The sequence below is a fragment of the Guptibacillus hwajinpoensis genome (assembly GCF_020171785.1).
Classification (GTDB): domain Bacteria; phylum Bacillota; class Bacilli; order Bacillales; family Guptibacillaceae; genus Guptibacillus; species Guptibacillus sedimenti.
The window spans coordinates 1-115,343 of the sequence record NZ_JAIVAE010000010.1 but is presented as its reverse complement, the minus strand read 5'-3'; the positions used below and the strand labels follow the sequence as shown (position 1 = coordinate 115,343).

General features: G+C 39.5%; 119 protein-coding genes, 1 rRNA gene, 1 pseudogene and 2 riboswitches (1 of these 123 running past the window's edge). Of the genes and pseudogenes, 80 read left to right on the top strand and 41 right to left on the bottom strand.

Features of this window, described 5'->3' with window-relative positions; all coding sequences use genetic code 11:
• From LCL91_RS15530 to LCL91_RS15520, 3 genes are all read left to right on the top strand, one after another.
• Positions 1 to 401: the end of an HAD family hydrolase gene (locus LCL91_RS15530; protein ID WP_224883655.1), read on the top strand. It extends 412 nt beyond the left edge of the window; only the last 401 of its 813 coding nucleotides appear in the window; its start codon lies off the left edge, out of view; the stop codon is at positions 399 to 401.
• Positions 402 to 552: 151 nt separating this feature from the next.
• The gene (locus LCL91_RS15525; protein ID WP_224883652.1) at positions 553 to 2,166 is read left to right on the top strand and encodes a YceG family protein; all 1,614 of its coding nucleotides are present in this window, start codon (positions 553 to 555) and stop codon (positions 2,164 to 2,166) included.
• Between the two features lie 18 nt (positions 2,167 to 2,184).
• Positions 2,185 to 3,285 (top strand): toxic anion resistance protein, encoded by a 1,101-nt coding sequence (locus LCL91_RS15520; protein WP_098446209.1) that lies wholly within the window; start codon positions 2,185 to 2,187, stop codon positions 3,283 to 3,285.
• Positions 3,286 to 3,328: 43 nt separating this feature from the next.
• On the opposite strand, the gene LCL91_RS15515 is transcribed toward LCL91_RS15520, so the two are convergent.
• Positions 3,329 to 3,502 (bottom strand): CsbD family protein, encoded by a 174-nt coding sequence (locus tag LCL91_RS15515; protein ID WP_224883650.1) that lies wholly within the window; start codon positions 3,500 to 3,502, stop codon positions 3,329 to 3,331.
• A gap of 96 nt (positions 3,503 to 3,598) precedes the next feature.
• Positions 3,599 to 5,017, bottom strand: coding sequence for an alanine/glycine:cation symporter family protein (locus tag LCL91_RS15510; RefSeq protein ID WP_224883648.1), 1,419 nt, complete (start codon positions 5,015 to 5,017; stop codon positions 3,599 to 3,601).
• Between the two features lie 715 nt (positions 5,018 to 5,732).
• On the opposite strand from LCL91_RS15510, the gene LCL91_RS15505 reads away from it, so the two are divergent.
• The 7 genes from LCL91_RS15505 (at position 5,733) to LCL91_RS15475 (ending at position 11,857) form a co-directional block, all read left to right on the top strand.
• Positions 5,733 to 7,118 carry a tetratricopeptide repeat protein gene (locus tag LCL91_RS15505; protein ID WP_224883646.1) on the top strand — a complete coding sequence of 462 codons (1,386 nt, stop codon included), beginning with the start codon at positions 5,733 to 5,735 and terminating at the stop codon, positions 7,116 to 7,118.
• 146 nt (positions 7,119 to 7,264) lie between these two features.
• Positions 7,265 to 8,026, top strand: a complete 762-nt coding sequence (locus LCL91_RS15500) for a threonine/serine exporter family protein (protein WP_224883644.1) — start codon at positions 7,265 to 7,267, stop codon at positions 8,024 to 8,026.
• A 15-nt stretch (positions 8,027 to 8,041) separates the two neighbouring features.
• Positions 8,042 to 8,491, top strand: a complete 450-nt coding sequence (locus LCL91_RS15495; protein WP_224883642.1) for a threonine/serine exporter family protein — start codon at positions 8,042 to 8,044, stop codon at positions 8,489 to 8,491.
• 109 nt (positions 8,492 to 8,600) lie between these two features.
• The gene (locus LCL91_RS15490) at positions 8,601 to 9,017 is read left to right on the top strand and encodes a DoxX family protein (RefSeq protein WP_224883640.1); all 417 of its coding nucleotides are present in this window, start codon (positions 8,601 to 8,603) and stop codon (positions 9,015 to 9,017) included.
• A gap of 15 nt (positions 9,018 to 9,032) precedes the next feature.
• Positions 9,033 to 9,689 (top strand): DsbA family protein, encoded by a 657-nt coding sequence (locus tag LCL91_RS15485; RefSeq protein ID WP_224883638.1) that lies wholly within the window; start codon positions 9,033 to 9,035, stop codon positions 9,687 to 9,689.
• A 142-nt stretch (positions 9,690 to 9,831) separates the two neighbouring features.
• Positions 9,832 to 10,015, top strand: a riboswitch (cobalamin riboswitch).
• Positions 10,016 to 10,129: 114 nt separating this feature from the next.
• Positions 10,130 to 10,624 carry an acyl-CoA thioesterase gene (locus LCL91_RS15480; RefSeq protein ID WP_224883636.1) on the top strand — a complete coding sequence of 165 codons (495 nt, stop codon included), beginning with the start codon at positions 10,130 to 10,132 and terminating at the stop codon, positions 10,622 to 10,624.
• 153 nt (positions 10,625 to 10,777) lie between these two features.
• Complete coding sequence (locus LCL91_RS15475; RefSeq protein ID WP_224883634.1) at positions 10,778 to 11,857, top strand: AI-2E family transporter; 1,080 nt, start codon at positions 10,778 to 10,780, stop codon at positions 11,855 to 11,857.
• A 54-nt stretch (positions 11,858 to 11,911) separates the two neighbouring features.
• On the opposite strand, the gene LCL91_RS15470 is transcribed toward LCL91_RS15475, so the two are convergent.
• Complete coding sequence (locus LCL91_RS15470; RefSeq protein WP_224883633.1) at positions 11,912 to 12,907, bottom strand: LLM class flavin-dependent oxidoreductase; 996 nt, start codon at positions 12,905 to 12,907, stop codon at positions 11,912 to 11,914.
• 241 nt (positions 12,908 to 13,148) lie between these two features.
• Between LCL91_RS15470 and LCL91_RS15465 the strand changes: the two genes are divergently transcribed.
• Together LCL91_RS15465 and LCL91_RS15460 are read left to right on the top strand one after the other, a co-directional pair.
• Positions 13,149 to 14,477, top strand: coding sequence for a CoA-disulfide reductase (locus LCL91_RS15465; RefSeq protein WP_224883632.1), 1,329 nt, complete (start codon positions 13,149 to 13,151; stop codon positions 14,475 to 14,477).
• Between the two features lie 123 nt (positions 14,478 to 14,600).
• Positions 14,601 to 15,254: a histidine phosphatase family protein gene (locus LCL91_RS15460; RefSeq protein ID WP_224883631.1), complete on the top strand. Its 654-nt coding sequence runs from the start codon at positions 14,601 to 14,603 to the stop codon at positions 15,252 to 15,254.
• 31 nt (positions 15,255 to 15,285) lie between these two features.
• Here LCL91_RS15460 and LCL91_RS15455 read toward each other — a convergent pair whose 3' ends face one another.
• The 4 genes from LCL91_RS15455 to LCL91_RS15440 form a co-directional block, all read right to left on the bottom strand.
• A complete protein-coding gene (locus tag LCL91_RS15455) occupies positions 15,286 to 16,599 on the bottom strand; it encodes an alanine/glycine:cation symporter family protein (protein ID WP_224883799.1) in 1,314 nt (437 codons plus the stop codon).
• A gap of 98 nt (positions 16,600 to 16,697) precedes the next feature.
• Entirely contained in the window at positions 16,698 to 17,888 is a 1,191-nt protein-coding gene (locus LCL91_RS15450) for an MFS transporter (protein ID WP_224883630.1), read from the bottom strand.
• On the bottom strand, positions 17,878 to 18,312 hold the full coding sequence (locus LCL91_RS15445) for a MarR family winged helix-turn-helix transcriptional regulator (RefSeq protein ID WP_224883628.1): 435 nt from the start codon (positions 18,310 to 18,312) through the stop codon (positions 17,878 to 17,880). Before LCL91_RS15445 ends, LCL91_RS15450 begins: the two co-directional genes overlap by 11 nt.
• A gap of 131 nt (positions 18,313 to 18,443) precedes the next feature.
• On the bottom strand, positions 18,444 to 20,021 hold the full coding sequence (locus tag LCL91_RS15440; RefSeq protein WP_425589690.1) for an FAD-dependent oxidoreductase: 1,578 nt from the start codon (positions 20,019 to 20,021) through the stop codon (positions 18,444 to 18,446).
• Positions 20,022 to 20,197: 176 nt separating this feature from the next.
• On the opposite strand from LCL91_RS15440, the gene LCL91_RS15435 reads away from it, so the two are divergent.
• Genes LCL91_RS15435 through LCL91_RS15410 form a run of 6 tightly spaced genes read left to right on the top strand, consistent with a single transcriptional unit; the run spans position 20,198 to position 30,840 of the window.
• Entirely contained in the window at positions 20,198 to 21,796 is a 1,599-nt protein-coding gene (locus LCL91_RS15435) for a diguanylate cyclase (protein ID WP_224883626.1), read from the top strand.
• A gap of 25 nt (positions 21,797 to 21,821) precedes the next feature.
• Complete coding sequence (locus LCL91_RS15430) at positions 21,822 to 22,865, top strand: HEAT repeat domain-containing protein (RefSeq protein WP_224883625.1); 1,044 nt, start codon at positions 21,822 to 21,824, stop codon at positions 22,863 to 22,865.
• Positions 22,866 to 22,878: 13 nt separating this feature from the next.
• Positions 22,879 to 24,267: a glycosyltransferase family 2 protein gene (locus LCL91_RS15425; RefSeq protein WP_224883797.1), complete on the top strand. Its 1,389-nt coding sequence runs from the start codon at positions 22,879 to 22,881 to the stop codon at positions 24,265 to 24,267.
• Positions 24,268 to 27,543 carry a hypothetical protein gene (locus tag LCL91_RS15420; protein ID WP_369522963.1) on the top strand — a complete coding sequence of 1,092 codons (3,276 nt, stop codon included), beginning with the start codon at positions 24,268 to 24,270 and terminating at the stop codon, positions 27,541 to 27,543.
• A gap of 50 nt (positions 27,544 to 27,593) precedes the next feature.
• Positions 27,594 to 27,959, top strand: coding sequence for a response regulator transcription factor (locus LCL91_RS15415; RefSeq protein ID WP_224883624.1), 366 nt, complete (start codon positions 27,594 to 27,596; stop codon positions 27,957 to 27,959).
• Positions 27,952 to 30,840: an ATP-binding protein gene (locus tag LCL91_RS15410; RefSeq protein ID WP_224883623.1), complete on the top strand. Its 2,889-nt coding sequence runs from the start codon at positions 27,952 to 27,954 to the stop codon at positions 30,838 to 30,840. The genes LCL91_RS15415 and LCL91_RS15410 overlap by 8 nt, the downstream gene beginning before the upstream one ends.
• A gap of 17 nt (positions 30,841 to 30,857) precedes the next feature.
• Here LCL91_RS15410 and LCL91_RS15405 read toward each other — a convergent pair whose 3' ends face one another.
• Positions 30,858 to 32,414, bottom strand: coding sequence for an ABC-F family ATP-binding cassette domain-containing protein (locus LCL91_RS15405; RefSeq protein ID WP_224883622.1), 1,557 nt, complete (start codon positions 32,412 to 32,414; stop codon positions 30,858 to 30,860).
• Positions 32,415 to 32,685: 271 nt separating this feature from the next.
• Here LCL91_RS15405 and LCL91_RS15400 point away from each other — a divergent pair, with 271 nt between their 5' ends.
• Positions 32,686 to 33,852 carry an endonuclease gene (locus LCL91_RS15400; RefSeq protein WP_425589689.1) on the top strand — a complete coding sequence of 389 codons (1,167 nt, stop codon included), beginning with the start codon at positions 32,686 to 32,688 and terminating at the stop codon, positions 33,850 to 33,852.
• Positions 33,853 to 33,889: 37 nt separating this feature from the next.
• Here the strand turns inward: LCL91_RS15400 and LCL91_RS15395 are convergent, their stop codons facing one another.
• Positions 33,890 to 34,780 (bottom strand): manganese catalase family protein, encoded by an 891-nt coding sequence (locus LCL91_RS15395; RefSeq protein ID WP_098446235.1) that lies wholly within the window; start codon positions 34,778 to 34,780, stop codon positions 33,890 to 33,892.
• 13 nt (positions 34,781 to 34,793) lie between these two features.
• The gene (locus tag LCL91_RS15390) at positions 34,794 to 35,006 is read right to left on the bottom strand and encodes a YuzF family protein (protein ID WP_202407304.1); all 213 of its coding nucleotides are present in this window, start codon (positions 35,004 to 35,006) and stop codon (positions 34,794 to 34,796) included.
• A gap of 134 nt (positions 35,007 to 35,140) precedes the next feature.
• Between LCL91_RS15390 and LCL91_RS15385 the strand changes: the two genes are divergently transcribed.
• The gene (locus tag LCL91_RS15385; protein WP_224883621.1) at positions 35,141 to 35,587 is read left to right on the top strand and encodes a staygreen family protein; all 447 of its coding nucleotides are present in this window, start codon (positions 35,141 to 35,143) and stop codon (positions 35,585 to 35,587) included.
• Positions 35,588 to 35,642: 55 nt separating this feature from the next.
• Here the strand turns inward: LCL91_RS15385 and LCL91_RS15380 are convergent, their stop codons facing one another.
• On the bottom strand, positions 35,643 to 36,359 hold the full coding sequence (locus LCL91_RS15380) for a 3-ketoacyl-ACP reductase (protein ID WP_224883620.1): 717 nt from the start codon (positions 36,357 to 36,359) through the stop codon (positions 35,643 to 35,645).
• A 193-nt stretch (positions 36,360 to 36,552) separates the two neighbouring features.
• Between LCL91_RS15380 and LCL91_RS15375 the strand changes: the two genes are divergently transcribed.
• The 5 genes and pseudogenes from LCL91_RS15375 to LCL91_RS15355 all read left to right on the top strand — a co-directional run.
• Positions 36,553 to 37,938: a sigma-54 interaction domain-containing protein gene (locus LCL91_RS15375; RefSeq protein ID WP_224883791.1), complete on the top strand. Its 1,386-nt coding sequence runs from the start codon at positions 36,553 to 36,555 to the stop codon at positions 37,936 to 37,938.
• A 118-nt stretch (positions 37,939 to 38,056) separates the two neighbouring features.
• Entirely contained in the window at positions 38,057 to 39,454 is a 1,398-nt protein-coding gene (locus LCL91_RS15370) for a YjiH family protein (protein WP_224883619.1), read from the top strand.
• Positions 39,455 to 39,486: 32 nt separating this feature from the next.
• Positions 39,487 to 40,812, top strand: coding sequence for an aspartate aminotransferase family protein (locus LCL91_RS15365; protein WP_224883618.1), 1,326 nt, complete (start codon positions 39,487 to 39,489; stop codon positions 40,810 to 40,812).
• Between the two features lie 230 nt (positions 40,813 to 41,042).
• Positions 41,043 to 41,654 carry a DedA family protein gene (locus tag LCL91_RS15360; RefSeq protein ID WP_224883617.1) on the top strand — a complete coding sequence of 204 codons (612 nt, stop codon included), beginning with the start codon at positions 41,043 to 41,045 and terminating at the stop codon, positions 41,652 to 41,654.
• Between the two features lie 142 nt (positions 41,655 to 41,796).
• A pseudogene (locus tag LCL91_RS15355) lies at positions 41,797 to 42,234 on the top strand (AhpC/TSA family protein); the annotation flags it as partial.
• Between the two features lie 73 nt (positions 42,235 to 42,307).
• Here LCL91_RS15355 and LCL91_RS15350 read toward each other — a convergent pair.
• Positions 42,308 to 43,651, bottom strand: coding sequence for a copper amine oxidase (locus LCL91_RS15350; protein WP_224883789.1), 1,344 nt, complete (start codon positions 43,649 to 43,651; stop codon positions 42,308 to 42,310).
• 216 nt (positions 43,652 to 43,867) lie between these two features.
• Between LCL91_RS15350 and LCL91_RS15345 the strand changes: the two genes are divergently transcribed.
• Together LCL91_RS15345 and LCL91_RS15340 are read left to right on the top strand one after the other, a co-directional pair.
• Positions 43,868 to 45,973 carry a HelD family protein gene (locus LCL91_RS15345; protein ID WP_224883615.1) on the top strand — a complete coding sequence of 702 codons (2,106 nt, stop codon included), beginning with the start codon at positions 43,868 to 43,870 and terminating at the stop codon, positions 45,971 to 45,973.
• A 120-nt stretch (positions 45,974 to 46,093) separates the two neighbouring features.
• A riboswitch (cyclic di-GMP riboswitch) is annotated at positions 46,094 to 46,180 on the top strand.
• 44 nt (positions 46,181 to 46,224) lie between these two features.
• Positions 46,225 to 47,127 (top strand): amidase, encoded by a 903-nt coding sequence (locus LCL91_RS15340; RefSeq protein WP_224883614.1) that lies wholly within the window; start codon positions 46,225 to 46,227, stop codon positions 47,125 to 47,127.
• Between the two features lie 46 nt (positions 47,128 to 47,173).
• Here the strand turns inward: LCL91_RS15340 and LCL91_RS15335 are convergent, their stop codons facing one another.
• Positions 47,174 to 47,365, bottom strand: a complete 192-nt coding sequence (locus LCL91_RS15335; protein WP_224883613.1) for a YwbE family protein — start codon at positions 47,363 to 47,365, stop codon at positions 47,174 to 47,176.
• On the bottom strand, positions 47,343 to 47,516 hold the full coding sequence (ytzI, locus tag LCL91_RS15330; RefSeq protein ID WP_224883612.1) for a YtzI protein: 174 nt from the start codon (positions 47,514 to 47,516) through the stop codon (positions 47,343 to 47,345). The genes LCL91_RS15335 and ytzI overlap by 23 nt, the downstream gene beginning before the upstream one ends.
• A 196-nt stretch (positions 47,517 to 47,712) precedes the next feature.
• On the opposite strand from ytzI, the gene LCL91_RS15325 reads away from it, so the two are divergent.
• The 6 genes from LCL91_RS15325 to LCL91_RS15300 all read left to right on the top strand — a co-directional run bounded on the left by LCL91_RS15325 (position 47,713) and on the right by LCL91_RS15300 (position 52,295).
• Complete coding sequence (locus LCL91_RS15325) at positions 47,713 to 48,045, top strand: flagellar basal body rod protein (RefSeq protein WP_224883611.1); 333 nt, start codon at positions 47,713 to 47,715, stop codon at positions 48,043 to 48,045.
• Positions 48,046 to 48,066: 21 nt separating this feature from the next.
• Positions 48,067 to 48,705: a PspA/IM30 family protein gene (locus tag LCL91_RS15320; protein WP_224883610.1), complete on the top strand. Its 639-nt coding sequence runs from the start codon at positions 48,067 to 48,069 to the stop codon at positions 48,703 to 48,705.
• 107 nt (positions 48,706 to 48,812) lie between these two features.
• The gene (gene liaF, locus LCL91_RS15315) at positions 48,813 to 49,538 is read left to right on the top strand and encodes a cell wall-active antibiotics response protein LiaF (protein WP_224883609.1); all 726 of its coding nucleotides are present in this window, start codon (positions 48,813 to 48,815) and stop codon (positions 49,536 to 49,538) included.
• Positions 49,535 to 50,566, top strand: coding sequence for a sensor histidine kinase (locus LCL91_RS15310; RefSeq protein ID WP_224883608.1), 1,032 nt, complete (start codon positions 49,535 to 49,537; stop codon positions 50,564 to 50,566). The genes liaF and LCL91_RS15310 overlap by 4 nt, the downstream gene beginning before the upstream one ends.
• Positions 50,559 to 51,191 (top strand): response regulator, encoded by a 633-nt coding sequence (locus tag LCL91_RS15305; RefSeq protein WP_224883606.1) that lies wholly within the window; start codon positions 50,559 to 50,561, stop codon positions 51,189 to 51,191. Before LCL91_RS15310 ends, LCL91_RS15305 begins: the two co-directional genes overlap by 8 nt.
• A gap of 255 nt (positions 51,192 to 51,446) precedes the next feature.
• Complete coding sequence (locus LCL91_RS15300; RefSeq protein WP_224883604.1) at positions 51,447 to 52,295, top strand: YitT family protein; 849 nt, start codon at positions 51,447 to 51,449, stop codon at positions 52,293 to 52,295.
• Between the two features lie 39 nt (positions 52,296 to 52,334).
• Here LCL91_RS15300 and LCL91_RS15295 read toward each other — a convergent pair whose 3' ends face one another.
• Together LCL91_RS15295 and LCL91_RS15290 are read right to left on the bottom strand one after the other, a co-directional pair.
• Positions 52,335 to 53,063, bottom strand: coding sequence for a TspO/MBR family protein (locus LCL91_RS15295; protein ID WP_224883602.1), 729 nt, complete (start codon positions 53,061 to 53,063; stop codon positions 52,335 to 52,337).
• Positions 53,064 to 53,186: 123 nt separating this feature from the next.
• The gene (locus tag LCL91_RS15290; RefSeq protein WP_224883600.1) at positions 53,187 to 54,218 is read right to left on the bottom strand and encodes an NADP-dependent oxidoreductase; all 1,032 of its coding nucleotides are present in this window, start codon (positions 54,216 to 54,218) and stop codon (positions 53,187 to 53,189) included.
• 229 nt (positions 54,219 to 54,447) lie between these two features.
• Here LCL91_RS15290 and LCL91_RS15285 point away from each other — a divergent pair, with 229 nt between their 5' ends.
• Complete coding sequence (locus LCL91_RS15285; RefSeq protein WP_224883598.1) at positions 54,448 to 55,170, top strand: YqjF family protein; 723 nt, start codon at positions 54,448 to 54,450, stop codon at positions 55,168 to 55,170.
• 19 nt (positions 55,171 to 55,189) lie between these two features.
• On the opposite strand, the gene rarD is transcribed toward LCL91_RS15285, so the two are convergent.
• Positions 55,190 to 56,131, bottom strand: a complete 942-nt coding sequence (rarD, locus tag LCL91_RS15280; protein WP_224883596.1) for an EamA family transporter RarD — start codon at positions 56,129 to 56,131, stop codon at positions 55,190 to 55,192.
• A 122-nt stretch (positions 56,132 to 56,253) separates the two neighbouring features.
• Here rarD and LCL91_RS15275 point away from each other — a divergent pair, with 122 nt between their 5' ends.
• Positions 56,254 to 56,952, top strand: coding sequence for a VCBS repeat-containing protein (locus LCL91_RS15275; RefSeq protein ID WP_224883594.1), 699 nt, complete (start codon positions 56,254 to 56,256; stop codon positions 56,950 to 56,952).
• Between the two features lie 48 nt (positions 56,953 to 57,000).
• On the opposite strand, the gene LCL91_RS15270 is transcribed toward LCL91_RS15275, so the two are convergent.
• A complete protein-coding gene (locus LCL91_RS15270) occupies positions 57,001 to 57,126 on the bottom strand; it encodes a DUF2639 domain-containing protein (RefSeq protein WP_084006676.1) in 126 nt (41 codons plus the stop codon).
• Positions 57,127 to 57,536: 410 nt separating this feature from the next.
• Here LCL91_RS15270 and LCL91_RS15265 point away from each other — a divergent pair, with 410 nt between their 5' ends.
• From LCL91_RS15265 to LCL91_RS15255, 3 genes are all read left to right on the top strand, one after another.
• Positions 57,537 to 58,481 (top strand): ATP-binding cassette domain-containing protein, encoded by a 945-nt coding sequence (locus LCL91_RS15265; RefSeq protein WP_224883592.1) that lies wholly within the window; start codon positions 57,537 to 57,539, stop codon positions 58,479 to 58,481.
• 4 nt (positions 58,482 to 58,485) lie between these two features.
• Positions 58,486 to 59,277 carry an ABC transporter permease gene (locus tag LCL91_RS15260; protein WP_224883590.1) on the top strand — a complete coding sequence of 264 codons (792 nt, stop codon included), beginning with the start codon at positions 58,486 to 58,488 and terminating at the stop codon, positions 59,275 to 59,277.
• 394 nt (positions 59,278 to 59,671) lie between these two features.
• Complete coding sequence (locus tag LCL91_RS15255) at positions 59,672 to 60,985, top strand: lysine N(6)-hydroxylase/L-ornithine N(5)-oxygenase family protein (RefSeq protein WP_224883588.1); 1,314 nt, start codon at positions 59,672 to 59,674, stop codon at positions 60,983 to 60,985.
• 41 nt (positions 60,986 to 61,026) lie between these two features.
• Here LCL91_RS15255 and LCL91_RS15250 read toward each other — a convergent pair whose 3' ends face one another.
• The 4 genes from LCL91_RS15250 to LCL91_RS15235 form a co-directional block, all read right to left on the bottom strand.
• A complete protein-coding gene (locus tag LCL91_RS15250; protein ID WP_224883587.1) occupies positions 61,027 to 61,815 on the bottom strand; it encodes an STAS domain-containing protein in 789 nt (262 codons plus the stop codon).
• A gap of 65 nt (positions 61,816 to 61,880) precedes the next feature.
• A complete protein-coding gene (locus tag LCL91_RS15245; RefSeq protein WP_224883586.1) occupies positions 61,881 to 62,153 on the bottom strand; it encodes an acylphosphatase in 273 nt (90 codons plus the stop codon).
• Between the two features lie 25 nt (positions 62,154 to 62,178).
• Positions 62,179 to 62,943: a TIGR02206 family membrane protein gene (locus tag LCL91_RS15240; RefSeq protein ID WP_224883585.1), complete on the bottom strand. Its 765-nt coding sequence runs from the start codon at positions 62,941 to 62,943 to the stop codon at positions 62,179 to 62,181.
• A 100-nt stretch (positions 62,944 to 63,043) separates the two neighbouring features.
• Positions 63,044 to 63,850 carry a PAS domain-containing protein gene (locus tag LCL91_RS15235; protein WP_224883584.1) on the bottom strand — a complete coding sequence of 269 codons (807 nt, stop codon included), beginning with the start codon at positions 63,848 to 63,850 and terminating at the stop codon, positions 63,044 to 63,046.
• A 239-nt stretch (positions 63,851 to 64,089) separates the two neighbouring features.
• Here LCL91_RS15235 and LCL91_RS15230 point away from each other — a divergent pair, with 239 nt between their 5' ends.
• The 6 genes from LCL91_RS15230 to LCL91_RS15205 all read left to right on the top strand — a co-directional run bounded on the left by LCL91_RS15230 (position 64,090) and on the right by LCL91_RS15205 (position 68,461).
• The gene (locus LCL91_RS15230; protein WP_224883583.1) at positions 64,090 to 65,304 is read left to right on the top strand and encodes an EAL domain-containing protein; all 1,215 of its coding nucleotides are present in this window, start codon (positions 64,090 to 64,092) and stop codon (positions 65,302 to 65,304) included.
• A 110-nt stretch (positions 65,305 to 65,414) separates the two neighbouring features.
• Complete coding sequence (locus tag LCL91_RS15225; RefSeq protein WP_224883582.1) at positions 65,415 to 65,816, top strand: secondary thiamine-phosphate synthase enzyme YjbQ; 402 nt, start codon at positions 65,415 to 65,417, stop codon at positions 65,814 to 65,816.
• A gap of 2 nt (positions 65,817 to 65,818) precedes the next feature.
• A complete protein-coding gene (locus tag LCL91_RS15220; protein WP_224883581.1) occupies positions 65,819 to 66,289 on the top strand; it encodes a low molecular weight protein-tyrosine-phosphatase in 471 nt (156 codons plus the stop codon).
• Positions 66,286 to 67,146: a fructosamine kinase family protein gene (locus LCL91_RS15215; protein ID WP_224883579.1), complete on the top strand. Its 861-nt coding sequence runs from the start codon at positions 66,286 to 66,288 to the stop codon at positions 67,144 to 67,146. Before LCL91_RS15220 ends, LCL91_RS15215 begins: the two co-directional genes overlap by 4 nt.
• 69 nt (positions 67,147 to 67,215) lie before the next feature.
• The gene (locus LCL91_RS15210) at positions 67,216 to 67,617 is read left to right on the top strand and encodes a YtxH domain-containing protein (RefSeq protein WP_224883577.1); all 402 of its coding nucleotides are present in this window, start codon (positions 67,216 to 67,218) and stop codon (positions 67,615 to 67,617) included.
• A gap of 22 nt (positions 67,618 to 67,639) precedes the next feature.
• Positions 67,640 to 68,461 (top strand): YihY/virulence factor BrkB family protein, encoded by an 822-nt coding sequence (locus tag LCL91_RS15205; protein WP_098446280.1) that lies wholly within the window; start codon positions 67,640 to 67,642, stop codon positions 68,459 to 68,461.
• A gap of 26 nt (positions 68,462 to 68,487) precedes the next feature.
• Here LCL91_RS15205 and LCL91_RS15200 read toward each other — a convergent pair whose 3' ends face one another.
• Entirely contained in the window at positions 68,488 to 70,401 is a 1,914-nt protein-coding gene (locus tag LCL91_RS15200; protein ID WP_425589692.1) for a heavy metal translocating P-type ATPase, read from the bottom strand.
• 299 nt (positions 70,402 to 70,700) lie between these two features.
• On the opposite strand from LCL91_RS15200, the gene LCL91_RS15195 reads away from it, so the two are divergent.
• Positions 70,701 to 71,498: a VLRF1 family aeRF1-type release factor gene (locus LCL91_RS15195; protein WP_224883573.1), complete on the top strand. Its 798-nt coding sequence runs from the start codon at positions 70,701 to 70,703 to the stop codon at positions 71,496 to 71,498.
• Between the two features lie 36 nt (positions 71,499 to 71,534).
• Here LCL91_RS15195 and LCL91_RS15190 read toward each other — a convergent pair whose 3' ends face one another.
• Positions 71,535 to 72,704, bottom strand: coding sequence for a class I SAM-dependent methyltransferase (locus LCL91_RS15190; protein ID WP_224883571.1), 1,170 nt, complete (start codon positions 72,702 to 72,704; stop codon positions 71,535 to 71,537).
• A gap of 100 nt (positions 72,705 to 72,804) precedes the next feature.
• Here LCL91_RS15190 and LCL91_RS15185 point away from each other — a divergent pair, with 100 nt between their 5' ends.
• On the top strand, positions 72,805 to 73,266 hold the full coding sequence (locus LCL91_RS15185) for a VanZ family protein (RefSeq protein WP_224883568.1): 462 nt from the start codon (positions 72,805 to 72,807) through the stop codon (positions 73,264 to 73,266).
• 40 nt (positions 73,267 to 73,306) lie between these two features.
• Here LCL91_RS15185 and LCL91_RS15180 read toward each other — a convergent pair whose 3' ends face one another.
• Both LCL91_RS15180 and LCL91_RS15175 read right to left on the bottom strand, forming a co-directional pair.
• Positions 73,307 to 73,765, bottom strand: a complete 459-nt coding sequence (locus tag LCL91_RS15180) for a TlpA family protein disulfide reductase (RefSeq protein WP_098446285.1) — start codon at positions 73,763 to 73,765, stop codon at positions 73,307 to 73,309.
• Positions 73,766 to 73,907: 142 nt separating this feature from the next.
• Positions 73,908 to 75,077 (bottom strand): MFS transporter, encoded by a 1,170-nt coding sequence (locus tag LCL91_RS15175; RefSeq protein ID WP_224883566.1) that lies wholly within the window; start codon positions 75,075 to 75,077, stop codon positions 73,908 to 73,910.
• 142 nt (positions 75,078 to 75,219) lie between these two features.
• On the opposite strand from LCL91_RS15175, the gene LCL91_RS15170 reads away from it, so the two are divergent.
• Complete coding sequence (locus LCL91_RS15170) at positions 75,220 to 75,609, top strand: OsmC family protein (RefSeq protein ID WP_224883564.1); 390 nt, start codon at positions 75,220 to 75,222, stop codon at positions 75,607 to 75,609.
• Between the two features lie 46 nt (positions 75,610 to 75,655).
• Here the strand turns inward: LCL91_RS15170 and LCL91_RS15165 are convergent, their stop codons facing one another.
• Positions 75,656 to 76,078, bottom strand: a complete 423-nt coding sequence (locus tag LCL91_RS15165) for a pyridoxamine 5'-phosphate oxidase family protein (RefSeq protein ID WP_224883787.1) — start codon at positions 76,076 to 76,078, stop codon at positions 75,656 to 75,658.
• A gap of 185 nt (positions 76,079 to 76,263) precedes the next feature.
• Here LCL91_RS15165 and LCL91_RS15160 point away from each other — a divergent pair, with 185 nt between their 5' ends.
• From LCL91_RS15160 to rlmD, 6 genes are all read left to right on the top strand, one after another.
• Entirely contained in the window at positions 76,264 to 77,646 is a 1,383-nt protein-coding gene (locus LCL91_RS15160; protein WP_224883562.1) for an MATE family efflux transporter, read from the top strand.
• 92 nt (positions 77,647 to 77,738) lie between these two features.
• A complete protein-coding gene (locus LCL91_RS15155) occupies positions 77,739 to 78,326 on the top strand; it encodes a YczE/YyaS/YitT family protein (RefSeq protein ID WP_224883785.1) in 588 nt (195 codons plus the stop codon).
• Between the two features lie 158 nt (positions 78,327 to 78,484).
• Complete coding sequence (locus LCL91_RS15150) at positions 78,485 to 79,279, top strand: YfkD famly protein (protein WP_224883560.1); 795 nt, start codon at positions 78,485 to 78,487, stop codon at positions 79,277 to 79,279.
• A gap of 145 nt (positions 79,280 to 79,424) precedes the next feature.
• Positions 79,425 to 80,204 carry a delta-lactam-biosynthetic de-N-acetylase gene (pdaA, locus tag LCL91_RS15145; RefSeq protein ID WP_425589688.1) on the top strand — a complete coding sequence of 260 codons (780 nt, stop codon included), beginning with the start codon at positions 79,425 to 79,427 and terminating at the stop codon, positions 80,202 to 80,204.
• A 125-nt stretch (positions 80,205 to 80,329) separates the two neighbouring features.
• On the top strand, positions 80,330 to 81,199 hold the full coding sequence (locus LCL91_RS22260; protein ID WP_224883559.1) for a DNA-3-methyladenine glycosylase family protein: 870 nt from the start codon (positions 80,330 to 80,332) through the stop codon (positions 81,197 to 81,199).
• 15 nt (positions 81,200 to 81,214) lie between these two features.
• Positions 81,215 to 82,615, top strand: coding sequence for a 23S rRNA (uracil(1939)-C(5))-methyltransferase RlmD (gene rlmD, locus LCL91_RS15135; RefSeq protein ID WP_425589687.1), 1,401 nt, complete (start codon positions 81,215 to 81,217; stop codon positions 82,613 to 82,615).
• Between the two features lie 292 nt (positions 82,616 to 82,907).
• Here the strand turns inward: rlmD and LCL91_RS15130 are convergent, their stop codons facing one another.
• The 5 genes from LCL91_RS15130 to LCL91_RS15110 all read right to left on the bottom strand — a co-directional run bounded on the left by LCL91_RS15130 (position 82,908) and on the right by LCL91_RS15110 (position 86,433).
• Positions 82,908 to 83,078 carry a YfhD family protein gene (locus LCL91_RS15130; RefSeq protein WP_205689130.1) on the bottom strand — a complete coding sequence of 57 codons (171 nt, stop codon included), beginning with the start codon at positions 83,076 to 83,078 and terminating at the stop codon, positions 82,908 to 82,910.
• Positions 83,079 to 83,158: 80 nt separating this feature from the next.
• Positions 83,159 to 83,272: a YfhE family protein gene (locus tag LCL91_RS15125; protein WP_098446293.1), complete on the bottom strand. Its 114-nt coding sequence runs from the start codon at positions 83,270 to 83,272 to the stop codon at positions 83,159 to 83,161.
• 129 nt (positions 83,273 to 83,401) lie between these two features.
• Entirely contained in the window at positions 83,402 to 83,956 is a 555-nt protein-coding gene (locus LCL91_RS15120; RefSeq protein ID WP_224883557.1) for a GNAT family N-acetyltransferase, read from the bottom strand.
• A 280-nt stretch (positions 83,957 to 84,236) separates the two neighbouring features.
• Positions 84,237 to 85,352, bottom strand: coding sequence for an amidohydrolase (locus tag LCL91_RS15115; protein ID WP_224883556.1), 1,116 nt, complete (start codon positions 85,350 to 85,352; stop codon positions 84,237 to 84,239).
• Positions 85,353 to 85,530: 178 nt separating this feature from the next.
• Complete coding sequence (locus tag LCL91_RS15110; RefSeq protein WP_165999535.1) at positions 85,531 to 86,433, bottom strand: TIGR01777 family oxidoreductase; 903 nt, start codon at positions 86,431 to 86,433, stop codon at positions 85,531 to 85,533.
• Between the two features lie 133 nt (positions 86,434 to 86,566).
• Here LCL91_RS15110 and recX point away from each other — a divergent pair, with 133 nt between their 5' ends.
• Positions 86,567 to 87,373 carry a recombination regulator RecX gene (recX, locus tag LCL91_RS15105; protein WP_224883555.1) on the top strand — a complete coding sequence of 269 codons (807 nt, stop codon included), beginning with the start codon at positions 86,567 to 86,569 and terminating at the stop codon, positions 87,371 to 87,373.
• Here recX and LCL91_RS15100 read toward each other — a convergent pair.
• Entirely contained in the window at positions 87,360 to 88,031 is a 672-nt protein-coding gene (locus LCL91_RS15100) for an SDR family NAD(P)-dependent oxidoreductase (RefSeq protein WP_224883554.1), read from the bottom strand. The genes recX and LCL91_RS15100 overlap by 14 nt on opposite strands.
• A 95-nt stretch (positions 88,032 to 88,126) precedes the next feature.
• On the opposite strand from LCL91_RS15100, the gene LCL91_RS15095 reads away from it, so the two are divergent.
• Positions 88,127 to 88,447, top strand: a complete 321-nt coding sequence (locus tag LCL91_RS15095) for a YfhH family protein (protein WP_224883552.1) — start codon at positions 88,127 to 88,129, stop codon at positions 88,445 to 88,447.
• Positions 88,448 to 88,464: 17 nt separating this feature from the next.
• On the opposite strand, the gene LCL91_RS15090 is transcribed toward LCL91_RS15095, so the two are convergent.
• Both LCL91_RS15090 and sspK read right to left on the bottom strand, forming a co-directional pair.
• Positions 88,465 to 88,623, bottom strand: a complete 159-nt coding sequence (locus tag LCL91_RS15090) for a YpzG family protein (RefSeq protein WP_224883550.1) — start codon at positions 88,621 to 88,623, stop codon at positions 88,465 to 88,467.
• 25 nt (positions 88,624 to 88,648) lie between these two features.
• On the bottom strand, positions 88,649 to 88,804 hold the full coding sequence (sspK, locus tag LCL91_RS15085) for a small, acid-soluble spore protein K (RefSeq protein ID WP_224883548.1): 156 nt from the start codon (positions 88,802 to 88,804) through the stop codon (positions 88,649 to 88,651).
• A gap of 128 nt (positions 88,805 to 88,932) precedes the next feature.
• On the opposite strand from sspK, the gene LCL91_RS15080 reads away from it, so the two are divergent.
• Complete coding sequence (locus LCL91_RS15080) at positions 88,933 to 89,202, top strand: YfhJ family protein (RefSeq protein ID WP_098446304.1); 270 nt, start codon at positions 88,933 to 88,935, stop codon at positions 89,200 to 89,202.
• Positions 89,203 to 89,269: 67 nt separating this feature from the next.
• Here the strand turns inward: LCL91_RS15080 and LCL91_RS15075 are convergent, their stop codons facing one another.
• Positions 89,270 to 90,250 (bottom strand): metal-dependent hydrolase, encoded by a 981-nt coding sequence (locus LCL91_RS15075; protein ID WP_098446305.1) that lies wholly within the window; start codon positions 90,248 to 90,250, stop codon positions 89,270 to 89,272.
• Between the two features lie 226 nt (positions 90,251 to 90,476).
• On the opposite strand from LCL91_RS15075, the gene mutY reads away from it, so the two are divergent.
• A complete protein-coding gene (gene mutY / locus LCL91_RS15070) occupies positions 90,477 to 91,568 on the top strand; it encodes an A/G-specific adenine glycosylase (RefSeq protein WP_224883546.1) in 1,092 nt (363 codons plus the stop codon).
• 2 nt (positions 91,569 to 91,570) lie between these two features.
• Positions 91,571 to 92,332, top strand: a complete 762-nt coding sequence (locus LCL91_RS15065; RefSeq protein ID WP_224883544.1) for an SDR family NAD(P)-dependent oxidoreductase — start codon at positions 91,571 to 91,573, stop codon at positions 92,330 to 92,332.
• Between the two features lie 49 nt (positions 92,333 to 92,381).
• Here the strand turns inward: LCL91_RS15065 and LCL91_RS15060 are convergent, their stop codons facing one another.
• Complete coding sequence (locus LCL91_RS15060) at positions 92,382 to 92,573, bottom strand: hypothetical protein (protein WP_098446309.1); 192 nt, start codon at positions 92,571 to 92,573, stop codon at positions 92,382 to 92,384.
• A 155-nt stretch (positions 92,574 to 92,728) separates the two neighbouring features.
• Between LCL91_RS15060 and LCL91_RS15055 the strand changes: the two genes are divergently transcribed.
• The 10 genes from LCL91_RS15055 to nikC all read left to right on the top strand — a co-directional run bounded on the left by LCL91_RS15055 (position 92,729) and on the right by nikC (position 102,626).
• On the top strand, positions 92,729 to 93,052 hold the full coding sequence (locus LCL91_RS15055) for a gamma-type small acid-soluble spore protein (RefSeq protein WP_160920684.1): 324 nt from the start codon (positions 92,729 to 92,731) through the stop codon (positions 93,050 to 93,052).
• 116 nt (positions 93,053 to 93,168) lie between these two features.
• The gene (locus LCL91_RS15050) at positions 93,169 to 93,834 is read left to right on the top strand and encodes an SOS response-associated peptidase (protein ID WP_224883542.1); all 666 of its coding nucleotides are present in this window, start codon (positions 93,169 to 93,171) and stop codon (positions 93,832 to 93,834) included.
• A gap of 167 nt (positions 93,835 to 94,001) precedes the next feature.
• Positions 94,002 to 94,226: a hypothetical protein gene (locus LCL91_RS15045; protein ID WP_224883540.1), complete on the top strand. Its 225-nt coding sequence runs from the start codon at positions 94,002 to 94,004 to the stop codon at positions 94,224 to 94,226.
• A 207-nt stretch (positions 94,227 to 94,433) separates the two neighbouring features.
• Positions 94,434 to 94,961 (top strand): nucleoside tri-diphosphate phosphatase, encoded by a 528-nt coding sequence (gene ntdP / locus LCL91_RS15040; RefSeq protein ID WP_048313631.1) that lies wholly within the window; start codon positions 94,434 to 94,436, stop codon positions 94,959 to 94,961.
• Positions 94,962 to 95,060: 99 nt separating this feature from the next.
• Entirely contained in the window at positions 95,061 to 96,779 is a 1,719-nt protein-coding gene (locus LCL91_RS15035) for an ABC transporter ATP-binding protein (protein WP_142329621.1), read from the top strand.
• Positions 96,780 to 96,967: 188 nt separating this feature from the next.
• The gene (locus tag LCL91_RS15030; protein WP_224883538.1) at positions 96,968 to 97,972 is read left to right on the top strand and encodes an ABC transporter ATP-binding protein; all 1,005 of its coding nucleotides are present in this window, start codon (positions 96,968 to 96,970) and stop codon (positions 97,970 to 97,972) included.
• Positions 97,973 to 97,986: 14 nt separating this feature from the next.
• Entirely contained in the window at positions 97,987 to 98,967 is a 981-nt protein-coding gene (locus LCL91_RS15025) for an ABC transporter ATP-binding protein (protein ID WP_224883535.1), read from the top strand.
• A gap of 28 nt (positions 98,968 to 98,995) precedes the next feature.
• Positions 98,996 to 100,609: an ABC transporter substrate-binding protein gene (locus tag LCL91_RS15020; protein WP_224883533.1), complete on the top strand. Its 1,614-nt coding sequence runs from the start codon at positions 98,996 to 98,998 to the stop codon at positions 100,607 to 100,609.
• A gap of 98 nt (positions 100,610 to 100,707) precedes the next feature.
• Entirely contained in the window at positions 100,708 to 101,712 is a 1,005-nt protein-coding gene (locus tag LCL91_RS15015; protein ID WP_159781066.1) for an ABC transporter permease, read from the top strand.
• Between the two features lie 14 nt (positions 101,713 to 101,726).
• Positions 101,727 to 102,626: a nickel transporter permease gene (gene nikC, locus LCL91_RS15010; protein ID WP_224883531.1), complete on the top strand. Its 900-nt coding sequence runs from the start codon at positions 101,727 to 101,729 to the stop codon at positions 102,624 to 102,626.
• A gap of 27 nt (positions 102,627 to 102,653) precedes the next feature.
• On the opposite strand, the gene LCL91_RS15005 is transcribed toward nikC, so the two are convergent.
• Both LCL91_RS15005 and LCL91_RS15000 read right to left on the bottom strand, forming a co-directional pair.
• Positions 102,654 to 103,736: an FUSC family protein gene (locus LCL91_RS15005; protein ID WP_160920692.1), complete on the bottom strand. Its 1,083-nt coding sequence runs from the start codon at positions 103,734 to 103,736 to the stop codon at positions 102,654 to 102,656.
• 185 nt (positions 103,737 to 103,921) lie between these two features.
• Positions 103,922 to 105,211 carry a glutamate-1-semialdehyde 2,1-aminomutase gene (locus LCL91_RS15000; RefSeq protein ID WP_224883530.1) on the bottom strand — a complete coding sequence of 430 codons (1,290 nt, stop codon included), beginning with the start codon at positions 105,209 to 105,211 and terminating at the stop codon, positions 103,922 to 103,924.
• A 152-nt stretch (positions 105,212 to 105,363) separates the two neighbouring features.
• Here LCL91_RS15000 and LCL91_RS14995 point away from each other — a divergent pair, with 152 nt between their 5' ends.
• From LCL91_RS14995 to LCL91_RS14985, 3 genes are read left to right on the top strand one after another with little or no spacing between them, the layout of a single operon-like run.
• Positions 105,364 to 106,377 (top strand): ABC transporter ATP-binding protein, encoded by a 1,014-nt coding sequence (locus tag LCL91_RS14995; RefSeq protein WP_224883529.1) that lies wholly within the window; start codon positions 105,364 to 105,366, stop codon positions 106,375 to 106,377.
• A complete protein-coding gene (locus LCL91_RS14990) occupies positions 106,370 to 107,161 on the top strand; it encodes an ABC transporter permease (protein WP_224883528.1) in 792 nt (263 codons plus the stop codon). Before LCL91_RS14995 ends, LCL91_RS14990 begins: the two co-directional genes overlap by 8 nt.
• Positions 107,162 to 107,164: 3 nt before the next feature.
• Positions 107,165 to 107,950, top strand: a complete 786-nt coding sequence (locus LCL91_RS14985) for an ABC transporter permease (protein WP_224883527.1) — start codon at positions 107,165 to 107,167, stop codon at positions 107,948 to 107,950.
• A 40-nt stretch (positions 107,951 to 107,990) separates the two neighbouring features.
• Here LCL91_RS14985 and LCL91_RS14980 read toward each other — a convergent pair whose 3' ends face one another.
• On the bottom strand, positions 107,991 to 108,536 hold the full coding sequence (locus LCL91_RS14980) for an RNA polymerase sigma factor (RefSeq protein WP_224883526.1): 546 nt from the start codon (positions 108,534 to 108,536) through the stop codon (positions 107,991 to 107,993).
• 169 nt (positions 108,537 to 108,705) lie between these two features.
• Between LCL91_RS14980 and LCL91_RS14975 the strand changes: the two genes are divergently transcribed.
• The 7 genes from LCL91_RS14975 to perR all read left to right on the top strand — a co-directional run bounded on the left by LCL91_RS14975 (position 108,706) and on the right by perR (position 113,420).
• On the top strand, positions 108,706 to 109,512 hold the full coding sequence (locus LCL91_RS14975) for a DUF4397 domain-containing protein (RefSeq protein ID WP_224883525.1): 807 nt from the start codon (positions 108,706 to 108,708) through the stop codon (positions 109,510 to 109,512).
• A 23-nt stretch (positions 109,513 to 109,535) separates the two neighbouring features.
• Positions 109,536 to 110,174, top strand: a complete 639-nt coding sequence (locus LCL91_RS14970) for a class F sortase (protein ID WP_224883524.1) — start codon at positions 109,536 to 109,538, stop codon at positions 110,172 to 110,174.
• 52 nt (positions 110,175 to 110,226) lie between these two features.
• Positions 110,227 to 110,658 carry an ion channel gene (locus LCL91_RS14965; protein ID WP_224883522.1) on the top strand — a complete coding sequence of 144 codons (432 nt, stop codon included), beginning with the start codon at positions 110,227 to 110,229 and terminating at the stop codon, positions 110,656 to 110,658.
• Positions 110,659 to 110,711: 53 nt separating this feature from the next.
• Positions 110,712 to 111,182, top strand: coding sequence for a thioredoxin-dependent thiol peroxidase (gene bcp / locus LCL91_RS14960; protein ID WP_224883520.1), 471 nt, complete (start codon positions 110,712 to 110,714; stop codon positions 111,180 to 111,182).
• Between the two features lie 188 nt (positions 111,183 to 111,370).
• Positions 111,371 to 112,321, top strand: a complete 951-nt coding sequence (locus LCL91_RS14955) for a D-2-hydroxyacid dehydrogenase (protein ID WP_224883518.1) — start codon at positions 111,371 to 111,373, stop codon at positions 112,319 to 112,321.
• Between the two features lie 2 nt (positions 112,322 to 112,323).
• A complete protein-coding gene (locus LCL91_RS14950; protein WP_224883517.1) occupies positions 112,324 to 112,872 on the top strand; it encodes a cob(I)yrinic acid a,c-diamide adenosyltransferase in 549 nt (182 codons plus the stop codon).
• Between the two features lie 113 nt (positions 112,873 to 112,985).
• Positions 112,986 to 113,420: a peroxide-responsive transcriptional repressor PerR gene (gene perR, locus LCL91_RS14945; protein WP_098446337.1), complete on the top strand. Its 435-nt coding sequence runs from the start codon at positions 112,986 to 112,988 to the stop codon at positions 113,418 to 113,420.
• A gap of 39 nt (positions 113,421 to 113,459) precedes the next feature.
• On the opposite strand, the gene LCL91_RS14940 is transcribed toward perR, so the two are convergent.
• Positions 113,460 to 113,825, bottom strand: coding sequence for a YgzB family protein (locus LCL91_RS14940; protein ID WP_098446339.1), 366 nt, complete (start codon positions 113,823 to 113,825; stop codon positions 113,460 to 113,462).
• A 268-nt stretch (positions 113,826 to 114,093) separates the two neighbouring features.
• Between LCL91_RS14940 and LCL91_RS14935 the strand changes: the two genes are divergently transcribed.
• Both LCL91_RS14935 and LCL91_RS14930 read left to right on the top strand, forming a co-directional pair.
• Entirely contained in the window at positions 114,094 to 114,963 is an 870-nt protein-coding gene (locus LCL91_RS14935; RefSeq protein WP_224883516.1) for a nucleotidyltransferase-like protein, read from the top strand.
• Positions 114,964 to 115,230: 267 nt separating this feature from the next.
• Positions 115,231 to 115,343 (top strand): 16S ribosomal RNA (locus tag LCL91_RS14930); the annotation flags it as partial.

Below are 115,343 nucleotides of genomic sequence, written 5' to 3'. Positions count from 1 at the left end.
CCGATCATCTCTTTATATATCTCATTATTCGCCGTGAGCAAGTATCCCGAGAAGAACTTTCTTCATTGTTTGAATGGGCACGTGAACAAGGTTGGCAACCGAGTCTTCAAGGAAGAAAGCTGTACTTTGTCCCAAATCCAGTAAACAAATGGAAAGCGGTCGAGTATCTGAAAAATGAGCTGGGGCTTTCTTACGTTTATACAGCCGGAGACTCATTATTAGACTATGAGCTTATTAAGCATGGCGACTATGGAATTGTTCCGTTGCATGGTGAAGTTCTTGAAAGCTATCCAGATTTACATAAAACAGAAGCACATGGGATGGCTGCTTCGGACGAGATTCTGTTATCGATTATGGAAGACTTGTCATCAAGCAAGCGTTTTTCAGAACAAAACAGTTAAGCATGGAAGAAATAGTATGTTATTCTGAAAGATAGAAAATGTTATATTGATGGAAAGAGCGCGACTACGTTTTAAAAAGTGTAGGAATGTAAGGAGGATTGATCCTAATAGACCATCCTCCGGAAAGGAATGAGAAAGCGGGGAGAACACCATGAGTTACTATGATCAAATTCTGATCAAAAAAGCATCGCTTGATGATGAGAATTTAAAAGAACGGTTACTTCAGTCGTTTCCAGAGCGTGATTTTTATGAGAATGGAAAAGAACTACACATTACGCAAATAGTTGGTAGATTTCTCGGAAGCTACTATGATGAGAATGACTACTTCTTACAATTGCATGATCTGTACAAGTCAAATCAATTTCATGTGCTAAGCGAAGAATTGAACAAAGTGATAAGTCCTGAGAGACTTCAAGCGATCCAATCGATCCATTCGATTAACCAAAAAGAAAACGGACTCTCGGCAAATCGGTTCGTTGCTTTCTTAGAAGGTGCTAAGCTTATTCCGTCTCATCAAAATCCATCTTTAAATCGCCACCTACGAAAGTCATTAATTGCAATCCTTACTCTTTTCGAAAAACAGCACGAGGAGGGATTTAGTCATCCTGAATTCCGCAGGGTCCTTGTTGACTTAATGAAATGGACATGGAATCACCTTGAACCTTGGCTAGCAGAAACTCAGTTTGAAATCAAAATGCCCGGTGTTGTTTGGTACGGAGAAGCAACAACTAGTCAGCAATACTTCTTACTTTATTTGGTTGAACTTGGATGTGATGTGCTTTATTTCCATCCTGAAGGTATCGATTCGTTTCAGGAAATCGATCCGAATGGAGATTTTATGGAGAAGCGCAAACTACCTGCAACTACTAAACTAGAAGATTTTCCGATCGAAAAGCCGGAGAGGCGTTCTACTGTGGCCTATCGGGCAACGAAAGAAATGGACACGGTTCTTCATCATGAAGGCTCCCAGTTGTTTAAACCGTGGCAATTAAGAAGTTATGCTCCAAAGTCCGTTACATTAAAAACCACCTATGATGAATTGTTCTTAATTGCAAAGGAAAAAGCATTCATTCGGCCAAATTTCAAAGTGGATAACGGAAGCGTTCACATCCCGTCTTTATTTGCTAAGGTTATGGGAGTTTCTGAGAATAAGAAGGAATATTGGAACAGACTTCAAGATATCAGCGAAATGAAATCAACTGTTATGATACGTCAATTCCCCTTTACTCAGGAAACGAGAGCCAACCAAAAGTTTCACTATCAACATGCGTTAAATCAAGAAGGTGTATTGGATCCGGAAATCATGATGCAAGGTAATTGGTGGCAATATAAGCACTTGCCAAATGAAACGCAAAAGGCAATTGGACAGGCGATTTCGAGAATGTGCAACAATCCTAAGTTACTTCCTGAAGGTAATGAGTCAGAAGAAGAAATAAAACTTTATCTTTTTTCCCAAACAACTAATATTCCTGAAGAGTTTGTTCATTTAATTCAAACGTTTGATTATTCTCAGGAAGTACCAAAAGTTGTTTTATATAATACAGAAATGAATGGCACGCTTTCTCGATCCGATGCAGCCGTTTTACATCTGCTAAATGAATTTGGTATTGATATTATTCTTTACAATCCACCAGGACACCAATGTATCGAGCGCTTTATTGATGCAAATCAATTTGATATTCATTGGCTAGAAGAAATGGCATATCGTCAGGATTTTAAAGAACCCTCTGTTTTTCGAAAGCTGTTTAAATCAATTAAATTATAATCATAGGAGTGATCGTCCATGACGAATGAAACAGGTTTAACAACGCTTGATAAAAATGAAGAGATCACAGAAGCGAAGGCAGAAGATGTCCGTCTAAAGCTTCGCGAGGAGCAAGAAGTTCAGAAGCTCGCCGGTGAAATTGATGTAAGAGATCAAATGGCTTTACTTGAGTTCGGTAAAGAACCTGCTGTTGAGATTTCGAAGTTCTCTGATAAAATTTTATCGATGATGCGCACTACAAGCGTTACTGATTCTGGCGAAATGCTGAAGCAGCTCGGGAAAATTATGGATCGATTCGATAAAAAAGACTTTGAAGAGCCGAAAACAGGCTTTCTTTCAAAATTCTTCAAAAAAGGCAATGATATGGTTGAGAAGATTTTTGGCAAATATCAAACGCTTGGTGGAGAAATTGAGAAAGTACATGTTGAAATTTCGAAATATAAAGATGAAATGTCACGTTCAACTGGTACACTAGATGAAATGTACCAACATAATCTAAACTATTATGTGGAACTAGAGAAATACGTAGTTGCAGGTCAAATTAAACTTGAAGAGCTTCAAGACAAAGTTCCTGCTATTCAGCAGAAAGTTAGCGCTGGTGATCAGATGGCGCAAATGGAACTGGATACGTTAAATAATGCCATTCAAACGCTTGAGGAACGCATCTATGATCTTGAAATGGCAAGAATGGTGGCCATTCAAACAGCTCCACAAATTCGTCTTCTGCAACGAGGAAATACAAAGTTGATCGGCAAAATCAATTCAGCCTTCATTATTACCATTCCGGTTTTCAAAAATGGTGTCATTCAAGCTGTAACAGCGAAGCGCCAAAAGCTTGTTGCCGACTCTATGAATGAGCTGGACCGTCGTACAAATGAAATGTTGAAAAACAATGCGCAGAATATCTCAAATCAAAGTGTAGAGATTGCGAAGTTGTCAGGTAGACCGAGTGTGAAGATTGAAACGATTGAAGAATCCTGGAACACAATCGTCAAAGGGATGGAAGAAACGCGTGCGATTGAGGATGAAAATAAACGTTTACGTGATGAAGGTACGAAGCGTATTTTAGAACTTCAAGATAATATGAAGAAGATCGGGAATAATTCAGGTCGATCCTAAAAAAAAAGGAAAGGAGAGCGGTTTTGCTCTCCTTTCCTTTTTCTTAGTTCTTTAAATTTCCTTTACGATCCTGGTATTCGCCTTTCGACTTATCGCGCTTACCTTCTTCTTGAAGGTGATGGTCATTCTTTGCGTTCCCAACCTGATCTTTTACTTCACCTTTTGTTTTGGAAACAGCACCTTTTACTTTGTCACTTAACCCTTTATTGTTACTCATAAGATAAACCGCTCCTTTCGTGTTTCTATAGAAGAAAATACCCCATGAAAGGAGTTACCAAACAGGCTTTTCCTTCATGGGGTGAAAAATAGTCATTTAGTTGGATTTGTTTTTCACTGGCTTATTCGTCCATATATCTGATTTTAATCCTTTAATTGTATCCGCATAGAACTGAGGATCTTTCCCAGCTTTACGCTGATCTCGATAATCTTTAAGAGCAACAAAGGCAACTTTACCTATAATTGAGATAACAATTAAGTTAAGAAGCGCCATGAGTCCCATGGAGAGATCAGCCATGCCCCACACGATACCAAAACCAGCTTTAGCACCAAACATGACCATAGCAAGTACGGCGAGTCGGTAAATAAGAAGGGCGGTTTTACTAGATTTAATAAATTCGATATTCGTCTCACCATAATAATAGTTACCAATAATGGAACTAAAGGCGAATAGAAGAACGGCGATGGCAACGAAGATTCCTGCACCACTACCTAAATGCTGGTTCATTGCTTCTTGTGTCAGTTGGACACCGTCTAGCTTTGAGTCAACATAACCGTCTGACATTAAAATCATAAAGGCTGTAGCTGTTGCAATTAATAACGTATCAACAAACACACCAAGCGCCTGAATGAGACCCTGTTTTACCGGGTGAGACACGTCCGCAGTAGCTGCTGCGTTTGGAGCACTACCCATACCTGCTTCGTTAGAGAAGAGACCGCGTTTAATACCTAGTAGCATTGCAGCTCCAACTCCTCCTCCAGTTACTTCTTTAAATCCAAAAGCGTGTTGGAAAATAAGAGCAATCATTGCAGGGATTTCAGTAAAGTTAACGATTAGAACAAAAGCTGCAACAATGACGTAAATGCCAGCCATTATTGGCACAATGATCTGTGAAACGACTGCAATTCTACGAACGCCACCGAAAATAATGATGGCAGTTGCCACAGTCAAAATTGCACCTAATACCCATCGGTTTACATCAAAAGAATTTTCAAAGGCAAGTGCAATCGTATTTGATTGAACAGAGTTAAATACAAGTCCAAAACTGAACGTAATTAGAACAGCGAAAATGATCCCTAACCAACGAGCATTTAATGCGCGCTGCATATAGTAAGCAGGTCCGCCTCGGAAGTCATCTCCATCACGAACTTTATAGATTTGAGCAAGCGTACTCTCGACAAATCCACTAGCTGCTCCGAGTAGAGCAATGACCCACATCCAGAAAACAGCACCGGGACCACCAATACTAACAGCAGAAGCAACTCCGGCAAGATTACCAGTACCAACACGAGATGCCGTACTAATGAAGAAAGCTTGTAAACTCGAGACTGAGTTTTTTCTTCCTTTCATCGTGTCTTTTTCAGCTAACACATGGAACATTTCTCCAAACAGACGAAATTGAACAAAGCGCGAGCGAATCGTGAAATAAAGACCGACACCAATGAGAATAACAATTAGAATGTTTGACCAAATGAGTTCATTACCAGCATCAACAATCGTTTTTAGAATATCCATATGTAAGTCCCTTCTATAAAAAGATTTAGGAAAGAGGAATGGAAGATATTATCACACTTCCCTTATTTGTTCAGAATCTAACGCGGGCTAGGAATCTTTTTTAAAATAATGGAAAAAATAATGTATTTTCTGACAATAAAAACAATACGTTAGAATCTGTCGCACAAATATTCATTATACATGCTCTTTGATAAAGTAGTAACGCATAATGTTAGAAAATCTAACATTATAAAACTTGGTATGTAAACTCAAATGACTACAGCGAGGATGAAGTATAATGAAATGACACGGATTAAAAAATTCCTTAATAATGGATTGTAAGGAGGAGCTGTTAAATTTGCTACTCTTTCATAACCTTCTGGAATGGAAGGGAAGTCTCCTGCTACTGTGATGATTCATGGCAACAGACCTGTCGATCGAAATGAGAATACAAATAAGATAAATACATTCAAGTAAAGAACACGCTGTTCCAAATCGATTCTCAAGTATGATAAATATTTACAAAAATCAGGTAGAAAGTTCGATCGATTCCGAAATAAATCAATTGGTATTGATCTGGATACGCAAGCTAGAAGGGAGGCAAGCCTTTCTCTCTTAAATTCGTTTGTTCGATTTACTTTTTGCAGGGAGGGATTGTTCGCTTTATTCCTATGCAACAGAGTGGTAGAATGAAAGTGGAAGGTATTAAATACAGCTCTGCCCGGGAGGGATTTCAATGATCGAGCAACCTCAAAGTGTTACTGTCATCTCGAATCAACGACAAGTCCAATTACGTGTTGAACGCCTTGCGATTCATCACAGAATAAAAATTCTTGAAGCAGAGAAGGTAGACGGAAATAAATTTTATCTTTTCTTCTATAAAGATGATTTTATTACAGGAAAAACAGCCGAAATGAAGAGTGATTCTCTCGTTGAGAAAGCTTTCCAAAATGGCATCGTTCTTCAAGCTTCACATCCGCTTATTGATCATTTTTTGTCTAATCGAACGCTTCTCCTCAAATCCACTAAGCAAGTCTTTCAATCTGTCCAAAAGCATTACACTCCTCAAGAGACAGCCTTTATCTTTTCTTACTTTGACTCATTTCTCTCAAACGATACGATTATCAAGTTAATGCGTAAGCACTTCTACGAGTACCGACGGAACGGGCAATTGCGCTTAGCGTTTCAAATTCTAGCTACGATGCTACATTTTGATCCAACAAATAAGTGGGCACTTGAACTAGCGCGCAAGTTAGAATACCAAACAATAAGAAATATATATGAAGGAGATTCCAGTGAGCTTGTAGAGGCAGATCCCCTGTTTGCTGAAATCAAAGCTTACGACGATTTGAAGCTAAATCACACCTCTCTTGAAACGATCTTTCGTAAAGAAAAACGTATGTTTGAATTATCCGCATTGCGACTCCACCTTTATCTCCAGTCTCCTTGTGAGGAAGAATTGGACCCACAATCCCTTATCCATGTCACACTCTCTGAACCTGAGAGAGCTCGTCTGCTTTGGTTAATGTACGCTGAAGCGCCTCACCACTTACAACTCAGGAAAAATGCTTTTGAAGCGCTCATGTATTTGAATAAAACAAGCGAAGCGATTCATTTATTATCCGAAAAACAGCGATCGATCTTACAAAGTGAATATGAACTATTACTAAAAGCCTTTCAAGATGAAAGCATCTCCTTGGCAGCTATTGATTTCATTTCTCTACAAAATTTACTTGGACATAAAGAAAATCGGTCTTACCTAGATGGTTTGCTTCATGCGCTTATACCAAGAATGCTTCATGACTTTGGATTAAGCTACGTCTATAGTTGGGTGAAGCCTTTTATTGAGAAAAACAATGATCTCTCAATACTATCAACGGTGCAAACGATGGTAGATATTCAGGATGATCCAGATAAGCAATTTCAGCTAGGAAAACTTTATCATAAAATGAAGCAGTATGACGAAGCGATTACCTGCTTCGATTGGGAGATGGAGCTTCATCCAACAGACCCAACTCCAGTACAATGGTTAACGAAAGTTTACCGTGAGATGGGTAAGGTGGAAGAGTCCAATACGTATATGTCAATCTATTCACAGATGCAAAGGACTTCACAGCAATAGCGCGGGGCTAAGCCTTGCGCTATTTTCTCTTTTCCTCAACGTTTTAAATAATCGAAAGGGTGACTACGTTAATATTTGATAAATATTAGCAGGTTCATATAAACTAAGTGTCATTAAGATTATTTTTAGCTTGTCAGGAGCGAGGTATGGAAAATCAATCAAGTTATGCGTACGACATTATACAAGTGTGTCTATTGGCAGGAAAGGTCATGCTACAAAACGGTGGAGAGACATATCGAGTAGAAGATACAATGACACGAATAGCGGACGCTTACGGGGCATCTCATTCGAATAGTTACGTAACACCAACAGGTATTATTTTTTCAATTGAAGGTCCTGAACCTTCTAAAACGCAATTAATCCGCATATCAGATCGAACGACTGATCTCGATAAGGTGACAAAAGTAAATAGTATTTCCAGAAGGATTAGTAGCGGCGGTTTATCAATTCAAGAAGCATACAATGAGCTTTATCGTCTTGATAAGATGACCGAGCGCTATACCTTTCCGAAACAATTCATTGCTGCTGCGGTTGCCAGCGGTTGTTTTTTAATTATGTTCGAAGGACAGTGGAATGATTTTGTGCCTGCCGTTCTTGCTGGCGGAGGTGGCTTTTATAGTGTAACTCTATTTAATCGTCTCGTGCCCATCAAGTTTTTTGCTGAATTTCTTGCTTCGTTCGTAATTGGTTTACTTGCTGTTCTATTTGTTACGACAGGACTTGGTGAACAACTCGATAAAATTATTATTGGTTCGGTTATGCCACTTGTTCCGGGGTTGTTAATTACGAACGCCGTAAGAGATTTGATGGCTGGACATCTTATCTCCGGGTTATCAAAAGGCGCAGAAGCATTTTTAACAGCTTTTGCGATCGGAGCAGGTATTGCGCTTGTCGTATCATTTTTGTAGAAAGGAAGTAAGAAAATGACATTTGTTGCTCAGATTGTAACGAGCTTTGTGGCAAGCGCAGCTTTTGGCTTGTTGTTTAATGCTCCGAAATCCTCCCTAATAAAAGGTGGGTTTGTCGGTATGTGCGGTTGGATGATTTATTATGTTATGGAAGCTTCAGGAATCGATGTAGTCGTTGCAACAGTGACTGCTTCTTTCTTTATTGCTGTGATTAGTCAGTTTTTTGCAAAAATGTACCGGACGCCCGTTATTATTTTTAGCGTAGCGGGAATTATTCCGCTTGTTCCTGGTGGATTAGCGTATGATGCGATGCGAAATTTTGTCCAAAATGACTATAACAATGCCATTAACCTTGCAGCAAAAGCTTTTATGATTTCAGGTTCGATTGCAGTCGGATTAGTATTCTCAGAAGTGATTAACCAGATCATTCGTCATTCAACACTTACGAGACGTCAAAAACAGTAAAAAATAGGTCGTAATCCTTTTGCGTCATAGCCATTCCCTATGATAACGTTTAAGCGGATGACTCTGTCGAACGGTGTCAAATAATGTTAGTATCTGGGGAGGATCAACGATGAAAACCTATCCCCATCTCGGATTGTTAATAATTCGATTGGTCGTAGGTGTGCTTTTTTTGGTTCATGGATTTTTAAAGTTTTCTGGAGGTATTGAAAACACGATAGCCTTCTTTGAAACAATTGGGATTGCTGGTTTTCTAGCTTATGTTGTTGCTGTCATTGAGATCGTTGGAGGAATTCTAATGATTCTTGGCATAGGAACACGTTTCATTAGCGTGTTATTTTCTATGATTCTAATCGGCGCTCTTCTTACAGTAAAAAGGTCAACAGGTATGCTTGGCGGCTATGAGTTAGATATCGCTTTTCTAGCGATGTCGGTCTCGCTTTTTTTAAGTGGAGGCGGACCTTATAGCCTTTCCAACTGCTTGATTAAGTCGTTACCGTTTAACCAGGAGTCGGAATCGAAGGATTAAAGAGGAAGTGAGTAAGTGGCTAAACCTAAAAAGAAGTTAAAACGAAGTGCCAGATGGTTTTTCTTAGTTGTAGGTATTGTGCTTGTTCTTTTGGTTATTAGCATGCGATTTAAGCCATTTGCTGATACGAAAGGTTTTCAATTAGAAAATCAACCTTTTCTAGGAGAAGAAACGGCTCCGGTAGAATTGGTGGCTTTCGGAGACTATCGATGCCCTTCCTGTCAAACATTTAATGATTCTTTCTTTCCATTGATTCAAGAAAAACTGATTGCTACGGGGAAAGTTAAATTTTATTTTGTTCAGCACCCATTTGTAGATGAGGATTCAACTAGAGCAGCTGAGTTTGCTGAAGTGGTTTATCAAGAGCTTGGAAACGATGTTTTCTGGCAATTTCACCACGTTGTCTATGATCAGCTTCAGGTAGATAAAAACAAGGCAACTTTGTCGTTTTTAACAGAAACTCTTAGTGGTTTGGTGAGCGAGGAAGAAACAGATCAGGTTGTTGCTGCATATAAAAGTGGAGCAGGTGAAAAAGCAGTGAAAGCCGATCTTGCTTATGCAAACAAGCAAAATGTTTCGGCAACGTCTGCCTTACTCGTTGATGAAAAACGATTCGAGGGAAACAGCCTATCAGAATTAACGAATATGGTTGAGAACTCTACGAGTGAATGAGTATTAGGCGCCTTAATGGCGTCTTTTTTTTAAAACATTTTGTTAAACAAACGTTTGATTAACAAAAAAGAGATTAAACAAACGTTTGATTAAGGACGTGTCTTGACTTTGTAAAGAAAGAAGTAAAGAATGAAGAAGTACAATTGAATAATATGGAAAAGGTGTGCTGAATCCAGTACATAATAGGGAAATTGGTGTAAATCCAATGCGGTCCCGCCACTGTAAGAAGTATAAACGATGCGTTATTCCACTTATCAATGATAGGGAAGGAGTATTCGTTCAAAGAAGCTTCAAGTCAGGAGACCTGCCTTTTCTAAAGCACTGATTGACCTACGGATGATAGGGGGGTGTATCGAGAAGGCTAGATGATGCCTATTCGTTATGCATGCTCTTATGTGAAGAGGATGCATTTTTTTATTGTTTGGAAAAGGAGAGAGGATATGAAAAAGACAGTAAGCGAATCAAGAGTCTATAAGAGCAGTCGTATTTTTCCACCGGACTTGAACAGTCACGGAACGTTATTTGGAGGGAAATTACTTGCGGACATGGATATGTTAGCATCAATCGCAGCAACAAGGCATTCTCGTTTAGAATGCGTCACGGTATCGATGGATACAGTTGAGTTTTTGCACCCTATTACTGAAGAAGATTCGATTCATTATGAAGCATTTGTCATTTGGACAGGAAAAAGTTCTATGGAAGTTTTCGTGAAAGTAACCGCTGAACATTTATTGACAGGTGCAAATCGTATAGCAGCTACGTGCTTTATTTCGTTTGTTGCTTTGCTTGAAGGAAAGCCGATGCAAGTCCCTGGAATCGAACCAGAAACAGAAGGGGAGAGGCAACTTAATGTGCTGGCGCAAAAACGAGCTCAAAAACGATTGGAACGTAAAGGAACAAGTAAGAACTTAGCAGAAATTTTAACCATGTTATAACAAAAAGGGAGAGCGGAGTTATCCGTCTCTCCTTTCTTTCGTTCTCACCCTGATTACTTGGAATAAGAAACTTTTTTTGAAAACAAAGTTAGGAAAAGATAGTTGAGTGGTATAGGAGTTAGAGTGGAACGAAATAACCAAAGGAGACGACCAATGTGGATTAAACATGATTTTTTTAAGTATATTACAGGTATAATTCTATTATTAATTTGTTTCTTCTTTTTAACGGAGTTAGGTTTAGTAAAACCAGTAAAAACAATTATCGGTACACTTTTCTACCCCGTTCTTATTGCTGGCTTTTTGTATTATGCGATTAAGCCAATTGTTAAGTTAATGAAGAAAGTTCCCTATGTGTCGGATCTTGCCGCGATATTAGTCGTGTTTTTGGCAATTGCAGGTATCCTCTATACAGGTTTTACTTTTCTAGCAAATCCGATTCAAAGCCAGGTATCTGAGTTTTCAAAGGAATTACCTGAGAAGTTGAAGGAATCAGCAAAAGATGCAGAAAAGATGATGGAGAATAAGGATATGGGAATGTTTTCGGTAGAAAACCTCCAACAAAAAGCAACAGGCTTTTTAGGAAATTTAACACAAAATCTGGGTGATCATATCATGCAAGTTGTGAGTGCATTAACAAGTGCCACCACAGTTCTTGTCATTGTGCCTTTTGTTCTGTTTTATTTCCTTAAGGATGATCACAAATTAAGTCCTTTTCTGTTGAAGTTAATCCCTAATAAACATCAAGGGGAAGGAAGAAAGATTCTTCATAAGATAGATGAAACGCTATCTGCTTATATCATTGGGCAAATAATTGTAGCGATTGTAGACGGAATCTTAATGTATTTTGGCTATTTAATTATCGGCCTACCTTATGCATTAATATTAGGACTGTTTGTTATGGTCACAGCTGTGGTTCCATTCTTTGGACCTATCATTGGAGTTATCCCAGCACTTGTGGTGGCTTTAACTCAAGAACCTATTTTAGCGTTGTATGTGATTATTATTACAATAGTCGTTCAACAATTAGAAGGAAATTTGGTAGCGCCTGTAGTACTCGGCAAAAGGTTAAACATTCATCCCTTAACGATTATTCTACTACTCATTGTAGCAGCTGCTTTATATGGCTTCATAGGAATGCTGATTGCTATCCCACTTTATTCAGTTATTAAAGTCATTGTTAAGAATTTCTATGAATTCTATCGCATACGGCATCGATCTGAATTAACTGAATAACGATGAACTCCCCTAATTCGTTTAAGAATAGGGGAGTTTGTCTTTTAGGTATCTTTATAAATAAAGGTGTGCAAGGCGTTCGTATGAATTTTTCCGTTCTTTAGGGTCGTGTAAGTTTGTGAGTACCATAAATTCTTCTGTCTCATAAAGCTCGGCCAAGTCATCGATTTTCTTTTTAACTGTAGAGGGAGAACCAATAATCATTCGCTTTCGGTTTGTTTCTATCCTTCCCTTTTCGGAAGCAGTATATCGATATTTCCTTGCTTCTTCAGGAGAGGGAATACGGCTATCGAGGCCTTTTTCAACACGTAAAAGCCAGAGGTCCTGGCTTTGAGCAAGTTCCTCAGCATGTTCATCTGTTTCTCCACAAACAACAAAAAGCGCTATGATTGCTGAAGGGGATGAACTATAGTAGGTTGATTTGAACAACTCATAGTAGGTTTTTAACGTATTTTTTCCTCGATCGGGTTTAATGAAGTGGCCAAAAACATAGCCAATTCCTAACTCTGCTGCTTTTTTTGCACTATTTTCTCCCATGCCCAGAAGCCAGAGAGAAGGCGGGGTGTTCGTTTGTGGTGCTGCTTTGATACCAGCATATTCATGTCCGCTAGGCATGGAATCAGTTAAATAGTGAGAAAGCTCTTTTAACTGACGGGGAAACTCATTTAAGCTTTTATTTACGCCATCTGTTAAAGCGAGTCTCGTTTTTGCTGTACCTCCAGGAGAACGTCCTACGCCGAGGTCAATTCGACCAGGGTGCAGCGCTTCTAACTGACGAAAGTTTTCGGCTACTTTAAAAGGACTGTATTGTGGGAGTAAGACACCTCCAGAACCTACTTTAATGCGATTTGTTGAGGCTGCTATATGTGCCATCATAATCTCAGGAGCTGTGCTAGCTAGTCCTTTTGTACTGTGGTGTTCTGCAAACCAGTATCGTTTATATCCTAGATCTTCTGCTAAAATAGCAAGGTTTCGTGTATTTTCAAGGGTTGTATATGAGTCACTTCCTGAGGGAATGGGAGCTTGATCAAGAATACTTAAGTTTATCAATCGTCCTGCATCTCCTTCTATTCTCTATGTTAGTATAAGCAATCTCATTCTATCCTAACGCTTTAAGTAGGGATGGTATAGTGATAAGACTTCTTTTTTTAATGAAATGTGAAATAGTGAGCAAAGTGATTGCGACTTTGGAGAAGATGTCATATACTAAAAATATAGAAATTGTGAAAAACATCACATACTCATTGTTTTATATGTGAAATCATTCACAATTTAATGAGGAGGAATATTGATGAAAGTAGCAGTTGTTGGATGTACACATGCCGGAACAGCGGCAGTTACAAATATAGCAAGGCGTTATCCAGAAGCTAGTATTACTGTTTATGAGCGTAATGATAATGTATCCTTTTTATCATGTGGAATTGCTCTATACGTAGGTGGAGTTGTAAAGGATCCTCAAGGGTTATTCTACTCATCTCCAGAAGCATTAGAAGAGATGGGCGTAAAGATGAAAATGAAACACGAAGTATTGCAAATTGATTCTAAAAATAACTGTATTCGCATTAAAAATTTAGATACAGCCGAAGTGTTTGATGATGATTACGATAAACTAGTGATGGCGACTGGTTCATGGCCAATCGTACCGCCAATTGAAGGAATTCAACTTCATAATATCCTTTTATCAAAAAATTACACCCAAGCCAATACAATTATTGAAAAAGCGAAAGATGCTAAGCGCGTAACTGTAATTGGTGCAGGCTATATTGGAGTTGAATTAGTAGAGGCTTTTCGGAAATATGGAAAAGAAGTAACGCTTATCGATGGAGAAGACCGTATTTTAAGTAAGTATCTTGATCCTGAATTCACCAATATTATAGAAGAAGATTTTAGAGAGCGTGGGATAAAGCTTGCTCTTGATGAAACTGTAACGCGCTTCGAAGGTGAAGAGACCGTCTCTAAAGTGGTAACAACTAAAGGTGAATATGAAACAGATCTCGTTATCCTTTCAGTAGGTTTTCGTCCAAATACAGATCTTCTTAAAGGTCAGGTAGATATGATGGCAAACGGTGCCATTATTGTGGATGAATATATGAGAACGAGTCAACCTACGATTTTTGCTGCGGGCGATAGCTGTGCGATTCGTTATAATCCAACTGGCGAAAATGCATATATTCCTCTAGCTACAAATGCGGTTCGAATGGGAACACTTGTTGGACAGAACATTATGGAGCCTACTACTAGATATATGGGTACTCAAGGGACATCAGGCTTGCATCTTTTTGATTATAGCATGGCTTCTACTGGGCTAACTGAGAAGGCAACACTTCGTGTGGGCAAAAATGTGAAAACAATCACAATAAAAGAAAATAACCGGCCTGAATTTATGCCAGATTATGAAGTCATTACGTTAAAAGTTGTCTATGAAGAAGAGAGTAGAAAAATTTTAGGTGCGCAGGTGATCTCTAAAGCTGATGTAACGCAATCGATTAATACACTATCTGTGTGCATTCAAAACTCCATGACAATTGATGAACTAGGATACATTGATTTCTTTTTCCAGCCACACTTTAATAAGCCTTGGAATTTTCTTAATCAGGCCGGTCTCCAGGCGGCTTTATAATTGTATGTCCTCTGGCATCACACTATGCCAGAGGATTTCTTTTATATTCTGCGATGCTTGCATCCTAACCTTACGATAGCCATAATAAAGGATAGAAAATGTGTAGGAGAGAGTGAAAAAGTAGTGATTAACAAAAAGATTGAGATAAATGGAGACCAAAATTATACGCGTATATACCTCATTCGCCATGGCGAAAGTGAATGGAATGCAGCAGGAGACCTCTATTGTGGGAGAACGGATATTGGCCTTTCTAAAGAAGGCATCGCCCAAGCGAAGAATGCAGGCGACTTTCTTAGTTCGGTGGCATTTGACCGAGCATATGCTTCCCCATTGATTCGAGCACGTAATACAGCTGAACTTATTTTAGGAGAACGAAACTTACCGATTCAACTAGACGAACGGATCTATGAAGGGGATTTTGGCGAGTGGGAAGGACGGTCAAAAGCCGAGTTTATAAAAGAAGATCCAGATTCATGGGAGAATTGGATGGCGAATCCCTGGAAAACAAAAGCTGGCAGAACGGGTGAAACTGCTCGTGAAATGTATGAGAGAGCATCTTCTTTCTTTAAGGAAGTTAGTGACAAACACCCCGGTGAAACTGTACTTGTTGTCGCTCATAACAACACCATTCGCTTCTTCCTTGCAGGTATACTAGGGATGCCTTTTTCAAACTATCGTCGCATCTTTCAAGATAATACAGGTATCAATGTTCTCGATGTGGATGGTGATGATATTCTCATACGTAGTCTGAATCTTAATGCCCATTTAAATGATTGAATAAAAAAAAGCGGTGCAGCACCGCTTTTTTCTATTGAGAAAGTTCTTTGTATGATTTTTTGACAACGCTACTTAAAGCGATCAGAGCAATGACGTTCGGTAATACCATAAATGCGTTAAATGTATCGGCAAGTTGCCAAACGAACGGAACGTTTAAGACAGTCCCAAGGACGATGAAGATAAGCACAGCGGCACGATAATACGGCACACTTTTTTCACCAAATAAATAGTTTACGTTTGTTTCACCAAAGTAAGCCCATCCTAAAATCGTTGTAAAGCTAAAGAACAATAAACTAAACGCAATAAAATAAACACCAAAGCTTCCGAGCCCACTAGTAAAACTAGCCTGAGTTAATTCGATGCCTGTTAAATTAGAACTTGCCCCGTCCGTTACAAGAATAACAAGGGCTGTAACAGTACAAATAATTACGGTATCGATTAGAACACCGACCATGGCAACAAATCCTTGTTGGGCAGGATGCTTCACTTCTGCCACAGCGTGAGCGTGAGGTGTTGACCCCATACCTGCTTCGTTGGAGAATAGCCCTCTTGCAACGCCATATCGAATGGCTTCTTTAATAGAAGCACCAAGCACTCCGCCTCCAGCAGATTCAGGAGTGAAAGCTGACTCCACGATAAGTGATAACGCTGGAAGTACTTGATCAAAATGTAAGACAAGAATCATAAGGGCCCCAATGATGTAGAGTAACGCCATGATTGGAACAACATTTCCTGCAAATCGGGCGATGCGATTGATACCACCGAATAGAATTAAACTAATTAATATCGCAACGCCGAAACCGATCACAAGCGGTGGAATTTGAAAGGCGGTTTGAAATGCTTCTGCTATTGAGTTGGATTGCACCATATTCCCGACAAATCCAAGAGCGCAAATAATGGCTATGGCAAAGAAAGCCGCTAGTTTTTTACTACCTAGCCCGTCGCGGATATAGTAAGCAGGCCCACCTTTCACAACTCCGTTTTCTTTAACGCGAAACTTCTGAGCTAGCACAGCTTCCGCAAAGATCGTGGCCATTCCAAGAAAGGAAGAGATCCACATCCAAAAAATAGCTCCTGGTCCACCTGCTGCAATAGCAGTGGCCACCCCGGCTAAGTTTCCTGTTCCTACTTGAGCGGCAATGGCTGTTGAGAGTGCCTGGTAAGATGAAATGCCGTTTTGTTTCTTTTTCGAGAAAAGGGGGCCAAATGTTTGACGAAACCCTTCTTTTAAACCTGTAAACTGGATAAATCCAAGACGTATCGTGAAGAATAGTCCAGTTCCAAGAAGAAGGGAAATCATAATAGGTCCCCACAGAATCTCATTTATCGCTTCTATTGCTTGCACTGTTGTCAACTCGCTCTCATGAAAAAATAAGATTCTCCAATGATAGCTTACTTTTTCACTATACTTCAACCCATTAAATCACTATGGTAACCATTTCCTTAGTAATTTGTTTGTGATTGAAGACGTTTTTCTGTTTTCTTCTGTTTTTGGATCCATTGATAAAAGAATAAAATTCCAATAACAAAGATGCCGAGCATCATGTAAAGATTTGCATATCCTAAAGTGGTTACGATAATTCCAAGTATAAACGATCCGGTTGCAATTCCCGTATCGAAAAAAGTGAAAAACGTGGCAGTGGCGTGTGCACTTCTTGATTCAGGAGCTGCTTGTATGGCTAACGTCTGAAAGCTTGGGACAATTGAGCCATAACCTAACCCGATTAACGCACCAGCAAGAAGTAACATCCATGACTCGGTTGTTAAGCTAAGTGTAACGAGACCGAGCGCAAATAGAACGAATGCAGGCAAGATGACCGTATTCGGTCCTCTTACGTCAAACATTCTGCCAGTGAAAGGTCTTGAGACGAGCATCGCTACAGCAAATACGGCGAAAAAGAATCCTGCAGCTTCAAGAAGACCGATGGATTTCGCATAGAGCGAAATAAATGAAATAACGCTCGCATATGAGAATGCGACGAAGAGTCCAACGATTGCAATAGGAAATGATTTTTTCTCAAAAAGATCATTGAACGTTAATTTATGTGTCGGTGCGGGTTCACTATTTTCAATGACTTTCACCCCGAGTGTACAGAGAACGCCAATCGTCATAACCCCACTAAGGACAAGGAAGATTGTCATATATGAAACATATTGAAGAAGCGTAAGGGCGATAAATGGTCCTGTAACAACTGCTAGATTCATAGACATCGCAAAGTAACCAAGGCCTTCTCCACGTCGTTCACGTGGAATGGTGTCTGCTGCAATACCGCCAGCTGCGGTTGTCACAATACTAAACCAAACCCCATGAAAGAAGCGAAGAAAAAGCAACGCAACATAGTTATCGACTAATGGGTATAAAAAGGAGGCTGCTGCAAAAAAAGCTGCGCTTGTGACAAGCATTTTCTTTTTACCAAACCGATCAATTAATCTACCAGAAAAAGGTCGCACAATAATGGCAGATAACAAGAAGATTGTAATGATAAGACCAGCTTCAGATTCACTCCCACCAATTTCTTCTGTTACGTAAATTGGAAGTAGTGTTAGTAGCGCATAGAAAACGATGAAAATAAATAGATTACTAATGGAGATATTTAAAAAACTTTTGGTCCAAATCGGTTGTTTAGTAGACATGTTGCTCCTCTCCTTTCTTTGCTCCAATTTGTTTTAAAAGATAATAAAAATGAGCTTGCTCTTCAGATGATAATTGCGAGAGGAGCGACTCTTCCAATTTTTGGATGGATTCTTTAATAACAGGTAAGACGTCTTCTGCTTCCTGCGTGAGACGAACAATCCGTTCCCGTTTATCAGAACCTTCTTTTCGTGTAATCCAGTTGCTTTTTTCCATTCGCACGAGTGTGCGAGTGGTTGTCGGTGCTTCAACATTTAAATACTTCCAAATGTCTGTTTGTTTCATTGGTCCAAATTGATCAAGGCAGTACAAAATGGTCCATTGAGAACTATAGAGGTGGTAGTCTTTTAGCAATTCGTTCACTTCTTTTGTGATAAAGCGAACTTGTTGATGTAAGTTGTGAAAAATATCGCTAGTTGAAATCATATTTCCTCCGTGGAATGTTCTTTTTATTTACCTGGGTAAATAATCACATAAGGTACAGTCTAGCGACATTCTTACCTGTTGTAAAGCAAAGGTGCTTAAGAAAAAAATAAAAAAGCCAATAGTGGCTTTTTCTAATCAAGCTCGTTTTTTAAATTTATTAGTGGCTTATCGGCAGGACCTTCAAGCACATCCCCATCAATACTGAAACGAGAACCATGACAAGGGCAATCCCATGTACGGTCATCGTCATTCCACTTTACTTCACAATACAAATGAGTACATGTCGTATCAACTACATGAAGATCTCCTTCAGGACCTTTATAGGCACCGGCTTTCTTCCCATTCACTCGAACAATTGCCGCTTCATCATTACCAAGTTCTGAAATTTCTTTTGTGAACGATAATTTACCTTTAATAAATTCACTAGCCACATTTGCATTTTGCACAAGAAATGTTTTGATGCTTGGGTCTGCATGAAAGCGAGAGGGAGAGAACAGATCAACATATGGATTGTCTTTATCTAACAGATAGTCCCGGAATAGTAAGGCTGCTGCCGTGCCATTCGTCATTCCCCACTTATGAAACCCAGTTGCAATCAGGATGTTTGGCTCGCTTTTTGTGACCGGCCCTATGTACGGAAGTTTATCAAGAGTAAAGAGGTCTTGTGCTGACCATCTATTTACTATTTTAGACAAGCCAAATGTTTCTTCACCAAAAAATTTCAAGGCTTGATAGTGATCTGTCACTTGATGTCCTTGACCTGCCTTGTGACTTTCACCTCCGAACAAAACAATGGTTTCTCCATTCATTTGATAGCTTCTAAGAGAGCGCTTTGGCATATCGGCACTAAGATACATGCCACCTGGATATGCTTGCTTTGTTTTTGCTGCAATGACATAAGATCTTTCTGCATACATTCTAGAGAAATAAAGAGCATTGCCATCATAAAATGGAAAATGTGTACAAGCAATGACTGTTTGGCATGAGATTTTTGCTCCATTCTTTGTCACTACAATAGGATTTAATCCTTTTTCCACATCGACTGCGACGGTTTGTTCGAATATCTGACCCTGCTGCTCTTTAATCTTCTGTACAAGAGGAGAAAGGTAAGCTACAGGATTGAAATGAGCCTGGTTTTTCATTACAATCGCAGCTTTAATTGAGATATCAATTGGGAGGTGATTCTGAAATTCACTGTGAATCCCTAATTTATGGTAAGCGTTCATTTCATTCGTTAGTTTACGGGCGTAATTATCTGTCGTGGTATAAAGGTAGGAATCTTCCTCTGTGAAAGAGCACTGAATGGATAACTCATCTATTGTTTGTCGTATAAACTGAAACGCTTCGTTGTTTGCATCGTAATATTTTCTCGCTTTCTCCTTTCCGAAGTGGTTAAATAATTCGTCGTAAATAAGGTCATGCTGAGCAGTGATTTTCGCTGTCGTATGTCCCGTCGTCCCATTTAAGAGTTGATCTGCTTCAAGAAGAACTACCTTTTTGCCGGCTTTTGAGAGAAGGTAGGCGGTTGTTATACCAGTGATTCCACCACCAACGACCACGACGTCAGTGGAAATGGATTCAGTAAGTGTTGGATTATTTTCATGGCGACTATCGTTTCGCCAGATCGGCTCAGGACTTTCTGGCCATGTGCTGTTAACGTTCAATTCGATTCCCCCTATAAGTTCTTGTTTATCTCCTATTTTTTCCATCAAGAACCTTTTCATTCATTAAAAGGGTGAAAAAGGAACGGGTGCAATCGAATTATTTAAATAAAATATGGAAAATCGACACAATATTTCTTGTAGAGGAACTTTAACTGAATTATGATGAAGATATTTAATAGTTCGACAAAATTTACGTTTTATTTTAAGTAGGGGGCATTATCTTGGAGAAATACAAAAAGAAGTTTGTTTCAAATATGAAAGAAAAGTATGACGACATTAGTTCAAGAAATGCAAGTATGACGGAAAAAGAATTATATAATTTTTTACATACATTCAAAGGTACTGCCGGAACAGTTGGCTATCAGGTGTCGGCTGATAAGGCGGAAGCGTTATTGTCCAAGATGAATCTTGAAAGTGAACGAATAGTATCAAAGGAAGAAACCATTCATCTTCTTGACACGGTCATGGAGGAGATTCTAGAAGCGGCTATAGAAAATAAAGAAAAAGAAGAAGAGTCAACAATACAGAAGATGATCATGTTAATTAACCCAAACCCAATGGTGCTAATTGAGCGAAAAGCTCAGTTGGAACAAGAGGGCTATATTGTTTTTGCAGCGATGGATCTTAAGAAGGCACACACTGCGTTGTATGATATGAATCCCGATTGTATCATTGTAGACTACCAGTTAATTGAAACGGATCAATCAGATATTGCTAATGAAGTGAAAGAAAAAGCCGAGTTACAGTTTATCCCTTTTATTATGACTGACTCAGTAAGTTCTGCTACAAATCGCATTAATGGATATCGTTTTGGATCGGATGATTTTCTGGATCATGAAGTGTCGTTAGAGGAGTATCTTTTGCGAGTGAATGGAAAAATCGCCAAAAGAAAAACTATAGTCCACTCTGTATTAACCGATGAGCTTACGGGAGCTTATAATCGAAAATATCTTGATAGCCAGCTAAATTATATACGCTATGATCTTATGAGAAATAATGAGAAAGCTTCGCTTGCTATTTTTGATATTGATCATTTTAAATCAATTAATGATAGATTTGGCCACTTAATTGGGGATCAGGTCCTAAAGAAACTTTCTCAATATATCATCGATGAAAAAAGACGTACGGATATTTTCATTCGCTACGGTGGTGAAGAATTCGTATTGCTTTTACCCGATACCACAGCCGTGCAAGCTGACCAATTTCTACAAAGGTTGTTAAACGGGTTTCGAACAAAAAACTTTCGGTTTAAGGAAGAAACTTTCTCGGTAACCTTTTCTGGAGGGATTGTGGATATCGACGGCGCTTCTACTAATAAAAAACTATTGGACCAGGCGGATGAAGCACTCTATCGAGCTAAGGCAAATGGTCGAAATCAGATGGTTATCTATGAAAGCAACCTAACAGACATAAAGCCAGTTAAAACGATCCGCATTGCGGTAGTAGACGATGATGAAATTATCCGGACGCTACTTACATCTCAGCTCCAACAGTTTCAACCGGATGAAAACTATGAAATTGAAGTGAAAAGCTATCGTGAAGGCGAAAGTTTCTTCGAAGATAGCTGGCATAAGTTAGGATCTTCCTGCCTTGTCTTACTTGATGGAATTATGCCAAGAATGGATGGCATTGAGGTTTTGCGGAAATTACGTCAGGAAAGTAGTCAAGGCAAATATACCGTAATGATGCTAACAGGACGCAAAGCGGAGAAAGATATTGTTAAAGCTTTGGAGCTTGGTGCCGATGACTATATTACAAAGCCATTTCGTATAGGGGAATTAGAAGCAAGAATTAAAAGGTTGATTCAGAAGATGCTCTAATAGAAAGAATGAGGCGATTGAACGCATGAGTGCTATTTTCATTATTTTTCAGGTGTTTTTAATCCTATTTGTTGTATTAACCGTTCTTTTTCTTTTCTTAATCGGTCAGAAAGTTCGATCGAACCGTTTTGAGAGGAAGAAGAGTAAGTGGAAAAGATATTATCTTGAACAAATTGCCAGCGCTACTCAAGGGAAAGAGAAGTTACGACTACCAGAAAATGATCCTATGATTGAAGCTTTTGAAGAAGTCATTACTCGCTATTATTCACTAATAAAAGGGCAGGCTTCCACTAATCAAATGGAAGCATTAGTGGAACAGACGCTGTATGGTCATTATAAAAAAAGACTACATCATCATCGGTGGAGTATACGTATGAACACGCTACATCGCATTGAAAAATTACGTATGATTTCGCTAGTTGAAGAATGTGTGGATTTATTAGACATCAAACGAACGAGCGAATTAGAAGTGATTCAAGTATTGCGGATTCTTGCAAACTTACAAGATGATCGTCTTTATATGATTCTATTAGATGAAGAAAAGGAATATCCGAACTTTTATTACGTGGATCTATTTCGGCGCCTGGATGATGTTCACTTAGACTACTTTATTGATTCAATCAGTAACTTTCCAGATCGGGTTCAATTTGCTCTTATTGAAGTAATGGGGGAGCTGGGAGAGTATAAATATTTAAGAACAATTGAATCTTTTATTACGTCAAACGACACGGAATTTCGAATTCGTTCACTAAAGTCTCTTGTGAAAGTTGGCTATGTGACAGATGCAATGAAGGTTAAGGCATCACTCCATGCAGAAAGCTGGCAAGAAAGAATGATGTCAGCTAAGTTGTTTAAATTGGTGAGAGACCACCGTTTTCTCGAAGATTTGTTAAACCTTCTATCTGATGAAAGCTGGTGGGTTAGAACCACGGCAGCAGAATCGCTTCTAGCTCAAGAAAACGGTCGAGCGTTGTTGGAAGATGTTGCAGCAACTCATCTTGATCCATTTGCGCGTGATACTGCAAAAGAATGGTTAGTTAGAGGAGGTGTAGATCGTGTCTATCGCTAGTGTGTTTTCTACTATGCTACTTATATTTACTATTTTTGTAGCTGTGTATATGGTTGGAATTATTTTATTTTACCTTATCCTTTTTGTCATCTCTGCTATCCAACTAAGGAAAGAATACAAACTTGATCAGTACGAGCCATACGAAGAATTGTCTCAATCCTCTTTTACAAGACCTGTGTCGATTCTAGTACCTGCTTATAATGAGGAGGCAGGTATTGTACCAAGCGTACGTTCACTTCTTAGCATTAATTATCCTGAATATGAAGTGGTCGTTATTAACGATGGTTCAAAGGATCAAACATTAGAAGCCGTTATTAAGTCCTTTGAAATGGTGAAGGTTGAGAAAGTTATTCGAAAACAAATTAAGTCGAATGAAATTATTAGCGTCTATCAATCAACCATTTATGAAAACTTATATGCTATCGATAAAGTAAATGGAGGGAAGGCTGATGCCCTTAATGCGGGAATAAACATTGCTCATTATCCCTATTTTTGTTCACTAGATGGTGACTCGATTATTGAGCGAGACGCCTTTGCGAAAGTGATGAAGCCAATCATAGACTCGAAAGAAGAAATTGTGGCAGTTGGTGGAAGTGTGCGAATCGCAAATGGTTGTACAATTGAGCGAGGAGAAGTAATGAAGGTTGAACTATCAAAAACACCGCTTGTCGTTATGCAAGTAATCGAATATTTTCGAGCCTTTCTCATGGGGAGAATTGGACTCTCGAGACATAATCTTTTATTAATCATTTCGGGTGCATTTGGCGTCTTTCACAGAGAGAGTGTTGTTAAAGTAAACGGTTATCGTACTGACACGGTCGGTGAAGATATGGATCTTGTCGTTCGACTTCATAAACAAATTAAAGAAGAGAGGTCAGGTAAGAGAATTGTGTATGTTCCGGATCCCGTCTGTTGGACGGAAGCACCAGAATCTTCGAAGATCCTAAGAAGACAACGAAGTCGTTGGCACAGAGGCCTTTACGAAAGTCTCTGGCACAACAAGAAAATGCTATGTAATCCTAAGTATGGTCTTGTTGGTCTCGTTTCAATGCCATACTTTTTAATTGTAGAATTTCTAGGTCCGGTTATTGAATTATTAGGCTATATCATTATGATTATTTCCCCGTTTTTTGGAGGGATTTACACTTCTTTTGCAGTCCTTCTCTTCCTTCTAGCAGTTATTTATGGGTCGCTTTTATCTATGAGTGCTGTCCTGCTAGAAGAATGGAGCTTAAGAAGGTATACAAAAGTACAAGATTTAATTCGACTATATTTCTATTCTTTATCCGAAGCGTTTTGGTTTAGGCCGTTAACTGTATTTTGGAGAGTGGAAGGAATTATTCAACTTATTCGTCGAAACAACAGTTGGGGAGAAATGAGCAGAAAAGGGGTTTCAAAATAAGTGAGTTACATAAAGCGCAAGACGATCATTGGTTTCCTAGTTGGAGTAATAGCACTAGTACTTATTTTGTTGTCTCCTGTTCTGTTTTGGTTTATGAGTAATGAATCCACCAGTGATATTGTCATTATTGATAAAACCATTCCAGATAACACGTATCGTGAACATAAAGGGCTTACATGGATTTTGAATCATAAGAAGTGGATAAAGAATAATGGAACGCCATACAACGCTTCAGAAGATTATCTAGGATTCAGACCGGGGGATGGTGAGGAGTATAGCATTGACTCTTTTCCAGATTCGTTAGTAGGTAAAGACCTGATCTATTTAGCGGACTCCTATGGCGTATACGAAGAAGATTGGTATGGGAAAGCATCCAAAGGTGATCATTCTGAAAACATTTACGGTGGAATGACTCCAGAAGAAGTGAGCTTGATTTCAGAAGCTGTGCAGAAGGGGTCAACCTTTATTGCTGAATTTAATGCATTTGGTAGTCCGACGGAAGAGAAGGCACGGGAGGGTCTTTATTCAACTTTAAACCTTGAGTGGTCAGGGTGGATTGGGCGATATTTCGATGATCTTTCAATCGGTGGTGAAGTTCCGGTGTGGGCTATTGATAACTATGAAAAACAGTATGATGAGAAGTGGGACTTTTCGGATGATGGGCTTGTATTTGTGAACGAAGATAACTCGATCATAGTCATTGAGAAAGAAGACGTTGGAGATCAAACAGTTCAATTTTCATTCAATGAAAAAGGATTGGAATGGATGGAAGATTCTTTAGTGAAAGAGTCGATGTCATATCATTATTGGTTTGACATCGTGGAACCGATTGACGAGGAAGACGTACTAGCAAACTATACAGTAGATGTGAGTCAAGAAGCAGAAAAATCACTTGAAGACGCTGGCATTCCTACATCTTTTCCAGCAGTAATGAAGCACAATCACTCTTATTATTTTGCGGGTGATTACGCCGATTATGATGGTGAGTTGAATTTTCACCAATATAAGTGGTTACCAGCCATTAATCGCTTATTAACAACAGGTGATAACGAAACGCTTGAAGCTTTCTACTGGAAAGTTTATATGCCGATGATGGAAACGATCTTACAAACCCTTAAAGACACTGATACCAAAAGAGAAGAAAGTCATGTGAACATCCCAACTATACAAGGTGTGCAAGTTGCGGGCAAAGTCGGCGAGGATAAAATTCAAGTATTTCAAGATGGGGAGTGGGAAGACCTCATTATTAAAGGCGTCAATATGGGAATCGCAAAACCAGGTTACTTTCCAGGGGAAGCAGCAATCACAAAATCAGAATACAAACGGTGGTTCGATCAAATCTCTGACATGAATGCAAATGCTGTGCGGATTTATACCATTCATCCGCCCGCTTTTTATGAGGCACTCTTAGAACACAATAAAGAAGCAGATAAGCCGCTATATATATTTCAAGGTGTATGGGTAGAGGAAGAACCGTTACTTAAGACTCAAGATGCTTATGCGAAAGAAAATACTCAGCTTCTTGAAAAAGCAACGAAAGATACGGTTGATCTTATTCATGGGAATGCAAGGATTGAAAAGAAGGTGGGTCATGCAGGAGGCAGTTATACGGCAGATGTGTCACCATACGTACTTGGCTGGGTACTTGGAATTGAGTGGGATCCTGAAGTCGTTGTCGCTACAAATGAAAAGCATCGTGACATGAAGCAATATAATGGCAGCTTCCTCACGACAAAGGATGCGAGTCCTTTTGAAATATGGATCGCAAACATGATGGATGATACGGTTCGTTATGAGATGGAAAAATACAACTACCAAAGACCTGTAAGCTTCACAAATTGGGTGACGACTGATTTACTCGATCATCCTGCAGAACCCTCTGAAAAAGAAGATTTGGTTTCCGTTGATCCGAATGTCATTCAATTAAAGGAAGACTATTATGCAGGTCAATTCGCTTCTTATCATATTTATCCTTATTATCCAGACTTCTTAAATTACGAAGAAGAATACGTAAATTATGTTGATGAGAACGGTGAGAAAAACAATTATGCAGGCTACCTTAATGCACTTAGAAAAGTGCATAAGATGCCAGTTGTAGTTGCTGAGTTTGGCGTGCCGGCTTCGAGAGGGATGACGCATCGGAATGTTTACGGCATGAATCAGGGCGGCAACTCTGAGGAGAAGCAAGGAAAGATTGATGCCCAATTGTTTGAAAACATCGTTTCAGAAAATTATGCAGGTGGAATGGTGTTTTCCTGGCAGGATGAATGGTTTAAACGAACATGGAACACAATGGATTTCGATAATGCAGATCGTCGACCATTCTGGTCAAATGATCAAACAAATGAACAGCAGTTTGGATTACTAAGTTTTGATCCTGGTGAAAAGCTGAAAATAAAAGTGGACGGAGATGTAACGGATTGGGAAGGGGAAGAGCCTTTATTTGAATCAACTGTTAAAACTCAAAATCTCCAACGTTTCTTTATGACTAGCGATGAGAAATCTATTTACTTCCGACTAGACTATCAAAACATGTCACCAGAACAAATGGAACAGGATAAGACGATGCTACTGTTTGATACGATTAGTGGACAGGGAAGCAAGAATATCTTTCAAGATCCAGAATTAAAAACTTCGTCTGGAATTGATTTTATACTTAACCTGACTGGAAAAGAAACTTCACGACTTACCGTGCACAGCTATTATGATGCATTCTACTACCAGTATGCTGAAGACCTTGGTCTGATTGAGGAAAAAAACTATGCCAGTAAAAAGGATAACGATGTGTTTCATCCAATACGCTTAGCCTTGAACAAGCAACTAACGATTCCGAGCACAAGAGAAACGTTTCCATTTGATGATTATGAAACAGGCATCCTAACCTATGGTAATGGAAATCCAGAAAGTGAGGATTACAATTCCCTTTCAGATTTTATTGTGAAAGGAAATTCGATCGAAATACGATTACCGTGGGCTCTTTTCAATGTGAAGGATCCAAGTGAAAAAGAAATCATGGGGGACATGTGGAAAGACGGTCTGAGTGCTTCAAAGAAAATAGACCGTTTTAAGGTTGGCTTAGTGATGTACGAAGGAGATGAGGAGGATGCAAGTCTCTCGCTCGCTTCTATAAATGAAACAAGACCGGTTACTAAAAACGGACAGTTGGAAGAATTTTATGAATTTACTTGGGATAAATGGAAAGAACCACATTATCATGAAAGATTAAAACAATCTTACTATATTATGCAGGAAGAGTTTAGCCGATATAAGGAATAGAGGGGAAACCCCTCTATTCTTATTTCAATTAATTGCAAAGGGTGATTTTCGTGGCTCCAAAGTTGTTAGTCGCAGAAGATGAAGAAATTCTACGAATGTTAATCGTTGATACGCTTGAAGACGATGATTATGAAATCGATGAAGCTGAAGATGGCGCAGAAGCATATGACTATATTCAAAGCAAAGCGTATGACCTCGTTTTACTTGATTATATGATGCCAGAAATGACCGGTCTTGAAGTGATTAAAAAGGTTCGAGAGCAAGGGAATCACGATGTTAAAATAATGATGCTTACTGCAAAAGCGCAAAAAAAAGATGAAGAGATTGCAAGAGAGGCAGGAGCGGATTACTTTATATCTAAACCGTTTAGTCCAGTGGAACTCGCAAACGTAGTAGGGGACATTTTAGGTGAATAGACAATGGAGAAGTAGTTTATCACGACAATTTGTATGGTTTATGAGTGGGTTTTTGTTTTTGATTTTAATTGCGGCAGCTGGGTTGGGGCTTTATAGTCAGTCAATTGAAGCAAAGTATGAGGAGAAAGTAGTCGACCTTCGACAAAAACAACAGTATGCAGTTGAACTGGAAGATAGTTTGAATGATATGTTTTTTGAGGCTCGAGGGTATTTAGGCTTTCGTGTAGATGACCCTTTTTTAAGTAATTACATTGTTCAGAAAAACATGATCGTAGATAAGATCAAACAACTGAAACCAGAGTTAGAAAGTAGAGAAGAAAAAGCATATATTACACACCTTCAAGGGGAATTGGTTAATTATTATAACCTTTTTGAAGCAGCGCAAATACAGGTAGCTTCAGATAATACAGAAGGGTTGCAAAAGCTTTCTAAAGATCGTGGCGGGAGTAACTTAGTCTATGATTTAAGAGATCAAACGCGAGACCTTGTTTCTGAAGTTGAGAACGAAATCTATACAACTGAGCAAGATTTGGTTGATCGCTTATCGAATTTACAGATGCTTTTCGTCTCATTTGTTATTTTTCTTCTATTAATTGCAACGATACTTGCTGGTATTATGGCTAGGCGCATAGGTAAACCACTTCAGGAGTTGGCGTTAGCTTCTAGCCAAGTATCTTCAGGAGAAAATGTGGAAATGCCGCATGTGAGAAGATCAGATGAACTAGGGGAGCTTGCACGATCGTTTAATTTAATGGTTAAAAATATACAACAAAATGAGAGGGCACTCATTACTTCGAACGATGCACTAGTCGAGCAGAGTGAAGAACTTAAAGGGAGTAAATTCACGCTTGAACAAAATGTAAAAGCGATGAATGTACAAAAAAAAGTGTTAGAGCATCGCAATGAATTAAATCGATCGCTTGCGTCTACCTTAACGAAAAGCGAACTATTGCAAAGTATCATTACGAATATGATTCATATCCTTAACTCTGATAAGGGTATTATCGTTATGCTAAATCAAGGGAAAGACTATGCATCGCTTGGCGTTAGTCAAGAGAAAGTACACGAATGGATTGATCATTTATTAGACGGACCTGGCGTTAAAGCAATCGAGCAAAAGAAATTTCATATTGTTCAAAGACAGGCTTCAATTGGGGAAGCAGGTTATCATGGAGTAGAAGAAATTTCAAATGATATTTACATTCCAGTTCTTTCAGATAACGAACCAGTCGCTTTACTTTGTATTACGAGAATAGGAGGGGAATTTACGACTGATGAAGTAACGGAACTATCCGATTTGTCGCGTCAAATTTCGCTCGCTCTCGATAAGCTTCGATTATATGAAACGACTGAGAATGAACGACAAATCAATAGAGAGATCTTGAATACGATTCGTGAAGGGATTCAGCTCGTCGACAGAGAAGGAACAACTCGTGCTGTGAATGATCAAATGTGTACCATGTTGGATGCGTGCTTTCCTGATGGTGCAAATGAAAAGCCGTTTACTGAATGGAGTTCTAAGTTCTTTAAGCAAGTCGATATAAATGATCGAGATGAAGTGAGTTCATACGTTCATGATGTTATTGCTGGGGTTAAACCGAAACAGAGTGAACTTATCTATCAAACGAATACAGAACCTTCCCTCTTTATCCAAATGTACTACGAGCACCTATATACTGACGGTAAATTTATTGGATCTATTTTTGTCCATCGTGATATTACTCGTGAACATGAAGTAGATGAAATGAAAAACGAATTTGTGAGTACCGTTAGCCATGAATTACGCACCCCCCTTTCTAGTGTTCTTGGTTTTACAGAGCTTATGCTTTCAAAAGAGTTAAAACCTGAGAAGCAGAAGAAATATTTAAATACAATCTATAAAGAAGCAAAGCGTTTAACATCTCTAATCAATGATTTTCTTGATATTCAGCGGATGGAAGCTGGGAAGCAAAACTATGATAAAACGCGAATTAATCTTAAAGAGATGATAGAAGAAGTACTCGATAATTACCGCGATCATTCCAAGCTCCATTCTTTTACTATTGAAGATTTGGCGGAGAAACATGAGATTATTGGTGATGGGGATAAAATTAAACAGGTGTTCAATAACTTTGTCAGCAATGCAGTCAAATATTCTCCTGAAGGTGGCACGGTATTAACAAGATTTAGAGTAGAGAATGATCAGCTTTATTTAGATATTCGAGATGAAGGGCTTGGAATTCCGCAGGATGCTCTATCCAAACTATTTACAAAGTTCTTTCGTGTTGATAATTCAGACCGACGCCAAATTGGTGGAACGGGACTAGGACTTGCCATATCAAAGGAGATCATGACTGCTCATAATGGCGACGTTCTGGTAACATCAGAATTGGGAAAAGGGAGTACGTTTACTCTTGTTTTCCCACTAGGAATTGAAAAGCAGTCGGTAGACTCTAAATCTGGAGAACTTCAAGATTCTGGCGTTTTGATTGTAGAGGATGATGAGAGTCTCGCTCTTTTATTGATGGAGGAAATTACCGGAAACGGGTTTGCTGTCCATCATTGTAGAAGTGGTGAAGAAGCGATTGAGCTCCTTGAGCAAATGACACCTGAGGGAATCGTCCTTGATATAATGTTAGATGGTCGTATGAGTGGCTGGGACGTGTTGAAAACAGTAAAAGAAACAGAGCGGACAAAAAATATACCGATCTTTGTTTCAACCGTGAGTGAAGAGAAGCAGCGTGGATTTGAACTAGGGGCAAAAGACTACCTTATTAAACCTTATCCTCCCAAAAACTTGACGAAATCGTTGATTAAATCTCTTGTGAACAAGAATAACAATGGAAAAATATTAGTACCTGATTATTCGATTGAAGATAAAGAAGAAGGCTTATCCGATTAAACGGATAAGCCTTTTTTCTATACTAACTTTGTTGTCCAATCTTCACAGTTCCAGACATCTGTTGCGATGTCCTGGTAAAATTCAGGTTCGTGAGAGATCAAAATGATGCTTCCTTTGTATTCATTTAATGAGCGTTTTAGTTCAGCTTTAGCCTCAACATCAAGGTGGTTTGTTGGCTCATCAAATACGAGTAAGTTTGATTCTGTATTCATTAATTTACAAAGTCTAAGCTTTGCTTTTTCACCACCACTAAGAACATCGACCTTGCTCTCAATATGTTTTGTCGTTAGGCCGCATTTCGATAAAGCAGCCCGAATTTGCGCCTGGCTGTAGTGTGGGAACTCTCGCCACATTTCTTCAATACAAGTGTTTGATGTTCTTGTTTTGATTTCTTGCTCGAAATAACCAGTATAAAGATAATCGCCAAGCTCAACGGATCCTTCAATTGGTTTGATTTCGCCAAGAATACTGCGAAGAAGGGTCGTTTTACCAATACCATTTGCACCCATAAGGGCTATTTTTTGACCTCTTTCCATTGAAAGGTTTAATGGACGAGATAGTGGCTCATCGTAACCAATCACAAGATCCTTTGTTTCGAAAATAAGCTTACCCGAAGCACGAGCTTGTTTGAAATGAAATTCTGGTTTTGGCTTTTCTTTTGCAATCTCGATCACATCCATTTTATCAAGCTTTTTTTGTCTGGACATGGCCATATTACGGGTGGCAACGCGTGCTTTGTTACGAGCAACAAAGTCCTTGAGCTGGGAGATTTCCTGTTGCTGTTTCTTAAATGCGGCTTCAACTTGTTGCTTCTTCACTTCGTATACTGACAAGAAATTATCATAGTCACCAACATATCTTGTTAATTCTTGATTTTCCATATGATAAATCAAGTTGATGACACTGTTTAAGAATGGAATATCATGTGAAATAAGGATAAATGCATTCTCATATTCCTGGAGATACCGTCTGAGCCATACGATGTGCTGCTCATCAAGGTAGTTCGTTGGCTCATCGAGAAGAAGAATATCTGGCTTTTCAAGAAGTAGTTTAGCAAGAAGGACCTTTGTACGCTGCCCACCACTTAAATCTTGAACATCTTTTTCAAGCCCAATTTCATCGAGCCCAAGTCCACGTGCAATTTCCTCAACCTTTGCATCAATCACGTAGAAATCATTATTTGCAAGCATATCCTGCATCGTTCCTGTTTCTTCTAATAGCTTTTCAAGCTCTTCAGGAGAAGCTTCGCCCATCTTCGCAAATAGTTCGTTCATTTCAGTTTCATAATCAAACAAATACTGAAAAGCGCCTTTGAGTGCATCACGAATCGTCATGCCTCGCTCAAGAACAGTGTGCTGATCAAGATAGCCAACTCTCACATTTTTAGACCATTCTACAGAACCTTCATCAGGTTCCAGCTTACCTGTAATAATATTCATGAACGTTGATTTACCTTCGCCGTTCGCTCCAACTAATCCAATATGTTCACCTTTTAATAGACGAAAAGATACATCATCAAAGATGGCACGGTCACCGAATCCGTGCGTAAGGTTTTTCACGGTTAATATACTCATAGGAAAACACCCTTTATTTATGGTTTAACAATCCTCATTGATTATATCGGACAATGAGCTTTGATGAAAGTCAGGAAGAGGGGAAAACGATGGGAATTTTCGTCAGAGAAACATTTGTAGTAAAAAAGACTTGGTTTTATTCAACCTAATGCATTTGACCTATTAAAAATAAAGGAATATTTACATCGTGTTACCACTGGCTAAATCGTGTACGTTTAAACTAGAAGAAGCTTCATGAACAAGAAGCAATAATAAAGGGGAGGGAAGTAAAATGAACACGGCACATCGTACGTATGGGACGGTAGTTTTTATGTTAGTTGTTTCGTTAATTATGATGTATTTCACAATTACACCATCATTTGCAGATGGCACAGGAACATCGTCATCACCATATTCGGTTACACAGGGGATTGCAAATCAGGGGAGTAGTGGAGCAGTCGAAGGGATTATTGTAGGAAAACCAGAATCAACTTCCTCCATTGCCACATCTAGTTTCTCAGATGACTATGCGATTGCAATTGCTGACCAGGCCGATGAAACGAATATCAATGAAATGCTTTTTGTTCAGGTACCATCCTCGTTAAGAAGTGATTTTGGGTTAAGGAGTAACCCGAATTTAATGGGTGAATCAGTTGTGGTAAGTGGTAGTTTAACAGATTATTTTGCACATGCGGGAGTTAAAAGTGTTTCAACGATCGAATTAGCTGACAGCGGAGGTACTGATGAAACTGGAGAAGGCACATCATCTCCTTATGATGATACATACTATAGATCTGCTGTTGGGAAAACAGGAAGTGCTTTGAAAACAGAATTGCATACGATTATCGATGATCATACAGAGCTTTCTTATAGTGATGTGTGGGATGCCTTGAGGGTGACGGATGAAGATCCATTAAATCCTAATAATGTGCTTCTTCTTTATAGTGGACGGTCTCAAAGTAAGTATGAAAACGGTGGAAATGTAGACGACTGGAATCGTGAACACGTATGGGCAAAATCTCACGGAGATTTTGGAACATCGATGGGACCGGGTACAGACATTCATCACCTGCGGCCAACTGATGTTACCGTTAATAGCTCACGTGGGAATCTTGATTTTGATAACGGTGGCTCTCCCCAATCAGAAGCACCTGGAAACTACTACGATAGCGATTCCTGGGAGCCGCGCGATCGTGTAAAAGGGGACGTGGCTCGAATGATTTTCTATATGGCGGTTCGTTACGAAGGCGATAGCGGTGAAGTTGATCTTGAGGTAAATGACCTTGTAAACAATGGATCATCACCATATATCGGTAAGGTTTCTGTACTAAAGGCTTGGAATGAAATGGATCCAGTGGATTCTTTTGAAGAAAATCGAAACAATGTGATTTATGACCAGTACCAACATAACCGGAATCCTTTTATTGACCATCCGGAATGGGTGGAAGCGATCTGGTAGAAAAAAGTACCTGCCGAAACGAAGGCAGGTACTTTATTTATAAATTTCTTAATAACCGCTTGGCAATCTGTTCATAATGATCCTTCGTAATTCCGGGTGCAAATTCTTCTGGAAGATCATCGAGGTTAGGAATGGGCGCTCCTTCTGGTGCTCCTTCTATCACGCGCAGACGTTCCCCATTTTCTGGATTCGTACCTTTCCAAATCTGTTTAATTCCTAGATAATCTCCTTCGCTCCATGTGTAAAGAACATTGTTTAATCCCTTTTCTTCAAATTTTCGTGCGTAGTCGAATTTAGAGTTATCAAGACTTGGTATTGGGAGCATTTTTGTTAAGTCTGTACCTGTCGCAATTTCAATCGCTTTTGCGTATGCAAGTACATGAGTTCCGCCACGCACGAGTAAGTAACCGATCATTTCACGTGCGGTTGGATGATCCGTCATTTCATAGACGCGCATTTTATGGGTTCGTGCACCAACCTCAAGAAAAAAGTTGTGAAGGAGATCAAGAACAAGATTTCCGCTACTGAAGACATAATCGCCACGCCAGGAATTACCCATACTATCAGCTGCAAGAGCTGTTTGGGCTGTAGCAACAAATTGAGCTGTATTACGCAGGTCCTTAGCATTTTGTAACGGGGTTAAATCAGGTGGAGCTTGAAAAGAACTTCCTGTGGTTAACAGATTAATTGAGGTTGTGACCAGTTCCACATGTCCGAATTCTTCTGCAGTAATACTGGCAACAAGATCATAAAAAGGTTTTAACTTTTTTTTCTCACGAAAGCTAAATGACTGGAACATGTAGTTATTTAAAGTAGATAACTCTCCAAAGCGTCCACCAAGCAAATCCTGTACAGCAGCTGCAGCATTTGCATCGCCATGCTCTGGTATCGGAAGTTCAATCAATTGCTTATCAAATCGCTTAAACATGTCATCCCCCCTATTAATTAGGAAATACCCAGACGATTTGTTGAATTCGAACAAAAAAAGGGGTTTCATTCACTTCCAGAACAATATGATCTGGCATCACGGATTGCAGCATTCCTTGGAGCGATCCATTTGTTGTTTGTACTGTAATCATTCTTCCTTCAATCGACAGGAGTGTTTGATAGACATACGGGTCTACAGAGCTGATTAATTGAGGCTGTTGACTCAAATTCTCTCATCCTCTCAATAAAAGGTTTTTACTGCTATAATTTACGCAATGAATAGGTTGTCATAGTCTATAAGAATGAAATGAACCTATCTCAATGGTTGCCCATAACCTGTTAGGGGAGAGGGTGATCATAAGTGAAACAGCAACCTACAGTGACGTATCGTGATGGGATGAACGGAAACAAATGTGTATTAGGAAGAAAGTATACATTAACTCACTCTGATATTACTGGTGAGCTATTTTTAACGATTGGAAAAGAATATGCCATTGATCGTATTTCTTTCATTCGAGATGAGGTGCTTGGCAGCTTTCGAAACGACTGTGGATTGTATTATTACGCATATGTTTTAGTGGATGATCCAACTGAAGAAGGGAGAGAACAAGTAAGGAATCGTATATTTCGAAAAGAATTGCCAGGGGCATTATCTGCTATAAGAGTAGGAGATACGGGGTTATTTCAAACTTATCCGGAACTTGATGATGTACCGATTTGGATTTACTTTGATTCTAATGAAGTACAGTGGGAAGCTTACGAATACTATGGATCATTTAGAGAATATAGAAACAGCCAGCACAACTAGACTGGCTGTTTTTCTTTATTTACAATTCACTGAGAATGATAGGGCGAATATCCGTTTATGGGTTTGTTGTCCACAAACCTGCTGTCTTAATGAAAACACGCTTGTTCATCTTCAATTGGGCAACGATAAATTCGGCCATATCTTCTGGCTGGAGCATGTTGTCCTGCTGTCCATCTGTTAAGTTATTCTCTACTGCAAGATCAGTGGAAACGGTACTTGGTGTTAGGGCACTAACACGAATATCATGCTTGCGAACTTCTTGAGCAAGTGATTCAGTCAGTCCCATTAATCCAAATTTAGAAGCGCTATAGGCGCTTGTTACTGGGGCACCTTTTTGTCCTGCTGTAGAAGAAATATTGATAATATCTCCTGATTGCCGTTCGATCATGTCTGGCAGTACAGCCCGAGTGACATAATATGCACCCAGTAAATTAACCTGAATGATTTTTTCCCATTCTGCAATTTCAAGATCCATGAAGACCCCAAATTTTGCTATACCGGCATTATTAATAAGAATGTCGGTCTCACCAAGCTCGTCTTTAATCTTAGCAACTGCTGTTGTCACTGCTTCATTAGAAGAAACATCTGCAATTGCGTAAGAACTTTTGACACCTTCAGCTTCAATTTCCTTCGCAACGTTTTGAAGTGTTTCTTCTGTACGTGCGATCAGTCCAATATTGACGCCTTCTTTTGCAAGAGCGATCGCTGCTGCACGACCAATTCCGCGAGCTGCTCCAGTAATGAGCGCCGTTTTTCCTTTTAGTGCTACCATGGTGATTCCTCCTTAAGTCTGTTCAAGTTCCATTCCATCGTATATTCTAGTCGTTCATTTTATTGCTGAAAAGAATTTTGCTTGAATTAACGCCTTGTATGATAAGATATTAATGTAAGATTATTCAAAAATGAATAATAATTAACGAGAATATAAGGTACTTTGTAAGAGAGTGACTGAAATATATTCAAAAATGAATAAGTGGGGTGTTTATGTGACAGAGTGGAACGAATATAAAGCGATCTTTCATTCTTTACAAGACGATATACTAGTAACAGATCGAAATGGAATTATCGTCAAAGTTAGTGAAGGAACGGGTATGGTGTATGGCGTGAAAGCCAGTGACTTGATGGGTAGATCTGTTTATGAGCTTGAGAAAGAGGGATTATTTACACCACTAGCAACGCCGCTAGTAGTGAAAGAAAAGAAGCGCGTCACGTTTGTACAAACCGGTCCTGATGGGAGAAAGCTTCTTGTTACCGGCCTTCCTGTTTTCAATGATAGCGGGGAGCTTGTAAGGATTGTCAGTTATTCACACGATATCACAGAATTAATGGAAATTAAGGCTGGAATGGAAGAGATGTCTTCTGAGATGGAGCGTGTTAGAAGTGAACTTGAACAGCTCAAACAACAGCAAGATGATGGAGGATTAATTGCAAGAAGTGATGCTATGAGAAAAATACTGGCTACTGGAAAGCAGGTTGCTGGAGTAGATGTGAACGTTCTTCTCCTAGGTGAATCAGGGGTAGGGAAAACAGAACTTGCACGCTACATTCATTCTAAGAGTGAACGGAGAGAGGCGCCTTTTATTGAAGTGAATTGTGGAGCAATTCCTGAGTCTTTATTTGAAGCGGAGCTTTTCGGATATGAAGATGGCGCATTTACTGGAGCTAGAAAAGGCGGCCGCATTGGTCTTGCTGAAATGGCAGCTAGTGGAACGCTTTTTCTTGATGAGATTGGAGAACTTTCGCCACAAAATCAAGTAAAGGTATTGAAACTTATACAAGAAAAACGTTTTTATCGTTTAGGAGGCAGAAAGGAGATTAGCTCAGATTTTCGAATCATCAGTGCGACGAATAAAGATTTAGAACAAGCAGTACGAGAGAAAGTGTTTCGAGAAGATTTATATTTTCGATTGAATGTTGTTCCGTTAGTGATCCCCCCTTTACGAGAGAGAAAAGAAGACATCCTTCCTCTTATCCAATCGTTTGTTGATCACTTCTGCAAAGCGTACAAACGAAAGCGGATATTGAATAAAGTTGTTATCCATGAATTAACACAGCATGTGTGGAGAGGGAATGTACGAGAGTTGATGAATTTAATTGAACGCCTTATTGTTACTTCAGATGCATTCGTTATACACGAAGAAGATTTGCCTTCTACATATAAAAAAGCAGCAGAAGGTTATTCAGAAATGAATAATTTTAATGAGACATTACAAGAAACGGTAGAGAAAGTTGAGAAAGAACGCCTTGAGCAAGCAAGACGATATTTTCGTACGACAACAAAAATAGCTGAGGCGCTAGGAATGAGTCAACCTACAGTAGTTAGAAAACTCAAAAAATACAGAATACAGTAACTTATGGCACAATACTTGCATGTTAAAAGAAGCAAAGAATGAAAATTTCTCTTGCTTCTTTTCTAATTTATATGCAAAAATATGAATTAATATTAAATTTGTCGAAGGAGAGTGAAAAATGGAAGTTAAACAGGAAAAGTCGTATTCTCTTGAAAGTGCCAGTCAATCGGTAAATGCTTCTCATTCAAAAAAAGCATATTCGTGGTTTATCATTCCTTCTCTAATTGGTATCTTACTATTTCTTGTCCCTGTTCCTTTTAATGGGAAAATGACCATTGGTGTAGGAATTCTAGCCGAATCTATTCAAATAAAACTAGCTCCAATTCTACCTGGCTTTATGACTGCTATTCTCATTTTATCTGCTATTATACCTATTGTTACAAAAGCGTTTGAACCTAAGGCGATCATGCTTCGTCCTTTTCTTAAACAACTATTCTATGTGAACTGGTTCTGGATCGCAACGAGGTTGTTAGGAGCGCTCTTTGCGGTCATGACGTTATTTAAGTTTGGACCAGAATTTATTATTTCAGATGTATCAGGTGGGACGATGCTGTACTCCCTTGTCCCTGTTCTTGCAGCATGGTTTCTCTTTGCAGGACTTTTAATGCCACTCCTACTGGAATTTGGATTAATGGATTTCTTTGGAACAGCCCTTCGCCATGTGATGCGCCCATTATTTAAATTACCTGGTCGCTCATCCATCGATGCGCTTGCTTCCTGGATGGGGGCCGGAACCGTTGGTGTATTGATTACAACGAAACAGTATGAAGAAGGTTACTATACAAAAAGAGAAGCGGCTGTTATTGCAACAAACTTTTCGATCAATTCGATTGCATTCAGTCTTGTTGTGATTAGTTTTATTGGCTTAGAAGATATGTTTATTCCTTTTTACTTTACGGTTGTTGTTGCAGGGCTAGTTGCTGCATTTGTTTGTCCTCGAATCCCACCGCTATCTCGTAAAGCGGACACGTATTATGAAGGGACAGGAAAACAGATTTCAGAAGATGTTCCAGAAGGTGTTTCTAGCTTTAAATGGGGAATGCAGAAAGCGCTCGAGAAGGCTTCAGAAGTAAAAGGTGTTAAGTATATAGCAGGGCAAGGTGTGAATACAGTGCTAGATATTTACTTCGCTTTGATCCCACTAGTGATGGCTCTTGGTACCATTGCACTGATCATTGCTGAATTCACTCCGTTCTTTACGTATTTATCAATGCCGATTGTCCCTGTACTAGAACTGATGCAGATTCCTGAAGCAGCAGCTGCAGCTCCAGCCATGCTCGTTGGTTTTGCAGATATGTTTTTACCTGCTGTAATTGGGACGGGTATCGAAAGTGAACTTACCCGTTTTGTTATCGCGGCTGTTTCGTTAACACAACTTATCTACATGTCGGAGATTGGGATTTTGCTAGTGAAATCTAAGATTCCGATTTCAGTTCTTGAACTAGCGATTATTTTCTTACAACGTACAGTTATTACGCTCCCGATTATCGTCGTTATGGCTCATTTCTTTTTATAAAATAAAAGCTAAATTTAAAGGAGGAGATCACATTGTCTACATCATTTGAACAGAGATACAGCAACATGTCAGACTATCTAGCACCTAGCATGGCGAAAGATCATCCTAATTTACCCGTCGTGAAAGAAGAAGGATGCTATTACTATGGTGCTGATGGAAAGACCTACCTTGATTTTACTTCTGGTATTGCTGTTGCAAATACAGGACATCGTCACCCAAAAGTGATTCAGGCAATTAAAGATGGTGCGGATTCTCTGATGCACGGACCATCTGGAGTTATTATGTATGACTCCATTCTTCAACTAGCTGAACGACTACAAGGGATTATGCCCAAAGGTTTGGATTGCTTTTTCTTTGCAAACAGCGGTACTGAGGCCATTGAAGGTGCATTGAAGTTAGCGAAATATGTAACGAAGCGCCAGTACGTTATTTCATTTACAGGATGTTTCCATGGTCGATCGCTGGGAGCACTTGGTGTGAGTACATCAAAAAGCAAGTATCGAAAGTTTTTGCAACCGAATGGACTAACCTATCAAATCCCCTATGCTGATACGGCTAGTTGTCCCGAAGATCAAAGCATTGAAGACTATTGTGTGAAAGAACTTGAGAAGGATTTTGAGCGTCTTTTTGATCATCAGGTTACTCCTGAGGAAGTTGCGTGTGTGATTGTGGAGCCGGTACTAGGAGAGGGCGGTTACTTAATTCCTCCGAAAGAATGGCTACAGAAAGTGAGAGAGATTTGTGATCGACACGGCATGTTACTCATTTTTGATGAAGTTCAAACAGGATTCGGGCGTACAGGGGATTGGTTTGCTGCACAAACGTTTGATGTCACACCGGACATAATGGCGATTGCAAAAGGAATTGCTTCTGGAATGCCATTGAGTGCTACTGTCGCTTCAAAAGAATTAATGAGTCAATGGCCAATGGGGACACATGGGACAACATTTGGCGGGAATCCAATCGCATGTTCAGCAGCGCTTGCAACACTTGATGTGATTGAAGAGGAAGGATTACTTCAAAACTCCAGAGAAATGGGGGAATATGCTTTAGAAAAGCTGGCGTTAATAAAGGAAAAGCATCAGGTGATTGGTGATGTGCGTGGTGTAGGCTTAATGATAGGCATCGAAATTGTCGATCCTGAAACAGGTGCACCTGATGGAAACGGGATGATGCGTGTTCTAGACTTATCACTTGAAAAAGGCGTGCTATTTTATCTTTGCGGGAAGCATCAGGAAGTTATTCGAATGATTCCCCCGCTCATTATTACAAAAGAACAGCTGGATGAAGGTCTGCGCGTTTTTGAGGAAGCTGTAACTGCTTTTGAACAAGAAAAGGCTGTCCCTGTAGGATCGTAATAAGTTAACCCTATCATGAAGAGGAATGATAGGGTTTTTACTTTTATAAAACTTTCCCGTATCTAAACAAAATTCGTGCAGATTTGATCATTTCCGCGGAAATATTTATTATATCCGCGAAATATAGATGGAAAATCGATTGGAAGATTAAAACAGATGTATTTCGGTTTCGTACTTGGAGATCAGGGAATTGAATAGATAGTTTAAATAGAGAGTAAAGGAGATCCAATATGTTGGAATTTCTGATTCAATTCCTGAAAGAGCTTGGCATCTGGGGTCTTTTAATTAGCAATGCGCTTGAAGCATCATCTTTACCTTTTCCTGGTGGTATGATGACGTTAACGTATGGTTACTTATTAAATGCTTCCATTATTGAAATGGTCGGTTTTGCATTTCTGACAAGCGTGATCTATACCATTTTTAGTTTTATTCCTTATGGGATCGGTTTGAAAGTTAAGGATAAAGTAGAGAAAAAGCTAAAGAAGAAGAAAGTAGAACGTGTACAAAGATGGTTTAGAAAGTGCGGATCTTGGAGTATTGCGATTACACGCCCGCTTGGTGTTGGAAATTATGTGTCCTACGTATCTGGTATGAGTAAAGTAAAGGCGTGGGTATTTGCCGTCCTTACCTTTGTGGGCATCTTTCCTTGGACAATTGCGATGTTATGGATCGGAAAGAATGGAAATATCAAATCAGTCCAAGCCATTTTTGGAAGTATTCAGAAATACGTCTTCTTAATCATAATCGTGGCAGTTATTGGATTTATTGGGTATCACTACTATCAAAAAAGGTGTAAAATTGAACACAAGAAACAGGTAATCAACACAGATCAAACGTCATGATAAGTAAGGAGAGGTTACTATGGATCAATTAACTTATCAACTTGAAATTCCAGAAAGTAAAAATGTTACACTTGCAGAGTTAATACACCATAAGAAATCAATGGTTGTATTTGTACGTCATCTTGGCTGACCCGTTTGTCGAGCTTATCTTACGCAGTTGCGTAAGCGCGTAAATGAAATTGAGAAGGAAGGCTTTCAGATTATAGCGATTGCGCCTTCTAATGGCAAATACATCTGTCAGTTCACAGAAGCTTTTGGAGAGTTTCCGTTTGTTATAGCGGGTGATCCGAAAAGAGAAGCCTATCGAGGGATGGGTCACTATACGATGCCGAAGTGGAAATTACTTGGACAAGCCGCTATTGGATTCATCACTCGTAAGATGGATGGATTTATCCCAAAAGAGCAAAAGAAGAAAGACTTTGTTCTTAAATCAATGAAAACGCAAGATGTTTATATACAAGGTGGGACATGGATTTATGATGATAGCGGGAAGCTAATTTGGCATCATATTGATCAGTCTCCGGAGGATCATGCAAAAATCGACTCTGTCATTGATGTGTTAAAAAAGCATAACGCATAGCAAAATCGCTTCTAACATTGTTAGAAGCGATTTTTACGTATCAATTTATTTTAGGTGTAATGTGATAGGTGGATTACTGATTCACGACTTTTCTACGAATAGCAAATGCTGAACCAGCTACCGTAAGAGAACCTACTGTAATCCAAAGAGCTGTTAGGTCAGATGACTGCTCACTCGCGCCACCCATACCTGTCTTAGGCATATCACCAGGCATGGCTTCTCCGGCGAACTTATCTGGCATTTGTTTCACAATCGCACCGCCTAGAGATTCACCTACACCAAACATGAAAGCGTACCCTTCACGGAATTGATCTGTGGATGCTTTAAAATCACCAGACATATAGGATTCAAATGATCCGACAACTTGTTCTTCGTGAGCCTTCAGAGCATTAGTTGCAGCATCAGTTGGAAGGTTTTCTTCTGTTGCTGTTCCAAGGAAAGTACCGAAATTTTCAGGGAAAGTTGTTAAGAGACGTTCTTTTGCCATTTTCATCGCTTCTTCGTCTTCAGAAAGAGAGGCAACGACAAGATCTGCTTGTGCAGCGATGTGATCTTCCTGCCAAATCTTTTCAAACTGAGCTGCACCCTCATCTCCGTAGATAGAACCGATTGCAGCTTTAAAGTCAGCGGTGTTTCTGTCTTCTGCCCAGTTCACAAAGTCATAGTCTTCTGATTGATCATACCCTTTTTCAAGACCAAGGGAAGAAAGAGCAAAGTGTTCAGACGCCAAACTGTTTAGCGTTGATCGCAAATCGGCAGCTGGTGTATCAGCTTTCGTGTTTTCGAATTTATCAGGCATCTGCGTTACGATCGCACTCGATAATGCTTTACTAATGGCAAACATGTGCTTATGTCCTTCACGGAATGTTGTATAAGCTTGTTCATAATTTCCTTCTGTATACTCATCAAAGGTAGTTAGTACTTGATCTTCATGAACTTCTAATACATCTGCAGCTGCTTCTTTTGGCAGGTTACCCTCTGTCGCAGTATCAAGGAAAGTAGAGAATTCATCAACAAATTCGTCGACTTCTTTCTCAGCTTCTTTTCGAAGTTCTGCATCATCTTCAGTTGCCGCTTTTACGAAATCAGCAGAATAATCATTGTGCCCTCTAAAAATGTCCTCAAATTGTTGCGCCGCTTCATCACCATATACAGATGCGATCGCTGGAGTCATATCAGCTGCGTTTTGATCGAGTGCTTCTGTCACTACTTCAGCATCTTCAGTGCCATCATACGATTTGGTCATCGACGTAACAGCTAGTACAAAATGTTCGGATAAGAGTTGATCAAGTGTGGCTCGTAGATCGGCAGCTGGTGTGCTTACTGTTGGTTCTGGGTCAGCTGCACCTGCAACTGTTGGAAACAATAGGGTTAGCCCTAGCGCCGGAACCATTAATTTTTTAAATGCTTTTTTCATGTTCATTTTTTTCTTCACGCTCCTCGTTTTTTTACCGTTAATTTTGATTACATACAGCTAACGAGGTGAAAAAGAGTTTGGATCATTTTAAGAACTGTTTTTTTAGGGAAAACATTTTTTAATTTTCCAAAAATAAATTGTTGGATAAACTGCACTTATGGTAGTATTAAACTTCTGTCTCAGTTAAAGACAAATCTCAGAAGGAGGTAACTGATCTTGGATCATAAGAATCAAAGTGCCTATCGAAAAGAGAAGCAGCAACTCGATCAAATTGCTGCCGAGATTACAAAACAGCAAAAAGCATTGGACGGGTATCCCCGGTATTCAGGAGATAATGTCACCGAACAGGCTCTTGAAAGCATTCGAGAGGAAAATCGTCAATCACTTGCTATCGCTGGTAAAGAACCGTATTTTGCGAGAATGGATTTTCAAGAAGATGAGAAGTCATCACGCGCGTACTATATTGGGAAGGTTGGCGTAGCGGATGGTGATTCACAGGCTTCTCTAGTCATTGATTGGCGAGCGCCTGTTGCAAGTATGTTCTATGCTTTTACTGGTCCAGAAGAGGATGTTTATTATTTGTCTCCAGATGGCGTGATTGAAGGGAATATCGAACTTAAAAGAAACATTGTGATTCGAGATAAAGAACTTCAGCGAGTGGTGGACACTTATGTAGAAGGAAGCGATGACTTAAATGGATCAGATGAGTTTCTACTCTACCGCCTCAGTGAAAATAAAGACAATCGCCTTCGCGACATTGTATCTACAATACAAGCAAAACAAAATGATATTATTCGTGCAGAACGATCGACACCCTTAATCATTCAAGGTGCAGCAGGGAGCGGGAAAACAACTGTTGCTTTGCATCGGTTAGCTTACTTATTGTACGAGTATCGAGATACGATACAAGCAGGAAGAATGATTATTTTTGCACCGAACCGTATGTTTCTTGACTACATTTCTGGTGTTCTTCCTGAGTTAGGGGTAGGAGGAATTCAACAATCGACTTTTACTGATTGGACATTAAGTATGATTGAGGAAAAAGTGAAATTAGATGCTACAGAAGACGATCTACAAAAATGGTTTGAGAGGGAACGGCCAGATATGAACTTAGCTGGGGGGAGAGTGAAAGGTTCGACTCTCTTTAAAGACTGGATCGATAAAGCCCTATTCTATTATAGCCAATCCGTAGGACCAGAAGGAGACTTCATTCCATTTGAAGGAAGTAAGCTGCCTGAAGTTAAAATCCAGCAGTGGCTAGAAGATCTCTCTGCATATCCTGTTGGACGAAAGCGTGATATGATCATGAATCGTTTTAAAGTCTGGATTAAGGATGAGGTTAAGGCAATTGAAGGGAGTCATTTACAAAAAGAGTATCGTAAAGTTGCGAATGAGCAGCTAAAGATCTATTTTAAGAAATGGCCAAAACAAACAGCGCTTTCTTTTTATAAGGCATTGTTTCAGGCAAATCCTCCGGAGTATGTTCCTAAAACCGAACGAACACAATTAGTAGATGAAGGGATACTATCAGAAACATCTAGGCTATTAAAAAAGAAGACCGTATCCCCATCTGACCTTGCGCCTCTCCTCTATATTCAATTTAAGTTGAATGGTGTTCATAAAGACGATGTTTTTCAGCATATCGTGATAGATGAGGCACAAGATTTTTCTCCTTTTCAAATAGCTTTGTTGATGGAAGTGAATCGATCACAATCGTTTACGATCCTAGGTGATCTAGCTCAGGGTATTCATGCCTATAAAGGTATTCATCAATGGCAGGAATTCAAAAACCTCTTTCAGAAAAACGAGCTGTATATCGAATTAGCACAAAGCTATCGCTCTACATTCGAAATTATTGAATTTGCCAATGAAATTATTGCGCATGCTAACATACCTGTTCAACCTGCAATTCCTGTATTTCGTAGTGGAGAGAATGTTACCGTTTGGAAAATAGAGAAAGAAAGTTTATTCGACCGCTTGTTTGAAACAGCTCAGGAAATGAAAAGTCGAGGGATGAAAACAATTGCTATTGTTGGAAGAACTGAAGAAGAATGTGAGCAGTTGTATCAAAAGTTTGCTAACGAGAAAGATGTCAATCTTCTTACAAAAGAAGACCGCTCGTATGAAGGTGACATTTCCATAGTACCGATCTATCTAACAAAGGGTTTAGAATTTGATGGGGTGATCATAGCAAATGCGAATGAAGGAAATTACGGATCCAATGTGGAAGATGCAAAGCTTTTATATGTGGGTTGTACGCGAGCATTACACGAGCTCAAATTGTTTTATACAGAGATTCCTTCAATGTTGATACCAAGTTAATCAAACGTTTGTTTAAGAAATAGCGTGAAGAATTAGCGGCACAGTATGATTTATTATGCGATAAAATTTAGCTAAACTCTCACGATCTCACTACCGATAATAATAGTAGTTGGAAGATAAAACTGAAAAAGGCAAACCTATTGAAAAATAGGGACGCAAAGTTATGGGCCTGCCCGCATTCATGCGAATGGCTGCCAGACTGCCAGGCTCCTTTTTTGAGCCCTGGGTTCAGAAAAAAGGGGAGCAAACATGTGAGGAATTTATCTGTTGCTAGCGTTATTCTCTTTTTTATACTGGCCTATATTGTACAGTCAGTTGCACTGCCTGAAGGGAAAGCCGAGGCGAGTGAAATGGATCAAGCTCTTGCTACATGGATTTGGAATACAAGAGATATTGAAACGAAACCAGAAGAAGTTCTTCAATTTATGGAAGGAAAACAAGTGAGTGATGCCTACTTACAAATCAACCGTTCAATCGCACGATCTTCCTATCGCTCATTTATTGAACAAGCGACAGCTAAAGGGATACGTGTTCATGCGCTTGATGGAGCGCCAAACTGGGCAACGATTAAAGGAGCTACGTATCAAAGTAACTTATTTAATTGGCTAGAAGCATACCAAGCGAATGCATCAGAGTACCAGAAATTTAGTGGTGTTCATCTTGATATTGAGCCTTATCTCCATTCAGGATGGACGAACAATTACCAAACCACGATCGCGTTTTATCAGGATCGGTTAACAAATGCAAAAGTACGAGCGGAGAGCATGAATATGCTGTTCGGAGTCGACACACCGTTTTGGTTCGACGAACAATCTTATCAAAATCGTTATGGATCTGGAAATTTAGCTGAATGGGTTATTCAGACAGTAGATGTCACAACCTTAATGGCTTACCGAGATCGTGCAGATGGAGGCAATGGAATGATTGCGCTTGTTCGTAATGAAATCGCATTTGCTGAAGAGCATCATAAAAAAGTCTCCATCGGAGTAGAGACGGGACAAACGTCAGAAGCTTCGTATATCTCATTTTTTGAAGAAGGAGAAGCGATCATGAATGATGAGCTTCTCAAAGTAAAAACAGCTTACGAGAATTCAACGGCTTTAGATGGTTTTTCCATACATTATCTTGATAGCTGGATGGCGTTAAAACCATAGAACAGCGAAACCCCCCGGACTTTATTCCAGGGGGTTTTTACGATTATCACAAGATGGTTTTGACTCGACCAACCTGTCCATCTTCAAGACGTACTTTAATGCCGTGTGGATGAGTTGGAGATTTTGTTAAAATATCTTTTACAATCCCTCGTGTTGTTTTCCCTGAACGCTGGTCTTGTTTCAAGACGATATCAACGGTTTTTCCAGGCGCGATATTACTTCGGTTCTGTCCGTTCATGTTTCCCCTCTTTCTCTGTCTTCCGATGCTCATCTGGCAAAGGATCGACAGTATGTTTGACACTGTACCCTTTTGATACAGCCATTCCAAAAGCAGCGGCAATGACAATCGTCATAATGATCACAACGATAATGGTCGTAATAATAACCATTCCCGAACTCCTTTCCGTGCTATCTGCTTTCACTTTACCATGATTCGTTTAGTTAAGATAGAACAGGCTTTACCCGCATACTTGAGTCAACCTGTGATTTAACTAGGCCTCAGGTCTTATGCAAAGATAAAGCTCTAGCTCATTATGAAAGCTTATGACAAAAGATAGAATAAGGATATGAAAGGAGGCGACCTTAATGAAGAAAGCAGGTTTACTATTAGTAGGGATCATTGCTGCGATTGTTTTGCTAGCAAACCTTGGTTCGCTAGTAGGCATGATTATAAGTCTTGGTATCTTATACGTTGCAACTAAGAAATTTCTTAAATCAGATTCAACAACTGGAAAAGTTATCTGGGGAATGATAGGGATCATCGGTTTAAGCACAGCTGTGGCAAATATACCAGCCTTCCTTGGCCTGATAGCGGTCTATGTCCTCTATGTTATTTATAAAAAATGGGATGAGCCGGGAGAGTCAGAGGATCCATTCACTAGTTTCGAAAAGCAGTGGGATGAACTTAAACGAAGCTAAAATAAAAGGAGAGAAAATGAAATGGCACACTTACTAACCCGTATCAAACAGTCAATCGAAGCTGATTTTCACAATATGCTGGACCAGAAAGAACAAAAAAATCCACTGTCAATGTTAAATCACTACCTCAGACAGTGCGAACAGGAAGTGGAGAAGGCGGGGAAACTCGTTGAACGACAGTCGACACTTCTAGATGAGTTTAGAAGAGAACTAGTTAAAGCGAGAAGAAATGCAGAGAAACGGGCGGGACAGGCTATTCTAGCAAGTGAAGCTGGAGAATCGGATTTATACGAATTTGCTAAACAAGAGGAAGTTCAGTATGAAGAAAGAGCAGATCGGTTATCTCAATTAGTAGATGAAGCAGGACTTGAGCTGAAGCGTCTTAAACAAAAACATGAAAAGATGAAGCATAAGTTGAAAGATATGTCGCTCAAGAGAATGGAGTTGATGGGAAAGGAAAATATCGTAAGAGCCCATCACAAAATGGACGTGATTCTGGAAGAGAGTCATCATCACAACCAAACATTCCATCGCTTTGATGAGATGGAAAAGTATATTGAAAGACTTGAGAAAAAGGTGAATCGAGATTATTATGTTTCGAGCATGGATATGAAATTTCATGATTTAGAAAAAAAGACCAAAAAGCAAGAAACTCATTAAAACAACCAGAGGAATAATGGTATTCTAAAAGAGGCGCATGCGCCTTTTTTGGTCATGAGCGATTCAAGAATAATCAGATAGATGGATTTAGGAATGGAGGGACGCCGATGTGGAGAAATTTAAATAGCGACACTGTTAAAGGGCTTCTTATTATTGGAGTCATTCTAATATTACTAGAAGTTTCTTTAAATGGTGGCCTTCTATTCTTGTTAATCGTTTCCGGTGTATTGATTTACATGGGAAGAAAGCGTTTGCCACGAACTTCCGGAAAGGTGTTTATGGGAGGGGGTATTTTCTTTTTTGTTACAACCATTATGAACATGGTTGTTGTTAAATTTTTTTTACTCGTATTGTTAGTCTATCTTGGGTTTCAACTCTATCAGTCAAAACAAAAACCTAAGAAAATCCGTCCCGTATTAGAAAAGCCAGAGCAAGTGGAAGAAGATCTTATGTATCAAGAGACGATTTTTCAAAACAGATGGGTCGGAAAACAAAGGACACATGAACATGTGTATGAATGGAATGATGTGAATATCCAGGCAGGCTTTGGAGAAACGGTTATTGACTTAAGCTATACGGTCCTTCCGAAAGGCGAATCGATTATTATGATTCGTAACATCGTGGGCAAAATTCAAATTCTTGTTCCGTACGAGCTTGAAGTTAGTATACAGCATTCTTCTATGCTCGGATCTGCCACACTATTTGAGCATGGAGAGCCTGGCATGTTCAATCAAGTCCTTTCTTACAAGACGAAAGGCTATGAGGAAGCTTCTGAGAAAGTGAAGCTTGTAACCTCCATGTTTGCAGGGGATTTAGAGGTGAAGCGCGTATGAGTGTGATACAGCGTCATATGTTCATTGGTGCGTTGCTCTCTCTCTTGCTGCTTTTCCTCTTCACTGTAGCTTACTTATCCGTCTATCCAATCGCCTCCTTCTCTCTATTATTTGAAAAAGATTTAATGGATCTACCGTTTGGGTTAATCGTTCCAATTATGACAATTATACTTGGAGGAGTTGCTGGAGGAATATCGGGATTTTACGTTAGTAAAGAGCTTCAATATGTGGCTGATACGCTTCAAGAACTGGATAAAGGACGCACGATACATAATAAAAACAGCACAGTTCTAAATGGCGTTTTTGAACAGATTAGCAAACTGCAAAATCGGATAAATGAGCAGGTAAGATTAGCTCAAAAGCTAGCGAATGAAAAAGCAGAAGATCATGAGAAGCGTGTCCAACAAGTTGTGTCAGAAGAGCGGAATCGTCTTGCGAGAGAACTACACGACTCAGTTAGCCAACAGCTTTTCGCTGCTTCAATGCTCATGAGTTCAATCACAGAGACGCGTGAGGAAGCGGATGACTTAGAAACAAAGCATCTTAAAATGGTCGAGGAAACCATTCATCAATCTCAGCTGGAAATGCGCGCTCTTTTACTTCATCTTAGACCAGCCGCTTTAAAGGATCGTTCTCTTGAAGAAGGAATAAAGGAACTTCTAAACGAATTGTCACAAAAGGTTCCAATTGATGTGAGTTGGAAACTTGAAACTCTCGAACTAGATAAGGGTGTAGAAGACCACCTCTTTCGTATTTTACAAGAATGTGTTTCCAACACGTTGCGACATGCGAAAGCATCAACACTTGATGTTCTTCTTATTCGGCGTGAGGGGCGAACAATTTTAAGAATTGTTGATGATGGTATTGGATTTAAGATGGATGAGAAGAAAGTTACCTCATATGGTCTACAAAATATGCATGAACGAGCATTAGAAATTGGAGGCGTTCTTAAGTTAGTCAGCTTGCCACAAAAGGGGACAAGACTAGAGGTGAGCGTACCACACGTTGGAGGGGAACGAAATGATTAAAGTGTTGTTTGTTGATGATCATGAAATGGTGCGAATCGGAGTATCGTCTTATTTGTCAGCTCAAGCAGATATTACCGTTGTTGGAGAAGCAGACAATGGAAAGAAAGGGGTAGAACTGGCTCTTTCACTTCGGCCTGATATTATTCTCATGGACCTTGTAATGGAAGAGATGGATGGTATTGAAGCAACGAAGCACATTATTGCAGATTGGCCTGAAGCAAAGATTATTATTGTCACTAGCTTTCTTGATGATGAGAAGGTGTATCCTGCCCTTGAAGCTGGCGCCACTAGTTATATGCTAAAAACATCAAAAGCTGTGGAAATTGCGAATGCCGTTCGAAAAACCTATCATGGAGAATCTGTACTTGAACCTGAAGTGACTGGGAAGATGATGTCACGCATGCGTAACCGGGTTCAAACGCTACCTCATGAAGAGTTAACGGAAAGAGAAATGGAAATACTCTTATTAATGGCCCAGGGTAAAGCAAATCAAACAATCGCAGATGAATGTTTTATTGCTCTTAAAACCGTGAAAGTTCATGTAAGTAATATCCTTGGTAAACTTGAGGTCCAGGATCGAACTCAGGCTGTTATTTACGCATTTAAACATAACCTTGTGAATTGATGATAAGAAAGCAAAAACAGAAAGCGTTTTTGCTTTTTTTGATGCAAAAAAACAAACCATCAGCACCGAAAATTAAGAAAATTCTTGTATATCACTGTCGAAATAAGTTGATATCATAGTACTAAAAGCCTATTTATCCATTGTAACCGCTTCAATTAAAAATCTTAGGTTTAGGTTGTTTACAAAGTATTAAATCCCTATTATAATCCCGATTGTGCTTACGAAACGAAAACAAAACAACGGGAGGGATAATAGATGCTTCATCACATCAAAACTTATCTGCTAATTACTTTGGGTGCGCTCGGTGTTGCTACCCACGTTCATTTCTTCCTTTCTCCTAATAGTCTTGCAACAGGGGGAGTCAGTGGTTTGTCGATTCTGATGAACCATCTTGTCCCAAACCTGTCAGTCGGAATGTTCATGATTATTTTGAACGCAGTTCTTTTGTTAGTTGGAATTCTTTTTCTCGGACCTAAATTCGGTGTTAAAACGATCTATGCAAGCTTTGCGTTATCACTTGCTGTATGGGCATTTGAGCGCTTTATCCCGGTGACTGAGCCATTTAGTCAGGATATCTTGATTCAATTGATCATTGGACAGTGTATTGCTGCAGCTGGTATGGGACTTGTTTTTCATCAGAAAGCTTCTACTGGCGGTACGGATATCATTGCGATGATTCTCAATAAATTCTTCTCAATGGATGTTGGGAAAGCCGTTCTAGTCTCAGATATTTCAATTGCCCTATTCTCAGTCGTCTTATTTGGACCTGAAATCGGAATGTATGCAATATTTGGTGTCATATTAAACGGCTTAGTGATTGATTATACGCTTCAAAGCTTTGAAGCAAAGAAAGAGATTGTAATCATTAGTAAAGAGAGTGAAGAAATTCGTTCCTTTATTGTTGAAGTAATTGGGAAAGGCGCTACAATTCACACAGCAAGAGGCGCGTTTACTTCAGATGAAAAAGAAGTGATTACAACGATTCTTGGAAGAAAAGATCTCCTAAAATTGAAAAAGCACGTTGGTGCGGTTGATCAAAAAGCCTTTATAACAGTTCATAGTATGAAGGAAATTCTTGGTCAGGACTTTAAATCACTTGCTTAATTGATAAACCTCGTTTCCTTTTGGAAACGAGGCTTTTATTTAGCGTTTATTTTTAATAGCATACACAATAGTGACGATGAAGATAAGTGCAGCAAGAAAGTAGGATGAATAGACGACCAGCGGTACGTCTCCATTTTGATTTTTTACGCCAATTCCAATAAAGGCCCATACAAATACGAGCGGATAAACCCAATCTTGCTCTTTTTTTAGGAAAGTAAGCGCCAATATTGTGGCGATAATTAAAAGAAGGATAGTCCATAAAGAATCAGATAAGCCGAAACCATCCCAGTCGATGTAGGTTAGATAATAACTAATGTTTGCGATTGTCGCTACGCTAATCCACCCAAGATATACGGAAAAAGGGAGTAAGTCAAAGAAGGATCCGTCTGCTGCTTTTGCTTTCGTGTATAGTCTGATGAGAGTTAAGAGTAAAAGAAGCATAACAATAACAGATAGTCCGAAGAATTCATAATGCCATAGGAAAATCCATAGACTATTTAGGATGGAGCTTAATACAAATAGTCCGCTCGTTTTCTGATAGACTGGCAGATCGCGACGACTTTTAGGGAATTGGCGGATAACCCATATTCCTAACAACAGATAAATTAATCCCCAAATACTAAACACATAACCAGCAGGTGTAAACAATACATTTAGTCTATTTGAAATTTCTCCAGTCGTTTGTCCATTTAGTGGAAGTGCATTAGCTAGCCCGTTTACCGTTACGACGATAATATAAGCAATAAGATTAAGAAGAAATCTTCCCATAAGAACCTCCTTGGAATAGTCTATAGTACATACTATTCCTTCTTCACCTTAAAGATAACCGTCTTTTTATGTGCATGAGCACATACAAAAAACCTGCTCCGTTTAAGGAGCAGGTGTATTTGTTTAGCGATTAGGAAGTGTAGCATATTCTGGATCTGCCACTTTAACAAGTTGTTTTCCAAGATTTTTACCTTCAAAAAGGCCAAGGAATGCATTTGGAACGTTTTCGAATCCTTCTACGATTGTTTCTTCGTATTTTAATTTGCCTTCTTGTAGCCATTTACCAAGTTGTTCAGCACCTTCATTAAAACGATCAGAATAGTCGCCAACAACAAAGCCTTTCATGAGAGAACTTGTTTGAATTAGTTTACCTTGAACGCGTGGACCAAGATCTGCTTCTTTATTATTGTAAGAAGAGATAGCGCCACATACAGGGACGCGAGCAAATTTGTTTAGTAAGCTAATAGCGGCATCGCCAATTTCGCCACCAACGTTCTCATAATAGACGTCAATGCCGTCTGGACAAGCGTCTTTTAATGCTTGATAGACATCCTGTGTTTTGTAATTAATGCCTTCATCAAAGCCAAGCTCGTTTTTAATATAATCAATCTTGTCATCAGAACCAGCAATTCCAACGACACGGCAGCCTTTGATCTTAGCGATTTGACCAACTACAGAGCCTACTGCTCCAGCAGCGCCTGAGACGACTACTGTTTCGCCCTCTTTAGGTTGACCGATATCTAAAAGACCGAAATAAGCCGTTTGCCCTGGCATGCCGAGAATTCCAAGGTGCGTAGTAATTGGTGCAACACTTGGGTCGATTTTGCGAAGGTGTTTTTCGTTAACTACTGAATATTCTTCCCAGTTCAAGTGCCCGATCACGACGTCACCTTGATTAAAGTGTGATGATTTAGATTCTGCTACTTCAGCTACAACACCACCATTTAATGGTTCATTTACTTGGAATGGTGCGACGTATGATTTTGCATCTCTCATACGACCTCTCATGTAAGGGTCTACTGTAAGGTATAGTGCGCGCAGAAGAACTTCTCCATCTTTCGGAGATGGAATATCCGCTTCAACAATGTTGAAGTGTTCCATTGAAGGCATACCTTCTGGTCGTTTTGCTAGATGAATTTGTCTTTGTTTACTCATTCATAATCCCTCCATTATATGATTGATGCTTCATTCATTTCCTATCTAAGCTGTTCCACTTAAACGGTACCATAAAACATTACAGTTCATCAAAACATTCGCATTCTAAATATGGAAAGTGTTATTTGTTAGGTTACCCAGGATAGAGGGGGATATTTAGTTGAGAGCACATTCAAATGGTTCTAAACGCCGCAATTGGTTATGATACATGTGAGAGGAGGAGAGGCAATTGAGTCAAAGATTAACCGGATGGATTATGAAGCAAACTTGGGAGGACCTCTTATTCTTGCACTGGTCCGTTGACCCCTCCTGGCTTCAATCAATGCTTCCACCTCAATTAGAAGTTGATACGTTTGATGGAAAAGCATGGATAGGGATCGTTCCATTTGAAATGACCCATATTCGGTTTAGAGGATTGCCTTCGGTTCCATTTGCTTCAAGACTACTTGAATTGAATGTTCGAACGTATGTGAAATATGGTGAAAAGCGTGGAGTATATTTCTTTAGCCTTGATGCTAGTCATAAAGCAGGTGTAGCGATTGCTAGAAATTTTTTTCACCTTCCATACTTTCACGCAAAGATGGGTAAAAAAAGCGATGGAAACCAAATTAGTTTCTGGTCATCACGAACCCATAAAGATGCTAAACAAGCCGATTATCACATTATTTACGAACCAGTAGGTGATAGCTTCGAGACAACAGAAGGAAATCTTGATTACTGGCTGACAGAAAGAGATCGGCTTTTTATCGTACGTGAAAACAACGTTTATCAGGGTGAGATTAGGCATGATAAGTGGCCGCTCCAAAAAGTAGACGTGGCTGTTCTCCGAGATACCCTCTCTCAGTCGTATTACTATCATGAACCTTACATCACTCATTTTTCTAGATCTGTGACAACCTATTTGTGGCCATTTGAAAAGATAACAAAAACAACAAGTCCCTCTTCGAAGTGAAGCGGGGCTTGTTGTCTTGCTAAGATTCTAGTGAATGTTTTCTTTGAAAGAAAGGTGGTTCAATTCTACGGAATAATTTCGTACGGGCAAAACTGAAAAGTATGAGCGCTGCCCAAATTAACGTAAAGCTGACGACATGTACAGAAGTGAATGATTCATCATAAAGAAATACACCTTGTACAAGCATTAGCGTGGGAGCGATGTATTGTAAAAAGCCAATCATGGAAAGAGAGATGCGATTAGCGCCACTTGCAAATAGAAGGAGTGGGACAGCCGTTACGATTCCTGCACCAAGCAATAGACCGAAAATAACTGAATCCTGAATATATAAAGCATCCGCAACGCTAGAGCGCACTGTCATTAAATAGATTAATGCAAACGGCGTGATGAGTAGTGTTTCAATGGTAAGTCCTGTTAAAGCACCAAGCCTTGCTTTCTTTTTCAATAAGCCATATAAACCAAAGCTCATCGCGAGAATAAGAGAAACCCATGGTATTTCCCCAAAACGGAAAACGAGATTTAATACGCCAATTGTCGCAAGCATGAAAGATATCAGCTGCCAGAATGACAGTCTTTCTTTTAAAAATAGAATTCCAAGAAGAACGCTAATTAAAGGATTGATGTAATATCCAAGACTTGTTTGAATCACGTGATCGTGATTAACCGCCCAAATGAAAGCAAACCAATTAATTGTAATAAATAAAGAAGCAAAGGCAATAGCCATTAGCTTTTTGGGTTGGCGAAAGATGGCGTACAGTTCACCTTTAAAAGAAGAGATTTTCCCGAGCACAGCTAGAATGATTAACATAAAAACAAATGACCAGATGATACGGTGAGCGAGTACTTCTTCAGATGGCACGCTCCCGACTAGCTTCCAATATAGCGGAAGAACCCCCCATAAGAAGTAGGCGCCTGCACCGGAAAGTATACCGATTGTTTGTTCATTCTCTAAGTTCTTCATATACGAATCCTCGTTTCAATAATGTCACTCTTACCAGTTTAGCTCCCTTTCCAAATCATTACAATGAAAAAGAGTTCTCATAGTAACATACATTGTGTAAAAGAGGGAGGAGGGCAAAGGTAATGAGACTTGAACGAATTTTATTAGATCAACAAATTGGAGACGTAACAGGTAATGGATTACCAGATCTTGTTCGTCTTACTGGTACCAAACCTTATGGACCCGACACGCCGTTTGTCGATGAGGTGTTGTTAACGATTCAGAATGACGGTTTGGGAAGAGAGGTTTCTTTCTCACTGCCCGGCAGTAGTGGCTATCGGCCTACTCTTTATTTGGGAGATTTTACAGGGAGTAAGGTGAAGGAAATATTAGTCCGCACGGATTCAGGAGGAAGTGGAGGCATCACGTATGACTTTCTGTATTCTTATCTCAATCTATCTTTAAAATTACTTTTTGATCAACAAAGCTTTTATGAGTCTTTTACTTATGAGGTGAATTATCTTGATTACTATCAAGCGAAGGTCGAAAATAAAACGTTAAATCAGAGTTACGTTGTGAGTTTGCTTTATAAGGGAAAGGAATATCTTTCGGAAATATATAAGGAGAATGGCCAATTAAAAGCACCAATCGCAGGTGACGTGCTGCCTCCAGGAGGCGTATATCCAATCGACTTGCAACGTGATGGAGTGGATGAATTATTGGTTTATCAGAGGGTAATCGGCAGATACAATGCGGATGGACTAGGCTTTCTTTCAACACCGCTTCAGTGGAAAGAAAACCAATTCGTTCCGATGTATCAAACGTTATGTATCTTTGGATAGATGGTATGTAAAAAAAGGGGGAGGGTCCCCCTTTATAGGAACTTCAATTTATTGCTTTTCAAGAAGAGCTGCAAGTACGTGTTTCTTAAATTTCTCTGTCTTGCGTCCTTCAATGTAACGTACATCATGTTTTTTAAGCTGTTCAACGTACCAGCCTTTGCTTGCGTAATGCATCGAACCATCCTTTCTCTAATGAAAATTCTATAAGGATTATTCTATAAACCTTAACCGTCAACCATGTTATCATCCATTGGATTTATTGAAAAGGGGAAAACAGTAATTCTTTTAGTGGAAATTATTCTTATTAACTTATAACAAATTAAAAAGCAAAATGAATCATAAGAGAAAGGAAAAGTATGCATGGATTTTTTGACTAGCTTATGAGCGACGTGCCATTTTTGTCTTCGAGTATCACCATAGAGTGCATACGAAATTTTCTTATTCGTACTATTACCCCTTCATACACGATGAGGTTTTTTGCATGCACGCTTAAAGGAGAAGGTAGTTCTGAGGCGAATGTATGTATAACAGCGTGGAAAAGAGAAGGTCGACGTGAAGCGTATCGATAACAGAGGGGAGCGGGCATGGATGGTTCTATTTCAGTTCAAGATCTAGTAAAGACGTATAAAGGTGATGTGAAGGCGGTGCAGGGCGTCAGTTTTGAAGTGGCTGAAGGAGAGTTTTTTGCTTTTCTTGGTCCGAATGGCGCGGGAAAATCGACAACCGTTCAGATCTTAACTACACTCGTTAAACCTACCACAGGATCCATTCGGATTGGCGGAGTTGATGTTGGGGAAGAACCAGAGCGCGTGCGCTGGAACATTGGAGTAGCCTTACAAGAAACGGGAATCGATCCGGTACTAACGGGAAGAGAATTAATTGAAATGCAGGCGCGGTTATTTGGCTTCACTAAAAAAGAAGCGAAAATAAGAGCTGTTGAGTTACTTGCTTTAGTTGACTTAAATGATGCCGCTGATCGCCCATGTGGAAAATATTCTGGTGGTATGAGGAGGAGACTAGATCTCGCTCTAACGTTAGTTCATAAGCCTAAAATTCTTTTTCTAGATGAACCGACAACCGGACTCGATCCTTCTAACCGAAAAGCTATTTGGAAAGAAATTAAGAGATTAAATAAAGAAGAAGGCACGACAATCTTCCTCACAACGCAATATCTTGAAGAGGCTGATCAATTAGCAGATCGTATTAGTATTATTAATCAAGGGAAAATCGTAGCTTCTGGAAGTGCTGAAGAGTTGAAAAGAACACTCGGCTTTGATGCCATTCAACTTTTATTTGAACTGGATGAAGAAGCAGAGCAAGCAGGTCAAATTCTTGTAGATGTTGGAGAGAATATTGAACGCTCAAAAAATGAGGTAACGCTTTATACAGAGAACGGTACCAAACTCCTCCCTGATCTCGTCCGAAAACTTGATGAACATAACCTTTCGCCGAAAACATTGAATGTAAAACCTCCATCTTTGGATGATGTCTTTATTAATGTCACGAATGAACAGAAGGAAAGGGCGTGAGGGCATGAGTGAACAAAAAAAGGGTTCTTTTCTCGTGGATACATTTGTATTTACAAAAAGGAGTATCATTACGATCATTCGAAATCCATTAATCTTTATTCCTAACCTCATTATTAGTCTTTTCTTCCTGTTTGTGTATGAAGGAGGTTTAAGCGGAATCTCAGAGCTTCCGGCATTTGAAGGAGCCAATTACCTGGCGTTTATTTTACCAGTATCAATCGTTTCAGCAGCGATTGGAGGAGCAGGTGGTGCGGGGCAAGCTCTTGTGAAGGATTTAGAAAATGGGTATTTTTCACGTCTTCTTCTTACACCTTCTTCAAGGCTCGCAATTGTTCTTGGACCGATTATTGCAGGGATGCTACAGCTGCTGATTCAAACGGTTTTAATCCTAGTTGTCGCTTATTTTCTTGGTCTAGAAGTGGCAGCTGGGTTTGGCGGAGTAATCGTTGTTTTATTGTTAACGCTTGGTTGGGGGCTTGCATTTGCGGGGTATTCAGTTGGTGTGGCACTAAGAACAAAAAATGCCCAATCCGCACAGGCCGGTACTTTCGTCTTTTTTCCACTTATATTTCTAAGTACGACTTTCGTACCTTATGAATTAATCGAAGCAGGTTGGTTAAAAGTAGCAGCAACGATTAATCCAACGACCTACTTATTTGAAGCCATGCGGTCGGTTTTCATTGACGGGTGGGAAGCCTGGCCACTTGTTAGGGGATTCTTAGTGATTGCACTCTTATGTGCCATTACGATTAGCTTCTCAGCGATAAGTGCCTCAAAAGCGGTTAGTGCTGACTAAGAGCGCGCAAGCTTACTGCGCGCTTCTTTTTTGTAGCCAATCTTCAACTTCGTTCTCACTTATTCGGAATGGTTTAATCACTGAAGAAGTGTAAGACCATGGAAGCGGAGTGGCACTTACTCGTTCCATGTCTGTGATATAAAAAAGTCCCATCCTGAAAAAGGTTGATCTACCTCAGTTAGGTATAATTCGAATGCGTAGTTCGTCATCATTAAAAATCCTCTCCTGTTAATAATAACCATTATAGTAGGGCGGTATAAATGATGGGGGATGAATATGTATTTTAAGAGTTAAAAGTGGCAGAAATAGGGTAAAACAAGATATGCGAGCATCCAAGTGTTTCGATCAAGCAAATCAATTGAATTTGTAATGTAGATAAAAGGACGTGGAAATAGTGGATACAACAAAACAATACGATCTAGTAGGAATTGGGATAGGTCCATTTAACTTAGGTATGGCAGCCCTTGCGGATGAATCAGAAGTAGACGCAATTTATTTTGATCAAAAAGAGGAATTTAATTGGCACCCAGGCATGTTGATTGATGGAGCGGATCTGCAAGTTCCGTTTCTAGCTGATCTTGTCACGATTGCAGATCCAAAAAGTCCTTATACGTTTATAAATTATTTACATGAACATGATCGTCTTTACCAATTTTATTTTTTTAATAAATTAGATATTCCGAGAAAGGAATACAATGCTTATACTCGCTGGGTAGCATCAAAATTATCAAATTGTTTTTTTGGTAAAAGAGTAATTGATGTGAACTATGCTCAAGAAAAAGAATCCTATAACGTTACAATTGAGGATGTGAAAACGAAACGCTCTGCTGTCATTCAAGCGAAGCACGTTGTTCTTGGTACAGGGAGCGTACCAAATATTCCACAAGGATTTGAATCATATCCACTTGAAGACGTTCTTCATACGAATCATTACCTTTTCCATGAAAAAGAGTTAAAAAAATCAAAATCCGTTACAGTAGTAGGATCGGGACAAAGTGCTGCGGAAGTATTCTATGATCTCCTTCATGATCAAGAGCGATATGGTTATCAGATAAATTGGCTAACGCGATCAGCAGGTTTCTTTCAATTAGAATCGGCGAAATTAGGTCAGGAAGTATTCTCGCCTGATTATGTGAGTTACTTTCACGGTCTTTCGTTTAACGCTCGTAAAGACGCCCTTTCAACGCTTGGTACATTGAGAAAAGGAATCGATCCATCTACATTAAAAAACATTTATCACCTTCTTTATCATCGCTCTTCTGAGCAACCGTTAGACGTTATGATTCAACCGTTAGCAGAAGTAAATGGAGTGGAAAAGTCAGAGGGGCACTATGAGTTAAGTTGCAGACAGTGGCAAGAGGACAATGAGTTCGAGGTCAAAACCGAAAAAATTGTTCTGGCTACTGGATACAAGCCTCATTTTCCAGAATGGTTTAAACGTATAGAGAATGAAATTGAATGGGAAGATGAGAAGCGGTTTAAAGTGGAACGAGATCAACAACTCGTTTTTAAAGACGGAAGAGTGAATCACATTTTTTCCTTAACAAACCTAGATCATTCACATGGAACGGGAGCTACGAACCTGGCTCTTTCAGTCGAGCGAAATAAGCGAGTGTTAAATGCTGTAGCAGGAAAATCTCTTTTTAAAGTGAACACTAATACGGTTTTCCAACAATTTTCTAGTAAAGATAACAACAAATTAGTATAAAATGTAGCACAAAAAAGAAGCTGAATCGTTCAGCTTCTTTTTTATCTTTTCTCGTAAACGAGCGAGTAACCTTCAAGATTGACAACATGGTTAATGCCCTGACGAAATGTAGCAAAAGTGGGGATAGTCGGATCTAAGTTAAGGTTCATTAGCCACTGCACGACTTGCTTTGTAATTCCGACATAAACGACGATAACACCCATCAAAGCCAGAGACTTGGTCATCGTTTCACAGAGGACTTGTGCTGAGCTATTATCCAGTTCGGACAGTCCAGAGAAATCAAGTAATACGTAATCAGTATTGTTCGTTACACAGTAATTCAATGTCCTTTGAACGAGCCTTTCTGTTCGTTCTTCATTCATTGTCCCGATAAGGGGGATAAGGATGGCATTATCGATTACTGTAGGAATAATGACAGTAGACAATTCATGGACTAGTTTTTTAGTTTCCTGAAGCTCTTTTTGTCTTTCCGTAACATCACGCCACACAAGAAGGTATCCTATCTTAACTCCTGCATCATCTTTGTATTCCGATATCACAATGCTTGCCGCAAAGCGGTCGAATAAAGTGATGGTACTTTCATATGGAAGACGATGAAGTAAAATGTTTCTTTGATGTGAAGGGTTTTGATGAAATTCAGCAATGCTTTTTCCAATCAGATCTAAAGGATGATTAATATGCAAATAAGAGATGATTGAGTGTAATAAGGTTTCGGCCTGGTCATTAAACCAGACTATTCTTAAGTCTAAATCGCATACGAATATATTATCTCCTAAACTGTTAAGAGCCCTAACTGTTTCACTATGTGAAAAAAAAGTTGTTTCTACCAACTCACTACCTCCGTAATTCAACTAACTTTTTCTTTTATTATAGTGGAAAGAGGTTAGAATGCCTATTAATATCTAATGGAAAAGGAGCGCTCGTGGTCATGGACTTGTTTTTCGTTCACCTGAACTTCATCAACAGCTGAAAAGGGACTGCCATTTTGTAAGGCAGATTGAAACTTTGTAAGTGTGTTCTCTTCACCCTGTGCTTCAATTTCTACAGAATGATCCATCTGGTTCATCACATACCCAGTTAGGCCAAGCTGAGCTGCTTTTTGCTGTGTGAAAGCACGAAATCCAACACCCTGGACTCTTCCTTTCACGATAAACTGATACCGTTTCATTTTATGTCATCCTTTCCATAAAGTCTTATAACGTTCTTTTCCTAATTTCTCTGTTATTAAACGGAGAGGAATGGAGAAAACGCCGAAGTAGAAAAGAGAATGGGAAGTATAGGAGGTGAAATACAACGATTGTGATTACTTCAAGTGAAAGTAAGTAGAATGGCCAGGGACCAAGATATGAGATGAGCGTTAGACTTTCGGGTTCTTTCATTAAAAACATATAGTTTGAGCCCAGTGTTAGATTAAGTGGGAACAGCAAAAGAACGTAAATGTTTAATCCCGCAAACGACATCCATAAGGAGCGATATGAGGGAAAAGCTTTTTCAACGATAATCATAAACCAGGTGGTAAGAAGTATTCCCCCATGAGCAATAAAGAAGTGAAAAAAACGAAAATGGGGGAAAGCATACGGCCCGAGGTCCGGAGTGATCATAGCAAGCAGGGCACTAGCGGAACCAGCAAAATAAGTGATCGGAAATAGCGTTTTATTCTTTGTTAAAACGAGTGCGATCGCTAGAAATAGGGATATGCTACTAAGCTGTAGTGGCAAAGTCGTTGTGATGCTCCACTCATTATAGTAGGCGAACCAGGCATGAAAACTTATCTCTGATAGGAGTAAGAGAAAAGCAATCATTAGTCGAATAACGAGGTTGGGAAGTTTGTTTCTTAACGTTTTTCGAAAAAGAAACATTCCAACTATACAACTTCCTACTAGGAAGAGTGTCAAGAGATGTGGAAATGAAAATAGGGTAAATGAACTCTCGGTAAACCATGAAAAATATCTCTCCACTGACAACACCTCTATTTTAATAAGGGACATATAGAGTTGGGATACAAAATGAAATAAGCTTTCGAGACTAGTATCGAAAGCTTATTAATCATAGACATACTCAGTTGATCGAACTTGAATCATCTATGTTTTTTAAGGCATGTTTAACAGATGGGAAACTTTTCACAGATGATAAAGAGAAATCCGCCTGAATCCCTTCTAAAACAAAATCAGGACGAATTCCTGTTATTCTTAATTCAGCCCCCATTAATTTAATTAGTTGATGAAGTTGATAAACACCTTTGTGAAGTTCAGAAGTGAAATGACTGACTCCAGACAGGTCCAGTATTAGAAACTCATCTCCGCTTTTTTGGATATGAGAACTTACGTGATGTAAGAGAAGCTCAATTCGTTCTTCATCGATTTTTCCAACGAGCGGTACGATGGATACATTCCGGTCAATTGGTACAATGGGCGTGGATAAGCGTTTGACCTCATCGAGGTAGTGCTCAGAACGTTCTTCCGCTTCTTTTCTCTTTGTAATATCTTGTTGAACACCGACAAAGTATGTTTGATTTTCACTTTCAATGTGAACGGGATAAATTTGCAGTTCATTCCAAAAATATTGCCCGTTTTTTCTATAGTTTTTAATTTCGATTCTAACTTTTTTTTCTTTATTAATCGCATCTCTTAATTCAGCGATTGTTCCTGAATCCGTGTCTTCTCCTTGCAAAAATCGGCAATTAGAGCCAAGGATTTCTTCTGAAGTATATCCGGTTAGCTTCTCAAATCCTTCATTCGCATACACGATCGGGTTGTCCGGAAGTTCGGGATCAGTAATGACTACACCTGTATCAACATACTCGATTGCCGTTCTGACAAATTCATTTCTTTTCATACGCTTAAATTGTTCTTTGTTTACTTTCATGATAAACAACTCCATGACGTCGAGGTTCTCATTTGATCATCACCTTTTACAATTGAATGGTACTTCTAGTATAAAACGCTATCGTAAAAAATCCAATAAAAACCCATCTAACACCTTTGAGTAAAAGTTTCGGAGTATATTTTTTGAAATATTAGAAAAACATCTTTCGAGAAGAAAGGTAGTTTGGTATACATGGTATAATAAGAGTATTTAATGTGATCGAATGGGAGGACCTTGTTATGGATGCACTTGATGTTATGGGAAAAAAAGAAGAGATCTTCCCGTACTTCCAGCCGATTGTTAGTGCTGATAAGCAGCAAATTATTGGATATGAAGTTCTTGGAAGAATTAACACAGAAGAAGGAATGAAAAGTCTCGGCTTTTTCTTTCAGGATCAATCGATTCCTGAAGAGTACATATTGGAAATTGATACGCACATTCGTGATTGTGCCATTGATCTATTTTTAGAGCGTGGTACGAGTCAGAGCGTGTTTTTTAATGCTAGTGCAAGACATTTACTATTTGACCATGGTGAAACGCTAACACATTCTCTTGAAGAATACTTTAATAAAGGCATTGCTTATGAACAAATTGTGATTGAAGTGTCTGATTACGATATGGCTGATGAAAGCCTTCAGAAACTGCAACACATTCTTACTTACTATAAAAGTCTTGGGGTACAAGTTGCGATAAGTCATGCCGGAAACACAATGAGTAATATTGAGAAAATCGCTATACTTAATCCAAACATCATTAAAGTAGGATTATTAAACTTAAAAGACAAAGGAATGCCTCCAGAGTATCGAGAAGTGCTCTATGCATTGTCTATGTTAGGAAGAAAAATCGGCGCAACCCTATTGTTTGAAGGGATTGAAGCGATTGGCCAATTAAAGTATGCGTGGGAGAATGGTGGAAGGTATTATCAAGGTCATTATTTTGGCAAGCCTGAGGCAGAATTTCATGATGTGAACAAGTACAGAGCACTCCTAACAAAAGAATTTCAACATTTTATTACACATGAGAGAAAGCGTCTTCTTTCACTTTACGAGCTTTCCCAAAATTTTAACCGTCATTTGCAGCAGCAGTTGAAGCGAAATAAACAACATGATTGGAATACGATTGTGTCTGAAGCGGCTCATTCGCTTGGAAATGCGTGTTTTAGAGGATATATTTGCGATGAAGACGGTCATCAAGTTTCAGCTAACTATTATCGTAATGGTGATGGAAATTGGGAATTTCAACCTGAATATGAAGGTGATAACTGGAGTTGGCGTCCTTATTTCCTAGAGAACATTGTCAGGATGAAACATGATCAGGTAGGGATCCTTTCCGATCTTTATAGTGATATCGAAACAAATGAACTGATTCGTACCTATTCTTATCCTATAAACGAGTCTTACTACTTGTTTCTCGACATTCCATACCTTTATCTTTACGAGCGTGATGACTATTAAAACGAGACTCTTATTAGTAATCGATGTTCCACGTGGTTATTCATACTGAAATTAGAATGAAATCACAGTAACAAGGGTAGAAGTAATACAGTAATCGGAGGAGGGATCGTATGCTTAAAAGAATTTCTGTGAAAACAAGTAAACGAGATGAAATGATTGATATTACAAGTGACGTGAGGAGCGCAGTTCACGATGCAAATATCAAACAGGGAATGGTAATGGTTTATTCTGCGCATACAACAGCGGGAGTTACGATCAATGAAAATGCGGATCCTGATGTGAAGCACGATATGCTAATGAGGTTGAATGAAGTTTATCCTTGGGAGCACCCTAAGTATCGACACGCTGAAGGGAATTCTGCTTCGCATCTAAAAACGAGTACAGTTGGGGCTTCGCAAATGATCATCATTGAAGAAGGGAAATTGATTCTCGGCACGTGGCAGGGAGTTTATTTCTGTGAATTTGATGGTCCACGGAACCGTACTGTTTACATTAAAGTTATGGAGGGATAATGATGATCCGAGTTCTATTCGTATGTCTTGGGAACATCTGTCGTTCTCCAATGGCAGAAGCTGTTCTCCGGTCTAAAGTAGAGAAAGCTGGATTAGCTAATCAAATTGAAATCGACTCAGCTGGAACTGGCGATTGGCACATAGGCGAACCCCCACATGAAGGGACAGCCGACATACTCTTAAAACAAAACATCTCAACAGATGGGATAAAAGCGAGACAAGTGAAGGAAGCTGATCTGCTTCACTTTCAATACGTTGTCGCAATGGATGCAGGAAATCTCGGAGAACTTCATGAAATGGCAGGGATTAATCCAACAACCTCTATTTCAAGGTTAATGGATTATGTGAGTGGAAGTGAAATAGAAGATGTACCTGATCCTTATTTTGAAGGGAATTTTAAAGAAGTGTATGAAATGGTAGATGCTGGGTGTGAGAAATTGTTGGAACATATCAGAAAAGAAGAAGGTATATGAAACAAATCGAAGAAGCGATTAAAAAAAGCGGTGACTTGACTTCCGTTGAGGTAGTAGAAGGTGTGTCAGGTGGGTCAATAAATGACGCTTACTATGTTCGAACAAAGGATAGGGAGTACTTTGCGAAAAGTAATTCATCAGTACCAGAAGGTTTTTTTCACGCTGAAAAAAATGGTCTTGAGCTGTTAGGACGACATGGGGTCTCGGTACCTGAACCTCTTTTAATTCTATCTCAAGGTAATCGTGAGAGTGTTTTTCTTATGGAATGGATTCGATCTGTGCCATCGAGCAAGGAAGGGGACCGAGCACTTGGAAGTCTAGTTGCATCCTTACATCAGAAGAAAGAGAATTTTGCTGGTTTACATCAAGCCAATTTTATTGGTGAATTAGATCAACTAAATGAACCATCCACTGATTGGGTCACCTTTTTTAGGGATCAACGACTAGGGAGAATGCAGAACCTCGCTCGTAAGATAGGAAAGCTTACTAAGGAACGTGATCAACGTTTGTCAAAACTCCGTCAACGTCTGGATGCAATTATTGGGCATCAACCCGGTTTTTCGCTCTTACATGGTGATCTTTGGGGAGGAAATTGGCTCATGACGGATGAAGGACCTTATTTAATCGATCCTGCTGTTTATTATGGAGACCGCGAGATCGATATTGCTTTTACATATTTATTTGGTGGGTATTCGAAAGCATTTTACGATCAATATCAAGCTGATTTTCCGCTAGAGAAAGAATTTACCGATCGTCTTCCCATTTATCAATTATATTATTTACTTGTTCATCTGATCTTATTTGGGGAAAGCTATGGAAGTGCAGTGGATCGCATACTGCAAAAGTATACGTTTTGACTGCAATGGTTTCATTATGAACGATTAAGGGAAATAAATGTCATCTTAATCTAATGAGGAGGAAATGAAATGAGTCAAACATATTCAGGCGGTAGTCAAAATAAACTGTTTAAGGCAGTCCTTATTGGTGGGCTGGCAGGTGCCCTTATTTCACTTCTAGATCGAGGGACGAGAGAATCCATTCAGAATGGTTCGAAAAAAGCAGGAAGTATTTTGCGTGACGTTAAGAATAATCCTTCTTACTATACGGATAAATGGAAGCAAACGGTGGATGATGCTAGTGAGCTAATGAAGGAAGTACAAGATGATATTTCAACTTTATCAGAGAAGTTTAACGGACTGAAAGAAAGTTCAGTTGAAGCCTTTAATCTTGTGAAAGAAACGCAGCATGATCTTAAAGAAATAGGCTCGAGAGTCGTTGAAGCCGGTGAAGAGCTTACTGGTAACAACGGCGATCCAATGACACACTAATCGAGTCCCAGGAGGGTAAATAGTGGATGCATCGCTAGGACAATTTACAAAACAGCTTTTTTCAAGAATAAAAGAACATCAGGTGACTGATTTGTCAGCGCAACTTGCTTATTATTTCTTGTTATCGCTGTTTCCTTTTCTTATATTTGCAATTACCCTCCTGACTCATTTTGATTTCTCACAGGATCAAATTCTTGATTTAATCGCTCAATATGCACCATCTGAGTCATTTGTCACGATACAAGAGAACATTATTCTCGAAGATGGAGCTCGGAAAGGGCTTTTATCCTTCGGGGTGATCGCGACAATATGGTCTGCTTCCAATGCAATTAATGCCATTATTAAATCACTTAACCGTGCATATAACGTTCAAGAAAGTCGGCATTTTCTACTTGCGCGAGGTTTGTCTGTTCTTTTATCATTAGCAATGATTTTTGTTATTGTTGTTGCATTGGTATTACCTGTTTTTGGTGAAACTCTGTGGAGATTTTTCGTTACATTTTTTGATTTGCCGGAGTCATTAAGCTTTATGTTTGGGATTATTCGGTGGATTCTAAGTCTTTCGATCATGATTGTTGTGTTTATGTTTATTTATTTCTATGCACCGAATAAACGATTGAATTATAAAGATGTGCTGTTAGGATCTATCTTTGCTTCAGTGCTATGGCAGCTTGTCTCTCTGGCTTTTTCTTATTACATAAATAACTTCAGTAACTATTCTGCAACGTACGGAAGTCTTGGAGGCGTAATCGCGCTAATGCTCTGGTTTTACCTGACAGGTCTTGTTATTATTATTGGTGGAGAAGTGAATGCCACTTCGAATTATTTTAGAAAAAAAGCCTGACAGCGCGCATGGCGCTATCAGGCTTTTTATTTTAATAACCTCAGTCCATTTAATATGACGAGTATTGTACTACCTTCATGGCCGAGTACTCCTAAAGGGAGGGTTAGGAATTGAAAGAAGTTAGATGCAATTAAAATAAGAATAACGGAAATAGAGAATATCACGTTTTGTTTTACGATTTTGTTTAATCGGTTTGAGAGCTTTACGGCTCGTGTCAGTTTTCCGAGATCGTTCTTCATAAGAACAACATCTGCGGTTTCAAGAGCGACATCAGTACCCTGACCCATTGCAATTCCTACATCAGATGCGGCAAGAGCAGGTGCATCGTTAATGCCGTCCCCAATCATTCCAACCGTATGGTATTTTTCTTTTAATTCTTTCATTCGATTTACTTTGTCTTCTGGAAGACAATTGGCGTAATACGTATCGATCCCGATTTCTTCAGCAATGGCTTTTGCCGTTTGCTCGCTGTCACCAGTTAACATCACCGGTTCAATTCCACGCTTTTTCAGTTCCTTCACCATATTCGCTGATTCACTACGAACTTTGTCTTTTAAAGCAATCATTCCAGCTATGCCCTGGTTATCTGCAGCAAGTACGATTGTTTTTCCACTTGATTGCAGTTGACGATAGTTTTCTTCAAATAAATTGAATCCATCCTCTTCAGACAAGAACGCTAATTTACCGACTTTCCAACTAATTCCCTCAATTGTGGCTTCCACGCCCCATCCAGAATGATCCATCATATCATTTGGCTCTAGAAAGATGACCTCTCCGGCATGATCGACAATCGCTTTAGCAAGTGGATGTGTTGATTGTCGCTCGATTGAAGCGACGATTTTGATAAACGTCTTTTCATCTATATCACTTCTAGTGAAAACATCTGTGACAACAGGAGAGCCTTCCGTTAACGTTCCTGTCTTATCAAGCGCAACAGCCTTCATCGAACCTAGCTGTTCAAGATGCACTCCGCCTTTAAAAAGAATACCATTTCGTGCGCCTGCAGAAATAGCGGAGAGCGTGGCAGGCATAATCGATGCGACTAGTGCACAAGGAGAGGCAACAACGAGAAAGACCATTGCGCGATAGATCGTTTCATCCCATGTCCAGCCAAGTAGAAAATGGGGAAGGACCATGAGAAGTGCGCCTACAATTAAAACGATTTTCACGTACCAACCTTCTAGTTTTTCAATAAAAAGCTGGGAAGGTGCTTTTTGATCTTGTGCTTCCTGAACAAGTGCGATAATTTTTTGGAACACCGTATCCTGACTACGTTTGGTCATTTTTATCGTTAAATGACCAGAGATATTTAACGTTCCAGCAAATACCTCTTCGTCAATTCGTTTAATAACTGGAATGGATTCACCAGTAATGGCTGACTGATCAAGAGATGTTTGACCTTTTGTGATCACACCATCAGCAGGCACCCGTTCTCCTGGTTTGACTAGAATGAGATTTCCTATTGAAAGAGATTCTGCGGGTACAATGCGTTCTTCTCCGTTAGATAGAATCGTTGCCGTCTCTGGTTGTATTTCCATGAGAGACTGAAGTTCACTTTCGCTTTTATTAAGAGTGTAAGTTTCAAGAGCTCCACTGAGTGCGAAAATAAAAATTAGAATAGCGCCCTCTGTCCAGTAACCAATACTTCCTGCTCCAATGGCAGCAATAATCATAAGAAGCTCAACATTTACATCTTTTTCAGCAAAAGAGTCTTCAATTCCCTCTTTCGCTTTTGCGAATCCACCGATGATAAATGCGGTAATATATAAAACAGATTCAATCGTAGGAGAGTAGCTACCTTCTGTGATCCATGTAAATGCAATAATGATTCCACTTAACAGGGCAGCACCTAGTTCTCCATGTTTTTTTAACGTATTCCACCAGAATGACGAGTGAGAAGGGTATGTGTCTGACCGTAGATTTATCTGTTCCATTATCATTCCTCCTTTTCCTAATTGAGAATAATAGTCATCATCATTCTCCTTATAAACGTGCAATGCTGTGACCACTTTTGAGGTCACAGCATATCAAGTACTGACAAATAAGTCATTTGATTTCGTTACTGAGAATGGATTTCAATAGATTAGAATTATTATTATGTTTTAATGATTTTATTCTATCACATACTTTAAATCTTGACTATATTTATCATCACAATTGGGCTGTTGGATTTTACGTTTAAGAATAGGAAAATGGAGGGAATGGAGTTAATAACAAAGTAATCATGAGGAGGAGAAAAATGTTATTAAAAGAGAAGTTAGATCAGTTAAAACATGCTCATGTTCAAAAACCTGATAAAGTGTTTACCTTATATTTAAATACGGACCGTCGTGATGCCGACCGACAAAATGGTGAATGGAAGATTCAGCTAAAAAACGGCTTTCGTAACTTTGAAGATTATTTAAACCAAAGTGGTAATAAAGAAGAGCTTGAAAAATACGAAAAAGTAAAAGAAAAAGTTCAAGATGAGCTCAATCGCATCGAAAATGATTTAAAGCGTGGTCTTGTTATTATTGCTTCGTCAGACGACCAAATATGGTTTGTGGAGCGCACCCAGGTACCAGTTGAAACAAATTTATATTGGGAAGAAGAACCTCAACTTGAAGCGCTAGAGAAGTTGAAAAGTGACTATCCGAACACAGGGATCATTCTTGTTCATCATGATTATGTACGTATTCTTGAAACAGAGCTTGGTTTTCTAACAAAAAGTGAAGAGTATGCTTGGGATCCTGATGAAGACAACTGGAAAATCTACGAAGGAACTACTGGAAATGAGAATATTTCTGGAAACGGTAGTACCGCTCAGCGAGAGCTTTATGAAGATCGCATTAAAGCCAATCGTGAAAGATGGTATAAGTCAATGGCAGCGAAACTTGATAAAAAAGCGAAAAATCGTCAGTGGGAAAAAATATACGTAGCTGGTGAAAAAGAAGAAGCTAGTGAATTGAATGAGTTAATGAACAAAGAGTCGATCGTTGTCGGAAAAAATTATTCTGATAAACGAGACGATGAAGTAATTGAGGCTCTTGTATCTTAACGACAAAAGCACCCAAATGGGTGCTTTTGTTCTTTTTTATGCTTTCGTTGCTTTGACAGTAAAAACTTTGGGGATTCCTCGATCATGAAGTTTGATGTTCGGTTCCTCGGATACTTGCTTAATAATCAAATCCTCATCTGCCATGCTCGTTAGAATTTCACCGAGCGTCCATTTTCGCTGCAAGACCACACTTTCTTCCTTTTCGTTTGTTAGATGCTTTTCATATGCGACTACAGTTTTGTGAATTGTAGGATCGAAATAGTTACCATCCACTTTATGCTTCTTACCTTTAGATGTAATAAGCTTTGTAGAAATCGGATGGAAATCCTGAAGGACAAACGTGCCGCCGCTTTTAAGGAGGCGAAACACTACTTTAAACAATGGATGAAGATCAAGGAAATAATGTAGGATCCCTAGCTCCATCACAATGACATCAAATTCTCCGTCTTGATGATGATCCATTTTTAAAATATCAGCTACTATATATGTGAGGTCAATACCACATTTAGAGGCTACTTCCTTGGCATAACGTTCATTTTCATATGAAAAATCAATCACCGTTGCATCGGCGCCCATAAGACTCATCGCTGTTGCTTTCATACCATGTGAACCCATTAGATTGGCTACTTTCTTTCCTTGTAGTGCAGGAAGATAAGGCAATAATGATTTCATTCGTGAAGTTGGATTTTCTTTTAACTTTATTGCTGCTTCTTCCGGAGTACCGAAACGATTTAATAAAGCTTCATATGTTTGTTGATTCCAAGATTTTTTGTTTTGTTCTGTCACGCTCTCTTGAACATTATTTAGGTGGGCTTCAACAGTCATACGCCACTCTGGAATCTGCTGATAGTAGTAAAGTGAAAGGCAAGGGACGCTTTCTTCTTTAAAATCAATATAAACTAAGTAAGGGTTCGTTCGGATGACCGTGTTATATGTGCATTCTATTCGTACAGATGTATTAGCAATCGAATAGACAGCATAAGAAATATCAGCCTTGTGTTCTGGTATTGCAATGCCGTATTTTAGGTTGAATTCCTCAAGTACGGACTCAAAAGCATCCCATTGAACCGAAACGGCTATAGAATGAGGTGCATCCACTGCACCTTGAAGCCAAAGTGCTGTTTCGTTTATGAAAAAATAAGGAATGTTATAGTTATTCAGGTCTGAAGATAGTTGCAATAAGACATTTTCTTTGGAGCTCGGCATTTTTCCACCTCAATTTTATTACATGAACATATTTTGTATAGAATACTATAGCATATAGACAGCCCATAAGGCATCTGAAGAATAGGGAGAGACAGAGATTATGCAGACTCAGAATGAAGGTGTGTCAACAGAAAAGTGGGTGAAAAGAGGCGGATCCTTCGCATTAGGTATCTACTTACTTGCACTTTTCTATGCAACGTTGTTTATTTATAATTATTATCCGTATGGGAAATCCGTTAACCTTGTTCTATTTGATAGCATTAAGCTTATGTGGGAAAGCGGAAGTTATTGGCTTATCTTAAAGAATATCATCGGGAACATTTTGCTTTTTATGCCGTTAGGGTTTTTGATGCCACTAGTCAGTAAAAAGGGGAGATCTTTCCTTATCATTGGAATCATCGGATTTTTAACGAGCACGGTTATTGAATTACTTCAGTACTTTGTGGCTCATCGAATTTTTGATATAGACGATATTCTCTTAAATGCTTTCGGAGCACTTGTAGGTTATGGGGCTTATCATTTCGTTCTTATCATCTATCAGAAAATAATAAAGAGAAAATAGAAAGAGGCAGCGATTCGCTGCCTCTTTCGTGATTTATAGCTTAGTCTTCTTTTTTTGCTTTATCAAGAAGTTTTGTAATTCGTTTCGTAAGCATTTTGCGTCCTTCTCCACCTGCCTGGAAATGGCGCAGTTTGCCTTCTGAATCAAATACGTAATAAGCAGGGACATATTGATTGTCGAATGCATCTGTTAGTTTGTGGTCGCTATCGACAAAGATCGGTTGACTAATATCATGCTGATCGGCAACCTTTTTGATTTCGTCTAGATCAAGATCCTTCTCAGATCGGGGCATATGAACGGCTACAACATTCATGTCTTCACTATACTCGTCACGAAATTCATTTACCATTGGCATTGCTTCTTTACACAGGCCGCAGCTAATCGACCAGAAGTGAACAAGTGTAAGTGGCTTGTTGCCAACGAGATCACTTTTTTTAACTTCTCCGTTAAACCATTGTGTAGCGCCTTCTAATTCAGGCATTTCTTCGCGTAATTTCATTCTCTATCGACTCCTTTATTCGGAATTAATTATAATCATTATCAGATAATCACAGTTATTATTATAGTACATATCCATCATAAGTCAATGAAAAGGGTTCATTCCATATAGTATTAAAATGGCTATAAAAACGTTTCTTTACTCAAGAAGTAGAATATTGTCTCATTGGCTCAGGATTTTTATGGACAGCCGTTGCAATAAATAAAGTTAGCAACATACCGCTAATCGCATAGAAGATGCTTCCCGTAGCAAACCAATCGATAAAAACTCCACCAAGGAACGGTCCGAGAATGCTGCCAACGCCAAAGAAAATGCCTGCTAAAATGTTTCCCGTCGGCAGAAGACCAGTGGGGAGAAGATCGGCTAGGTAAGTGATGCTCAAGGAAAAAAGTGATCCAACCATCATTCCAGCTAGGAAGAATAGTGTAAATAGCAGCGGGATGGATGTTGTAAAGATCGCACTTGAAAAACAAACCCAGCCAATCAGAATACTAATAAGCAGGATGTTTTTACGTCCGAATTTATCACTAATGATCCCAAGTGGCATTTGAAACACCAGACTTCCTACAACAAAGGCGGGAAGAAGAATTGAAACAGCTTTTACATCTAACCCTGCTCGAAGCGCATACACAGGAAAATTCCCATGAAGGGAGGCCTCAAGGAAACCGTATCCAAACGAAGGCAATAGGGCTGCCCAGCCGATTTTTAATACGTGAGCATATTTAGAGAGAACCCGTTCAGAGCCATGTGTTAATGGGTCGGGAAACTCATTTTTAATTTTCGATAGTAACAGCCAGGTAACGCAAGCAATTCCTGAAGCAAGTAAAAATGGAAGATACAAGGAATATTCAACTAAAATCGTAGAAAGTGGTCCTGCTGCAAACCCTAACCCAAAAGCAGAGCCGTATATTGCAATGTTCCTTCCCCGTTTTTCTTTTGGAGTGGTAGTTGTAATCCAGAGCTGTGTGGCAAAGTGTAGAAGGTTATCACCAATTCCTACAATTACCCTTAAAATAAACCAGAACCAGAAAGCTTGCCAGATAGGAATTAACGTAATTGAAACGATAACGAGAAAAAGTCCAACAGCAATGGCAGGTTTGTACCCGTATTTGCGCACGGGTTTTTCGATAAATGGTGAAGCAAATAATATTCCGATATAAAGAGCAGAAGCATTTAATCCATTCATACTTGACGAAACGCCTGCTTCTTCAAGAAGAATAGATAATAATGGAAGTAGCATACCTTGAGAGTACCCTGAAATAAAGACAATCGAAATTAAAATTAGGAAACGATATCGTTTTGATTCAAACAAGCTGTTCACACTCCATCTGGCCAAAAAAGGAAATTCTTATCAATGCCATTATAATAGAATGGAAAGAAAAGGGCTACCGTTCGCAATTTTTCATTTCCTGATTTAAAATAAGAGCAACGTCTAGTAACGAGGAGTGGGCATGTTGGAATTTAACATGAAAAAAGAAGAAACAGGTTTTACAGCTGATTTTGAGTATGGGACACTTCACATATCTGGAGATGAACAGTTTGGCTTTCGACCTTACCAGCTGCTTGTCTCGTCTGTAGCAGTTTGTAGCGGTGGTGTGCTACGACAGATCCTTGATAAAAAGCGAATGAAATATGACGATATTAAAATAAATGCTGATGTTACACGTAATAAAGAAGAAGCGAATCGCGTTGAAAAAATCCACCTTCACTTTACATTATATGGTGACCTTGACGATCAAAAGGTTGAAAGAGCGCTCGAATTAACGAAAAAGCATTGCTCTATGGCGCAATCTGTTATTAGCAGTATTGAACTGGAAGAATCCTATGAAATTGTAGCTAAATAAGAAACGAAAGAAGGGACACGAGCGTGTCCCTTCTTTCGTTTCTGCTCTACAATTCTAGCGTTTCTGGAGTGTTTTCTCCTTCGTTCATAAGGCGGATTGTATCCGGTTTAATTCTAAGAACGATGTAGTTCGGATCTTCAGGTGAATCAAACCAGCGTTTCAGTTGATCCCCCCATAGCTTTTCCTTCGTTTCTTTGGAATCATCGATGGTAACCTGCCCCTGTACTTCTACGAAACGATCATGCCATCCTTCGCCATCGTATCCAAGTAGGACATGCACATTTTTATTTTGTTCGATGTCTTCCACCTTATGTGTTTCCTTACTTGTTGGTGTCATTAGCGTAAGCTCATCATGGAAGAAAGTCATAAAACGTGAGTGAGGTTTATTATCCTTCACAGTACTTAAGGTACCAACATAGTGAGAATCGAAAATGCTTAAAACCTTATTTTTTATTTCTGATTGAGACATTGACATTACAAATTCTCCTTTCGAATTTAACTCTAGTCTTAATCTTCCTCTATTCTCAAATTCTAAAACACCTGAATATGCCATTATTTCCTACAAGTCATTGTGGCGCATTCGATCGTTTTTCAAACCGATACTAAGGGTATACCAAAGTGAGATTCTAAAACGTGAAGTAAGAAGGGTATCAGATGAACAAAACACATGACTTTACTCAAGGAAATATTGCGAAACAAATGGTCTTTTTTTCGTTACCTATATTCTTAACAAATTTACTCCAAACGTCGTATCAATTTATCGATAGCATCTGGGTGGGGAACTTACTCGGGGCAAATGCTCTTGGAGCGATATCTATTGCAGCTCCGGTGATCTTTACTGTTCTTTCATTCATTATCGGGGTGAATAGTGCGACGTTAACCGTATTGTCTCAGAGGAAGGGAGCTTCTGATCAAAACGGTCTAATTGAGTCGCTAAACGCATTCGTTGTAGCTTTAACGATTCTCTCGGTTCTTTTTGGCATTATTGGATTTGTTTTTACTGATCCCATTCTAAAATTTTTAGGAACGCCTGATGAAATATTTGAGAGTACGAAAGTGTACTTACGAATTAATTTTCTCGGTATTTTGTTCTTATTTGGCTATAACTTTATTGGGACAGTTTTACGAGCGCTTGGGGATAGCAAAACTCCGATTCGCTTTGTACTGTTTGCTGTTATATTAAATACCGTTTTGGACCCTCTTTTCATTTCTTATTTTAATTGGGGAATTGAAGGGGCAGCTTATGCGACAATTCTTTCACAAGGGACTGCCTTTTTGTATGGCGTAATTTATTCAGTATGGAAATCTAAAATTCCATTTACAATTCCGCATCTTCCTGACTCAAAAGAAATTAAGCGTATTTCAAAGCTAGGAATACCAGCAGGATTGCAAATGATGACTGTATCTGCGGGAGTAACAGCGATTATGGGAATTGTAGCGAGCTTTGGTACGCAAGTAGTTGCAGGATTTGGTGCAGCACAAAGACTTGATCGTATTATAATGTTACCGGCTTTTACGCTTGGAGCAGCGGTGAACAGTATGGCTGGACAAAATATTGGCTCCGGGAAATGGGGGAGAGTTTCTGCGATCTCTAAAAATGGAATTATTTTAATTCTTTCCGTTTCTCTTACCATTAGCGCCATCATCTTTTTTTCAGCTGAATCAATGATTCGCCTGTTCATTAACGATCCGAAGACAATTGCCTTTGGTGAAAACTATTTAAAAACGGTTGCCTTTTTCTATCCGTTTCTTGGCATTAACTTTGTTTTAAACGGCGTTGTGAAAGCAGCAGGTGCGATGGTTCAAGTGCTCGTCCTTAATATTATTTCGTTCTGGGTCCTTCGTGTACCGCTTACTTACCTTTTCTCAAAATGGTTAGGCGCAGAGGGGATTGCATATGGAATAGGAGTAAGCTTTATCATCTCAAGTCTATTCGCGATTGCCTATTACCGATATGGGAAATGGCGTGAAATTGATTTGTTTGAAGGTAATCAAGAGACAAGCGATGACAAAGTCCCTCAAAAAAAGAATGGTTAAATGCTCAAGGAAAGTATCGTCTTTTAACTGTTTCCTGCGTTACAATGGACAATGGAGTCTATGCAGTTAAAGAGAGGATGCCATCATTGAAAATGAAGCGTTTTTTGTTCTATGTAGTTGGGTTATTCGTATTAACAGCGGGGATAACATTAACTATCAAATCAGATATTGGTGCGGGGGCCTGGGATGCCCTTAATGTTGGATTATCAGAAACAATCGGCTTTACAGTTGGCAGTTGGGTCATTATTGTTGGAATAATCTTGATTATTGTAAATGCAATTCTAATGAGAGCGTGGCCGGATTTCTTTGCACTCATTACAATTATTGTTACAGGGTTATTCATTGATTTTTGGTTATTAACATTATTTGCAGATTGGACGATTTCTGATGTTTTCATAGCATACGCTGTTTTTGCAATTGGAATGATCTTGGTAGGACTTGGAATCGCAATTTATCTTCAAGCGAAATTTGCTGTTATTCCGATTGATGGGTTAATGCTTGCGATTCATCACAAAACAGGTCTAAGCATTCGAACTTCAAAAACAATTGGTGAGCTGATTGCCCTACTTGCCGCTGTTATTTTAGGAGGGCCGATCGGAATCGGTACCCTGGCTATTACATTTGGTATTGGTCCACTGGTACAGTTTTTCTATCCTACTTTTGAGAAAATGAACGCTTAAGCGTTCGTTTTTTTTATATAGGATGTATGTTTAAACATTAATGAGAACTAAGGCTTTAAAATCTTACTTTGTTGGATAAAAGAAAGGTTTCTAGAAAAAAATACGGGTATGAGTCTGAATCATTCGTAATGAACAGTTGCCAACAAAGGAGAATTAAAATGAAGAAATTAGTCTTAATTATCCTACTTTTAACCTTTATCTCGCCACTAAATTCCTTAGCTGCCGAGGGGAAGAAAGCAGGAAATAATCAATCGCTACAAGTTCCAGATTCGACGGTCAATATTTCAAAGGAGAACACATACCCCAATCCAGCCCAAGATTTACCCACTTTACAGCCGAGTGAGCTAACAAAAGAGTTGACTGGATCCGCTGAGGTTCGTATCGAAAATCCTGAGCTAATTCAGATATTAAATGACTCTTCAATTTCGCCATCTAAGGTTGCGATTGGCTATCGTGCGAGCATTTATCTTGGCAAGTGGGCGCTCAATTATGACTCTGCTGAGACAAATGTTAATTGGCAATATAAGCAGGCGAATGTGAACCGAGTAGACAATAGAGGTGGAAGTGGTCCAGTTCAAATGACCTATCGTCAAGAAGAAGAGAAAAAAGTAAACGGCGGTCTAACTGCCTCAATTCCTGACAGTGAAGATGTAAAAAAAATGATGATGATGAAGGCTTCTGAAAAAACGAAGCTATCTCTTTCTTTTCAAACAATGATTGGGAAAGATACGAAAAAAGGAAATGTTTATAACGTAGGTCCAAAGCATTATGGCACACTGACAAGTTTTGTACCTGCAGTGAATGAGAAAGGCAAAGTAACCTATGGTGAAGTGTATCTTGTGTTAAAAGGAAGCAAAATGAAATTGGAAGTACGAAATGTAACACAGCAGGGAATTGGAGCATGGATACCTGTTCAGGATTATTTAAGTTTTGAATTTAATACTCGTCAGTAACCAGCAAAAACGCTGGTTACTTTTACGAAAAAGGGAAATTCTATTGAGACTGGGGATAATTACCTGAGAGAGTTGTATGGTAATGCGGATAGAAAGCAGATCGAACTTCACACACTAAATAGGAGGGTAGAGAAGGAGGGGTTAGATGAGGATAGTCTTATTAACAATTGTTCTAGTTGTGGGCACGATGAGTGGAGCACATGCGATCGATAATGAATCACATGATTGGTATTTTAAACGTAGTAAAAATCATGCACCCGCTACGACAGAACGTGAATTTCAAGAAATGCTAAAACCGTATGATAGTTATTTTATTGGTCAGTCAGAGAAAAAAGAGCTATATATGACGTTTGATAACGGATATGAAAATGGTTATACAGATGAAATCTTGGACGTTCTAAGAAAAGAAGAAGTACCTGCAACTTTCTTTGTAACGGGCCATTACTTGAGAGATCAACCCGATCTTGTGAAGCGAATGGTGAAAGAGGGGCATCTTGTTGGAAATCATTCTTGGAGCCATCCAGATATGACGGCGATTTCTGATGATAAAATAAGGATCGAGTTACGTAAGGTTAAAGAGGAATATGCTCGTTTAACGGGAGATGAAACGATGCAATATTTACGACCACCGCGTGGGGTTTTTAGCGAACGATCACTTGCAATTTCTCATGAAGAAGGATACCATAACATCTTTTGGTCACTCGCATATAAAGATTGGGAAACGAATAAGCAAAAGGGTAGTCAGTATGCATATGACTCCATCATGAAACAGGTGCATCCCGGCGCCATCATGCTACTTCATACCGTTTCAAAAGATAACGCAGAAGCTCTTGAAAAGGTTATCAAGGATCTAAAGAAAGAGGGCTATACGTTTAAGAGTCTCGATGATCTTGTTTTGAAGGAAAAACTGCCGACTATGCCTTAAGAAAGACTGCCAGAGATGGCAGTCTTTTGCATGTGGTTTGAGAGAGGGATGCACTTCAATGTACAACTAGTAATCAAGTGTGGTATTTGCGATAATATACAGGACATGATGAAAGGGGCGGTATCGTGTGGGCTGAGAAAATATTTCCTCAAAAACCGTACAATGTGAATCGACTTTTTCGAAGGTTAAACTTAGATCCGCTTCAGTACGTGGATGATCATAATCAAATCCTTAAAGTTCCGTTAATCATACATCAAGAAAAAGATGCTTATTCTGTTCAGTTCATTGGAACAGACGAACAACCTTGCTTTGAGATAAGTGGACAAGATGTTAGCAAAAAAAACGAAGCTGTTACTCGCATTAACCAAATGTTTGACTTTCAAATGGATACGCCTAGTATCACTTCAACATTAAGAAAAACAAATATTCATTCATTAGTCGACGATTATATAGGTATGCCTATTATTTGTGAGCCAGATGTATACAGTGCTTTACTAAAGAATATTGTTCATCAGCAGCTTAATATGAAGTTTGCTTATACACTAATGTATCGCTTTGTGACGCGTTATGGTACTAAAATGGATGACGTATGGTTTTATCCTAACCCCGAAGTTGTAAGCAAGCTTAAGGTAGATGAGTTGAGAGAGCTACAATTTAGTAAAAGAAAAGCGGAATACGTGATTGGAATTGCCGAGAAGATGCTATCAGGCGATCTTGATTTGGAGAAGCTCTATGCACAAACAAATAATGAAGTGTATGATGAGTTGCTTCCAATCAGAGGTGTTGGCCCGTGGACAGTTGAATGTGTCCTTCTTTTTGGTTTAGGAAGAAAGGATATTTTGCCAGCAGGTGATGTCGGCATTCAAAACGCCCTCATGAAGTTGTATCAGCTACCAACGAAGCCGTCAAAAGAAGAAGTACAGGCATATAAAAAGAAGTGGTCACCGTATTCAAGCTATGTTTCCATGTATTTATGGGAAAGCTTAAGCGGTTAAATAGAAGGAGAGATTTTGTTGGATAACAAAAAGGTGAAAGGAACAGGGCTTACGAACGGTCAAACGATTCCTTTAACAATTAAACGATTAGGCATAAACGGGGAAGGTGTAGGGTTCTTTAAGAGAACGGTTGTTTTTGTACCAGGAGCACTGCCTGGGGAAGAAATTACAGCTGAAGTGACAAAAGTTTTTCCTAACCGAGCAGAAGGTAAAGTAAAGCGACTACGTAAAAAGTCGAAGGATCGAGTTACACCTCCATGTCCGGTTTATGAAGAATGTGGTGGATGTCAGCTACAACATATGAGTTATCAGGCTCAATTACGTGAGAAGCGTGATATCGTAATTCAGTCGTTTGAACGGCATGCAAAATTAGGTGAAAACGATTTAACTATAAAACCCGTTATCGGAATGGAAGATCCATGGAATTATCGAAACAAGAGCCAGCTACAGGTTAGAAAGCAAAAAGGAAAGGTTATTGCAGGATTATACGGCGCGGGTTCTCATGAACTTGTTGAACTGACAAATTGCCTCGTTCAACATCCTGAAACAAATCGCGTTACACGTCAGGTTGTAAACATTCTACAAGATTTAAACATTTCAATTTATCATGAAAAGAAGCGAAATGGTCTTGTTCGGACCATTGTGACAAGAGTGGGGTTTGAAACTGGACAAATTCAACTTGTTCTTGTTACTTCAGAAGAAACGATTCCTAGAAAAGAATTGTTAATAAAAGAAATTAAGAAAAGACTGCCAGAAGTTAGATCCGTTATTCAAAATGTAAATGGAAAACGAACTTCGCTAATTTTTGGTGAGAAAACCCTTGTATTAGATGGAGAAGAAGTGATTCAAGAGTCATTAGGTGATTTGGATTTCGAATTATCTGCTCGTGCGTTCTTCCAGCTTAATCCACTTCAAACCGTAAAACTATATGATGAAGTGAAAAAGGCTGCTGATCTTACAGGTAACGAAAATGTCATTGATGCATATTGTGGAGTGGGTACAATTGGTCTTTGGCTTGCTGAAGAAGCCAAAGAAGTAAGAGGAATGGACGTCATCAAAGAGTCAATTGATGATGCCAGGGAGAATGCTCGAAGACATGGGTATGAGTCAAAAATGACTTATAATGTTGGAAAGGCAGAAGAAGTTGTACCGAAGTGGATAAAAGAAGGGTTTAAGCCAAATGTTATCGTGGTGGATCCACCTAGAACAGGTTGTGATGATACTTTATTAGCTACGATGGTGAAAGCGAAAGCAGACCGCATTGTTTATGTATCGTGTAATCCTTCTACTTTGGCCAAAGATGCCAGCTATTTAATGAAAAAAGGATATAAGCTAGAGCAATTACAGCCAGTTGATATGTTCCCACAAACCTCTCATGTAGAAGTGGTATCGGTGTTCAAGAAGAAACATCGCTAAAATCGTCAATGGCGTGGATTCGACTGAAAAGCGAAAGTAGTCATCAACACTTTCCACAGAGTTATACACACATTGAATAGAGTTCACAGGCGTTACTAACAAATTTATTAACATTATCCACAAAAAACATAGGTGTTATCAAAAGTTCGAGATGTTAATAAATTTTCCCGTTGTAGCGAGGGTTATGAAACATTATCCACAATATTAACATCTTGTGGATAACTTGTTGTTAACTTCAGAATTGCATGTTTGTTCTGAATTTGAAAAGGGACCATTGAGGTCCCTTTTTGTGTTATTTGTTTTTCTTGTTACGCTGATCTGCTGCTCGTGCTCTTTCTGCTGCTTTCGCATCAGCTGAATCGAATTCACTTGCGAATTCTACATCTTCGTTTTGTGCTGATGGAATTGGGTTTTTAGCCTGACGTTTTTGTTTACCTTCTGAATAATTTGGACGTTTTGCCATCTTAATCAGCTCCTGTAAATGTGTTTGGAGAGGTCCTCTCCACTCATTAGGATGGCTACTTATCAGTTAAATATACATATTTACTTATGACCAGCCCTGTCAGCGCGTTTAAATTCACGCCCAAAAAGTACATCTTGTGTTTTGGTTAACGTCATTTTTGATTCTTTGTTATCTCTACCTTTTCGTTTATCCACAATAATCCCTCTCTTCTTTAAGATGGTACTAGCATTGCCATCCAAAAAAGTTCTATGCACATGTGGACAAAGAGCGTTCGCAAACTATTCTAACCAAATAGCAATAAAAAAAGTTCCTTTGTAAGGAACTTATGCTTCCATTTGAACTTCAACAGACTCTAGTCCTTCACGCATTACATGAAGATGGTAGTTATCTCGTTCGATTTCATATAAATGATATGAATTTTCTCCAGAATTGATTTTATGATAAACTTCTGGCCATTTGTCATCGGCTTTTTCAACATAAGGAATTTTTTCAGCTGCTTTTTGCGACCTCGTGTTTTCCTTGTTGATTCTCATAAAAATGGTTTTGATTTGCTTATTAAAAAACAACTCGTTAAAAAAGGCTTCTTTAGCAAGTTGATTATACCCTTTACCGTGATAAGGAGTTCCGATCCAGGTGCCGAGAAATCCGGTTTCTTGTTCAATATCATATAAATTAATTGTACCGATTGGATTACCCCATTCATCTAGAATGGTTCGAGAAACAAGCTCCCCCTGTTCCTCAGCTTCAATGAGTTGTTTGGTTAAGAACAAATATTCTTCGTAAGAGCTTGCTTTATGACGCACGAATGGGAAGACAGCTGGGTCAACCATCAAGTCAAATAGCACATGACATTCCGACAGGTCACGATGTTTAATCATGAGTTTCCCTCCTGTCGAGGGCAGACGAATCCCCACCCTCGAATAATAGTATGTTGAATTATTATTCGGGGTGGGAATCGAACCCACTAGGACCAGTCATTGCTGGTGGCGCACCAATTGCCTTCCCATATTCAGATATGAAGTTGTTAGTTCATTTTATTTTAATTACAAAAGTATCATACTCGATTTATTCAAAAAAAGATACTAGTTTTTCGCGTATTTTTCTCTGTAAAATGTAAACTTTTTGTAAGCCTCTACGTGACAGGAAAACCATAGTAATTTAGCGAATAATTTCCCCGTTAATCATGGTTAAAAGAGGGCGAGCATCATACTGAAAAGGATGGTTGGACCAGAGTACTAAGTCGGCATCTTTTCCGACTTCAATGCTGCCAATTCGATGGTCAACGCCAAGACTTTTTGCGGGATTAAGGGTAATGCCTTCAATGGCTTTTTCTTCACTTAATCCTTCTCTAACTGCAAGTGCAGCACAAATGTTTAAGTATTGGATCGGGACGTACGGATGATCTGTCGTAATCGACACTTCGATTCCATGACTATTTAAGATTCCATAAGTAGCCCATGTTTTATTTTTAAGTTCAATTTTAGATCGTCTTGTCATTGATGGTCCTACGGTTACCTTTAAGTTTTGTCCGCTAAGTTCATCGGCGATTAGATGTCCTTCTGTACAATGCTCAATTCTAAGATCGAGATTAAATTCCCGGGCGAAACGAACGGCTGTTAGAATGTCATCTGCACGATGAGCATGAATTCTTACTGGGATTTCTCGATTTAGTGCCGCCATAATAGGGGCAATTCGCGGATGCTCTTTTTGATTTGAGCGACTAGCATCGTAGAATGCTTCACGAAGTAAACCCATAATCCCCATTCGTGTGATGGAATCATTGTTTGAGTGGCTGTGCACACGTTTTGGATTCTCGCCGAGAGCGATTTTTAAACCAGCCGTTTCTCTTACAATCATTTTCTCTACATTTTTTCCATTTGTTTTTAAAACGGTTGTTATGCCCCCTATAATATTCGCGCTTCCGGGCATCACCTGAACAGCGGTGACACCAAAAGCGATGGCATCTTTAAAACCGACATCAAGCGGGTTCACACCATCAAGTGCTCTCACGTGTGGTGTTAGGGCTTCTACTGTTTCATTTGCATCATTTCCAGCCCAGCCTGTTCCTTCATCATAAAGACCTAAATGTGTATGAGCATCAATAAACCCTGGAAGTAGATGATATCCTTTTCCGTCAATAACTGTCATTGCAGGTTCCTCAGGTATAGATGGGGATATTTGATGGATAAGACCATCTTTTACGAGAACATCAGCACAGGGTAGTAATGGAGAAGCAACCGGATAGACGCGAGCTTGCTTAAATAAAATTGTCATCTTATTCACCTATTATCTATTAGTTTTAATGTTTGACATAGCCGCTTTTAGGTTTTTATATAGTATAGCCATTATCGTGAAAGGTTGCTATATAATCGAGTGTAGACAGCGAAGAATTATTTTAATCGGCTTTAAGCGCATTTCTAAGTCTTGGTAAGTTAGAAAAAACCTGCTGATATTATACCAGCAGGTTCTCGAGAGCATCTTTTAATTTAATATAGCGGAAAGGGTAGCCGAGTTCTTTCGCTTTTTGTGGTAGGACACATTGACCTTTTAACACAATTCCGCTCTTTTCTCCTAAAGCAGCCTGCACTGGAGCTTCGGGAACAGGCATCCAGTGTGGTCGATTCAGTACTTCACCGACCGTTTTACCAAAATCATTCATTCTTTTTGGTTCAGGTGCCGTAACGTTTAATGGTCCTTGAACTGATTCGTGATCGACGGCAAATCTGATCATTCCAACAACGTCCATGATGTGTACCCATGAATACCATTGACGTCCGTCTCCAAGTTTTCCACCCATAAATAATTTATATGGGAGTACCATTAATGGAAGTGCACCTTCTTCGCCAAGAATAACGCCAAAACGAGCAAGAACCGTTCTTACACCATGGTTTTGTGCTTTCATTGCTTCATCTTCCCATTTCCTTGAAACATCAGCTAGAAAATCTGAGCCGGGCTCTGTATCATTTTCCGTAAATGATTGATCAAGAGAGGAGCCGTAAAAGCCAATCGCCGAAGCGTTTACAAGTACGCGAGGTTTTTGATCAAGTTTCTCTATGATTGAAGTGATCTCTCTAGTTGCTGAGATACGACTATCGAGAATACGTTGTTTTCGCTCTTCCGTCCATCGTCCACTATTGATCGATTCGCCGGCTAAATTAATAAAAGCATGAATATTTGGCAGTTCTTTTTCTGGCTCAGCGTCGTCCTGCAACCATTTCACATATGTAACACCTTTTTTCACAGGTTTGTTTGCAGGATTACGTGTGAGGATATACACAGAATGCCCATCATTAACAAATGACTCAGTTAGAGCGCTTCCGACAAATCCTGTTCCTCCGGTAATCGCAATGTTCATATTATTTTCCTCCTAAGCGTGCGCGATGTACTTCTAATACTTCTTTACCCATAATCATAATCCTTTAATCAAATGCTCAAACTTCATGGCTAATTTCAGAAAGTGCTACAATGGAACTGGAGGTGAGTGCATCGTGAAGATTACACGAATAACGACTCAGAAAAATAATAATGAGCGTTTTTCAATATTTATTGATAAAGGATCTGGTGAAGAGTTCGGTTTCGGAGTGGATCAAGATGTTTTGATTAGCTTTGGTCTCCGAAAAGGTGTTGAATTAAGTGCCGAAATGCTTGAAGGCATTCAGTTTGAGGACCAGATAAAAAAAGGCATGAATTACGCTTTGAATTATCTATCTTACCGGATGCGCTCAGAAAAAGAAGTGAAAGATTACCTTCTAAAAAAAGAGGTACCAGAAGAAGCATTTCCTAAGATAATTGAAAAGCTTAAACGCTATGGCTATATAAATGATCTTGAGTTCGCCATTGCATTTGTAAGAACCAAGATAAATGCGGGTGGAAAAGGACCGTATGTACTTGCACAAGAGCTTAACCAAAAAGGGGTTACGAAACCAATGATTGACCAATCACTTGAAGAATACTCTTACGAACAGCAGCTTGAGATTGCTACTAAGTTAGCTGAGAAGAAAGCGTCAAAGCTTAAGAAGTCATCAGCAACGGAGCAAAAACAGAAAGTGAACCAGGAGCTGAGAGCAAAAGGATTCGACCGAGATATTATTCAAGAAGTGATGGAACAAATCCATTTAGATAAGGGCGATAACGAAGAATGGGAAGCCCTTGTAATGCAAGCTCAAAAAGCCGAACGTCGCTACAGTAAGTTAGACCGTAGAGAATTCGATCATAAAATGAAGCAATTTTTGTACCGTAAAGGGTTCCCTTTTCCACTTATCAATAAGTACTTGGAAGAACTTAACGATCAATAAAAATTTCTCTCTGCCCCTTATCTTCCTCAATGATTTGTCTTGCTTTCTCTAAAGCGGATTTTAATTTAGTGGGATCAGATATATGGTTTGAATGAGACCAGAAAGGCGTATTCATTCCACCCATATAGACCGCCGTAGCGCTTACACCAGTGCCTTCAAGTTCTTTCCACAGGCTCTCTGTAAATCCTCTCACAGCATATTTCGAGGCCACATAAACAGATTCATGTTTCTTTCCTTTCAAGCCTGCCGTCGAGATGATATTCATAATGCGACCTTTCCTTTCTTTTAATAGCGGTAGAAAGGCTTGGGTCGTGAAAATCGTCCCTTTTACATTTGTATCTATAACATGATGAATGTCTGAAATCGTCATCTCTTCTAAAGAACCGAATGCTCCTATTCCGGCATTATTCACAAGAAGATCAATGCTAAGGTCATCTTCTTTCAGTTTCTTTGTCAAATGTGCTAGATCATCAGGGTTTGTTATGTCGCATTGGTAGCTCAGACATGTCGCGTTTTCTTTCTCGATATGCTGACAGATAGAGGTAAGTTTTTCTTTTGTTCTTCCTACTAATACCATACGGTGTCCTTCTAATGCCCAGCGCTTTGCAAGTTCAGCGCCTAGGCCAGACCCAGCCCCCGTAATTAAGATGGTTTTCATAGTAAATCACTCCTTGATGTAAGCGTAGCATATTTTTGTCAGGAAGCAGAAAATAAACTATACTTGGGAGAAGAATAGAGTAGTGGAGGTTAAGGATGGAAAAGCGTTTTAGTGAAATGAGTGAGCAGGAATTACGAAGTGAAATAGCACTTCTTGGTGAAAAAGCACGTCGAGCGGAACAAATGGGAATGGTGAATGAATATGCTGTTCATGAACGCAGAATAGCTCTTGCAAAATCCTATTTAATAAACCCTGAGAACTTTGCTCCAGGTGAGAAGTATGAAATAGATGGCGACCCAGGTTCAACATTTACAATCGACTATATGAACGGTACGTTTGCCTGGGGATATCGTGAGGGGAATAAGGAAATAGAAGCATTTCCTATCTCGATGCTCATTAAAAAAGAGCAGCAGTAATGCTGCTCTCTTCATTTCTAAGATCGTTTTCGCGTTTGCACTTGAAGAACGATATCGTTATACGTTTGCTTTGATTGTCCATTTACCTGATTGTGCGCGTGTTTAGGATTTGCAGTTGGAGATTGGAATGGATCCTCATATTTCGGATGAAGCTGATTTCGGTTATTTTTACCCATAGCTGCTGCCTCCTATATGAGAAAGTTATCCCTGACGGTTGCCCGTACGATTAGATGCGCTCATACGCTCCTGTGGATGAGTGTTAATCGTTCCGTCAGCTCGTTTCGAAGCATATTCTTCTTTTGCGCGTGGTTCTCCAGAAAACTTCGCATCTGGAAAACCGGTTTTTTTGTTTCTCATTTTTGTGCGCCCCTTTCCAATATCGTGTTGTGAAGCAGGCACACATTTAGTATGCGAATCGGAACGTTATGTTATGTGTGATTTATTAATTTCTACATTGAAAGTACAACATGAAAGGAGCATGCCTCATGGAAGATCTATTTCAAAGGCTTACTCATAACCTTCTTGAGAAAAACGACCATCTTTCTTACGGACAGGCAAGAACAATGGTGGAATTACTGTGGGAGGACTTTGAATCATCAAGAGCGAAGGCTGGAAGAGAGTATAAAGGTCAAGATGTAACTGAAAAAATCGTGAAACAGTGGATTGATTATTATGGTCCAGTTCTTCATGACTTTATGATGAGTAATCCAAAATACAAAGGTTATTTTGGAGACGATAGAAGCATAAAGCACTAAATAGAAACCGGCTGGACAATTGTCCAGCCGGTTTCTTATATAATCCTTCAACGAGTCACTTAGCAGATCAGTCGACAGCAGGATCCAATTTTTTTCTAAGCGTGTCTTCACTGTATACCCAACCTGTATAGGAGCTAGTGATTTCAAGCTGATCTTCCATCTGTACAACGGCAACAAAAGGATAGTGACCTTTATTGCGATAGCGAAGATCGATAAATCGCACCTCGTATCCCACTTCTTTTTCTTCAATTTCCCAGCGATATACGGGTGAAAAAGAGAGGAAAGCACTCAAGTTCGGGTCTTCTTTTGCAGATTCGAGTACAGGCGTTTTCGGAACGGGCACTCGTTCAAATTCATCTTGAACGTGTATGGTCGTTCCTTCCGCACGGGCGACATAGAACTGTGTTTCGGATTTAACTGCAATGTGCCATCTACTCCAACGAATAGTAGGAGACACAATGACTTCCACGGCATCAGGAATTCGTTCTCTAACAGCACGAATCACTTTTTTCTGTTCTGAAATCCGCCATAGATAATAGAGAATGAGAACGCCGTATATCGTTAAAAAGGTAAAACCAGGATTTGCACCAATGTACCACAGAATCAGACCAGCAATATGGCTGAGGAAAATAAATGGGTCAAAGATATTTATGACGCCAAGTGCAACCCATCTATTGGAAAATGGTCGAATGGCCTGTGTTCCATAAGCATTGAAAATATCGACAAACACATGAATGAAGACGGCAAGAAATGTCCATAACCAGAGATGCAGCCAGTTTGTTTCAGGATAAAAAAGCATGATACCACTACTAATAATAATGGGCCAGAGAAGGACGGCAGGAATCGAGTGCGTAATTCCTCTATGATGGCGTATATAGACAGCGTTATTTTTTAATTTTAATACTGTATCAAAGTCGGGGGCCTGCGATCCGATTAGCGCCCCAATTAGAACGCTTTGTGCGGTAATAGGGTCCTGCGCAATAGCTGGATCTAAAGTTGCGAGAGCTCCAATCCCCAGTCCCATGACCACATGTGTCCCAGTATCCATAGGGTAAGATCCTCCTTGTGAAGCAAATCGATTAAATTGCCAATATCGCATGAAGTTTAGCGTTCTCTCTTTAGTTATACCCAATTAAAACAAATGTGAAAAGTTAAAAGGTGAATGATAAGGTATGATGAGTTATTATATGTGATAGATGAAGGTGGAGGAAGTTAAAAGTGAATATTAATCATTCTTTATTACCATTTACTATATCATATCGGAGAGTTGATGCATGACAAAGAAAGTGACAGACCTTTTACATTTATTTGACGAACAAAAATTCCAACAAGATCTTATTACTTGGTTTAAAAAAGAACAGCGAACGCTTCCATGGCGTGAAAGTAAGGACCCTTATCGGGTGTGGGTGTCTGAAATCATGCTACAACAAACAAGGGTCGATACGGTCATCCCTTATTACGAGCGGTTTATGAGCCTTTTTCCTACAGTTTATGCACTTGCAGAAGCTGAAGAAGCAGACGTATTAAAGGCATGGGAAGGGCTTGGATATTATTCAAGAGCACGAAATCTCCAGAGTGCTGTTCGCGAAGTGGCAGAGTCGTATAACGGAATCGTACCCAATGAACCGAAGCAAATTTCTGAATTGAAGGGTGTAGGTCCTTATACAGCGGGTGCAATTCTAAGTATTGCTTACGATATACCGGAACCTGCAGTTGATGGAAACGTCATGCGTGTTCTATCAAGAATTATTGGAATATGGGAGGATATCGCAAAACCTTCAGCTCGTAAGACGTTCGAAGAAATAACACGACGAATTATCTCAAATGAGGACCCATCATCATTTAATCAAGGAATGATGGAGCTAGGGGCAATTGTATGTACCCCAAGATCTCCTTCTTGTCTCTTATGTCCGGTACAGGAGCATTGTAGAGCTTTTGAGGAAGGATCACAAGAAGAGCTGCCGATTAAATCAAAGAAAAAAGCTCCACGCCCTGTCCCAATAGCGGTAGTAGCACTTGAAGATAATTCAGGTAAATTTCTTGTTAGGCAGCGACCGGAAACAGGCCTTCTAGCAAGCTTATGGGAATTTCCAAACGTTGAACTGAGTGAAGGATCAAAAGAGGATCAGCTTCGTAATCATATATGGGAAGAATACCAAATCGATGTTGAAATTGAGAAGGAGTTAGCTACTTTTAATCATATTTTTAGTCATCTAAAATGGCAATTAACCGTGTATAAAGGAACGTATGATGGTGAAATTTCTCCTAAGAACTTTAAAATGGTAGAGAAAAAGAATTTGAAGAATTTCGCTTTTCCCGTTGCTCATCAAAAAATCACACAAATGGTTCTAGAAGGAGAGGAATAATTGTGGAGTTGAATTTAGAAAATAAACGCGTTTTAATTACAGGTGGTTCAAAAGGCATTGGCAAATCGATTGCGAAGGCATTTTATGAAGAAGGTGCAAAGGTAGGTATTTGTGGAAGGAATCGCGAGGATCTTGAGATGGCGAAAGATGAAATTGGCCCGAACCTTGCTTTATTCGAAGCGGATGTAACAGATGAAAGAAAACGTGTACAGCTATTGGATTCATTTATAATGGAATTTGGTTCTATTGATATCCTCATTAATAATGCTGGAGGAAGCAATGGAGGGGCGATTATGGAAACAAATCTCTCTGAATTTCATAAGGCGATGGATCTGAATTTCTATTCAGCGGTTCACCTCAGTCAACTATCAGCAGAAAAAATGAAGGAGCTGGGTGAAGGAGTGATTGTCAATATTTCTTCGATCTTTGGTCGGGAATCTGGCGGCAAGCCAACTTACAATAACTCAAAAGCAGCCATGATTAGCTTTACAAAAGCAATGGGTGATGAATTAATTCAAGATGGTGTGCGGGTAAATGGCGTAGCACCAGGGGCGATTCTTCACCCTTCAGGAAATTGGCAAAAGCGCATGGAAGAAAATCCAGAAAAAATTGCTCAGTTTGTGGAAAAAGAAATTCCAGGTGGGAGATTTGGTACACCTGAGGAAGTAGCAAATGCCGTCATTTTTCTAGCTTCTGACAAAGCCTCCTGGATCGTCGGTGCTACCATCACAGTAGATGGTGGCCAATCAAAGTCTAATTTTTAAAGATGTCAAAAGCCCTCCGTGAGTATCCGGAGGGCTTTTGTATATCATTTTAATCAGGCATAAACGCAGACAATCCACCACGTTGTTCAATTTCTTTCATGATTTCTCTATGAATTGCCAGGCCCTCACTGTTTAAATAAGGTGCAATTTGCTGCAAACTGTGGTGAAAAAAGGAAAGCTCCTGGTCAGCCCAATCCTTTTTTGCCATCATGGATAGCTCAGTCATATCTCGATGATCCATTTAAGATCCTCCTTTTCCATTATATTTTGCTACAGAAATGTATGTAGTATGAAGGGAAGTTTTGAGAAGCCAAGAAAGGATTTTTTATTTTTTGTAATAGCATACATAAGAATGTCTGATCTGGATATTCTATTGTTTGTGGGAGGTGATAAGCCATGGCAAAGAAACCAGGACAAACTCAAGCTGGTACAAGTATTCAACACGTAAAACAGCAGAATCAACAAGCTTCTGCAGGACAAGCAGGTCAGCAACAATACGGTGCTGAATTTGCAAGTGAAACAGATGCTCAAGAAGTGAAAGCTCGCAATGCGAAGTCTGCTCAAAACAAGCAGCAAGCATCTGCAGGACAAGCAGGTCAGCAACAATACGGTGCTGAATTTGCAAGCGAAACGGATGCTCAGCAAGTGAAAGCTCGTAACGCAAAGTCTGCTCAAAATAAGCAGCAAGCATCTGCGAAGAACAACCAGCAGCAACAATAAGAGAACTTCCCATGCAGGGCTGACTTAGTCAGCCCTGTTTTTCTTTCAAATAGTTAAAATCGGTAGGGATTTTAACGAAAACATCGAAACACTTACTAGAAGGAAGGAGGCTTCATATGTGTGGACGCTTTTCCTTAACAACAGAACTAGACGTTCTACTAGAACGGTTTCAAATTGAACAGACAACTATGGAAGGCTACGAGCCAAGGTATAACATCGCGCCATCTCAACAAATTCCAGCCGTTATTCGAGCAGGGCATTGCAATCGAATGGGAACATTAAGGTGGGGGTTAATCCCTTTTTGGGCAAAGGATGCTTCGATGGCATCCAAATTGATCAATGCAAGGAGTGAAACGGCAGATCAAAAGGCAAGTTTTAAGCACGCACTTAAAAAGCAGAGATGCCTGATCTTATCCGATGGCTTCTATGAATGGAAACAAACAGAAAATAGGAAAGTACCTATGCGAATTCAAGTAAGAAAAGGTGAGCCGTTTGCAATGGCTGGATTATGGGAAAAATGGGATGATGGTAAGCGAACACACTATACATGTACCATTTTGACGACTGAAGCAAATGTTCTAATGGAAGAAATACATAATCGAATGCCTGTCATTTTAACAAAGGTAACGGAAAAAATTTGGCTTGATTCTTCTGTGAATGATGTAGCCGAATTAAAACAGTGCATGAAGCCTTTTGCATCTTCTGAGATGAATGCTTACGAAGTTTCCACAATTGTCAATTCACCTAAAAATGAAAAGCATGAATGTATCATACCTATTTAATCTGTTTTCCGTTACAGGGGGAAGAGCTCAAGATTTTTGTTTTTGACAAAACCTCCTACTTCTCTACAGAACTTTCCAAAGGTATTTCATCTCACATATGGAATTTGTTTGCTGAAGATGTTTCGTATATGTGAGTTAACACGTTTAGTTTGAAAGGAGAAGGTTAGATGACCGAGTTTGATGAGCTTATTCAACAACAGCTCAAGCTTGCCGATCAGATGATTCATACCAGGGAAGAAATACAAAAGTTAGAGGAGACGTTAAGTGGGTCGGATGAAGCGATGAAAACGATAATTGTAGAAAAAAAAGACCGGTTGTTGCATTTGGAAGAAGAGTTTGAACGACTGATTGAGAATGTCATCTCTACCTTTGAAAATACACCAATTTATTAATAGCAATCCAGGTGCCATTCAATTCGAGTGGCGCTTTTATTTTAATTTTATTTTGTTAAGCGTTATAATGGAGAAGAATATAGATGAGATGTAAGAAATTTGATGATAGTCATGTATTGAACGGTAAGAAAGAATGGATACTGTGAGTCTGCCAATATGTAAGAGGCATTCATCGTTTTCCGGAATTTCTTAGGAAAGGAGAAGGAGATGAGTTTCCCAACGACCGGGACGAGAATTCAAATTCAAAGTTACAAACATCGCGGTACACTTCATCGTACTTGGGAAGAAAGCATCGTACTGAAAGGTACCTCAAAAGAAATCATTGGGGGTAACGACCGCATTCTCGTGACAGAAGCTGATGGAAGACAATGGCGTACGCGTGAACCTGCGATTTGCTATTTTAGTGCGAACCACTGGTTTAATGTCATTGGAATGATTCGGACGGATGGACTTTATTACTATTGTAATTTAGGTACACCATTTACGTACGACGAAGAGGCGTTGAAATATATTGATTATGATCTTGATATTAAGATCTACCCTGATATGACCTTTAAACTTCTTGATGAAGATGAGTATGAAGCACACCGCGAAGAGATGAATTATCCCGAAGCCATTGACCGCATTATACAACAAAATGTAAAAGAGCTGATGAACTGGATTCATCAGCGTAAAGGACCATTTGCTCCAGGTTTTGTGGATCAGTGGTACGAACAGTTTCTCCAATATAGGTAAGAAAAACCTGTTGAATGTTTTTCAACAGGTTTTTGCATGATATTAAAAAGCACGTGAATAGCTAAAGGATGATGCCATCTGGGTAGTATAAAAAGATATATGACTTTCGTCAGGCCATATAAAAAACAAATTGGAATTACAATTGGAATCGGAATAGTAAAGTTTGGAATTCCTCTTCTTCTGCCATTGATTTTAAAGTATGTCATTGATGATATTATCAATGCAGAAATGCCAGCTGGGGATAAATATGAGCAACTTCTTTGGTTGATGGGAGGAGCTTTCTTCCTATTCGTGGTTGTCAGACCACCGGTAGAATACTTCCGTCAGTATTACGCTCAATGGATTGGAAGTAAGATTCTTTATGATATAAGAGATAAATTGTTTTCTCATATTCAACAATTAAGTTTGAAGTTCTACTCTAATAACAAAGCAGGCGAAATCATTTCAAGAGTAATAAATGACGTGGAACAGACTAAAACATTTGTGATTACTGGGATGATGAATGTTTGGCTTGATCTCATTACGATCGTCATCATTATCGGCATATTATCGTTTATGAATGTCTGGCTTACGCTTGCAGCAATTGTTCTTCTTCCTCTGTATGGACTTTCAGTTAAGTTTTTCTATAAGCGACTGCGGGACTTAACGAAGGACCGCTCACAAGCACTTGCAGAAGTTCAAGGTCACCTTCATGAACGAGTTCAAGGGATGTCGGTGATTAGAAGTTTTGCCCTGGAAGATTATGAACAAGATCAATTTAACAAAAGAAATACGAATTTCTTAGAACGAGCCCTTGATCATACAAGGTGGAATGCCAAAACGTTCGCTGTCGTTAATACAATTACGGATGTAGCGCCTCTTATTGTTATTGCCTTCTCTGCGTACCTTGTAATTTCGGGAGGACTTCAAATTGGTGAGATGGTAGCCTTTGTAACTTATATGGATCGCCTATATAGTCCACTTAGACGATTGGTAAACTCATCTACCACACTAACGCAATCCATTGCTTCAATGGATCGAGTTTTCGAATTTGTTGATGAGAAATACGATATTGTGGATAGAGAAGATGCTCGAAAGTTGAGTAATGTTCGAGGAAATATACAGTTTGAAGATGTTTATTTCAAATACAATGAAAATGATCTTCCTGTTCTAAAAGGAATTGATCTAGATGTAAGGGCTGGGGAAACCATTGCTCTCGTTGGTATGAGCGGAGGTGGGAAATCGTCTCTCGTTAGTTTGATTCCACGTTTCTACGAGGTAACAGGTGGGCGAATTCTTATCGATGGCACGGATATTCGGGATTACGAAGCAAGAAGTCTTCGTGACAATATCGGAATGGTTTTACAGGATAATATCTTGTTTAGTGAATCGGTTCGAATGAATATTATGATGGGAAATCCGAATGCTTCTGAAGAAGATGTCATACGTGCAGCAAAAGCAGCGAATGCGCATGAGTTTATCAACAGCCTTCCGGAAGGTTACGATACGCCCGTTGGTGAACGTGGTGTGAAATTATCTGGAGGACAAAAGCAAAGGATCGCCATCGCCCGTGTCTTTCTCAAAAATCCTCCTATCCTCATTTTGGATGAAGCGACGTCAGCTCTTGATCTTGAGAGTGAACATCTTATCCAGGAGGCGCTCGAAATACTTGCAAAAGATCGAACCACATTCATCGTAGCGCACCGTCTTGCAACAGTGACGCATGCGGATCGAATTGTTGTTGTTGAAAATGGACAAATTTCTGAGAGCGGAAATCATCAAGAACTGATGAAACAAAAAGGGTCATACCATAATCTGTTCCAAGTGCAAAATTTATAATGATTCATCAAAAAGCATCTATTTTAGATGCTTTTTTTGTTTAATTATGCACATTATCGCGTAAAAGCGACAAAGAAAGACAGAAAATTACCTCAATATACGTTGCCAATTGGTTAAATTAATGTAATAATGATAAACAGATTTTAGTTAAATTAAAAAATTCAGAATTAATAGAAAGGGGTGAGGGTGTGGAACAACCAGTATTAAAAGTTAGCGGGTTAGAAACTCACTTTTTTACAGATGATGGAGAAATTCCGGCAGTCGATTCTGTTGATTTTTATGTCAATAAAGGAGAGGTGCTTGGGATTGTAGGGGAGTCCGGATCCGGGAAAAGTGTTACCTCATTATCTATTATGCAGCTCATTCAGGCCCCTGGTAAGGTAGTCGGTGGCGAAATTACATACAAAGGCGAGAATCTTATCGCTAAATCTGAGAAAGAGATGAGGAAGATCAGAGGGAATGAAATTGGCATGATTTTTCAGGAGCCGATGACATCGCTGAATCCAGTCTTCCGAATAGGAAATCAGCTGATCGAAGGAATTCGAATACATAAGAAATGGAACAAGAAAAAAGCCTGGGAGCATGCTGTATCAATTCTTAAGTTGGTGGGATTACCAAGAGCTGAAGAGCTAATGAACGAATATCCTCACCAATTATCTGGTGGGATGCGTCAGCGCGTTATGATCGCAATGGCAATGGCATGTGAACCAGAAGTTCTTATCGCGGATGAGCCAACAACTGCTCTCGATGTGACCATTCAAGCTCAGATTCTTGAGTTGATGAAAAAGTTGAATAAAGAAACAAACACTTCAATCATTATGATTACGCATGATCTTGGTGTAGTGGCAGAGATTTGTGATCGGATTGCTGTCATGTATTCTGGGAAAATCGTAGAGCAAGGGAAAACACAGGATATATTTCAGCACCCTAAGCATCCCTATACGATTGGTTTAATCGAATCAGTACCTGACGTTCGCGTTCGAAAAGACAGGCTGTATTCAATACCTGGAAATGTTCCAAAACCGGGTTCTATCCATAAGGGATGTCACTTTGCACCGCGTTGTAGTTTCGCTTTTGATAAATGTTATGAAGAAAATCCAATGCTTTTAGAGGCAGGACCAGCACAACAGGCCAGATGCTGGCTTCATGAAGATGCCGAGAAAGCAGCTGTATTAGAGAGAGTGAAAAGCTAAAGGGGGCACCTATTTTGCAAGAAGCACTACTTGAAGTTAAACAGCTCAAGAAACATTTTCCCATTCAGGGAGGCGTACTTAAGCAGCAGGTAGGAACAGTAAAAGCCGTGGATGGTGTGACCTTTACATTACATAAAGGAGAAACTTTTGGACTGGTTGGAGAAAGTGGATGTGGAAAGTCTACAACTGGACGGATGTTAATGAGACTGCTTGAACCAAGCGAAGGTGAAGTTCTTTTTGATGGGAAAGAAATGACGACCTTAAACAAAAAGGATCTTCGTCACCTTAGAAAAGATATTCAAATGGTATTTCAGGATCCTTTTGCATCGCTGAATCCGAGGCATACAGTTGAAAAAATTATCGAAGAACCTCTTATTGTTCATCAGCTAGGTAATAAAGCAGAGCGTAAAAAAAGGGTAAGAGAACTTCTTGAAATTGTCGGTCTAAGTGCCTACCATGCCAAGCGGTACCCTCATCAATTCAGTGGTGGTCAGCGCCAAAGAATAGGTATAGCACGGGCACTTGCAGTTAATCCGAAGTTAATTATTGCAGATGAACCTGTTTCAGCACTTGATGTTTCGATCCAAGCTCAAGTATTAAATCTTTTAGAAGATCTTCAGAAGGAGCTTGGCCTAACATATTTGTTTATAGCTCATGATTTAGGAGTTGTTCGTCATATTAGCGATCGCGTCGGAGTGATGTACCTTGGACGTATTGTTGAAATGGCAGATAGTGAAAAACTTTATTTGGATTCAAAACATCCGTATACACAGGCTCTTCTTTCAGCAGTGCCGGTTCCAGATCCTGATTATGGGAAAGACAGAATTATTCTTACTGGAGATGTGCCAAGCCCGTCGAACCCGCCATCAGGGTGTCCTTTTCACACAAGATGTCCTAAGGCGATGGACGTGTGCAGCTCCGTTGTCCCTGAATTCAGAGAGATAGAACCTGGACACCATACAGCGTGTCATCTGTATGAAGAAGACCTTGTATAAATCACAAACATGACTAAGGGGGAAGAACATGAAGAAAACCATTTTTTCATTACTTTTTGTTTTGCTACTTTCGATTGGTCTAGCCGGTTGCGGTGGATCGAACGAATCGAGTGGCAACGGCGGGGGAGACTCCGGAGACGGAGGCGAAGAAGCCGGTGGAACGTTGATCTTTGGCCGTGGCGGTGACTCCGTATCACTTGATCCAGCATCTGTAACAGACGGGGAATCATTTAAAGTAACAAAGAATATTTTTGATACGCTTCTTGATTACGGTGACGATAACACAGATGTGCAAGAAGCCCTTGCGACAGAGTGGGAAGTTTCTGACGATGGCAAGACATATACGTTCACTCTTCGTGAAGGCGTGAAGTTCCATGATGGTACTGACTTTAATGCAGACTCTGTAGTTTACAACTTCGAACGTTGGATGAATGGGAATGAAGAAGCGTTCTATTACTATAAATCCATGTTTGGTGGATTTAAAGGTGACGAAGGGCACGTTATTGAAAGTGTAACGGCGAAAGACGATTACACAGTTGAATTTAAATTGAAGCGTCCACAGGCGCCATTCTTAAAAAATATCGCAATGTCTCCATTTGCGATTGCTAGTCCAGATGCACTTGAAAAGCAGGGCGATAAGTTTGGTGAAAATCCTGTAGGTACTGGTCCGTTTGTATTTGATCAGTGGAACAGAAATGACAAAATCGTTCTAAATAAAAACGAAGAGTACTGGATGGATGGTTATCCAAAACTTGATAGTGTTATTTTCAGAGCGATTCCTGATAACTCAGCACGTCTAAATGCCTTAATGGCTGGAGAAATCGATTTGATGGATGGTCTTAACCCTTCTGATGTTCAGCAGGTAGAAGACAATGGAGATCTTCAAACGTTCTTCCGTCCTTCTATGAACGTTGGATACCTTGGTCTTACATCAAACCGTGAGCCATTAAACAACAAGCTTGTCCGTCAAGCGCTAAACCATGCAGTAGACAAGCAAGCGCTTATTGATTCTTTCTATGCAGGACAAGCAGAGCCGGCGAAAAATCCGATGCCTCCAGTAATCGGTGGGTATAACGATGAGATCGAACCTTATGAGTATGATCTTGATAAAGCGAAGGAACTTCTAAAAGAAGCAGGCTACGAAGATGGATTTGAAATGGAGCTTTGGGCTATGCCTGTTCCACGTCCGTACATGCCAGATGGTCAAAAAGTAGCAGAAGTTCTTCAGAAAAGTTTCGCTGAAATTGGCGTAGATGCTGAAATCAAATCTTACGAGTGGGCAACGTATCTTGAAAAAGCTCGTAATGGTGAAGCGGATAGCTTCTTATTAGGATGGACTGGCGATAACGGTGACGCTGATAACTTCCTATACGTCCTTCTTGATCAAGATAACATTGGAAGCAACAACTATACGTACTATGAAAACCAGGAGCTTCATGATCTTCTAATCGAAGCACAGTCAACACCAGATGAAGAAGAGCGTAATAAGCTTTATGCAGAAGCACAAGAAATCATTCATGAAGATGCACCGTGGATTCCTCTTGTACACTCCAAGCCAGCACTTGGCGGCTCTAGTACAATCAAAGGTTTCTCCCCGCATCCAACTGGATCTGACAAGCTAACAAAAGTAACGCTTCAATAGGAAATAAGGAAGGGGAGTGATGCACTCCCCTTTTATTCTTCATAACATTACATACATATTATGACGACATGATTTTTACAGATGGAAGAGGTGAGTAGATGCTTGCTTATACAGTTAGACGATTGCTGATGCTCATCCCGGTATTGTTCGGGATGACACTCATTGTATTCTTTATGATTCGAGCAATTCCTGGCGATCCAGCACAGGTTATTTTAGGACAACAGGCAACAGAGGAAGCAATAAAAAGTTTAACAAAACAGCTTGGTCTTGATCAGCCGTGGTATCTACAGTATATCGATTATATTAAAAACTTATTTACAGGAGATTTAGGTACTTCTCTTCGGACAAGTTCAGATATTAGTGGGGAAATTTGGCCATATCTTGCTGCTACTCTTGAACTGTCGCTTGTTGCGATGGTTATTGCGATTTTTATCGGTGTAAATGCAGGGATCATTAGTGCCTGGTTCCAAAACTCATGGTTTGATTACACGGCTATGGTATTAGCGCTAGTTGGTGTTTCCATGCCTGTTTTCTGGCTTGGATTGATGGAACAGTGGGCTTTCTCTCTTGAACTCGGATGGCTTCCATCAACAGGTCGCGAAAATGTGAGAAATCCTGTAGATGCCATTACTCATCTTTATCTTATTGATACCTTAATTCAGGGTAGAATGGATCAATTTGTTGAAGTCATTAAGCATTTGATTCTACCTGGGATTGCTCTTGGGACGATTCCAATGGCTATTATTGCACGAATGACACGCTCAAGTATGCTTGAGGTTATGCGATCTGATTTCGTTCGTACAGCACGTGCAAAAGGTACAAAAATGTTTTGGGTAGTTTATAAACATTCTTTGAAAAATGCTTTTATTCCCGTTCTAACCGTTATTGGTCTGCAAATGGGGTTACTTCTCGGGGGTGCCATTCTGACTGAGACAATCTTTGGATGGCCAGGAATCGGCCGTTATATTTACGATGCGATTAATTTCAGGGATTACCCTGTCATTCAATCCGGTATTCTCATTGTTGCAGTTATCTTTGTTTTTATTAATTTAATTGTCGATCTGCTTTATGCTGCAATTGATCCTCGAATCAAATACAACTAAGGGGGGCTTCTAAAATGGCTGAAATTGCTCCGCAGAAACAAGTGAACGTTCAGAAACAACCAGATGAAGAAGTATTATCGCCATGGCGTGAAGCCTGGAAAGGATTCAGGAGAAATAAGCTAGCGATGGTCGGCATGGGGATTGTACTTTTTTTCATTCTTCTAGCGATCTTTGCAGGGGTCATCGCTCCTGAAGGGATTAACGAACAAAAATTAGGTGAACGACTTCAATCACCATCAGCGAGTCATTGGTTTGGAACTGATGATTTCGGTCGCGATATTTTATCACGTATTATTTATGGGGCGCGTATTTCTTTATGGGTTGGTTTCTTTGCCGTACTCGGTTCAGCAGCGGTAGGGAGTTTATTAGGTATGGTAGCGGGATATTACGGTAAATTAGTAGATACAATTATTTCACGTATCTTTGATATCATGCTTGCCTTTCCAAGTATCCTTCTTGCGATTGCAGTTGTAGCAGTTTTAGGACCATCATTAAGAAATGCGCTGATCGCGATTGCCATTATAAATATTCCAAACTTTGGACGGCTTGTTCGTTCGAGAGTGCTAAGTGTGAAACAGGAAGAGTATGTGATGGCGGCAAGGGCTGTTGGAATGAGAGACTCAAGAATCATTTTTCATCACGTATTACCGAATTCCCTCGCACCTATTATTGTGCAAGGAACGCTTGCGATCGCGACTGCTATACTAGAAGCGGCTGCGCTTAGTTTTCTAGGTCTCGGTGCACAGGCGCCACAACCTGAGTGGGGAAAAATGCTAGCAGACTCGCGTTCATACATTATCCAGGCTCCGTGGACAGTGTTTTTTCCAGGACTTGCGATTATGCTAACAGTTCTTGGATTTAACCTACTAGGTGACGGTCTCCGTGATGCGTTGGATCCTAAAATGAAGAAATAAAAAAATCAGCCGATTCGGCTGATTTTTTTATTTGGCATGAAGCTCTTGTATGTCGACTTCATTTTCTTCTTGGTGATACGAATGGAAGCTATCGACTAGCAGATCAAGGTGTTCTAGATGGTCGTTGTAATCAATAATCATACCGATTAAAGGAAAGATTGTCATCCAAAGTTCACGATTACATTCACCACTTTCGTATAAATCAACATAGCGTTCGGTTAAAGTAGATTCACCAGATCCAACTGTGTTTAACATTTCTTCAGGAGACTGATGCCTTACTTTGCCGATATATTTTAAATGGATACGTTCGTGATAATTGGTCAGCTCATCAAGGTGAGTCTGAATCATCCTTCTTACCTCATCGGGCATGATCAAAATCTTGACATCAAGTTGATCAAGCATTTTTAGAATAGCGAGTGATTTTTCTGTTGTAGCGATCATCTGTCTGAATAGAACAAGCTTACGAGCTTTTACAAAATCTCTTCTTTTGAAATAGGTTCGCTCTTCCTTATAAAGAAGAAAGTACTGATCACTTTTCACTGTGTCTTCTTTTAATTTAATCAAGTTTTCTTTAAGAACTTTGTGTTCCGCGTCATTTCTCGTAGCAAGTCGAATCCATTGTGAGATATATTCAGTGTTGCTTACGATTTTATGAAACAATTTCGTTTCATACTTTGGTGGGAGGAAAATCAAATTCACAAAGAAAGAACTGACGACCCCAACCATAATGACGAGAAATCGATTGGTGGCAAAAGTAATAAATTCCTCTTGTGGTGCGTTCATAATTAATATTACTGTTACAACAGCTAGTGGAATTGTACTCTCAATATTTAATTTAATGTTAATGGCGATAATGATAATAGCGCCTAATCCAATGACAATGGGTTGATTTCCGAAAAGAAGAACAAGAACGACGGCTAGCAGGGCTCCAATAATGTTAGATTGAAATTGATCGATAATCGTTTGATACGATCTGTAGATGGATGGTTGGATCGCAAACAATGCAGCTACACCAGCGAAAGTAGGTGGCTCTAATCCAAGCCATGTTGCTAAATATAAGGCGATGGTAATCGCAAGCCCTGTTTTAAAAATACGGGCACCAAACTTCATTCTGTTATTATCCTTTCATTGCATACTATTAATATAGAGAGTAACCTCTATTTCCTCTTTTAAACATATGAGACGTTCTAGTTATACATCGGAATGGTTCGGATAGCAAGGCTTATTTCAAATAATACCAAAGATAGTAGAAAAGACAGAATGAAGTTGCTTCATTCTGTCTTTATCAATTTCCATTAAGCCATCTGTTGGAAGACGCGTTTTACTGCTTCAAGCGTTTCATCAATGTCTTCTTCAGTATGTTCTGTTGTTAGAAACCAAGCTTCGTATTTAGAAGGGGCAAGATTAATTCCTTCTTGAAGCATGAGTTTAAAGAATTGGGCAAATCTCTCTCCATCAGAATCCTCAGCCTGTTTGTAATTGATTACTTTCTCGTTATTAAAGTAGACGGTAAGAGCCCCTTTGAGACGATTGATTGTAATCTGAATCCCGGCTTCCTTTGCGTGTTGGAGGATGCCTAATTCAAGTCGTTCTCCAAGTTTGTCTAAGTGGTGATATACCCCTTCTTCTTGGAGGACTTCAAGACACGCAATACCTGCTGAGATTGAAGCAGGATTTCCTGCCATTGTTCCAGCTTGATAAGCTGGTCCTAGAGGGGCAACGTGTTCCATAATCTCGCGCTTACCGCCGTATGCGCCAATCGGGAGACCTCCTCCAATAATCTTTCCGAGTGCTGTCATATCTGGCTCAACACCAAGTAAGTTCTGAGCACCGCCGTACATAAACCGGAACGCCGTGATCACTTCATCGTAGATTACGAGAGCACCGTGTTGGTGAGTGATTTCATTGACCTGTTCAAGAAAACCTTCTTCAGGCTCAACGATTCCAAAGTTACCAACAATCGGCTCCACGAGAACACCCGCTACTTCATCTCCCCATTTGTCCATTGCTTCTTTATAAGCCTCAATGTCGTTAAACGGTACCGTGATTACCTCTCTAGCAATGCTTTTCGGAACGCCTGCTGAATCAGGACTTCCAAGCGTAGCAGGACCAGAACCAGCAGCCACCAAGACAAGATCTGAGTGTCCATGATAGCAACCAGCGAATTTCACAATTTTGTTGCGACCGGTATAGGCCCTTGCAACACGAATCGTTGTCATAACCGCTTCAGTACCGGAGTTTACAAACCGAACTCGTTCAAGAGAAGGAATGGCTTCTTGAAGCATTGAGCCAAAGCGATTCTCTAGAACGGTCGGTGTCCCATATAGCACGCCATTCTCTGCAGCTTTTGTGATCGCTTTTGTAATGTGAGGATGAGCATGTCCAGTAATAATTGGTCCATAAGCGGCTAGATAGTCTATGTACTTATTTCCATCTACATCCCAGAAATAAGGCCCCTTTGCTGTTTCCATGAAGATGGGAGTGCCTCCTCCAACGCCTTTATAGGATCGAGATGGACTGTTCACACCACCTAGCATAATATCAAGTGATTCTTTATGGTGTTGTTCTGATTTCGTGAAATTCATGTTAACCTCCTAGTCTTACTTGTTCATCACTATCCATTGTAGCATGAGTAGAGCGGAACAAAACACTATTCCCACTTGTACTTAAGCGCAATGATTGTTTAATAGGATTGGCTCTTGTAAACTAAGTTGGTGTGTAAAAAGGAGGATAACGAATGGAAAAGGTTATTGATGTGCAGTCGTTGCGTAAGGATTTTAAATCTCATTCAAGTCGTTCAGGCTTAAAAGGAGCGTTTCGAGATCTGTTTACGCGTAATTATAAAGTGATTTCTGCTGTAAAAGATATATCGTTTACTGTTAACGAAGGAGAAATGGTAGGGTATATCGGAGAAAATGGTGCTGGAAAGTCAACAAGCATTAAAATGCTAACTGGCATTTTAACACCAACTTCTGGGACTGTTCGGGTGAATGGAATGGACCCTCATAAAGAACGTGAAAAGTTTGTTCGTTCCATTGGCGTTGTGTTTGGTCAACGTTCTCAATTGTGGTGGGATATTGCCGTACAGGAATCGTTTCGTTTGCTTAAGAAAGTCTATAACGTACCGGATGATGTGTATAACGAACATATGAATCACGTTATTGAATCGCTTGATATTGGACCGCTTCTTGATAAGCCTGTAAGAAAATTATCACTTGGCCAACGGATGCGTTGTGAATTAGCAGCGGCTCTTCTCCATAATCCAAAGCTTCTATTTCTGGATGAACCAACTATTGGTCTTGATGTCCTTGTAAAATTAAAGATTCGTAATTTCTTGAAGGAGATTAATGAGAAGTACAAGACCACTATCTTACTTACCACCCATGACCTTACAGATATTGAAGCGTTATGTGATCGGGTTGTCATGCTTGATGAAGGACAAATTATTTATGATGGGGAACTTGCTAAGCTCCGTTCTAACTGGGGAGAAGGAAAGCAGATTGAATTTCAGTTTGGTGAACAGGTTAGTGGTGAACAACTCCAACCTTTATTGAAAGAACTCGAAGCAGAATGGACAAAAGGTGACCGAGATAACGTATGGATTGCGAATGTGATTAACGAAGAGCACGTGATTTCTGAAGTGATTGGTCGAGTTGTGGCGGCAAATCGAATTACGGATATTAAAATTCATGAAATTTCGACGGAAGAGATTATTCGAAATATCTATGAAGAAGGTATGCTCAATGGGTAAATATCTCGAAATGATTCGAGTTCGTTTTTTAATGATGCTTGCCTATCGAACGAACTATTATAGCGGAATTTTAATTTATAGCATTAATATCGGAGCGTACTACTTTTTGTGGAATGCCATTTATGGTGGAAAAGGAGAAATTGAAGGATTATCCGTGATTCAGATGACAACCTATGTTGCGGTTGCCTGGATGGCAAGAGCTTTTTACTTTAACAACATTGATCGAGAAATCGCTCAGGAGATTAAAGAAGGTAAGGTGGCAGTAGAATTTATTCGGCCTTATCACTATTTACTAATGAAAACGATGCAGGGACTAGGGGAGGGGATTTTTAGATTAAGCTTCTTCTCTATTCCAGGGATGATTATTGTTAGCCTCATTTTCCCGATTGAATTTTCTGCTGCATTCTCGACGTGGATGTTCTTTATGGTTGCCATTATTCTAAGTTTTATTGTTAATACTCAAATTAATTTGCTAACAGGTGTTATGACCTTTTTCTTCTTTAACAACGATGGACTGATTCGTGCAAAGCGCGTTGTCATCGATTTGTTCTCGGGGTTATTACTTCCAATTAGTTTCTACCCAGGTTGGGCACAGAATGTCATGGACTTTCTTCCGTTCCAAGCCATTAGCTATATTCCAAGTATGATCTTTACAGAAGGTTTTACTGGGAGTGCGGTTTGGGAGGCGATTCTTTTCCAGCTTGTCTGGGCGGTTATTTTGATTCTTCCAATTCAAGCGCTATGGGTTATTGCAAAAAAACGCTTGATTGTGCAGGGAGGGTAATGGATGAAGCATACGAGTATTTTCTTTCTATATGTAGCGCAGTATATGAAAACAAGATTAACCTATCGTGTTGATATGCTGATGGAAATTATGTCAGATTTATTGTTTCAAGCAGTCAATCTCATTTTTATATTGGTAGTATTCGGACATACAAATATGTTGAGCGGCTGGTCGAAGGATGAAATTATTTTTATTTATGGTTTTTTTCTCGTTCCATTTGCCATTTTTGGCGCCTTCTTTAATATTTGGGATTTCAATGAAAGGTATATTGTTAAAGGGGAGATGGATCGAATCTTAACAAGACCTGTGCATAGTTTGTTTCAAATTATTTTAGAACGGATGGAGCTTGAATCATTGTTCGGGGTACTAACTGGTATCGCTGTTATGATATATGCAGGAAGTCGTCTTGATCTAAGCTTATCCTGGTATGATCCTATTGTGTTTCTTTTCATGGTTCTAGGCGGAGCTTTTGTCTACGCAGGGATCTTTATTTTGCTGGCCAGTATTAGTTTTTGGTCAGATAGCAGAACAAGCATTATGCCAATGATGTATAATATCGGAAACTATGGTAGATATCCAGTTGATATCTACAATAAAGTTATTCGCTTTGTGTTAACGTGGATCTTACCTTTTGCTTTTGTTGGTGTTTATCCATCTGCTTATTTCTTGGGTCGTGAAGAATGGTACGGTTATGCTTTTCTTACCCCAGTGATGGGCGCTGTCTTTTTTGGATTCGCGATCTTTATGTGGAATATTGGCGTCACGAAATATAGGGGCGCAGGTAACTAAAAAGTCCAGAGGGATCTCCCTCTGGACTTTTTGTTTATGATTAGACAGTTTCTAATAATGATAAATCAATCGTTTCTTTTAATTTTTTCATGCCAAGCCTAACGCGACTTTTCACTGTTCCAAGGGGAATCTTCTTTTTGGAAGCTACTTCTGCTTGACTATAACCCTCTAAGTAGATGAGTTTAAGAATTTCTTTTTGTTCTGTATTCAAAGTATTTAAGGCTCCATCAATTATATCTTTGTTTCCAAAGTCATCTTGAATATAAAGTTCTTTATCGACCAACTGGTGATCTTCAACAACTGTTTCTTTAAAATCACGCTGCTCTTTCTTAATCCGATCAATAGCTCGGTTTCGTGTAATCTGGTTAACCCACGAGGAGAGTTTACCTTTATCAGGCTTGAATTGACTTCGCTTATTCCAAACTTCTAAATAAACATCCTGAACGATCTCTTCGGCAATTTGCTGGTCATTGACTATGCGACGGGCGATGTGTAAAAGCGTCTGATGGTTTTCGGTACAAAAGACTTTAAATTGCTCCTCGTTTCCACTATCCCAGTAAGCAATCGCATAATTGCCTTTACTCATTAGTTTGTTCCTCCTCCGAGCTTTGCTAGTAGCTCTATTCCCTTGAATTCGAAATAAAAACAAATAAAGTGTAAAAAAAGTGATCCAAATGCCAGGGTTTTGTCGTATTAACAAGTGAACAAAGGTTATACAAAAGTATAACAAAAATTAAATAAGGGGAGTGGTTGGGATGCTTAGGAAGTTTATGGCAGCTGCGGTTGCAATGGTTATGGTGTTTGGGATTATTGGTGGAACAGCGTTTGCGGATAATCACGAAGCGATGGTACGTGTGATCCATGCTTCTCCAGATGCACCTGCAGTTGATGTGTATGTGGATGGTGAAGCAGTAGTAGAAGGTGCTGAATATAAGCAGGCAACAGATTACATGGCACTTCCAGCCGGAGATCATGAAATTGAAGTGTTCCCAGCTGGAGAGAATGGAGAAGGTGATCCAGTTATCAGTCAGTCCGTGACACTTGAAGAAGGAATGAAGTATTCTGCTGCAGCTGTCGGTAAACTTGATAGCATTTCGCTTTGGGCACTGAATGATGATATGGAAGCTTCTGAAGGAAAAGCAAAAGTAAGAGTGGTACATGCTTCTCCAGATGCACCTAATGTAGATGTAGCTGTTAAAGATGGGGATGTACTCTTCTCCGATGTTGCATTCAAATCGACGTCTGATTATGCAGAAGTTGATCCAATGACAGTAGACCTTGAAGTTCGACCAGCAGGATCTGAAGATGTTGTTCTTGAAATCCCTGGTGTTGAGTTGAAAGAAGGGTATGTTTATTCGGTATATGCTATTGGTTTTGTAGAAGGTGATCCAACTCTTGAAGCTTGGCCAATGGTTGATGCGACAAACATGCCTTCAGAAATGCCGCAAACAGGTATGGGTGGTACAGCGGATCAGTCCAACACAGTTGCTTGGGCACTTCTGGGTGGAGCGATTTTAGCTGCAGGAACTGGAATCTATCTTCGTAAGAAGCAAACAGTTTAATCAAGGTAGAAGGAGGAGCACATATGCCGTGTCAAAAGCTTTTATTAAGTATGTTACTGTTAGGAGCAGCGGCAGGTTGTTCCCCTTCTTCTAACCAATTAGATGAAATGAAAGAAGTTTTACCTAACATTGAAGAAACAGATCTGATCTCTGCTCCAGATTTAACAGTCTCTTCTTCATCTAAGAGTAACGAATCCGTTGACCCTGCGTTAGAAGGGATCATTCCAGCTCAATTATCCATTCCAGCTATTCAAGTAGACGCAAAAGTGGAGCATGTGGGCCAATTACCAGATGGGCAAATGGATGTGCCAAAAGATGAATCTAATGTTGGATGGTATCAGCCTGGAGCAAAACCTGGTGATAGAGGAAATGCCGTCCTTGCCGGTCACGTTGATAACAAAACTGGACCATCGGTGTTCTTTCACCTTGGAGATTTAGAAGCTGGAGATCTCGTTACAGTTACGGATGAGCAAGGGTTGGCGTATGATTTTGAGGTGAATGCTGTTGAGTCTTATCCTAGAAATAATGCGCCACTCGAGAAAGTATTTGGAACAAGTTCCAAATCAAGCCTCAATTTAATTACTTGTGCAGGGACATTTGATCGAGATGCAGGAACCCACGAGGAGCGGATGGTTGTCTACACGACACTTGTTTCAGAATAGTTCGTCCTAAATTCAACGAACACCTCATAAACCTATTATGAGGTGTTTACTAATGCTCTTATTGATTACTTGTGCTATTATTCTTGCCCTTATTAGTGTGGGGAGAAGTATGATCGCTCTCATGAAAAGAACGAGAGTACCTGGAAGTCTTCTCTCTGTGTATAAGATGTTTCTGCTATTTCTTGTCTATTTAACGATGATTACCGCATTTGGAAGTATGTATTTAAGTCTAATCATACTTGATATCCCTGTTCTTCAAGAAGGACAAGTCGATTTAGCGGACATGACATTAACGCCGCTTACAAGAGTTCAGTCTGTACTCTATTTCAGTGCCGTCACGCTTCTATCTGTTGGCTATGGAGATCTTACACCAATTGGAATAGGGAGATGGATTGCGATTATTGAAGCATTAATTGGCTACTTAATGCCAGCTGCTTTTTTTGTCACTACAATTGTCGATTATCGAGAAAGCTCGAAGTTGTAAGTTAACATGAATTTCGTTACGCTTAACTTAAGATGATTAAAGGAGGCGTAACAATGAGTATTGAAGTTGGCGAAAAAGCTCCTGATTTTAAATTAGAAGCAAGCACGGGGGAGACTGTGTCTCTTTCCGACTACAAAGGAAAAAATGTCGTGCTTTATTTTTACCCTAAAGATATGACACCTGGATGTACGACGGAGGCATGTGATTTTCGGGATCACATTAAAGGATTTGAAGAACTAGATACAGTAATCTTGGGAGTGAGTCCTGATCCTGTCGAAAAACATAAGAAATTTATTGATAAATATGATCTTCCGTTTCTTCTACTTGCGGATGAGGATCATTCTGCTGCAGAGTCATATGATGTATGGCAGTTAAAGAAAAACTTTGGTAAAGAATACATGGGCATTGTTCGCTCTACTTTTGTTATTGATAAAGAAGGAAACCTTGTCAAAGAGTGGCGCAAGGTCCGTGTGAAAGATCATGTAGAGTCCGCTTTAAGCTATATTAAAGAAAACTTATCTTAAACGATTGTCTACAGGGCACTTGGCTATACTCCTTCGATTTTTGTACATAGAGTATAGTAGATCATATCTTCAGTTGAGGGCGCATCATGCGCTCTTTTTTTTTGACTTAGAAGAAAGAGCTTATATTTAAATGCCACCGCTGATTCGGCTATACTTATAGTTAAGAAACTTATGAAAGTGGTGAAAAGATGAAGGTATTATCAACTGGTAAACTTAAAACAACAATTAAAGATCACTTAAAAGAAAATTATCCAGAGCTCACATTTCAGTTCTTTTCATCAATGGGAGAAGCCGAACCGTATCTTTCTGAAGCGGAAGTTCTTCTTACATATGGGGAAGACGTGAACGATACTCTTATTCAGAAAGCTACCCAACTTAAATGGATAATGGTCCTTTCAGCAGGACTAGAACGTATGCCACTACAAGCGATTAAAGAGAAAAACATTCTTCTTACAAATGCGAGAGGGATCCATCGTATACCTATGGCTGAATATACCCTTTCCGTTATGCTTCAAGTTGCTAGAGATACGAAAGTAGTTCTCGCAAATGAATCATCGAAGATTTGGAAGAAGAAAACCCCGATACGCGAAATCACTGGTAGCACAATAGGGATTATTGGAACGGGTGCTATCGGAAGTGAGATTGCAAGGGTAGCTAAAACCTTCCGAATAAAAACGCTTGGCGTCAATCGATCAGGTCATAAAGTAGAGCACTTTGATGAAATTTATAAAAATGAAGACCTTTTAACAATGCTTCCAAAATGTGACTTCGTTATTAGTGTGCTACCTAGTACGAATGAAACAATGAATTATTTTAAGAAAGAGCAATTTCTAGCAATGAAAGACTCAGGTGTATTTATTAATATTGGTCGAGGAGATACTGTAAAGGAACAGGATCTTATTGATGCATTAAATGAAAATCAGCTAGCTCATGCCGTGCTAGATGTGTTTAAAAACGAACCACTTGATCCGTCTCATCCTTTTTGGGAAATGGAAAATGTAACCGTTACGCCGCATCATTCAGCTATATCAGACAACTATCAACCTAGAGCAATTGAAATTTTTGAACATAACTTACGGCAATACCAAAATAGACTGAACGATTATAAGAATGTCATTGATCCGGATAGGGGGTATTAAATTTGAAGATTTATACGAAGACAGGCGATAAAGGGGAAACATCCCTCGTTTATGGACAGCGGGTATTAAAAAGCGATATTCGGGTTGAAGCTTATGGAACATGTGATGAGGCGAATTCACAAATTGGACTTGCCTTAAGTTATATTGGTGCCACTCACTTTGAAGGAAAGGAAGAGTGGGAGTCTATTTTTCATAAAGTACAAACATGGCTTTTCCATGTTGGCGCTGAGCTTGCAACTCCAAAAGGAAAAAAAGTAGGATGGACAATTGAAGAAGCGCATATTAATGAAATGGAAAAGCAAATCGACGCTTGGGAGCAGCAACTTGAACCTTTGCGTAACTTTATTTTGCCAGGTGGGCACTCAGCGGGAGCATGCTTACATGTTGCGCGCACTATTGTTAGGCGTGCCGAGCGTCTGACGACTATGGTTGAAGAGACGAATCCACTTGTTCTTTCATTTTTGAATCGTCTCTCTGATTTCTTATTCGTTGCGGCACGTTTCATTAACTATCATATGGGAGAAAATGAGTCAGTGCTTCATCAAGATTAGAAGTAAGAACCCTCCATATACGTGCCGTTATTGACAAAACCCTCTTTTACCATGTACACTAATTATAAACATTACAAAGTAAGAATGCTTGTTGAAAGCGAGGTGCATGACGAATGGCTGAAGAGAAACTGCATGAAGCAATTGATGCAATGAAAAATTCAGGAGTGCGTATTACCCCGCAGCGTCATGCCATTCTGGAGCATTTAATCCAGTCCATGTCACATCCTACAGCAGATGAAATATATAAGTCTCTTGAAGGAAAATTTCCTAATATGAGTGTAGCAACTGTTTATAATAACCTGAGAGTATTTAAGGAAATTGGACTGGTGAAAGAATTAACGTACGGAGATGCTTCCAGCCGGTTTGATTGTGTCACAACAGATCATTATCATATTATCTGTGATGATTGTGGTAAGATTGTAGACTTTCATTATCCGGGATTGGACGAAGTAGAAACGCTTGCGGAACAGGTAACAGGCTTCCGAGTCGGCGATCATAGAATGGAGATTTACGGAAAGTGTCCAGATTGCCAAAAAAGCAAACATTAATTAAAAAGAGCTTCCGCTAAAATAGCGGAGGCTCTTTTTTCACTGCGTTCTTTTTTGTGCTCTCTTTACATTATATTTCTCATCAAACTCTTTACCATCCAAGTCAGGGTCCATCGTTAAAGGCTGCTTGCAATGCATACAGGCATCTACACGTCCGAGAACTTTCGTTGGTTTTTCACAATTTGGACAGACTACCTGTATCGCTCTTGTTGAGAGCATACCGATCCAAAAATAAACAACAGCACTTGCGATTGTTGCAAGAAATCCAATGAGCATGAAGATGGTCATAAGCAAGACAGAAGTCTTGAAGAATATTCCTATATACATAATCGCAATTCCAATAAAAACGAGACTCAGCGCGAACGTACGAATTTTATTAATCTTATTAGTATACTTTAATTGCATTGCGTGTCCCTCCTGCTCCCAATTATAGCATAAGCAAAAGGTGTAAGCACTTTCCTTATTAGGCAAACTGATGAAAGTTATTTCTTCGTAACGTAATGTTTCTATAGAAGGAACGAGTCGTTTTCTTAGTGAAACTTCAAATTCAGGGATTGCTTAATTTTCGACAGGATTTATAATATGGACTGTTGAATACTTAAGATAATACTGAAAAGAGAAAAATGATTTTTGTAATGAAACAAAAGTATAAGTAGTTCTGGAGGATCGAATAATGGAAAATCTTTTAAGGCCGATTTATCAAGAGAGAGCGAGCCACCCAGGAACGCTCGGTGTACTAGTCATTGAAAAAACAAAGCCTTTTCATCCGCTTACTGATAATTTTGATGTAGTATTACTGATCATTGTTCAAGATAATGAGAAACCATGGTTCGTTAAACATTATGATTTTGAAGGTAAGAAAGCAGCTATGCACGTAGTGTCGGAAGAGCAAGTTAATGAATGGTTGATTTCGGGTAGCCATCGACGTCTTGTAGCTTGGCTTGTTAATGGGAAAATTATTTTCGATCGTAATGAGTACATAGCTGGGGTGAAAGAGAGAATCAGGGACTTTCCTTATGAAGAGCGCACTCGTAAAATTGGCGTGGAGTTTGCAAGATTAATTCGTCGCTATACAGAAGGAAAAGAATTGTTTGCATCGAGGCAATACATGGATGCCTATAATTTTATTCTTCATGCTTTGCATCACCTTGCTCGTTTATCTGTAATTGAGCATGGATTTCATCCAGAGATTACGGTATGGAATCAGGTGAAACATATTGAACCTGAAATTTTCAAGCTTTATACTGAGCTCTTATCGGGGGAAGACCCGCTTGATAAGCGCCTGGAATTACTGCTGCTTGCTAATGATTTTTCATTATCATCAAAATCAAAAAATGCGACTGTTCATATTAGAAAGGTTATGAATGAACGTAGTAATGCCTGGACCTATCAGGAATTAATGGAAGAAGAGCAGCTTAAAGAATATAGAATAGATCTTGGTGCCCTGCTAGAATATATGATTGAAAAAGGTTTGATTGAAGTGCATAGAAGCGAGACAAAAGGATCTGGTATTTTTATTAGAGAATACAGCGCAATCGAATAAATGTAATATGCGGAGAAAAAATATCAAGAAAAGGGTTGACCCTATTTTTTCTCCGTGGTATATTATTACTTGTCGCCGCGAGAGATTAACACGGCAACAAAGAAATTAAAAAAAGTTGTTGACGCCAACCGAGTTAATGTGTTACATTAATAAAGTCGCTGAAAACGACATTGAAAGAAACAAATTGCTCTTTGAAAACTGAACGAAACGCCATGTAAGTAGTTGTTTCTACGGAAATAAATTGTTTTAAAAGCTAGATTGAGCTTTCTATCGGAGAGTTTGATCCTGGCTCAGGACGAACGCTGGCGGCGTGCCTAATACATGCAAGTCGAGCGAAGAGATGGGAGCTTGCTCCCTGATCTTAGCGGCGGACGGGTGAG

Excerpts from the sequence above, each read along its gene's own strand:
- LCL91_RS15525 (WP_224883652.1), top strand. The coding sequence starts at position 553 with ATGAGTTACTATGATCAAATTCTGATCAAAAAAGCATCGCTTGATGAT.
- LCL91_RS15520 (WP_098446209.1), top strand. The coding sequence starts at position 2,185 with ATGACGAATGAAACAGGTTTAACAACGCTTGATAAAAATGAAGAGATC.
- LCL91_RS15515 (WP_224883650.1), bottom strand. The coding sequence starts at position 3,502 with ATGAGTAACAATAAAGGGTTAAGTGACAAAGTAAAAGGTGCTGTTTCC.
- LCL91_RS15510 (WP_224883648.1), bottom strand. The coding sequence starts at position 5,017 with ATGGATATTCTAAAAACGATTGTTGATGCTGGTAATGAACTCATTTGG.
- LCL91_RS15505 (WP_224883646.1), top strand. The coding sequence starts at position 5,733 with ATGATCGAGCAACCTCAAAGTGTTACTGTCATCTCGAATCAACGACAA.
- LCL91_RS15500 (WP_224883644.1), top strand. The coding sequence starts at position 7,265 with ATGGAAAATCAATCAAGTTATGCGTACGACATTATACAAGTGTGTCTA.
- LCL91_RS15495 (WP_224883642.1), top strand. The coding sequence starts at position 8,042 with ATGACATTTGTTGCTCAGATTGTAACGAGCTTTGTGGCAAGCGCAGCT.
- LCL91_RS15490 (WP_224883640.1), top strand. The coding sequence starts at position 8,601 with ATGAAAACCTATCCCCATCTCGGATTGTTAATAATTCGATTGGTCGTA.
- LCL91_RS15480 (WP_224883636.1), top strand. The coding sequence starts at position 10,130 with ATGAAAAAGACAGTAAGCGAATCAAGAGTCTATAAGAGCAGTCGTATT.
- LCL91_RS15475 (WP_224883634.1), top strand. The coding sequence starts at position 10,778 with ATGTGGATTAAACATGATTTTTTTAAGTATATTACAGGTATAATTCTA.
- LCL91_RS15465 (WP_224883632.1), top strand. The coding sequence starts at position 13,149 with ATGAAAGTAGCAGTTGTTGGATGTACACATGCCGGAACAGCGGCAGTT.
- LCL91_RS15450 (WP_224883630.1), bottom strand. The coding sequence starts at position 17,888 with ATGTCTACTAAACAACCGATTTGGACCAAAAGTTTTTTAAATATCTCC.
- LCL91_RS15445 (WP_224883628.1), bottom strand. The coding sequence starts at position 18,312 with ATGATTTCAACTAGCGATATTTTTCACAACTTACATCAACAAGTTCGC.
- LCL91_RS15440 (WP_425589690.1), bottom strand. The coding sequence starts at position 20,021 with ATGGAAAAAATAGGAGATAAACAAGAACTTATAGGGGGAATCGAATTG.
- LCL91_RS15430 (WP_224883625.1), top strand. The coding sequence starts at position 21,822 with ATGAGTGCTATTTTCATTATTTTTCAGGTGTTTTTAATCCTATTTGTT.
- LCL91_RS15425 (WP_224883797.1), top strand. The coding sequence starts at position 22,879 with ATGCTACTTATATTTACTATTTTTGTAGCTGTGTATATGGTTGGAATT.
- LCL91_RS15405 (WP_224883622.1), bottom strand. The coding sequence starts at position 32,414 with ATGAGTATATTAACCGTGAAAAACCTTACGCACGGATTCGGTGACCGT.
- LCL91_RS15400 (WP_425589689.1), top strand. The coding sequence starts at position 32,686 with ATGAACACGGCACATCGTACGTATGGGACGGTAGTTTTTATGTTAGTT.
- LCL91_RS15395 (WP_098446235.1), bottom strand. The coding sequence starts at position 34,780 with ATGTTTAAGCGATTTGATAAGCAATTGATTGAACTTCCGATACCAGAG.
- LCL91_RS15380 (WP_224883620.1), bottom strand. The coding sequence starts at position 36,359 with ATGGTAGCACTAAAAGGAAAAACGGCGCTCATTACTGGAGCAGCTCGC.
- LCL91_RS15375 (WP_224883791.1), top strand. The coding sequence starts at position 36,553 with ATGAATAAGTGGGGTGTTTATGTGACAGAGTGGAACGAATATAAAGCG.
- LCL91_RS15370 (WP_224883619.1), top strand. The coding sequence starts at position 38,057 with ATGGAAGTTAAACAGGAAAAGTCGTATTCTCTTGAAAGTGCCAGTCAA.
- LCL91_RS15360 (WP_224883617.1), top strand. The coding sequence starts at position 41,043 with ATGTTGGAATTTCTGATTCAATTCCTGAAAGAGCTTGGCATCTGGGGT.
- LCL91_RS15350 (WP_224883789.1), bottom strand. The coding sequence starts at position 43,651 with ATGAAAAAAGCATTTAAAAAATTAATGGTTCCGGCGCTAGGGCTAACC.
- LCL91_RS15335 (WP_224883613.1), bottom strand. The coding sequence starts at position 47,365 with ATGAACGGACAGAACCGAAGTAATATCGCGCCTGGAAAAACCGTTGAT.
- ytzI (WP_224883612.1), bottom strand. The coding sequence starts at position 47,516 with ATGGTTATTATTACGACCATTATCGTTGTGATCATTATGACGATTGTC.
- LCL91_RS15325 (WP_224883611.1), top strand. The coding sequence starts at position 47,713 with ATGAAGAAAGCAGGTTTACTATTAGTAGGGATCATTGCTGCGATTGTT.
- LCL91_RS15320 (WP_224883610.1), top strand. The coding sequence starts at position 48,067 with ATGGCACACTTACTAACCCGTATCAAACAGTCAATCGAAGCTGATTTT.
- liaF (WP_224883609.1), top strand. The coding sequence starts at position 48,813 with ATGTGGAGAAATTTAAATAGCGACACTGTTAAAGGGCTTCTTATTATT.
- LCL91_RS15310 (WP_224883608.1), top strand. The coding sequence starts at position 49,535 with ATGAGTGTGATACAGCGTCATATGTTCATTGGTGCGTTGCTCTCTCTC.
- LCL91_RS15305 (WP_224883606.1), top strand. The coding sequence starts at position 50,559 with ATGATTAAAGTGTTGTTTGTTGATGATCATGAAATGGTGCGAATCGGA.
- LCL91_RS15300 (WP_224883604.1), top strand. The coding sequence starts at position 51,447 with ATGCTTCATCACATCAAAACTTATCTGCTAATTACTTTGGGTGCGCTC.
- LCL91_RS15295 (WP_224883602.1), bottom strand. The coding sequence starts at position 53,063 with ATGGGAAGATTTCTTCTTAATCTTATTGCTTATATTATCGTCGTAACG.
- LCL91_RS15290 (WP_224883600.1), bottom strand. The coding sequence starts at position 54,218 with ATGAGTAAACAAAGACAAATTCATCTAGCAAAACGACCAGAAGGTATG.
- rarD (WP_224883596.1), bottom strand. The coding sequence starts at position 56,131 with ATGAAGAACTTAGAGAATGAACAAACAATCGGTATACTTTCCGGTGCA.
- LCL91_RS15275 (WP_224883594.1), top strand. The coding sequence starts at position 56,254 with ATGAGACTTGAACGAATTTTATTAGATCAACAAATTGGAGACGTAACA.
- LCL91_RS15270 (WP_084006676.1), bottom strand. The coding sequence starts at position 57,126 with ATGCATTACGCAAGCAAAGGCTGGTACGTTGAACAGCTTAAAAAACAT.
- LCL91_RS15265 (WP_224883592.1), top strand. The coding sequence starts at position 57,537 with ATGGATGGTTCTATTTCAGTTCAAGATCTAGTAAAGACGTATAAAGGT.
- LCL91_RS15260 (WP_224883590.1), top strand. The coding sequence starts at position 58,486 with ATGAGTGAACAAAAAAAGGGTTCTTTTCTCGTGGATACATTTGTATTT.
- LCL91_RS15245 (WP_224883586.1), bottom strand. The coding sequence starts at position 62,153 with ATGAAACGGTATCAGTTTATCGTGAAAGGAAGAGTCCAGGGTGTTGGA.
- LCL91_RS15235 (WP_224883584.1), bottom strand. The coding sequence starts at position 63,850 with ATGAAAGTAAACAAAGAACAATTTAAGCGTATGAAAAGAAATGAATTT.
- LCL91_RS15230 (WP_224883583.1), top strand. The coding sequence starts at position 64,090 with ATGGATGCACTTGATGTTATGGGAAAAAAAGAAGAGATCTTCCCGTAC.
- LCL91_RS15225 (WP_224883582.1), top strand. The coding sequence starts at position 65,415 with ATGCTTAAAAGAATTTCTGTGAAAACAAGTAAACGAGATGAAATGATT.
- LCL91_RS15220 (WP_224883581.1), top strand. The coding sequence starts at position 65,819 with ATGATCCGAGTTCTATTCGTATGTCTTGGGAACATCTGTCGTTCTCCA.
- LCL91_RS15215 (WP_224883579.1), top strand. The coding sequence starts at position 66,286 with ATGAAACAAATCGAAGAAGCGATTAAAAAAAGCGGTGACTTGACTTCC.
- LCL91_RS15210 (WP_224883577.1), top strand. The coding sequence starts at position 67,216 with ATGAGTCAAACATATTCAGGCGGTAGTCAAAATAAACTGTTTAAGGCA.
- LCL91_RS15200 (WP_425589692.1), bottom strand. The coding sequence starts at position 70,401 with ATGATAATGGAACAGATAAATCTACGGTCAGACACATACCCTTCTCAC.
- LCL91_RS15195 (WP_224883573.1), top strand. The coding sequence starts at position 70,701 with ATGTTATTAAAAGAGAAGTTAGATCAGTTAAAACATGCTCATGTTCAA.
- LCL91_RS15190 (WP_224883571.1), bottom strand. The coding sequence starts at position 72,704 with ATGCCGAGCTCCAAAGAAAATGTCTTATTGCAACTATCTTCAGACCTG.
- LCL91_RS15185 (WP_224883568.1), top strand. The coding sequence starts at position 72,805 with ATGCAGACTCAGAATGAAGGTGTGTCAACAGAAAAGTGGGTGAAAAGA.
- LCL91_RS15180 (WP_098446285.1), bottom strand. The coding sequence starts at position 73,765 with ATGAAATTACGCGAAGAAATGCCTGAATTAGAAGGCGCTACACAATGG.
- LCL91_RS15165 (WP_224883787.1), bottom strand. The coding sequence starts at position 76,078 with ATGTCTCAATCAGAAATAAAAAATAAGGTTTTAAGCATTTTCGATTCT.
- LCL91_RS15160 (WP_224883562.1), top strand. The coding sequence starts at position 76,264 with ATGAACAAAACACATGACTTTACTCAAGGAAATATTGCGAAACAAATG.
- LCL91_RS15155 (WP_224883785.1), top strand. The coding sequence starts at position 77,739 with ATGAAGCGTTTTTTGTTCTATGTAGTTGGGTTATTCGTATTAACAGCG.
- LCL91_RS15150 (WP_224883560.1), top strand. The coding sequence starts at position 78,485 with ATGAAGAAATTAGTCTTAATTATCCTACTTTTAACCTTTATCTCGCCA.
- pdaA (WP_425589688.1), top strand. The coding sequence starts at position 79,425 with ATGAGGATAGTCTTATTAACAATTGTTCTAGTTGTGGGCACGATGAGT.
- LCL91_RS15130 (WP_205689130.1), bottom strand. The coding sequence starts at position 83,078 with ATGGCAAAACGTCCAAATTATTCAGAAGGTAAACAAAAACGTCAGGCT.
- LCL91_RS15120 (WP_224883557.1), bottom strand. The coding sequence starts at position 83,956 with ATGATTAAACATCGTGACCTGTCGGAATGTCATGTGCTATTTGACTTG.
- LCL91_RS15115 (WP_224883556.1), bottom strand. The coding sequence starts at position 85,352 with ATGACAATTTTATTTAAGCAAGCTCGCGTCTATCCGGTTGCTTCTCCA.
- LCL91_RS15110 (WP_165999535.1), bottom strand. The coding sequence starts at position 86,433 with ATGAACATTGCGATTACCGGAGGAACAGGATTTGTCGGAAGCGCTCTA.
- LCL91_RS15100 (WP_224883554.1), bottom strand. The coding sequence starts at position 88,031 with ATGAAAACCATCTTAATTACGGGGGCTGGGTCTGGCCTAGGCGCTGAA.
- LCL91_RS15095 (WP_224883552.1), top strand. The coding sequence starts at position 88,127 with ATGGAAAAGCGTTTTAGTGAAATGAGTGAGCAGGAATTACGAAGTGAA.
- LCL91_RS15090 (WP_224883550.1), bottom strand. The coding sequence starts at position 88,623 with ATGGGTAAAAATAACCGAAATCAGCTTCATCCGAAATATGAGGATCCA.
- sspK (WP_224883548.1), bottom strand. The coding sequence starts at position 88,804 with ATGAGAAACAAAAAAACCGGTTTTCCAGATGCGAAGTTTTCTGGAGAA.
- LCL91_RS15080 (WP_098446304.1), top strand. The coding sequence starts at position 88,933 with ATGGAAGATCTATTTCAAAGGCTTACTCATAACCTTCTTGAGAAAAAC.
- LCL91_RS15075 (WP_098446305.1), bottom strand. The coding sequence starts at position 90,250 with ATGGATACTGGGACACATGTGGTCATGGGACTGGGGATTGGAGCTCTC.
- mutY (WP_224883546.1), top strand. The coding sequence starts at position 90,477 with ATGACAAAGAAAGTGACAGACCTTTTACATTTATTTGACGAACAAAAA.
- LCL91_RS15060 (WP_098446309.1), bottom strand. The coding sequence starts at position 92,573 with ATGGATCATCGAGATATGACTGAGCTATCCATGATGGCAAAAAAGGAT.
- LCL91_RS15055 (WP_160920684.1), top strand. The coding sequence starts at position 92,729 with ATGGCAAAGAAACCAGGACAAACTCAAGCTGGTACAAGTATTCAACAC.
- LCL91_RS15050 (WP_224883542.1), top strand. The coding sequence starts at position 93,169 with ATGTGTGGACGCTTTTCCTTAACAACAGAACTAGACGTTCTACTAGAA.
- LCL91_RS15045 (WP_224883540.1), top strand. The coding sequence starts at position 94,002 with ATGACCGAGTTTGATGAGCTTATTCAACAACAGCTCAAGCTTGCCGAT.
- ntdP (WP_048313631.1), top strand. The coding sequence starts at position 94,434 with ATGAGTTTCCCAACGACCGGGACGAGAATTCAAATTCAAAGTTACAAA.
- LCL91_RS15035 (WP_142329621.1), top strand. The coding sequence starts at position 95,061 with ATGACTTTCGTCAGGCCATATAAAAAACAAATTGGAATTACAATTGGA.
- LCL91_RS15020 (WP_224883533.1), top strand. The coding sequence starts at position 98,996 with ATGAAGAAAACCATTTTTTCATTACTTTTTGTTTTGCTACTTTCGATT.
- LCL91_RS15015 (WP_159781066.1), top strand. The coding sequence starts at position 100,708 with ATGCTTGCTTATACAGTTAGACGATTGCTGATGCTCATCCCGGTATTG.
- nikC (WP_224883531.1), top strand. The coding sequence starts at position 101,727 with ATGGCTGAAATTGCTCCGCAGAAACAAGTGAACGTTCAGAAACAACCA.
- LCL91_RS15005 (WP_160920692.1), bottom strand. The coding sequence starts at position 103,736 with ATGAAGTTTGGTGCCCGTATTTTTAAAACAGGGCTTGCGATTACCATC.
- LCL91_RS15000 (WP_224883530.1), bottom strand. The coding sequence starts at position 105,211 with ATGAATTTCACGAAATCAGAACAACACCATAAAGAATCACTTGATATT.
- LCL91_RS14995 (WP_224883529.1), top strand. The coding sequence starts at position 105,364 with ATGGAAAAGGTTATTGATGTGCAGTCGTTGCGTAAGGATTTTAAATCT.
- LCL91_RS14990 (WP_224883528.1), top strand. The coding sequence starts at position 106,370 with ATGGGTAAATATCTCGAAATGATTCGAGTTCGTTTTTTAATGATGCTT.
- LCL91_RS14985 (WP_224883527.1), top strand. The coding sequence starts at position 107,165 with ATGAAGCATACGAGTATTTTCTTTCTATATGTAGCGCAGTATATGAAA.
- LCL91_RS14980 (WP_224883526.1), bottom strand. The coding sequence starts at position 108,536 with ATGAGTAAAGGCAATTATGCGATTGCTTACTGGGATAGTGGAAACGAG.
- LCL91_RS14975 (WP_224883525.1), top strand. The coding sequence starts at position 108,706 with ATGCTTAGGAAGTTTATGGCAGCTGCGGTTGCAATGGTTATGGTGTTT.
- LCL91_RS14970 (WP_224883524.1), top strand. The coding sequence starts at position 109,536 with ATGCCGTGTCAAAAGCTTTTATTAAGTATGTTACTGTTAGGAGCAGCG.
- LCL91_RS14965 (WP_224883522.1), top strand. The coding sequence starts at position 110,227 with ATGCTCTTATTGATTACTTGTGCTATTATTCTTGCCCTTATTAGTGTG.
- bcp (WP_224883520.1), top strand. The coding sequence starts at position 110,712 with ATGAGTATTGAAGTTGGCGAAAAAGCTCCTGATTTTAAATTAGAAGCA.
- LCL91_RS14955 (WP_224883518.1), top strand. The coding sequence starts at position 111,371 with ATGAAGGTATTATCAACTGGTAAACTTAAAACAACAATTAAAGATCAC.
- perR (WP_098446337.1), top strand. The coding sequence starts at position 112,986 with ATGGCTGAAGAGAAACTGCATGAAGCAATTGATGCAATGAAAAATTCA.
- LCL91_RS14940 (WP_098446339.1), bottom strand. The coding sequence starts at position 113,825 with ATGCAATTAAAGTATACTAATAAGATTAATAAAATTCGTACGTTCGCG.
- LCL91_RS14935 (WP_224883516.1), top strand. The coding sequence starts at position 114,094 with ATGGAAAATCTTTTAAGGCCGATTTATCAAGAGAGAGCGAGCCACCCA.